This window comes from Caloramator sp., from assembly GCF_020054765.1.
GTDB lineage: Bacteria > Bacillota > Clostridia > Clostridiales > Caloramatoraceae > Thermobrachium > Thermobrachium proteoclasticum.
This window is the reverse complement of sequence record NZ_JAIHAO010000012.1, coordinates 1-91,225: the sequence shown is the minus strand read 5'-3', so window position 1 is coordinate 91,225 and position 91,225 is coordinate 1. Positions and strand designations below refer to the sequence as shown.

Annotated in this window: 87 protein-coding genes, 1 tRNA gene and 3 pseudogenes; 77 read left to right on the top strand and 14 right to left on the bottom strand. The window is 29.0% G+C overall.

Annotation, left to right across the window (positions count from 1 at the left end; translation table 11 throughout):
• Positions 1 to 250 precede the first annotated feature (250 nt).
• The 74 genes and pseudogenes from plsX to JG776_RS05955 all read left to right on the top strand — a co-directional run bounded on the left by plsX (position 251) and on the right by JG776_RS05955 (position 75,494).
• Positions 251 to 1,249 (top strand): phosphate acyltransferase PlsX, encoded by a 999-nt coding sequence (gene plsX, locus JG776_RS06320; protein ID WP_291965746.1) that lies wholly within the window; start codon positions 251 to 253, stop codon positions 1,247 to 1,249.
• Between the two features lie 102 nt (positions 1,250 to 1,351).
• Positions 1,352 to 1,585 (top strand): acyl carrier protein, encoded by a 234-nt coding sequence (gene acpP / locus JG776_RS06315; RefSeq protein ID WP_291965744.1) that lies wholly within the window; start codon positions 1,352 to 1,354, stop codon positions 1,583 to 1,585.
• Positions 1,586 to 1,690: 105 nt separating this feature from the next.
• Positions 1,691 to 2,398 (top strand): ribonuclease III, encoded by a 708-nt coding sequence (gene rnc, locus JG776_RS06310; RefSeq protein ID WP_291965742.1) that lies wholly within the window; start codon positions 1,691 to 1,693, stop codon positions 2,396 to 2,398.
• Positions 2,399 to 2,402: 4 nt separating this feature from the next.
• Entirely contained in the window at positions 2,403 to 3,467 is a 1,065-nt protein-coding gene (locus JG776_RS06305; protein ID WP_291965740.1) for a radical SAM protein, read from the top strand.
• 77 nt (positions 3,468 to 3,544) lie between these two features.
• Positions 3,545 to 3,805 carry a stage V sporulation protein S gene (locus tag JG776_RS06300; RefSeq protein WP_027307442.1) on the top strand — a complete coding sequence of 87 codons (261 nt, stop codon included), beginning with the start codon at positions 3,545 to 3,547 and terminating at the stop codon, positions 3,803 to 3,805.
• A 457-nt stretch (positions 3,806 to 4,262) separates the two neighbouring features.
• A complete protein-coding gene (locus JG776_RS06295) occupies positions 4,263 to 5,240 on the top strand; it encodes a sugar-binding transcriptional regulator (RefSeq protein WP_291965737.1) in 978 nt (325 codons plus the stop codon).
• A 486-nt stretch (positions 5,241 to 5,726) separates the two neighbouring features.
• Complete coding sequence (gene citC / locus JG776_RS06290; RefSeq protein WP_291965735.1) at positions 5,727 to 6,767, top strand: [citrate (pro-3S)-lyase] ligase; 1,041 nt, start codon at positions 5,727 to 5,729, stop codon at positions 6,765 to 6,767.
• A 67-nt stretch (positions 6,768 to 6,834) separates the two neighbouring features.
• Positions 6,835 to 7,131: a citrate lyase acyl carrier protein gene (gene citD, locus JG776_RS06285; RefSeq protein ID WP_291965732.1), complete on the top strand. Its 297-nt coding sequence runs from the start codon at positions 6,835 to 6,837 to the stop codon at positions 7,129 to 7,131.
• Positions 7,131 to 8,036: a citrate (pro-3S)-lyase subunit beta gene (gene citE, locus JG776_RS06280; RefSeq protein ID WP_291965730.1), complete on the top strand. Its 906-nt coding sequence runs from the start codon at positions 7,131 to 7,133 to the stop codon at positions 8,034 to 8,036. The genes citD and citE overlap by 1 nt, the downstream gene beginning before the upstream one ends.
• Positions 8,026 to 9,567 (top strand): citrate lyase subunit alpha, encoded by a 1,542-nt coding sequence (citF, locus tag JG776_RS06275; protein WP_291965728.1) that lies wholly within the window; start codon positions 8,026 to 8,028, stop codon positions 9,565 to 9,567. Before citE ends, citF begins: the two co-directional genes overlap by 11 nt.
• 135 nt (positions 9,568 to 9,702) lie before the next feature.
• A complete protein-coding gene (locus tag JG776_RS06270; RefSeq protein WP_291965726.1) occupies positions 9,703 to 11,001 on the top strand; it encodes a 2-hydroxycarboxylate transporter family protein in 1,299 nt (432 codons plus the stop codon).
• Between the two features lie 357 nt (positions 11,002 to 11,358).
• Entirely contained in the window at positions 11,359 to 14,904 is a 3,546-nt protein-coding gene (gene smc / locus JG776_RS06265; protein ID WP_291965724.1) for a chromosome segregation protein SMC, read from the top strand.
• Between the two features lies 1 nt (position 14,905).
• A complete protein-coding gene (gene ftsY, locus JG776_RS06260; RefSeq protein WP_291965722.1) occupies positions 14,906 to 15,811 on the top strand; it encodes a signal recognition particle-docking protein FtsY in 906 nt (301 codons plus the stop codon).
• A gap of 64 nt (positions 15,812 to 15,875) precedes the next feature.
• Positions 15,876 to 16,208 carry a YlxM family DNA-binding protein gene (ylxM, locus tag JG776_RS06255; RefSeq protein WP_291965721.1) on the top strand — a complete coding sequence of 111 codons (333 nt, stop codon included), beginning with the start codon at positions 15,876 to 15,878 and terminating at the stop codon, positions 16,206 to 16,208.
• 15 nt (positions 16,209 to 16,223) lie between these two features.
• Positions 16,224 to 17,564, top strand: coding sequence for a signal recognition particle protein (ffh, locus tag JG776_RS06250; protein ID WP_291965719.1), 1,341 nt, complete (start codon positions 16,224 to 16,226; stop codon positions 17,562 to 17,564).
• Positions 17,565 to 17,599: 35 nt separating this feature from the next.
• On the top strand, positions 17,600 to 17,845 hold the full coding sequence (gene rpsP / locus JG776_RS06245; protein ID WP_027307447.1) for a 30S ribosomal protein S16: 246 nt from the start codon (positions 17,600 to 17,602) through the stop codon (positions 17,843 to 17,845).
• Positions 17,846 to 17,860: 15 nt separating this feature from the next.
• Positions 17,861 to 18,088: a KH domain-containing protein gene (locus JG776_RS06240; protein WP_027307448.1), complete on the top strand. Its 228-nt coding sequence runs from the start codon at positions 17,861 to 17,863 to the stop codon at positions 18,086 to 18,088.
• A gap of 53 nt (positions 18,089 to 18,141) precedes the next feature.
• On the top strand, positions 18,142 to 18,645 hold the full coding sequence (gene rimM, locus JG776_RS06235) for a ribosome maturation factor RimM (protein WP_027307449.1): 504 nt from the start codon (positions 18,142 to 18,144) through the stop codon (positions 18,643 to 18,645).
• Complete coding sequence (gene trmD / locus JG776_RS06230; RefSeq protein ID WP_291965715.1) at positions 18,642 to 19,376, top strand: tRNA (guanosine(37)-N1)-methyltransferase TrmD; 735 nt, start codon at positions 18,642 to 18,644, stop codon at positions 19,374 to 19,376. Before rimM ends, trmD begins: the two co-directional genes overlap by 4 nt.
• A gap of 123 nt (positions 19,377 to 19,499) precedes the next feature.
• Entirely contained in the window at positions 19,500 to 19,847 is a 348-nt protein-coding gene (gene rplS / locus JG776_RS06225) for a 50S ribosomal protein L19 (protein WP_027307451.1), read from the top strand.
• A gap of 70 nt (positions 19,848 to 19,917) precedes the next feature.
• Positions 19,918 to 20,787, top strand: a complete 870-nt coding sequence (gene ylqF / locus JG776_RS06220) for a ribosome biogenesis GTPase YlqF (protein ID WP_291965712.1) — start codon at positions 19,918 to 19,920, stop codon at positions 20,785 to 20,787.
• Positions 20,777 to 21,532, top strand: coding sequence for a ribonuclease HII (locus tag JG776_RS06215; RefSeq protein WP_291965710.1), 756 nt, complete (start codon positions 20,777 to 20,779; stop codon positions 21,530 to 21,532). The genes ylqF and JG776_RS06215 overlap by 11 nt, the downstream gene beginning before the upstream one ends.
• 9 nt (positions 21,533 to 21,541) lie before the next feature.
• Positions 21,542 to 21,901 (top strand): YraN family protein, encoded by a 360-nt coding sequence (locus tag JG776_RS06210; RefSeq protein WP_291965708.1) that lies wholly within the window; start codon positions 21,542 to 21,544, stop codon positions 21,899 to 21,901.
• A 416-nt stretch (positions 21,902 to 22,317) separates the two neighbouring features.
• Complete coding sequence (locus JG776_RS06205; protein WP_291965706.1) at positions 22,318 to 23,838, top strand: YifB family Mg chelatase-like AAA ATPase; 1,521 nt, start codon at positions 22,318 to 22,320, stop codon at positions 23,836 to 23,838.
• 9 nt (positions 23,839 to 23,847) lie between these two features.
• Positions 23,848 to 24,912 carry a DNA-processing protein DprA gene (gene dprA, locus JG776_RS06200; protein ID WP_291965704.1) on the top strand — a complete coding sequence of 355 codons (1,065 nt, stop codon included), beginning with the start codon at positions 23,848 to 23,850 and terminating at the stop codon, positions 24,910 to 24,912.
• 59 nt (positions 24,913 to 24,971) lie between these two features.
• Complete coding sequence (gene topA / locus JG776_RS06195) at positions 24,972 to 27,023, top strand: type I DNA topoisomerase (protein WP_291965702.1); 2,052 nt, start codon at positions 24,972 to 24,974, stop codon at positions 27,021 to 27,023.
• Between the two features lie 175 nt (positions 27,024 to 27,198).
• A complete protein-coding gene (hslV, locus tag JG776_RS06190; protein WP_291965700.1) occupies positions 27,199 to 27,729 on the top strand; it encodes an ATP-dependent protease subunit HslV in 531 nt (176 codons plus the stop codon).
• Between the two features lie 14 nt (positions 27,730 to 27,743).
• Positions 27,744 to 29,132: an ATP-dependent protease ATPase subunit HslU gene (gene hslU, locus JG776_RS06185; protein ID WP_291965698.1), complete on the top strand. Its 1,389-nt coding sequence runs from the start codon at positions 27,744 to 27,746 to the stop codon at positions 29,130 to 29,132.
• 14 nt (positions 29,133 to 29,146) lie between these two features.
• Positions 29,147 to 29,926 (top strand): GTP-sensing pleiotropic transcriptional regulator CodY, encoded by a 780-nt coding sequence (gene codY, locus JG776_RS06180; RefSeq protein ID WP_291965696.1) that lies wholly within the window; start codon positions 29,147 to 29,149, stop codon positions 29,924 to 29,926.
• Positions 29,927 to 30,125: 199 nt separating this feature from the next.
• Positions 30,126 to 30,750: pseudogene (gene rpsB, locus JG776_RS06175) on the top strand (30S ribosomal protein S2).
• A 66-nt stretch (positions 30,751 to 30,816) separates the two neighbouring features.
• Positions 30,817 to 31,734 carry a translation elongation factor Ts gene (tsf, locus tag JG776_RS06170; protein ID WP_291965694.1) on the top strand — a complete coding sequence of 306 codons (918 nt, stop codon included), beginning with the start codon at positions 30,817 to 30,819 and terminating at the stop codon, positions 31,732 to 31,734.
• A gap of 86 nt (positions 31,735 to 31,820) precedes the next feature.
• Positions 31,821 to 32,531 carry a UMP kinase gene (pyrH, locus tag JG776_RS06165; protein ID WP_291965692.1) on the top strand — a complete coding sequence of 237 codons (711 nt, stop codon included), beginning with the start codon at positions 31,821 to 31,823 and terminating at the stop codon, positions 32,529 to 32,531.
• Positions 32,532 to 32,548: 17 nt separating this feature from the next.
• Complete coding sequence (gene frr / locus JG776_RS06160; protein WP_291965691.1) at positions 32,549 to 33,106, top strand: ribosome recycling factor; 558 nt, start codon at positions 32,549 to 32,551, stop codon at positions 33,104 to 33,106.
• 1 nt (position 33,107) lies between these two features.
• Complete coding sequence (locus tag JG776_RS06155) at positions 33,108 to 33,290, top strand: hypothetical protein (protein WP_291965689.1); 183 nt, start codon at positions 33,108 to 33,110, stop codon at positions 33,288 to 33,290.
• 77 nt (positions 33,291 to 33,367) lie between these two features.
• Positions 33,368 to 34,132 (top strand): isoprenyl transferase, encoded by a 765-nt coding sequence (locus JG776_RS06150; protein ID WP_291965687.1) that lies wholly within the window; start codon positions 33,368 to 33,370, stop codon positions 34,130 to 34,132.
• A 13-nt stretch (positions 34,133 to 34,145) separates the two neighbouring features.
• Complete coding sequence (locus tag JG776_RS06145) at positions 34,146 to 34,934, top strand: phosphatidate cytidylyltransferase (RefSeq protein ID WP_291965685.1); 789 nt, start codon at positions 34,146 to 34,148, stop codon at positions 34,932 to 34,934.
• Between the two features lie 5 nt (positions 34,935 to 34,939).
• Positions 34,940 to 35,875, top strand: a complete 936-nt coding sequence (locus JG776_RS06140; RefSeq protein WP_291965683.1) for an AI-2E family transporter — start codon at positions 34,940 to 34,942, stop codon at positions 35,873 to 35,875.
• A complete protein-coding gene (locus JG776_RS06135) occupies positions 35,872 to 37,020 on the top strand; it encodes a 1-deoxy-D-xylulose-5-phosphate reductoisomerase (RefSeq protein ID WP_291965681.1) in 1,149 nt (382 codons plus the stop codon). Before JG776_RS06140 ends, JG776_RS06135 begins: the two co-directional genes overlap by 4 nt.
• Before the next feature lie 13 nt (positions 37,021 to 37,033).
• The gene (rseP, locus tag JG776_RS06130; RefSeq protein ID WP_291965679.1) at positions 37,034 to 38,044 is read left to right on the top strand and encodes an RIP metalloprotease RseP; all 1,011 of its coding nucleotides are present in this window, start codon (positions 37,034 to 37,036) and stop codon (positions 38,042 to 38,044) included.
• A gap of 17 nt (positions 38,045 to 38,061) precedes the next feature.
• On the top strand, positions 38,062 to 39,111 hold the full coding sequence (ispG, locus tag JG776_RS06125; protein ID WP_291965677.1) for a flavodoxin-dependent (E)-4-hydroxy-3-methylbut-2-enyl-diphosphate synthase: 1,050 nt from the start codon (positions 38,062 to 38,064) through the stop codon (positions 39,109 to 39,111).
• 22 nt (positions 39,112 to 39,133) lie between these two features.
• Positions 39,134 to 39,760 carry a glycosyltransferase family 2 protein gene (locus JG776_RS06120; RefSeq protein WP_291965675.1) on the top strand — a complete coding sequence of 209 codons (627 nt, stop codon included), beginning with the start codon at positions 39,134 to 39,136 and terminating at the stop codon, positions 39,758 to 39,760.
• A gap of 15 nt (positions 39,761 to 39,775) precedes the next feature.
• Positions 39,776 to 44,068: a PolC-type DNA polymerase III gene (locus tag JG776_RS06115; protein WP_291965673.1), complete on the top strand. Its 4,293-nt coding sequence runs from the start codon at positions 39,776 to 39,778 to the stop codon at positions 44,066 to 44,068.
• A gap of 152 nt (positions 44,069 to 44,220) precedes the next feature.
• A complete protein-coding gene (gene rimP, locus JG776_RS06110; protein ID WP_291965671.1) occupies positions 44,221 to 44,676 on the top strand; it encodes a ribosome maturation factor RimP in 456 nt (151 codons plus the stop codon).
• Positions 44,677 to 44,678: 2 nt separating this feature from the next.
• Positions 44,679 to 45,725, top strand: a complete 1,047-nt coding sequence (gene nusA / locus JG776_RS06105; protein WP_291965669.1) for a transcription termination factor NusA — start codon at positions 44,679 to 44,681, stop codon at positions 45,723 to 45,725.
• 13 nt (positions 45,726 to 45,738) lie between these two features.
• Entirely contained in the window at positions 45,739 to 46,008 is a 270-nt protein-coding gene (locus JG776_RS06100; RefSeq protein WP_027307476.1) for a YlxR family protein, read from the top strand.
• Positions 45,998 to 46,333 (top strand): ribosomal L7Ae/L30e/S12e/Gadd45 family protein, encoded by a 336-nt coding sequence (locus tag JG776_RS06095; RefSeq protein ID WP_291965666.1) that lies wholly within the window; start codon positions 45,998 to 46,000, stop codon positions 46,331 to 46,333. The genes JG776_RS06100 and JG776_RS06095 overlap by 11 nt, the downstream gene beginning before the upstream one ends.
• On the top strand, positions 46,320 to 48,434 hold the full coding sequence (infB, locus tag JG776_RS06090) for a translation initiation factor IF-2 (RefSeq protein ID WP_291965664.1): 2,115 nt from the start codon (positions 46,320 to 46,322) through the stop codon (positions 48,432 to 48,434). Before JG776_RS06095 ends, infB begins: the two co-directional genes overlap by 14 nt.
• A 14-nt stretch (positions 48,435 to 48,448) precedes the next feature.
• Positions 48,449 to 48,799, top strand: a complete 351-nt coding sequence (rbfA, locus tag JG776_RS06085) for a 30S ribosome-binding factor RbfA (protein WP_027307479.1) — start codon at positions 48,449 to 48,451, stop codon at positions 48,797 to 48,799.
• Positions 48,792 to 49,778, top strand: a complete 987-nt coding sequence (locus JG776_RS06080; protein ID WP_291965661.1) for a bifunctional oligoribonuclease/PAP phosphatase NrnA — start codon at positions 48,792 to 48,794, stop codon at positions 49,776 to 49,778. The genes rbfA and JG776_RS06080 overlap by 8 nt, the downstream gene beginning before the upstream one ends.
• Positions 49,762 to 50,616, top strand: a complete 855-nt coding sequence (gene truB / locus JG776_RS06075; protein ID WP_291965659.1) for a tRNA pseudouridine(55) synthase TruB — start codon at positions 49,762 to 49,764, stop codon at positions 50,614 to 50,616. The genes JG776_RS06080 and truB overlap by 17 nt, the downstream gene beginning before the upstream one ends.
• Before the next feature lie 10 nt (positions 50,617 to 50,626).
• Positions 50,627 to 51,538, top strand: coding sequence for a bifunctional riboflavin kinase/FAD synthetase (locus JG776_RS06070; RefSeq protein WP_291965658.1), 912 nt, complete (start codon positions 50,627 to 50,629; stop codon positions 51,536 to 51,538).
• A gap of 117 nt (positions 51,539 to 51,655) precedes the next feature.
• On the top strand, positions 51,656 to 51,919 hold the full coding sequence (rpsO, locus tag JG776_RS06065; RefSeq protein WP_291965656.1) for a 30S ribosomal protein S15: 264 nt from the start codon (positions 51,656 to 51,658) through the stop codon (positions 51,917 to 51,919).
• A 149-nt stretch (positions 51,920 to 52,068) separates the two neighbouring features.
• Positions 52,069 to 54,180, top strand: a complete 2,112-nt coding sequence (locus tag JG776_RS06060) for a polyribonucleotide nucleotidyltransferase (protein ID WP_291965655.1) — start codon at positions 52,069 to 52,071, stop codon at positions 54,178 to 54,180.
• A gap of 143 nt (positions 54,181 to 54,323) precedes the next feature.
• Positions 54,324 to 55,583: a pitrilysin family protein gene (locus JG776_RS06055; protein ID WP_291965653.1), complete on the top strand. Its 1,260-nt coding sequence runs from the start codon at positions 54,324 to 54,326 to the stop codon at positions 55,581 to 55,583.
• A gap of 3 nt (positions 55,584 to 55,586) precedes the next feature.
• Positions 55,587 to 56,027, top strand: a complete 441-nt coding sequence (gene dut / locus JG776_RS06050) for a dUTP diphosphatase (protein ID WP_291965651.1) — start codon at positions 55,587 to 55,589, stop codon at positions 56,025 to 56,027.
• Positions 56,028 to 56,071: 44 nt separating this feature from the next.
• A complete protein-coding gene (locus JG776_RS06045; RefSeq protein ID WP_035165593.1) occupies positions 56,072 to 56,320 on the top strand; it encodes a YlmC/YmxH family sporulation protein in 249 nt (82 codons plus the stop codon).
• A 66-nt stretch (positions 56,321 to 56,386) separates the two neighbouring features.
• Positions 56,387 to 57,574, top strand: coding sequence for an aspartate kinase (dapG, locus tag JG776_RS06040; protein ID WP_291965648.1), 1,188 nt, complete (start codon positions 56,387 to 56,389; stop codon positions 57,572 to 57,574).
• Positions 57,575 to 57,791: 217 nt separating this feature from the next.
• Positions 57,792 to 58,499 carry an ATP-dependent Clp protease proteolytic subunit gene (locus JG776_RS06035; protein WP_291965646.1) on the top strand — a complete coding sequence of 236 codons (708 nt, stop codon included), beginning with the start codon at positions 57,792 to 57,794 and terminating at the stop codon, positions 58,497 to 58,499.
• A gap of 68 nt (positions 58,500 to 58,567) precedes the next feature.
• A complete protein-coding gene (locus JG776_RS06030) occupies positions 58,568 to 60,796 on the top strand; it encodes a DNA translocase FtsK (RefSeq protein ID WP_291965644.1) in 2,229 nt (742 codons plus the stop codon).
• Between the two features lie 179 nt (positions 60,797 to 60,975).
• On the top strand, positions 60,976 to 62,316 hold the full coding sequence (gene rimO / locus JG776_RS06025) for a 30S ribosomal protein S12 methylthiotransferase RimO (RefSeq protein ID WP_291965642.1): 1,341 nt from the start codon (positions 60,976 to 60,978) through the stop codon (positions 62,314 to 62,316).
• Entirely contained in the window at positions 62,300 to 62,833 is a 534-nt protein-coding gene (gene pgsA / locus JG776_RS06020; protein ID WP_291965640.1) for a CDP-diacylglycerol--glycerol-3-phosphate 3-phosphatidyltransferase, read from the top strand. The genes rimO and pgsA overlap by 17 nt, the downstream gene beginning before the upstream one ends.
• A 158-nt stretch (positions 62,834 to 62,991) precedes the next feature.
• Positions 62,992 to 64,026 carry a recombinase RecA gene (gene recA, locus JG776_RS06015; RefSeq protein WP_291965638.1) on the top strand — a complete coding sequence of 345 codons (1,035 nt, stop codon included), beginning with the start codon at positions 62,992 to 62,994 and terminating at the stop codon, positions 64,024 to 64,026.
• A gap of 57 nt (positions 64,027 to 64,083) precedes the next feature.
• Positions 64,084 to 64,707 (top strand): RecX family transcriptional regulator, encoded by a 624-nt coding sequence (locus JG776_RS06010; protein WP_291965636.1) that lies wholly within the window; start codon positions 64,084 to 64,086, stop codon positions 64,705 to 64,707.
• Between the two features lie 6 nt (positions 64,708 to 64,713).
• On the top strand, positions 64,714 to 65,697 hold the full coding sequence (locus JG776_RS06005) for a metallophosphoesterase (protein ID WP_291965634.1): 984 nt from the start codon (positions 64,714 to 64,716) through the stop codon (positions 65,695 to 65,697).
• Positions 65,694 to 67,133, top strand: a complete 1,440-nt coding sequence (locus JG776_RS06000; RefSeq protein WP_291965632.1) for an AAA family ATPase — start codon at positions 65,694 to 65,696, stop codon at positions 67,131 to 67,133. Before JG776_RS06005 ends, JG776_RS06000 begins: the two co-directional genes overlap by 4 nt.
• A 3-nt stretch (positions 67,134 to 67,136) precedes the next feature.
• On the top strand, positions 67,137 to 67,376 hold the full coding sequence (locus JG776_RS05995; protein WP_291965630.1) for a hypothetical protein: 240 nt from the start codon (positions 67,137 to 67,139) through the stop codon (positions 67,374 to 67,376).
• A 10-nt stretch (positions 67,377 to 67,386) separates the two neighbouring features.
• Positions 67,387 to 68,043 carry an ATPase gene (locus tag JG776_RS05990; RefSeq protein WP_291965628.1) on the top strand — a complete coding sequence of 219 codons (657 nt, stop codon included), beginning with the start codon at positions 67,387 to 67,389 and terminating at the stop codon, positions 68,041 to 68,043.
• Positions 68,044 to 68,216: 173 nt separating this feature from the next.
• Positions 68,217 to 69,758, top strand: coding sequence for a ribonuclease Y (gene rny, locus JG776_RS05985; protein ID WP_291965749.1), 1,542 nt, complete (start codon positions 68,217 to 68,219; stop codon positions 69,756 to 69,758).
• A 139-nt stretch (positions 69,759 to 69,897) separates the two neighbouring features.
• Positions 69,898 to 70,158, top strand: a complete 261-nt coding sequence (locus JG776_RS05980) for a stage V sporulation protein S (protein WP_027307498.1) — start codon at positions 69,898 to 69,900, stop codon at positions 70,156 to 70,158.
• 145 nt (positions 70,159 to 70,303) lie between these two features.
• Entirely contained in the window at positions 70,304 to 70,675 is a 372-nt protein-coding gene (locus tag JG776_RS05975; protein ID WP_291965625.1) for a PadR family transcriptional regulator, read from the top strand.
• A 16-nt stretch (positions 70,676 to 70,691) separates the two neighbouring features.
• Positions 70,692 to 71,884, top strand: a pseudogene (locus JG776_RS05970) (pyridoxal phosphate-dependent aminotransferase).
• Positions 71,885 to 71,985: 101 nt separating this feature from the next.
• Complete coding sequence (purB, locus tag JG776_RS05965) at positions 71,986 to 73,425, top strand: adenylosuccinate lyase (protein WP_291965623.1); 1,440 nt, start codon at positions 71,986 to 71,988, stop codon at positions 73,423 to 73,425.
• A 94-nt stretch (positions 73,426 to 73,519) separates the two neighbouring features.
• Positions 73,520 to 74,308 (top strand): pyrroline-5-carboxylate reductase, encoded by a 789-nt coding sequence (proC, locus tag JG776_RS05960; RefSeq protein WP_291965621.1) that lies wholly within the window; start codon positions 73,520 to 73,522, stop codon positions 74,306 to 74,308.
• A gap of 196 nt (positions 74,309 to 74,504) precedes the next feature.
• Positions 74,505 to 75,494: a tyrosine recombinase XerC gene (locus JG776_RS05955; protein WP_291965619.1), complete on the top strand. Its 990-nt coding sequence runs from the start codon at positions 74,505 to 74,507 to the stop codon at positions 75,492 to 75,494.
• Between the two features lie 21 nt (positions 75,495 to 75,515).
• Here the strand turns inward: JG776_RS05955 and JG776_RS05950 are convergent, their stop codons facing one another.
• Positions 75,516 to 75,779 carry a hypothetical protein gene (locus JG776_RS05950; protein WP_291965617.1) on the bottom strand — a complete coding sequence of 88 codons (264 nt, stop codon included), beginning with the start codon at positions 75,777 to 75,779 and terminating at the stop codon, positions 75,516 to 75,518.
• 63 nt (positions 75,780 to 75,842) lie between these two features.
• Positions 75,843 to 76,130 (bottom strand): LysM peptidoglycan-binding domain-containing protein, encoded by a 288-nt coding sequence (locus tag JG776_RS05945; protein WP_035165598.1) that lies wholly within the window; start codon positions 76,128 to 76,130, stop codon positions 75,843 to 75,845.
• 143 nt (positions 76,131 to 76,273) lie between these two features.
• On the opposite strand from JG776_RS05945, the gene lexA reads away from it, so the two are divergent.
• Positions 76,274 to 76,894 carry a transcriptional repressor LexA gene (gene lexA, locus JG776_RS05940; protein WP_291965614.1) on the top strand — a complete coding sequence of 207 codons (621 nt, stop codon included), beginning with the start codon at positions 76,274 to 76,276 and terminating at the stop codon, positions 76,892 to 76,894.
• Positions 76,895 to 76,911: 17 nt separating this feature from the next.
• Here the strand turns inward: lexA and JG776_RS05935 are convergent, their stop codons facing one another.
• The 6 genes from JG776_RS05935 to miaB form a co-directional block, all read right to left on the bottom strand.
• On the bottom strand, positions 76,912 to 78,180 hold the full coding sequence (locus tag JG776_RS05935; protein WP_291965612.1) for a methionine gamma-lyase family protein: 1,269 nt from the start codon (positions 78,178 to 78,180) through the stop codon (positions 76,912 to 76,914).
• A gap of 125 nt (positions 78,181 to 78,305) precedes the next feature.
• Positions 78,306 to 78,557, bottom strand: coding sequence for an RNA chaperone Hfq (gene hfq / locus JG776_RS05930; RefSeq protein ID WP_291965610.1), 252 nt, complete (start codon positions 78,555 to 78,557; stop codon positions 78,306 to 78,308).
• Between the two features lie 36 nt (positions 78,558 to 78,593).
• Positions 78,594 to 79,541 (bottom strand): tRNA (adenosine(37)-N6)-dimethylallyltransferase MiaA, encoded by a 948-nt coding sequence (miaA, locus tag JG776_RS05925; RefSeq protein ID WP_291965608.1) that lies wholly within the window; start codon positions 79,539 to 79,541, stop codon positions 78,594 to 78,596.
• A gap of 8 nt (positions 79,542 to 79,549) precedes the next feature.
• Positions 79,550 to 81,439: a DNA mismatch repair endonuclease MutL gene (gene mutL / locus JG776_RS05920; RefSeq protein WP_291965606.1), complete on the bottom strand. Its 1,890-nt coding sequence runs from the start codon at positions 81,437 to 81,439 to the stop codon at positions 79,550 to 79,552.
• Between the two features lie 4 nt (positions 81,440 to 81,443).
• The gene (gene mutS, locus JG776_RS05915) at positions 81,444 to 84,062 is read right to left on the bottom strand and encodes a DNA mismatch repair protein MutS (protein WP_291965604.1); all 2,619 of its coding nucleotides are present in this window, start codon (positions 84,060 to 84,062) and stop codon (positions 81,444 to 81,446) included.
• Positions 84,063 to 84,112: 50 nt separating this feature from the next.
• Positions 84,113 to 85,447, bottom strand: coding sequence for a tRNA (N6-isopentenyl adenosine(37)-C2)-methylthiotransferase MiaB (gene miaB, locus JG776_RS05910; RefSeq protein ID WP_291965602.1), 1,335 nt, complete (start codon positions 85,445 to 85,447; stop codon positions 84,113 to 84,115).
• A gap of 145 nt (positions 85,448 to 85,592) precedes the next feature.
• Between miaB and JG776_RS05905 the strand changes: the two genes are divergently transcribed.
• Positions 85,593 to 85,748: a hypothetical protein gene (locus JG776_RS05905; RefSeq protein ID WP_291965600.1), complete on the top strand. Its 156-nt coding sequence runs from the start codon at positions 85,593 to 85,595 to the stop codon at positions 85,746 to 85,748.
• Between the two features lie 74 nt (positions 85,749 to 85,822).
• Here JG776_RS05905 and JG776_RS05900 read toward each other — a convergent pair whose 3' ends face one another.
• The 3 genes from JG776_RS05900 to JG776_RS05890 form a co-directional block, all read right to left on the bottom strand.
• On the bottom strand, positions 85,823 to 86,641 hold the full coding sequence (locus JG776_RS05900; RefSeq protein WP_291965597.1) for a GNAT family N-acetyltransferase: 819 nt from the start codon (positions 86,639 to 86,641) through the stop codon (positions 85,823 to 85,825).
• A gap of 8 nt (positions 86,642 to 86,649) precedes the next feature.
• Positions 86,650 to 87,171 (bottom strand): helix-turn-helix domain-containing protein, encoded by a 522-nt coding sequence (locus JG776_RS05895; RefSeq protein WP_291965595.1) that lies wholly within the window; start codon positions 87,169 to 87,171, stop codon positions 86,650 to 86,652.
• Positions 87,172 to 87,287: 116 nt separating this feature from the next.
• A complete protein-coding gene (locus JG776_RS05890; RefSeq protein WP_291965593.1) occupies positions 87,288 to 88,316 on the bottom strand; it encodes a CotS family spore coat protein in 1,029 nt (342 codons plus the stop codon).
• Between the two features lie 122 nt (positions 88,317 to 88,438).
• Between JG776_RS05890 and JG776_RS05885 the strand changes: the two genes are divergently transcribed.
• A tRNA-Ile gene (locus tag JG776_RS05885) sits at positions 88,439 to 88,515 on the top strand.
• Between the two features lie 203 nt (positions 88,516 to 88,718).
• Here the strand turns inward: JG776_RS05885 and JG776_RS05880 are convergent.
• The 3 genes and pseudogenes from JG776_RS05880 to JG776_RS12425 all read right to left on the bottom strand — a co-directional run.
• Positions 88,719 to 89,897, bottom strand: a complete 1,179-nt coding sequence (locus JG776_RS05880; protein ID WP_291965591.1) for a M20 family metallopeptidase — start codon at positions 89,895 to 89,897, stop codon at positions 88,719 to 88,721.
• Positions 89,890 to 90,795 carry an LD-carboxypeptidase gene (locus tag JG776_RS05875; protein WP_291965589.1) on the bottom strand — a complete coding sequence of 302 codons (906 nt, stop codon included), beginning with the start codon at positions 90,793 to 90,795 and terminating at the stop codon, positions 89,890 to 89,892. The genes JG776_RS05880 and JG776_RS05875 overlap by 8 nt, the downstream gene beginning before the upstream one ends.
• Positions 90,770 to 91,111: pseudogene (locus tag JG776_RS12425) on the bottom strand (tetratricopeptide repeat protein); the annotation flags it as partial. The gene JG776_RS05875 and the pseudogene JG776_RS12425, both read right to left, overlap by 26 nt.
• Positions 91,112 to 91,225 lie beyond the last annotated feature (114 nt).

Sequence of the window (91,225 nt, the reverse complement as noted above, 5' to 3'; positions counted from 1 at the left end):
TTTGTAGTTAATTTAATTTTACCAGGCATCTAAAACAGGTGCATATTTTTTTTGTAAAAAAATATGCTGAGGCTACGCCCCAACATTTATTATAGAACCCTTTTTTTATATAAAAAATTTGTTCCAAATAAAATTATTTCATTGGTTTATTATTAGACTATGTTAAAATAAAAATTTTAGTATTTACAACTATCTTGAATTAATTTATAAAAATAGTATACTAAAAATTAACAACGTAAGGAGGGATACAATGAGAGTAGTAATAGATGCAATGGGTGGAGATAATGCTCCACAGGAGATAGTAAAGGGTGCAGTTGAAGCTGCAAAGGAATTCAATTTAGATATTATTTTAGTAGGTAGAGAAGAGGAAGTAAAAAATGAAATAAAAAAGTATGATACTACTGGATTGAATATTGAAATTGTTAATGCTACAGATATTATTGAGAACAATGAATCACCAACTATGGCTATAAGAAGGAAAAAAGATTCATCATTAGTTATTGCATTTAAATTATTAAAGGAAGGAAAAGCTGACGCACTTATATCTGCTGGAAGTACAGGTGCTATTTTAGCAGGAGGTATATTCCTATTAGGAAGGATAAAAGGAATCGATAGAGCTGCTTTGACTCCGGTATTGCCAGGTAAAAATGGCCCATTTGTAATTGTTGATGCTGGAGCAAACGCAGATTGTAAACCTAACAATTTATTACAATTTGCTATGATGGGAGAAGTGTATGTAAATAAGGTTTTGGGAATTAATAATCCTAAGATAGCACTTGCAAATATAGGTTCAGAGGAAGAAAAGGGTAATGAATTGACAAAACAAAGCTTTGAACTTATAAAAAATAAAATAAATGGATTTGTAGGTAATATAGAAGGCAGAGATATACCAAATGGAGATGTTCAAGTTGTTGTGTGTGATGGATTTACGGGAAATATGATTTTAAAGGTATATGAAGGAGTAGCAGGTACCATATTTGAAATTTTGAAAAAGGAAATAATGTCAACTTTAAGAAGTAAGATAGGAGGACTTCTTTTAAAACCTGTATTTAAAAATTTTAAAAGAAAATTTGACTATACAGAATATGGAGGGGCAATACTACTTGGTGTTGATGGGTTAGTTATAAAGGCACATGGAAGCTCAAATGCAAAGGCCTTTAAAAATGCAATAAGACAAGCTAAAGCTGCCTATGATGGCGGAATACTTGATGATATAAAGGAAGAGTTAGTTAAGATAAATATTGAATAAGAAATATAATCTATTCATAATATAAATAAGAAATAATAATTTATGTTGACTCTTTACATTATATGTAATATTATATAGTTGAGTTTGAAGGGAGGTGAACTTATGATATTTGAAAGAGTTAAGGAAAGAATTTCAGAAGTTTTAGGAATAGATCCTGAGGATATAACAATGGAATCATCATTTATGGATGATTTAGGTGCTGATTCATTAGATGTTGTTGAGTTAATAATGGCTCTTGAGGATGAGTTCGATTTAGAAATCCCAGATGAAGAGGCAGAAAAAATCCAAACTGTTGGAGATGTTGTTGAGTACATAAAGGAAAATACAGATTTTTAACATAGTCCCGATTTATTCGGGGCTTTTAACATATTTCATAAGTTAATTTTATTAATATAAAGTTAACTTATGAAATGTGACAAAAAAATCATTAGGGGGCTTTATATGGATAAAATAAGAAAGAAACAGTTAAAGCGTTTAGAAGAAATAATTGATGTGGATTTTGAAAATATAGGTTTATTAGATATTGCACTAACGCATAGTTCATATGCAAATCAGTTTAATTTAGGATATAATTCCCATAACGAGAGATTGGAGTTTTTAGGTGATTCAGTTTTAAGTTTAATAGTAAGTGAATATCTATTTAAAAAGTTTAAAAATAAGCACGAAGGTAAATTAACGAGGATTAGAGCAGCAGTTGTTTGTGAGTCCTCTTTGGCAGAGATAGCAAGAAGATTAAAGTTTAATGAATATTTAAGGATAGGAAAAGGTGAAGAACTTACTGGAGGGAGAGAAAAGGATTCTCTCCTTGCGGATTGCTGTGAAGCAGTAATAGCTGCAATATATCTTGATAGGGGATATGAAAAGGCTAAGAAGTTTGTTATTAAGAATTTAGAGGAAAAAATTGAACTATTCAGCAATGATATAAACTACAATGATTATAAATCTAAACTACAGGAGTATGTTCAAAGAGATATAAATAAAAAAATTGTGTATAGGGTAGCAAATGAATATGGACCTGATCATAATAAAACATTTGAAATTAATGTTTATCTTGATGATACTTTATATGGCAAGGGAATAGGAAAGAGTAAAAAAGAGGCAGAACAAAATGCAGCAAGGGAAGCATTGAGAACATTAGGAGTTGATTAGTAATATGAAGCATTTTATAATACCAATTTTTGTTCCACATAAGGGGTGTCCTCACGATTGTATTTTCTGTAATCAAAAAAGAATTACAGGTCAATACAATGATGTAGAGGTTGAAGATGTTTATAAGATAATTGAAGAACATCTAAAAACTATAGATAGAAATAATTCACATATTGAGATTTCTTTTTTTGGAGGAAGTTTTACAGGGATAGAAATAGAAAAACAGAAGGAATTTTTAAGTATAGCCAAGGAGTATGTAGATAAAGGATTAGTTGATGAGATTAGATTGTCTACAAGACCAGATTATATTGATAGGGAAATACTTGATAATCTTAAAAAATATGGTGTGAAGAATATAGAGCTTGGTGCACAATCAATGGATGATGATGTATTAATGAGACAGTGTAGGGGACATAGTAGTGAAGATGTTGTTAATGCCTCAAAATTAATAAAAGAATATGGCTTTAAATTAGGTCTTCAAATGATGGTGGGGCTTTATGGAGATTCCTTTGAAAAGGATATATATACTGCAAAAAAATTTATTGAATTAAAACCTGATTTTGTTAGAATTTATCCAACGCTTGTAGTTAAGGATACCTATTTGGAGGTATTATATAGAAAAGGTATGTATAAACCTTTAGAATTAATAGATGCTGTGTATATATGTAAAGAACTTTATAAACTATTTTATAAAAATAATATTTATATAATGAAAATAGGTCTACAGGTTTCAGATGACTTTACTCTTGGCAAAAATGTAGTTGCGGGGCCTTTTCATCCAGCTTTTAGAGAGCTTGTTGAATCAAGCTTATTAAATGATATGATTTTATATTATATTAATATGTATTTTAAAGAATCAAAATCAATAGAATTGATTGTTAATCAAAAAACGTTATCAAAAATGTATTCAGATAAGAAAAGATTTTTTAACGACACTTTACAACAAATTTCCGACAAAAAGGTCAAGGTACACCAATCTACTGATTTAGATTTATTTGAAATATGCTTAAGAAACGAAGAAAAATGTTATAAAATGTCGTTATTTGATTATATTAACTCGATTATATAAAGAAGGAAAAAACTCCTTTATATAGAATACATAATAGGAGAGTGATAATTATAGTCTATATGAAGGAGGAGTTATATATGGAAGTATTAAAGGTATCAGCTCAATCACAACCAAAGGCTGTAGCAGGAGCTTTAGCTGCAACTTTAAGAGAAAGAGCATCAGCAGAAATACAAGCTATAGGTGCAGGTGCAGTAAATCAAGCAATAAAGGCTATTGCAATAACAAGAGGTTTTGTAGCACCAAATGGCATTGACTTGGTTGTTATCCCAGCATTTTCAGAAGTTGAAATAGATGGGGAAGAAAGAACAGCGATCAAATTTATTGTGGAACCAAGATAATTAAAATTAATATAATGATTATAAGCAAGTGCCATAAATAGTAGAAGTATGTAATGCTTTTACTCATTTATGGCACTTTGTTTATGGTATTATGTAAATAATTTGGGAAGATAATTCAAAGTTGGTTATTTATAAAAAACAAAGTAGTTTATATTGTTTTTATAATAGCAAGGTATATATTGGATATTATTACAAAATATTTTTCTCATATATTGCAATATTTAATATGTTTTTTTATAATATATACAGTTAGCTTAAAAAATATATACTTAATATTTTTTGTTCAACATACATTTAACTCATTGTATGTACTTTTTAAAAATAAAATATTATTTAATAAAATAAAATTGTAACTTTCAAGAGTAATATATAAAAATATCATCGAAGTAATATCATACATTTTAATTAAGATATAATTAAAATATAATTAAAATAAGATTATAAGGGGTTGTTTAATATGGATTATGAAAAATTAAACGAATTAGATAAAATAAAATTTCTTGTGAATTTAGCTACTATGTATTATGAAAAAGATATGACTCAAACTGAAATCGCAAAACATTTATCGACTTCACGTTTTAAAGTTGCAAAACTTTTGCAAGAAGCTAAAGAAAAAAATGTTGTTGAAATTATAATTAATCATCCTAAGGAGAGGTCAACAGATATAGAGAATTTATTAGTTAAACATTTTCAATTAAAGGAAGCTATAGTATTAAACAACCATATGATGTCAAATGATGAGACCATTCATTCGTTAGGAAAATTAGGGGCTGAATATATAGATAGAATAATCACTGATAATTCTATAGTAGGAATATTATGGGGTAAAACTCTCTATAGTGTAATTAAGAATATTAGACCACAGAATAAGAAAAATATCACTGCTGTTCAAGTTCTTGGAGCAGCAGCGAAGGACAATCCACTTGTTGATTCTCATGAATTAATAAGAAAGTTTGCAGATGCTTATGGTGGAAAATATAAATATTTATATGCTCCTTTATACATAGACAATGATTATGCTAGAAAAACTTTATTACAAGAACCTGTTGTCAATGATACATTATTTTTAGCTACAAAATGTGACATTGTATTAACTGGAATTGGTACAATTGATGCAGTTTTCGCATCTTCTCATTGGGCAAATTATTTAAATTCAAATAAGAACTTAAGCGTTGATTTAGAAAAATCGGTTGGTTGTATTTATGCTAGGTTATTTGATGTTAATGGAAATGAAATAGATGCAGATATCAATAAAAAGGTTATAGGATTAGATTTAGAGGATTTTCGCAAAGTTAAATATACTATTGGGGTTGTTTCTGGTAAATTTAAGGCAAAGGCAATATTGGGAGCATTGAGAGGACAATATATAAATGTATTAATTACTGATGAGGCAACTGCATTAAAAGTGTTATCATTGGCAGATGTCTACAATTAAAGATTAAATGTGTGGATTTTTAATTGTATAAATTAAATCTATTAAAATTAAAAGGAGTTGTTGGAATGTATTTCAATCCAATAACTCCTTTTAATTTTTTGCTCATAATGTTTGATGAACCAATATTTTAAAAATATATGGTTTATTTATATAAACTTTGAGGCAATTATTATTGAAAATGTATAAGAGCTTAATAAATATTATTTATAACAATTGTTTTATATGTTTGGTATTAAATAGATTTGTAAATTCGTTTTATACAAAACAAATGTTAATTATATTAACAAATGATGATGTTAAAACAGAGAAAGTATTTGACACACTAACAATTTATAACTAAAATAAATTGTTCTACATTAAATATTATAATAACAAATGTTAAATTAAACAACAAATGTTTGACAAGTAACAATTTAATTGCTATTATAATATTAAGAAAATTAAAAATATAAAAATATTTACTTTTGATTAAGAGGTGAATAGTATATGGAATTCATATACTTAAAAGAATGTTTTATTGAAGGTTACGACAGTTATTTAAGTGAATTAGTATCTGAATTTCTTTCAAAACAAGGTTTAAGATATGATAACAATACTGAATATACTTATGTTCTATTAGATGTAGATAAGGTAATAGCTACTGGTTCGTTAGATGGCAAGGTAATTAAATATGTTTCTGTAGAAGAAAAATATCAAGGTATGGCAATTACTAATAAAATAATTTCACATCTATTAAACAAAGCATACAATAAAGGACGAAAACAATTATTTGTTTATACAAAGCCTAAAAATTTAGATATATTTTTAGACTTGGGTTTTTATAAAATAGCGGAGGTTTTTGATGAAGTCGTTTTGTTAGAAAATGAAAATAACGGAATTGAAAAATTCATAAAAAATATACCATTACCAAAAACAAAAGGTTATATTATATCATCAGTTGTAGTTAACTGTAATCCGTTTACTTTAGGACATCAATATTTGATTGAAAAAGCTTCTATGGATAGTGATTGGGTTTATGTGTTTGTTGTATCTGAAGATAAATCTGATTTTTCAACAGAAATTCGTTTTAATTTAGTTAAAGAGGGAACTAAACATTTAAAAAATGTTACTGTGTGTCAAACGAATGATTATTTGATTTCTAATGCCACATTTCCGTCGTATTTTTTAAAAAAGTATGATGATGCAGCAAAAATTCATGCACTTTTAGATATTGAAATTTTTACCAGGTATTTTGTTCCAATTCTTAATATTAACCGTAGATATGTAGGAGAAGAGCCTTTGTGTGAATTAACAGCTTACTATAACAATACAATGAAAAGCATACTTCCTAAATATGGGGTAGAAGTTATAGAGTTACCAAGAAAGAAAATCGGTAATGAAGTTATAAGTGCATCAAGAGTCAGAAAGCTATTAAAGGAAGGTAAAATTGTAGATGTAAAGAAAATAGTACCATTGACTACTTATAATTTTTTAACATCATCAGAAGGACAAAAGATAATTGATAAGATAAAGAATTCTGTATATTAAAAATAGATACTTTGAATTTTATAGTTTCAAATTAGCTTTAAGATTAAAATGTATGAGGAGGGAAAGTATGAAAATAAAAAGAGTAGCAAGTGCAGGTACTTTGGAATCGAGTGATATTTTGGTAGTTGTAGAGCCTAATTTAGATCAAGGAATTGTTTTAGAATTAAAAAGTGTTGTTGAAAAACAATATGGAGAACAAATAAAAAAAGTGATTATAGATACATTAGCTGAATTGGGTATTAGAGATGCGATTGTAAAAGTAAATGATAAAGGTGCATTAGATTGTGTGATTAAGGCAAGAGTGCAAACGGCAGTTTTTAGGGCAACAGAAAAACAAAATTTAAATTGGGAGGAGGTAAATTAATGGTAAGATTAAGAAGAACAATGATGTATGTGCCAGGAAATAATCCTAGTATGGTTAAAGATGCACATATATTTGGTGCCGACACAATTATGTTTGATTTAGAAGATTCGGTATCTATAAATGAAAAAGATGCAGCAAGGTTATTAGTGTATAATTGTTTAAAAAATATAGATTATGAAGGTACAGAAATAGCAGTTAGAATAAATGGTCTTGATACACCCTTTGGATTGCAAGATTTAGAAGCGATAGTTAGAGTTAAACCAGATATTATTAGATTACCAAAAACAGAAACTCCAAGAGATGTAATTGAAGTGGAAAAAGTAATTGAAAAAATTGAAAAAAAGATAGGTATGGAAGTTGGAACAATTAAGCTTATGGCAGCTATTGAAAGTGCATTAGGAATTAAAAATGCTTATGAAATAGCAACTTCAAGTTCGCGTTTAGTAGGTATTGCTCTCGGAGCAGAGGATTTTGTTACAGATATGAAAACAACACGGTCCATAGAGGGAATAGAACTATTAACGGCAAGGAGTTTAATATTAATTGCAGCTAGAGCTGCTGGCATATATGCTATAGATACAGTTTTTTCAGATGTTAATGATGATGAAGGATTTGCTAACGAAGTTAAACTCATAAAACAATTGGGGTTTGATGGTAAGTCAGTAATTAATCCTAGACAAATAGATGTAGTACACCAAATATTCACACCTACTGAAAAAGAAATAGAAAAATCTATTCGTATAATTAAAGCAAGTAGAGAAGCATTAGCAAAGGGATCAGGTGTTGTTTCAATGGATGGAAAAATGATAGATAAGCCAATAATAGAAAGAGCTAATTGGATATTAACATTAGCAGAAGCATCAGGTGTATATAAAATGAAAGGAGGTGAAAAAAGTGATTATTAATAGTATTGGAAGAAAAATACCGGCTTATATAGAAGGGATAGGGGAATTAAAACCTTACCAAGGTCCTTTTAGTACTAAACCTACAGGTAGAAAGTATGGAAGAAAAATTTCTGCAGTACCGCCTAAAGAGGGAAAAATACTAAAAAGTATTGAAGAAGCAATTATTAAAAGCGGACTAAAAGATGGCATGACAATTTCATTTCATCATCATTTTAGAGAAGGAGACTTTATTATTAATTTAGTTATGGATACTATATCTAAATTGGGTATTAAGAATATTACATTGGCACCTAGTTCATTAAATAGTGTGCATGCACCATTGATAGAACATATTAAAAATGGAGTTATTACAAAAATTGAAACTAGTGGGTTAAGAGGACCTCTTGCGGATGCAATTTCAAATGGAATATTAGAATATCCAGTAAAGATTCGCTCTCATGGTGGACGGGCTAGAGCAATTGAATCAGGAGAACTAAAAATTGATGTAGCTTTCTTGGGAGTACCTACATGTGATGAATATGGTAATGCCAATGGATATTTTGGAAAGTCCTTTTGCGGATCATTAGGATATGCTAAAGTAGATGCTCAATATGCTGATAAAGTTATACTTATTACAGATAACATAGTTCCTTATCCTAATGTACCAGCCAGTATTTCACAAACAGACGTAGATTATATTATCTTGTTAGATTCAATTGGTGATCCAAAAGGAATAGTATCAGGTGCCACAAGGTATACCAAAAATCCCAGAGAATTATTAATTGCTAAATATGCTGCACAAGTAATTAAAGAATCGGGTTATTTAGTAAATGGTTTTTCTATCCAATGTGGTACGGGTGGTGCCTCACTTGCAGTTGCAAGGTTTATTAAAGAAATAATGATAAAAGAAAATATAAAGGCAAGCTTTGCATTAGGTGGTATAACAGGACAATTTGTAGAAATGATGGAAGAAGGGTTAATAAATAAATTATACGATGTTCAATCTTTTGATTTGATTGCTGCTAAGTCAGTTGGAAATAATCCAAATCATGTTGAAATAGATGCTAGTTTTTATGCAAATCCTCATAATAAGGGATGTGCTGTTAATCTTTTAGATATTGTTATTTTAAGTGCTTTAGAGGTAGATGTTGAATTTAATGTGAATGTTATTACAGGTTCTGATGGAGTTATCAGAGGGGCATCTGGGGGACATTGTGATACAGCTGCTGGTTCTAAATTGTCTATTGTAGTGGCACCATTAATAAGAGGTAGATTAGCAACAATTGTTGATAAGGTTAATACAGTTGTTACTCCTGGTGAAACAATAGATGTTGTAGTAACAGATAGAGGTATTGCTATAAATCCAAGAAGAAGGGATTTAATAGAAAGACTTTCAAAAACAAATTTACCTATATGTACAATTGAAAGCTTAAAAGAAAAAGCAGAAGAAATAGTTGGAAAACCTAAACAGATAGAATATGGAGAAAAAATTGTAGGTTTAATCGAATATAGAGATGGGACAATAATTGATATAATTAGACAGGTTAAGTAAATATATTTTATAAGTTTTATATTTGGGGAGAAAATTAGTTGTTTTATGCAAAACTGAGAATTATATTAATTATTTATGACTAATAAGAATTGAAAACTTTGTCAAAGAAAAATATTTAAAATAGGGGGAATAGTTATGGAAAAGTTAGAGAGTACCAAAGGGTATAAAGTTATGAGAGTTAATAAAATACAATTATATGGAATTCCTTTGCCTCTGTTTTTTGTTTTTGCAGTAGCAATTATTTCAGCCTCGTTATTTGATGTTCTTCCAGGAGATATTGTAGGAGCATTAGGAATTACTTTAATATTAGGAGCTATACTTGGTGAGATTGGCGATAGAATACCTATTTGGAATGAGTATATTGGTGGTGGAGCAATTTTGGCCTTTTTAGGTTCGGCATACTTAGTATATGCAGGCATCATGCCACAAAAAACTGCTGAAACAATTACAGCGTTTTATGAATCTACAAATTTTTTAAATTTATTTATTTCTGTTTTAATTACTGGTAGTATATTAGCTGTAAATAGAAAACTTTTGATAAAAGCATTAACTGGTTATATTCCAACAATATTAGCAGGTATTATTGGAGCAATGATTTTTGGTGTATTAGGTGGATTAATAACAGGTATTAGTCCTGAAAAAGTATTAACAATGTATGTCCTTCCAATTATGGGGGGAGGAACAGGTGCAGGAGCTATACCTATGAGCCAAATATATTCATCAGTTACTGGAAATGACTCTAAGCAGTTTTTGTCTTTTGCTTTACCTATTCTTACTATTGCTAATATTATATCGATTATAATTGCGGCGTTACTTAATAAATTAGGTAATAAAAAACCAGAATTAACAGGAAATGGTGAATTGATTAGAGCAAAAGATACTAATTTTAAAGATGTAAAGAAGGAGGTTAAATTAACAAATCGTGATTTGGCAGCAGGTTTCGTAATGTGTACGGGATTCTTTATTCTTTCGAATTTATTAAGTAAAAAATTATTACCAACTATATTTGGAGTACAAATACATACTTTTGCATATATGGTTTTATTAGTAGCATTATTTAATGGATTAGATCTTATACCTGAACAACTAAAACAAGGTACTAAAAAGCTCCAAAGTTTCTTTTCTGGACAATTTTTATGGGTAATTATGATTGGAGTCGGAGTTGCAAATACAGATTTAGGGGAAATAATAGCTGCAATAAATCTTTCAAATATAATAGTTTCAACATTTATAGTAATAGGTGCGGTTGTGGCTACTGCAGCTTTTGGATACTTTATAGGTTTTTATCCAATAGAATCAGCAATTACAGCTGGATTATGTATGTCAAATAGAGGTGGCTCAGGTGATATAGCTGTTTTAGGTGCAGCTAAAAGAATGGATTTAATATCTTGGGCACAAATATCATCAAGAATTGGTGGGGAATTATGCTTGTAATTGCAAGTATTTTGTTTGGTTTGTTTTTTTAAAACTTTTCATTTTTAAAAGTTAAAATGATAAATATACGATTAATTTTATAAAAATTTTAAAAGATAAAGGATAGGTATTCAATTATTAGAGTGCCTGTCCTTTTTATATCAATAAACTCTTTCTATCTGTATTATTATAATCACTAAACTATAATTTTTTATTAAATAAAAATATTTTAAACGTTTCTTGTATATAAAACTATATTTTTCAACTTAGCTTGACACCTGTTTAATTATATAATTAAAATAGATATGTTAGATTTTTTATGGGACACCAGAACATAAGTGCATTTTTATTTTTTTACATTTAGAGAGGGTGTTAAGATTGTATTTAAAACGAATTGAAGTTAAGGGTTTTAAGTCATTTGCAGATAAAATTGAACTTGATTTTAATGGAGGAATTACTGCAATAGTAGGTCCAAATGGTAGTGGTAAAAGTAATATATCTGATGCTATAAGATGGGTTTTAGGAGAACAGAGTGCCAAAACTTTAAGAGGAGCAAAGATGGAGGATGTTATTTTTGCAGGAACAGAGACAAGAAAACCATTGGGCTGTGCAGAGGTTTCTTTAACAATCGATAATTCTGATGGAATTGTTCCAATTGAATATACAGAAATAACAGTTACAAGAAGACTTTACCGTTCTGGTGAAAGTGAATATTTAATTAATAATACACCCTGTAGATTAAGGGATATTCAAGAGATTTTTATGGATACAGGGATAGGTAAGGATGGATATTCTTTAATCGGACAAGGAAGAGTAGATGAAATTTTAAGTACGCGTTCAGAGGATAGAAGAAATTTATTTGAAGAAGCTGCTGGTATAGTAAAATACAAGACAAGAAAGTTAGAGGCAGAAAGAAAGCTTGAAAATACAAGACAAAATCTATTAAGAATCGATGATATCATTTCGGAATTAGAATCACAGATTGAACCTTTGAGGGAACAATCCGAGGTTGCTAAAAAATATTTATCATTTAAAGAAGAATTAAAGGAATTGGAAATAAACTTAATATTAAACAATTATAATGAGGCAAGAGAAAAATATAAAAAAATTACAGTAGATTCGGATGAAATAAACCAAACCAAGGAACAGGAAGAAAAAAGAAAGCAAATTTTAAAGGAAGAGGTAGTTTCTTTAAAGCAAAACCTTGTTGAAATAGAAAAGGAATTAGAAAGAGTTTCAACAGAAAGATTGGAACTTGAAAAGAATCAAGAAAATAAGCAGGGTGAAATTAAAGTATTAAATGAGAGATATGCAAACTTTATAAATGAAATAGATAGGTTAAAGAATGAAATTGAGAATAACAAAGAATATATTTTAGAGGTAGAATCAAGTATACAAAACTTAGGATTAGATAATAATGAGGTATTAGATGAGATACAATTAATCAAGAATGAGATAGATAAAATTGAAAAGGAATATAATAATTTAAACCAAAAATATATCACAATAGAGTCTGATATAGATGAGAAGAAATCAAATTTGCTTCAGCTTCTTAATGATATATCTCAAGAAAAAAATAAAATTAGTTCTTATGAAATAACATTACAAAATTTTGATAGACGTAAAGAACAAATAAATTATATAAGAAGTCAAAAGGAAGAAGAGTTAGAAAAAGTTAAGAAGGAAAAAGAAAAAAATGATATTAATTATAATAATTTAAGTGAAAAAAGGAAAAATAAAACCGATTTATTTAATTCAGTTCTTCAACAGATTAGTTTTTTAGAACAGGAAGGAAAGAGATTACAATCAGAAAAAAATAATCTTATTTCAGATCTAAGGTCAAAAGAGGCAAGATGTAATGCTTTAGTTTCTATGGAAAATGAATTAGAGGGATTTAATAAAGCTACAAAATATATTTTGACAAATTATAAAGAGAATTTTGGTGTTTTAGGTGCAGTATCAGATATTATTAAAGTTCCAAAAGGGTATGAAGTTGCAGTTGAAATTGCACTTGGTGCTGCTATTCAAAATATTGTTGTTAAAAATGAGAGTGTAGCAATACAGCTTATAGATGTTCTTAAAAAGAATAATATAGGAAGGGTTACCTTCTATCCATTAAATACTGTTAAATATAAACCATATATAATAGACCAAAAGATAAAACAGATGTCTGGATATTTAGGACTTGCTAATGAGATTGTAAGTTTTGATGAAGTGTATAAAAATGTAGTTGGAAATATTTTAGGCAGGGTTCTCATTTGTGATAATTTAGAAAATGCAAAAAATATAGCAAAGGAAATAGATTATGCTCTAAGGATAGTTACATTAGAGGGAGATGTTATAAATGCTGGTGGAAGCTTTACTGGAGGTAGTGTAGCTAAAAGCCACGGTATTTTTTCAAGAAAAAATGAGATTGAAGAATTAAATACAGATATAAAGACACTAAAGGAAACAGCTCTAAAGTATGATAAAAATATTGCTTTAAATAATGAAAAGATCAATGATTATTTTATTAAAAAGAATGAGATAGAGCAGGAAATAAAATCAATTGAAAAGGAAATACAGATATTAGTTGGAAAACAGCTATTTTATGAAAAACAAATTGAAGATATAAATAAAAATATAAAGGATATTGAAGTAGAATTAGAACATATTGAAATAGAAACTCAAAATGTAAAGAAAAAGCTTGAGGAAAGAGAACAGCAATTGAAGCTTTTAGAGGAAAAGCAATCTTTAATTCAAGAATATGTTGAGAATACTCAAAGAGATATTAAGGATTTACAGGTTAAAAAGGATGTTCTTTATAAGGAACTAACAGATAAAAGAATATTATATGCAGAAAAAAATAAAATTTTAGAGGGAATAAGCGAAAGAAGAAAGCAGTTAGAAAAGGAAAAAAATAATTATGAAAATAGGATTAAAAATTATGAATTAGAAATAGAAAATTTAAATATAAAGATAGAACAAACTAAAGAAAATATAAGAAAAAATTTAATAGAATTGCAGAAGTATGCAGAAGATATTATAAAAGTTAAGGAAGAATATTATTTATTTGAGGGAAAGAAGAGGGAATTTACAGATATAATACAGAGCAAAGAAAGGGATATTGTAGCAATAGAAGAGAGTATTGCATCAATTATAAATTCTATTCATAAACTTGATATTATGAAAAATAAGCTTGAAAATGAGATTGAGGTCTTAACAAATAAACTTTGGGAAGAGTACGAATTGTCAATTCCTCAGGCAGTAAAGTATAAAAAGGAAATTAAAAATGTAGGAGAAATATCAAAAAGAGTAAATGAGCTTAAAACGAATATAAGGTCTCTTGGAGATGTAAATGTTAATTCAATTGAAGAATATAAAAGAGTTGTTGAAAGATATTCTTTCTTAAAACAACAAAGGGAAGATTTGATTAATGCTGAAAAATCCTTGGTTGGAGTAATAAATGAAATGGTTCAAAAGATGACAGAACAATTTAAATATAATTTTAGAATTATAAGGGAAAACTTTAACTTAACCTTCAAGGAATTGTTTGGTGGAGGTTATGCAGATTTAAGGCTTGATGGAGAGGACGTCTTAAATTCAGGAATAGAGATTATAGTTCAACCTCCAGGTAAAAAACTTCAAACATTATCATTACTATCTGGTGGAGAAAGGGGTCTTGCTGCGATAGCACTTATTTTTGCAATATTAAAGATGAAGCCGACGCCATTTTGTGTTCTTGACGAAATAGAAGCGGCATTAGATGATGCCAATGTAAATAGATTTGCTGATTTTTTAAAGGACTATTCAACAAGGACACAATTTATTATAATAACTCATAGAAAGGGTTCAATGGCAGCGGCAGATACTCTTTATGGTGTTACAATGGAGGAAAAGGGAGTATCAAAGGTTGTTTCATTAAAGTTAGAGGGAGGAAAATAATATGTCTTGGTTTGAAAAACTAAAACAAGGACTTACAAAAACAAGAAATGTATTAAACGATAAGGTAGATGCACTATTGTCCTTTACAAAGACAATAGATGAGGAATTATATGAAGAATTAGAGGAGATATTAATAACATCAGATGTTGGTGTTAGCACTACAACAAAGATAATAGAAATGCTGAGAAAAAAGGTTAAGGAAAATCGTATAGATGATCCTTTAAAGGTTAAGGAACTTTTGAAGGAAATAATTGCAGATATTTTAGACAATGAAAAACATTCAGTTATTCCAAAATCAACTCCTGCTGTGTATATAGTTGTTGGTGTAAATGGAGTTGGAAAAACAACTTCAATTGGTAAAATGTCACACTACTTAAAACAAAAAGGGTATAAAGTTATGCTTGCAGCAGCAGATACATTTAGAGCAGCTGCTATAGATCAACTTGAAGTGTGGGCTAAAAGAAGTGGAGTTGATATTATAAAGCATCAAGAGGGTGCTGATCCAGCAGCAGTTGTCTTTGATGCCATTCAAGCAGCAAAGGCGAGAGGAGTAGATATATTAATTTGTGATACTGCTGGTAGACTTCATAATAAGAAGAATTTAATGGAGGAGCTTAGAAAAATAAATAGGATAGTAGAAAGAGAATACGAAAATGCCTATAAAAAAACTTTCCTTGTGCTTGACGCAACAACAGGTCAAAATGCATTAAATCAAGCAAAAGAGTTTATGAATGTTGCAAATGTAAATGGGTTAATTTTAACAAAATTAGATGGAACAGCAAAGGGTGGAGTTGTAATTTCAATTGCCAATGAGCTAAATATTCCTGTTTCAATGATAGGTGTAGGAGAGGGAATTGAGGATCTACAGGAGTTTGATCCAAAAGAATTTGCAGATGCTTTGTTTTGATGTTAAGTAAAAATACTTGACACATTCAATATATTTTGTTATTATCATTTAGGGATGTGCTGATATGGATAGATTAAGTTATATTGTTCTTTTGTTAGATTTTTATAGGAATCTGTTAACTCAAAAACAACGTGATATAATGTCAAGGCATTTTGAAGAGGATATGTCGCTTGCAGAGATTGCCGAGGAATATGGCATATCAAGGCAGGCAGTACACGATATAATAAAAAGAAGTGAAAAGGCACTTTTAGACTATGAAGAAGAATTAGGTTTAGTTGACAGGTTTTTAAAACAGAAACAGGAGCTTATAAAAATAAAAAATCTTTTGAGTAAATATCAAGAATATGATGATATAAAAAAATCACTGGATATATTAAATAAGCTTTTAGATATTTGATTAGGAGGTCATCTTATGGCTTTTGAAGGGCTTACGTCTAAGCTTCAAGAAACATTTAAAAAATTAAGGGGTAAGGGTAAATTAACTGAAAAGGACGTAAAGGATGCAATGCGTGAAGTTAAATTAGCCCTTCTTGAAGCTGATGTTAACTATAAAGTTGTTAAGGATTTTATTAATAGTGTTTCTGAAAGGGCTGTTGGAGAAGAGGTAATGGAGAGTTTAACTCCAGCACAGCAGGTTATAAAAATAGTTAATGAAGAATTAATTAAATTAATGGGAAGCACAGAAAGTAAATTAAAACCAGCTAATAATCCACCTACAGTAATTATGTTGGTTGGTCTTCAAGGTGCAGGTAAGACTACAATGGCCGCAAAACTTGCACTCCATTTAAAAAAGCACAATAAAAAGCCACTTCTTGTGGCAGCAGACGTGTATAGACCAGCTGCTATAAAGCAGTTACAAATATTAGGTAACCAAATTGATATCCCTGTCTTCAGTTTGGGTGACAAGGTAAATCCGGTGGATATAGCTAAAGCAGGTATAGAAAATGCTAAAAAGTTAGAAAGAGATTATGTTATTATAGATACTGCAGGACGTCTTCATATAGATGAAGAGCTTATGCAGGAACTTAAGAATATAAAATCAGAAGTAAAACCAAATGAAATATTGTTAGTAGTTGACGCAATGACAGGACAAGACGCTGTAAACGTAGCAGAACACTTTAATAGTAATCTTGATCTAACTGGTGTTATACTAACAAAGTTAGATGGGGATACAAGAGGTGGAGCTGCTATATCAGTAAAGGCAGTTATAAATACACCAATAAAGTTTGTAGGAACTGGAGAAAAACTAAATGATTTTGAAGTATTTCATCCAGACAGAATGGCCTCAAGAATACTTGGAATGGGAGATATATTGAGCCTAATAGAAAAAGCCCAAGAGGCCATTGATGAAAAGAAGGCAGCAGAGCTTGAAAAGAAAATATTAAGTCAAGAATTTACACTTGAAGATTTCCTTGATCAAATGCAGCAGATGAAAAAGATGGGACCATTGAAGGATTTAGTTAAAATGATACCAGGTGTAGATGCATCAAAGTTAGGTGATATGGAAGTAAATGAAAAGGAATTACTACATGCAGAAGCAATTATTAAATCAATGACCAAGGAAGAGAGAAGAAATCCTTCAATTATAAATGCGAGTAGAAAGAAGAGAATAGCAAAGGGATCAGGAACAACAATTCAAGAAGTAAATAAGTTACTAAATGGATTTGAACAGGCAAGAAAGATGATGAAACAATTTGGAGATATGCAAAAAAATATGAAAAAAGGGAAATTTAAATTTCCTTTCTTTAAATAAATTATGACAACGTGCTTTGTAAGGAGGTGAAAATAATGGCAGTAAAGATAAGATTAAGAAGAATGGGTGCTAAGAAGGCTCCTTTCTACAGAATAGTTGTTGCTGATTCAAGATCACCAAGAGATGGTAGATTCATTGAAGAAATAGGATACTACAATCCAATTGCTGAGCCAGCTGATATAAAGATTGATGTAGAAAATGCAAAGAAGTGGTTAGCAAATGGAGCTCAACCATCAGATACTGTTAAGCGTCTATTTAAAAAAGCTGGTGTTATAGAATAATGGAGGTGGATTACCATGAAGGAATTGGTTGAGGTAATCGCCAAGTCACTTGTTGACAATCCTGATGAAGTTCAGGTAAAGGAAATATCTGGAGAGCAATCGGTTATTATTGAATTAAAGGTTGCTCCAGAGGATATGGGCAAGGTTATAGGTAAGCAAGGAAGAATTGCAAAGGCTATAAGAACTGTAGTTAAGGCCGCTGCAATTAAGGAAAATAAAAGAGTTATAGTTGAAATAATATAATAAAAAGAGTTAGGATTACCTAACTCTTTTTAACATAAAAGGGTGGTAATATTATGAAAAATTATTTGAAGGTTGGTCAGATAATAAATACCCATGGAGTTAAGGGAGAAGTTAAAGTTTACCCTTTAACAGATGATGTTAAAAGGTTTAATAAGCTAAAGTTCGTGTTTATAAAGGATAAGGATGCATATACAAAGGTTAATGTTGAGGGAGTAAAATATTTTAAAAATCTTGTGATTTTGAAATTAGAAGGTATAAATAATATGACAGAGGCTGAAAAATATAAGAAGGTATATTTATATGTAGATAGGGAAAATGCAGTTAAGCTTGAAGAGGATGCTTATTTTATTGCAGACTTAATAGGCCTTGATGTTTATACTTTAGAAGGAGAGTATTTAGGGAAAATAACGGATGTCTTTAGTACAGGTAGCAATGATGTATACGAAATAAAAAATGATGATAATAGTCTACTTATACCTGCAATTAAGGATGTTATTAAGCAAGTTGATTTAAATAATTCTATTATGAAAATTAATTTATTAGAGGGATTAAGATGAAATTTGAAGTATTAACTTTATTTCCTGAGATGTTTGAAGCATTAAACCACAGTATATTAAAAAAAGCACAGGAAAATGGTATTATTGAAATTAACCCTATAAATATAAGGGATTTTTCTAATAACAAGCACAAAAAAGTTGATGATTACCCATATGGTGGCGGTGCAGGTATGGTTATGCAGGCAGAGCCCATATTTAATGCAGTTGACTATATAATAAATAAGTATGGGAAAAAACCATATACAATAATGATGTCACCAAGGGGCAAAAGGTTTGAACAAAGTGATGCGAAAAGATTTCTTCAAAAAGAACATATTGTAATTTTATGTGGTCACTATGAGGGAATTGATGAAAGAGTTTTAAGTATTGTAGACGAAGAAATTTCAATCGGTGATTTTGTTTTAACTGGTGGAGAAATAGCGAGTATGGCAATAATTGATTGTATTAGCAGGTTAGTACCAGGAGTTTTACCTAAGGAAGAAAGCTATCAAGATGAGTCCTTTTATGATGGTCTATTAGAATATCCTCAGTATACAAGACCGGAAGTTTTTAGAGGTATGAAGGTACCAGATGTACTGTTGTCTGGTCATCACGAAAAAATTAGAAGGTGGAGAAAATATCAATCATTAAAAATAACATATGAGAGAAGACCCGATTTGTTAAATAAAAAGAAATTAACCAAAGAAGAACAGGATATGTTAGATGAAATAATAAAGTCAAAAGAAGAGTAAAGAGTCAAAAATATGAAAAATGTTCTTGATATATTTGGATTTGTATGCTATAATAATCGTTGTGTAAAACGGGCGTTCCTCTGCAACGTCATGAACGTCTAGGATAAAAGGGAGGTAAAGGACATGGATATCATTAGAGCTATTGAAGCAGAACAATTAAGAAGTGATATTCCAAACTTTGGACCTGGTGATACTGTAAAGGTTCACGTAAAGGTAAAGGAAGGAAACAGAGAAAGAATCCAAGTTTTCGAAGGAATTGTTTTAAAGAGACAAAATGGTGGTCTTAGAGAAACATTTACAGTAAGAAAGATTGCTTACGGCGTAGGTGTTGAAAGAACATTCCCAGTTCACTCACCAATGATTGACAAGATTGAAGTTGTAAGAAGAGGTAAGGTAAGAAGAGCTAAGCTTTACTACCTAAGAAAGAGAGTAGGTAAGGCTGCTACAAAGGTTAAGGAAATTATGGACTAATGGGGCTGAATATCAGTCCCATTTTACTTTTATAGAATGTTTTTATATAATTACAAAAGGAGGGGATAAGATGAATATTCAATGGTACCCAGGGCATATGGTGAAAACAAAGAGACAAATAGAAGAGAGTTTAAAAATAATTGATGTTGTTATAGAGCTTTTAGATGCGAGGATACCTGTAAGTAGTAAAAACCCTGATATAGATGAATTAATTAAAAATAAACCTAAGGTAGTATTGTTGAATAAGTGTACTTTAGCTGATGAAAAGATAACAAGAGAATGGATAAAATATTTTAAAGATAAGGGAATATACGCTTTAGACATCGACTCGGTTTCTGGTAAAAATATATCAAAGGTATATCCTGTTTTAAAGGAGGCAGTAAAGGACAAATTTGAAAGAAAGGCTGCTAAGGGAATTGTAGGAAGACCTATACGTGCACTTGTTGTTGGTATACCAAATGTAGGTAAATCCTCCTTTATAAATAAGATTTCAAATAAATCAAGTGCTAAAACAGGTGATTTACCTGGGGTTACAAGATCTAAACAATGGATTAAGGTAAATAAGGAGTTTGAACTATTAGATACTCCAGGTATATTATGGCCTAAGTTTGAGGACGAGAAGGTCGCACTACATTTAGCCTATACAAAATCTATTAAGGAAGAAATCATCGATATAGAAGAATTGTCATTGAAATTTATTGATGAGATGAAGGATAAGTTTCCAAAGTGTATACAAGAGAGATACAAAGTTGATATGGATAAAACAGCTATTGAGATATTGAAGGAAATAGGTAAAAAGAGGGGTTGCATTGTATCGGGTGGTGAAATAGATACATTGCGTGCTGCAAATATTCTTTTTGAGGATTATAGATCTGGTAAATTAGGAAAAATTACATTGGAATCTCCAACATATGAAGAAGAGGTGCAAAATGAAGATTAAGGAGTTAGAGGATTTAATAAAAAATTCATCCTATGAAGAGTTTTTAAGTTTAAAGGCTTCCTACTTTGATGAGGAGAAAAAATCAATAGTTAATCTATTTAAAAAATATGAGAATAAATTTAAAAGGAATCAAAAATTAGTAGAGGAGTATCATAAAAGATTAACCTACGAAAAAGATTTATTAAATAAAGGTTATAGGTTTATTGCGGGTGTTGATGAAGTAGGTAGAGGTCCTCTTGCAGGTCCTGTATATGCAGCAGCTGTTATTTTAGATTTAAATAATCCAATATATGAAATAAAGGATTCAAAGAAATTATCAGATACAAAAAGAAAAGAAATATCAGAAAAAATAAAGGCAGATTGTATAGCATATTCAATAGCTTTTGCAACAGAAAGGGAGATAGACGAACTAAATATATTGAATGCCACTAAGCTTGCAATGAAAAGAGCAATAGAGGGACTTAGTGTTAAGCCGGACTTTATATTAATAGATGCTGTAAAGATTGATTTGGGAATTGATTCAGATTCATTAATAAAGGGAGATGATTTATCAGTATCTATAGGTGCTGCATCTATTATTGCAAAGGTGGAAAGAGATGAATTTATGGATGAAATTGCCTCAAAATATCCATTTTATTCTTTTGAAAAGAATAAAGGATATGGGACAAAGGAACATATTGAGGCAATTAAGAAGTATGGGCCATGTGAAATACATAGAAGAAGTTTTATAAAGAATATAGTTTAGGGTGATAGAATGAACAATAGGGTATTGGGTAATTTAGGGGAAGAGGCTGCGAAGTATTTTTTAATTAAAAATGGTTATAGGGTAGTTGAAACAAACTATAAAAATAAGTTTGGAGAAATAGATATAGTTGCTATTGAAAAGGATTGTATTTCTTTTATTGAGGTTAAAACTCGAAGCTCTATAAAATATGGATTACCTTGTGAAGCAGTTAATTATAAAAAAATTGACAAGATAAAAAAGGTTGCATTAGGATATTTAAATGAAAATAGACATAGAGGTTACAATATAAGATTTGATGTTGTTGAAGTTTATTTAGATAAGGACAGGAATACAATAAAAAATATTAATTTAATAAAAGATGCTTTTTAGTAACCGTGGATTATATTATTCACGGTCAGCTTGTTGACATACCTGTTTGTTAGCTAAAGTATGAAAAAGCCCCATGAAAGGATTTTGATAGGCTCTTTCATGAGCTTTAGCAATTGTTGCTTTTCGACTTTGAAAAAGTCCGTAATTCGGTACAGGATGTGCCGAGCCGAGCCGCCATCAGGATGATGGCATCGCGAGGGTAGGACTTTTTCAAACAAAGAAAAGCTTAGAATTGCTTAGCGAAATGAAGGTATGCCCAAGAAATCCTTAATGGGGCTATTCAATATACAAATTTTACAATAGCCTGACCGTGAATTATATTATTCACGGTTTTTTTTGTTGTCGTTAATATGATTAAACTATTTAAAAGGAGGATATAATTTACAATAAATTGTATTGTATAAGGGGAGGATTTTATGATAAGTAGAGTAAACTCTATTTTTTTAATGGGTTTGGATGGATACATTTTAGATATAGAAGTTGATATTCAAAACGGACTTCCAGCCTTTAATATGGTTGGGCTACCAGATGCCGTTATTAAAGAGTCTAAAGAAAGAGTCAGAAGTGCAATTAAAAATTCAGGTCTTGAATTTCCAAAGGGTAAAGTTTTGGTTAATTTTGCACCAGCTTCAATAAAAAAGGAAGGTAACCATCTTGATTTACCTATAGCAATTTCAATTTTAAAGGCCTGTGGCTATATAAACAGTAATATAGAAAAGGATATTTTTGTAGGTGAACTTGCGTTAAATGGAGATATTCGCAGAGTAAGAGGACTTCTCCCTATGATAATAGAAGCAAGGTCAAAGGGATTTAAAAGGGTATTTATTCCAATAGACAATATAAATGAAGTTAAAATGATAGATGGAATAGACATATATCCTGTAAATAGTCTACGTGAAGTTATTGATTATTTAAATGGAGAAATACAATTAGAGAAGGTTTTAACTATAAAGTATGATATTACAAATGTAAAGTACGCAATTGATTTTAATGAAGTAAAGGGACACAGTTTTGCTAAAAGAGCTGTTGAAATAGCAGCATCAGGTTTTCACAATATATTAATGTATGGGCCACCAGGATCAGGAAAGACAATGATAGCTCAAAGAATACCAACTGTTTTGCCATATCTTACATATGAAGAAAGTTTAGAAGTATCAAAGGTATATAGTATTGTTGGAGCTTTAAAGGATGAGAGTATGATATTTTATCCACCTTTTAGGAATCCACATGTAAATGTATCCACCAATTCTTTAATTGGAGGAGGAACAGTTCCCATTCCAGGTGAAGTTTCTTTAGCACACAATGGAGTTTTATTTTTAGATGAATTTACTGAATTTAAAAGAGATGCTCTCGAGGCCTTAAGACAGCCTCTTGAGGATGGGATTGTTACAGTTTCAAGAGTAAAAGCTAAATATACTTTCCCAGCAAAATTTATGCTTGTTGCAGCTATGAATCCTTGCCCTTGTGGTTATTATGGTTCAGAAATTAAAGAGTGTAAATGTACTGAATTACAGATAAAAAATTATTTATCAAAGATATCTGGCCCTATTTTGGATAGAATAGATATACATATTGAACTTTCACCTGTGAAATTTGAAGAATTGCAGGATAGTAAGGATGAGATAAGTTCACTTGAGATATTAAAAAAGGTTATAAAGGCAAGAGAAATACAGGCGAAAAGATTTAAAAATGATGGAATTTTATATAATTCAAATATGAAATCAAAGCATATTAAAAAATATTGTAGGTTAGATGGGGATGCAGAAAAATTATTAGAAAATGCTTATAAAAGATTTAATATGACAACAAGATCCTATGCCAAAATATTAAAGATATCACGAACAATAGCAGATTTAGATGAGAGTGAAAATATAAAATCAAATCATATTGCAGAGGCATTACAATATAGAAAATTAGATGGTACTTTGTTGAAGTAGGTGAAATTTATGAGTTTAGAATATAATTTATGGTTTTTTATGTTGAAAATAAATAGAAGGATAAAGAGAGAAATAATTAATTTAAATATGACACCGAAGGAAATATTCAATAAAAAAATTGATGAATTAGTTTATATGGGTATAGATATTATCACAGCTGAATATATAATTAAGAATAAAGACTTAAAACACGTTGAAGAGATAATTAAACAGATGGAAAAGAAAAATTTTAAATTTGTGTTTATGACAGATGATACTTACCCTTGTCTTTTAAAAACAATTGATGATGCACCAATAGGATTATTTTACATAGGAAATATTATGTTACCAAAACAGCTTTTAGCTATTGTAGGCTCCAGGAGAGCAACTAATTATGGTAAAACAGTTGCATATAAAATTAGCTTAGAGCTATCAAAATATAATATAGGGATAGTAAGTGGAATGGCAAGGGGAATAGATACAGAAGCACATAATGGTGCAATAGATTCTAATGGATTTACAATTGCTGTTTTAGGTTCTGGGTTTAATAATATTTACCCAAAGGAAAATATAAAATTAATGAATAAAATAATTGATAATGGTTGTGTTTTTACAGAATATTTGCCTGATGTTAAACCATTTAGTTTTAATTTTCCAGAAAGAAATAGGATTATAAGTGGTTTATCTAATGCTGTTTTAGTGGTTGAAGCAGGGATAAACAGCGGCTCAATGATAACAGTAAATTATGCATTAGAACAAGGAAAAGACGTTTTTGCAGTTCCAGGTGATATATATAAAGAACAGAGTAAGGGTTGCAATAAGCTTATAAAGGAAGGTGCAAAACTAATAGATTCAATTGATGATATACTCGAAGAATTTGGTATAAGAAATAATTCAGATAAATATAATATAGAATTAGATGAGTATGAAAAAAACATAATAAATTATATTAATGAAGGAAATATAACCTTTGAACAAATAAAATTAAAATGTAAATATGAGACAAGTTTTTTGTTATCAAAATTAACCATTCTTGAATGTAAAGGAATAATCAAGAGGGTTTATGGTGGAAATTATGTTATCATAAAATCTTGATTTTATAAAATTTTCTGTTATAATACAGTTATTGCTAAATAGTTACTGGAGGTGTTAGAATGGCTCAATCTCTTGTAATAGTTGAGTCACCTGCAAAGGCAAAAACAATAGGAAAATTTTTGGGAAAAGGATATAAAATTGCTGCTTCTATGGGACATGTTAGAGATTTACCTAAAAGTCAATTAGGTGTTGATATAGATAATAACTATGAACCTAAGTATATTACAATTAGAGGTAAGGGTAAACTTATTGACGAGTTAAAAAAGGAAGCAAAGAAATGTCAAAAGGTTTATCTTGCAACAGACCCAGATAGGGAAGGAGAGGCTATATCTTGGCACCTTGCTACCATTCTGGGCCTTAATTTTAACGATGATTGTAGAATAGAATTTCATGAAATAACCAAGAAAGCTTTAAACGAGGCTGTTAAAAATCCCCGTAAAATAAATATGAATTTAGTAAATGCTCAACAAGCAAGAAGAGTATTAGATAGATTAGTTGGTTATGAAATAAGCCCTATTTTATGGAAAAAGGTTAAATGGGGGCTTTCTGCAGGTAGAGTACAATCAGTAGCAGTAAAGCTAATCTGTGAACGTGAACAGGAAATCAATAATTTTGTACCTGAAGAATACTGGTCTATAACCGCAAAATTGAAGGATAAAAATAAACAGTTTGAAGCTAAATTCTATGGAAAAGCAAATGAAAAAATAGAACTTAAAAATAAAGAACAAGTTGATGAAGTATTAAACAATATAAAAGATGCAGAATTCAAAGTTGTAAATGTTAAAAAACAAGAAAAGAAAAAGAGTCCAATGCCACCTTTTACAACAAGTTCATTGCAACAAGAGGCCTTCAAAAAGTTGAATTTTACAACTAAAAAGACTATGTCTATAGCACAGCAGCTATACGAAGGTATAGATATAAAAGGTGAAGGTACTGTAGGTTTAATTACTTATATGAGAACAGATTCGGTAAGAGTATCAGAAGAAGCACAAAGGGAGGCAAAGGACTACATACTTAATAATTTTGGAAAAGAATATGTGACTAATACAACTAAAAATTATAAAACAAAGGGAAACATTCAAGATGCCCATGAAGCAATAAGACCTACTTCGGTTAATAGACATCCTGATAAGATAAAGGATTGTTTAACTAATGATCAATACAAATTATACAATCTAATATGGAATAGATTTATAGCAAGTCAAATGTCTGAAGCTGTTTATGATACTACATCTGTTGATATTACAGCAGGTGATTATCAATTTAAAACTACAGGTAGCATTTTAAAATTTAATGGGTTCCTAACAGTATATCAACAGGATGAAGATGAAAAAGAAGCAAAGTTACCAGAAATAAATATTAATGACGTATTATCGTTAATTAATTTAGATAGCAAACAACACTTTACTCAACCACCAGCAAGATATACAGAAGCTACACTGGTAAAGGTTCTTGAGGAAAAAGGAATTGGAAGACCAAGTACATATGCACCAATTATTACTACTATATTAGAGCGTGGTTATGTTGAAAAGGAAAAGAAGTATTTTGTCCCTACAGAATTAGGTGTAATAGTGACTGAGCTTTTAAGCGAGAACTTTAAGGATATAGTTGATGTTGAATTTACTGCGGAAATGGAAAAAAAACTTGATGAGATAGAGGAAGGGCAGGAGAATTGGGTTGAAGTTGTTGATTCGTTCTTTAAACCTTTGAAAAAACAAATTGAGTTAGCTGAGCATACAATTGAAAAGATTTCAATAGAAGAAAAGGTTGAGGTTACAGAAATAAAATGTGAAAAATGCGGAAGGAATATGGTAATAAAAAAGAGTAAGTACGGAAAGTTCCTTGCCTGTCCAGGCTATCCTGAATGTAAAAATACTAAACCAATTTTAGATGAACTTGATGTAAATTGTCCATTATGTGGATCTAAGGTTGTTATAAGAAGGAGTAAAAAGGGAAAGACATTTTATGGATGTAGCAATTATCCTAAATGTAATTTTGTAAGTTGGGATAAACCTACAAATGAGAAATGTCCAAAATGTGGAGAAACACTTTATGAAAAGAATGTTAAAGGAGAAAAAAAGCTTGTATGTATAAATAAAAATTGCAAATAATAAAATCAGAAAAATTGCACAAATCTTATTGTAAAAATTAAAAAATTTGTCGAAAATAATAAAAAATATGTTGCATAATCGTTTGCATTATGTTATAGTTATATTGCTGATGGGAAATAAACAATTCAAAAAATTTTAAAAAATGATTTTATAAATGGCATTGGGGGTTATTGATATGTTTAAGGCAACGACAATAGTTGCTGTCAAGAAAGATAATATGGTGGCAATTGCAGGTGATGGACAAGTAACTTTTGGAGAAAATACCATTATAAAATCATCTGCAAATAAAATACGCAAAATATATAATAATAAAGTTTTAATTGGTTTTGCTGGTTCAGTGGCGGATGCCTTTACACTTGCTGAAAAATTTGAAGATAAACTAACCGAATATAATGGTAATTTAAGAAAGGCTGCTGTAGAACTTGCAAGTTTCTGGAGAAGTGATAAGGCACTCAGAAAACTTGAAGCACTAATGATTGCAGCTGACAAAGAAACTCTAATAATAATATCTGGTGGTGGAGAAGTCATAGAACCTGATGATGGGATAGCTGCAATAGGTTCAGGAGGTATGTATGCACTTGCAGCAGCAAGAGCCTTAAAGCAAAATACAACACTTACCCCAAGGGAAATAGCGTTTAAATCTTTAGAAATTGCATCTGAGATATGTGTTTATACAAACAGCAATATTAATGTGTTGGAGCTTTAAATGGGGGGATATAAATGGAACAATTAACTCCGAAAAAAATAGTTCAAGAACTTGATAAATATATTATTGGTCAAAATGAAGCTAAAAAGATGGTGGCAGTTGCCTTAAGAAATAGATATAGAAGAAGATTAGCATCTGATGATATAAAAGAAGATATAATTCCTAAGAACATTTTGATGATTGGTCCAACTGGTGTAGGTAAGACAGAAATAGCAAGAAGGTTAGCAAAACTTGTTAATGCACCTTTTGTAAAGGTAGAGGCAACTAAATTTACTGAAGTTGGCTATGTTGGAAGGGATGTTGATTCCATAATTAGAGATTTGGTAGAAAATTCAATTAGGCTTGTAAAGGAAGAAAAAATTAAAGAGGTAGAAGAAAAGGCACTTGAAATGGCAAAAATGAGGGTAGTTGATGTAATAGCACCTCTACCAAACAAGAAAACAAATAGAAATCCATTTGATTATATTTTGGGATTTCAAAATGAAAATAAAAATGTAAGCCTTAATGAAAGTGAAGAAGATATTAATTTAAAACGTCAGCAGATATTGCACCAGCTTGAACAGGGTTTGCTTGACAATGTGGAAATAGAAATAGAAATAGAAGATAGTTCAACACTTCCATTTGAGGTTATAGCTGGTGGGAATATAAGTGATTTAAACATAAATTTTGAAGATTTATTAAGTGGGATTCTTCCAAAAAAGAAAAAATCTAAAAAAGTAAAGGTAAAGGATGCACTTAATATTTTTAAAAATGAAGAAGCAAATAAATTACTGGATTTAGATGAAATAAATAAAATAGCAGTAAAAAGAGCAGAAGAAGATGGGATTGTGTTTATTGATGAAATAGATAAAATAGCTGGCAAAAACAATAAGAGTGGTACTGATGTTTCAAGGGAGGGTGTCCAAAGAGATATACTACCTATTGTAGAGGGAAGTACTGTTAATACAAAATATGGTCCAGTAAAAACTGATCATATATTATTTATAGCTGCAGGGGCTTTCCATGTTTCAAAGGTGTCAGATTTAATACCTGAACTACAAGGGCGTTTTCCAGTTAGAGTCAAGTTAAATGATTTAACTAAAGAGGATTTTATTAAGATATTGATGGAACCCAAAAATGCTTTAATTAAGCAGTATAAAGAGTTACTCAAGGTGGAAGGAATAGAATTAATATTTACTGAAGATGGTATAGAGGAAATTGCTGAAGTTTCATATAAAATGAATATGACAAGTGAAAATATTGGTGCAAGAAGACTTCATACTATAATTGAAAAAGTTCTTTTAGATGTTTCCTTTGAAGCACCAGACTTAGAAGAAAAAATTGTAACTATTAATAGAGAATATGTAAAGCAGAGAACCACAGAATTGGTTAAAGATACTTCAGAAAAAAATTATATAATTTAGAAAGGAGAATGACTATGTACAGCTTACTTGAGAAGACAAGAATGTTAAATAAAATTTTACAAAAATCAGCAACAGAACCAGTAGTTTTTGGGGATATTTGCAAGACCCTAAGTGAGGTTATGAACTGCAATGTCTATGTTGTAAGTAGAAAGGGAAAAATACTTGGATATCAATTAAGAGACGAATTTGAATGCGATATAGTTAAAAATACTGTTATTAGAGAACAAAAGTTCCCAGAAGATTACAACAATAGCCTAATGCAAATATCAGAAACAAGATCAAATATAAAATCAAAGGGTATTTGTGTATTTGAAAATGATGTTAACTGCCTGTTTAGAGACAAAATAACAACTATAGTTCCTATTATAGGAAATAGAGAAAGATTAGGTACATTATTAATAGCAAGATTTGGTGAAGAATTTACAGATGAAGATTTAGTTCTTGCTGAATATAGTGCAGCTATAGTTGGTATGGAAATAATAAGATCAAAGCAGGATGAGATTGAAGAAGAAGCAAGGAAGAAGGCAGTTGTTCAACTTGCAATTGGAACACTTTCATATTCAGAATTAGAAGCAGTTGAACACATCTTCAATGAACTTGAAGGAAATGAAGGCCTACTTGTAGCAAGTAAAATTGCTGACAAAGTAGGTATAACAAGATCAGTAATAGTAAATGCACTTAGAAAATTTGAAAGTGCTGGTGTAATTGAATCAAGATCACTTGGTATGAAGGGTACACATATAAAGATACTAAACGATAAGTTACTTGATGAGTTAAAGAAGCTAAGAAGCTAATTTTTAGCTTCTTTCTTTTGTAAAAAATATGAATAATTTTTTCTTTATTTGTTAAAATAATTATTGATTATATGACAAATCTATGTTATACTATCAATCGTGAAAAAAACACACACTCTACAATTTTTAAAAGGGTGCCTGTAATAAGGCCTTTTAAAAAAATGAGTAGAGTGGAGGAATAAAACCAGGAGGTGCCAATATGTCAGTTATTCAAATGAAGCAATTATTAGAAGCGGGTGTTCATTTTGGACATCAAACAAGAAGATGGAATCCTAAAATGTCACAGTACATCTTCACTGAAAGAAATGGTATTTACATCATTGACCTTCAAAAGACTGCAAAGAAATTAGAAGAAGCATATGAATTTGTTAAGAATGCAGCAGCAGAAGGAAAAGAAATTTTATTCGTAGGAACAAAAAAGCAAGCTCAAGATTCAGTTAGCAAGACTAAATGAACTTCAAAAGATGGCTGAAGATGGTACATTCGATCTACTTCCAAAGAAGGAAGTTATTAAGTTAAAGAATGAAATGGAAAAGCTTGAAAAGAACCTTGGAGGAATCAAGGAATTAGCTAAGCTAAATAGAATTGATAAGGATAACATTGTTCTTTTCGTTGTTGATCCAAGAAAGGAAAAGAATGCTGTTGCAGAAGCAAGAATACTTGGTATACCAGTAGTTGGTATAGTTGATACTAACTGCGATCCAGATGATGTTGATTATGTAATACCAGGTAATGATGATGCAATAAGAGCAGTTAAGCTAATTACATCAAAGATAGCTGATGCTGTACTTGAAGGAAGACAAGGTGAACAATTAGCAGAATAATATTAAAAGGTAAGGGTAAAGGGTATCTTAACCCTTACCTTTAATAACATTAAGGAGGAATCGGTTATGCAAATTACAGCTAAGATGGTAAGTGAACTAAGAGAAAGAACTGGTGCTGGAATGATGGATTGTAAAAAGGCACTTGTTCAAGCAGAAGGAGATATGGAAAAGGCTATTGAAATCCTTAGAGAAAAGGGATTAGCAGCTGCTGCTAAAAAGGCAGGAAGAGTTGCTGCAGAAGGTGTTGTAGAAACATACATAACAGAAGATGGCAAGACAGGTGCGGTTGTTGAAGTTAACTGTGAAACAGACTTTGTTGGTAAGAATGAAGATTTCGTAAATCTTGCTAAGAATCTTGCTAAGCAAGCAGCTTATTCAAAGGCTAATACAGTTGAAGAAATATTAGAAGAAAAGTACATAGCAGATGAAAATATGACTGTAAAGGAAGCTATAACAGCTTTAATAGCAAAGCTTGGAGAAAATATGACATTTAGAAGATTTGAAAGATTTAATGTAGAAAATGGTGTTATAATGGACTACATCCACGGTGGTGGAAGAATAGCTGTTATGGTTCAAGTTGAAGGAGCAACAAATGAAGTTGCAAAGGAAGTTGCAAAGGAACTTGCATTACAAATAGCTGCAGCAAATCCTCTATACATTGTAAAGGAAGAAGTACCACAAGAAGTAATTGAAAAAGAAAGAGAAATATATAGACAACAAGCTCTAAACGAAGGAAAACCAGAAAAAGTAGTTGAAAAGATGGTTGAAGGTAGACTACAAAAGTATTTTAAGGAAGTATGCTTAATAGAGCAATTATGGATAAGAGATCAAGACAAGACTATAAGAAAGTTTGTTGAAGAAAAGTCAAAAGAAGCAAATGCAGAACTTACAGTTAAGAAGTTTGTAAGATTTGAAAAGGGTGAAGGTATAGAAAAGAAAGAAGAAAACTTTGCTGAAGAAGTTATGAAGCAAACAAGGGCGTAATTTTAAAAGAGAACACACCTGTGTTCTCTTTTTTTAAGAAGGATATTTTAATTTTTGGTAGAATATATTAAGTTGGAGGTAATAAGATGACAGCTCCAAAATATAAAAGAGTTATGATTAAATTAAGTGGTGAAGCTCTTGCAGGTGAAAAGGGCTATGGCTTTGATTTTGATGTTATTAAAAGAATCTCTGAAGAGATTAAAGATATCGTAGATATGGGTGTTGAAGTTGGTTGTGTTGTTGGTGGAGGTAATATATGGAGAGGTAGAAACGGAATAGATATGGACAGAACAACAGCCGACTATATGGGTATGCTTGCAACTTGTATAAATGCCATGGCTCTTCAGGATTCATTAGAATCAATAGGTGTTAAAACCCGAGTTCAAACTGCAATAGAAATGAGGGAAATTGCAGAGCCATTTGTAAGAAGAAGAGCGGTAAGACATCTTGAAAAGGGTAGAGTTGTTATTTTTGCAGCAGGAACTGGTAATCCGTATTTTTCAACTGATACAGCAGCGGCACTTAGAGCTGCGGAGATAGAGGCAGAAGCTATACTACTTGCAAAAAAAGTAGACGGTGTCTATGACTCAGATCCAAATAAAAATAAAGATGCTAAGAAGTTTGATAGATTGACTTTTATGCAGGTATTAGAAAGAGATTTAAAGGTAATGGATTCTACTGCAACATCATTATGCAAAGATAACAATATTCCAATCATAGTTTTTGCACTTGATGAACCTGGAAATATTAAAAGGGCAGTACTTGGAGAAAATATAGGTACTGTTGTTGAAAATTAATAAAGGAGGTTTTTTAAATGATTAAGGAAGTAATTGTTGCTTCTGAAGAAAAAATGAAAAAATCAATTGAGCTTCTTAAGAAGGAATTACAAGGATTAAAGGCTGGAAGAGCAAATGCTGCAATGCTTGACAAAATAACTGTTGATTATTATGGAACACCAACTCATATTGCACAACTTGCTTCAATTTCAATTCCTGAACCAAGAGTTTTAGTAATACAACCTTGGGATAAAAATGCATTAAAGGATATTGAAAAGGCTATTCAAAAATCTGATTTAGGTATTAATCCAACAAACGATGGTCAAGTAATAAGATTGGTTATTCCAGAGCTTACAGAGGAAACAAGAAAGAATCTTGTTAAAGTTGTTAAAAAGCACGGGGAAGACACTAAAGTTGCAGTTAGATCTGTAAGAAGAGATGCTAATGACAAATTAAAGGCACTTAAAAAGGAAGGTAATTTCTCAGAGGACGAAATAAAGAGAACTGAGGAAGAAGTTCAAAAGATAACTGATAATTTTATAAAAGAGATTGATAAGTTAGTAGAAGCAAAGGAAAAGGAGATATTAACTGTATAATATGGATGTGAAGAATTTTTTAGCTCATAAATTAGAGGATATAGAAGACTATTTAAAGAAAAGTGGAATAAATTATGAGTTAATAGAAGTAGATAATCCTAAGGGCGTTAAAATAGGTGATGAAAAAAGGATTATTAAGATAGAAGAAGAGGCCTCCATAAAAATATACTATTCTTATTTTTAATAAAAAATAAATAAAGTCTATAATGCCAAAGCTTAAAGCTTTGGCATAAAAAATTTATTTTTATGAGGGAGGTAACAATGTTATTTTTTAATAAGAAAAAAAAGAATGAATCAAAAAATTTTTTAGAAATGATTGATAAAAATAAAATTCCAATGCATATTGCTATAATTATGGATGGTAATGGTAGATGGGCTAAACAAAGAAATTTACCAAGAACTTTTGGACATAAAGCAGGTGTAGAAACTATAAGGGAAATTGTTAAGGCAAGTTCTGAACTTGGTGTAAAATATTTGACTTTATATGCTTTTTCAACAGAAAATTGGAAGAGACCAAGTGATGAAGTAAATGCACTTATGAATTTACTGGTTGAGTATCTTAGATCTGAAGTTCAGGAATTACATGAAAATAATGTTGTAGTTAATTCTATTGGAGATATAAGTAAATTACCATTGGTTTGTCAGGAAGAATTGAAAAATGCTTATGAAAAAACCAAAGATAATACTGGTTTAGTATTAAATCTTGCATTAAATTATGGTGGTCGAGATGAAATAAAAAATGCAGTAATTAGAATTGCAGAGCTTATAAAGGAAAATAAAATAGATATTGAAGACATTAATGAAGAATTGATAAGTAGTAATTTATATACTGCAAATATGCCAGACCCAGATTTATTAATTAGGCCAAGTGGTGAATATAGATTGAGCAATTTCTTATTATGGCAAGTAGCATATACAGAATTCTGGTATTCAAATATATATTGGCCAGATTTTAATAGAGAACATCTATATAAAGCTATATATGATTATCAAAATAGAGATAGAAGATTTGGTGGTATAAAATAGAGAAGGTGAAGTTATGAAAACGAGAATAATAAGTGCATTAGTAGCTATCCCAATATTGCTTTTTTTTGTAATATCAGGGGGCTTGATTTTAAAGATTGGTGTATCAGTGGTAACTGCTATAGCAGTATATGAGTATATAAATGCTTTTGAAAAAAAATATAGGATTATTACTCCTTTATTAATTATATTTTATTTAATAAATCAATTTATATTTTATACATCTGATTTGTCAAAGTATAATACTATTTTAATTTATACGTTACTTTTAATATCAATGGCCTATCCTATTTTTAATAAAAAGTATTCTATTATATCTTCAGCATTTACTGTTGTTGGATATATATATATAATTAGCTTTTTTAATCTTCTTGTTAAAATAAATGAGATGAAAAATGGAAATAAATTAATATGGATGGTTTTCTTAATTGCTTGGTGCTGTGATACTTTTGCCTATTTTACTGGTATGTTTTTTGGAAAAAGAAAGTTGTGTCCAGAGGTTAGCCCTAAAAAAACAGTAGAAGGTTCTATTGGAGGAATATTAGGAAGTATAGTAGGTCTTGTTATTTGGAAGATTTTTAATGGTAATATTGAAATTACATATATACAATTAATTATATTAGGAATAATTGGTGCTGTTGTATCACAGATAGGTGACCTTTCAGCCTCATTAATAAAAAGACATGTAGGCATAAAGGATTATGGAAATATAATGCCTGGACACGGAGGAATTTTAGATAGATTTGATAGCATACTATTTATCATTCCTGTCGTATATTATTATATAGCAATTATTTTAGGATGATATATATGAATATTAATATAAAGGCATTACTTAAGATAATAGTGGTAGATTTAATAGTTATCATTATTCTTAAGTTATGCCTTGTTTTTTTATGGCCATTTCTTGTTGCAATTTTAATTGCACTACTTATGGAACCTTTTATAAAAAAGATAGTAAGTTTAAAAATAAATAGAAATATAGCAGTTAGTTTATCTTATATTTTTATATTTTTAGTCTTAGCCTTTTTGACATATATTTTTATAAAATATATAATTAACGAAGTAAATAAAATATACATAGTGATATCAAATAAAATATATAACGATCAAATAAATTATGTTATTGAGAAAATAACTACACTAAGAAACAGTGACTTTAATTTTTTAGATAAAACAATGGGTACTATAAATGAGTTACTTAAAATATTTATAGTTTTTATAATTAGTATAATTTTAAGTTTAGATTTTAATAAAATATCTGAAAATATTATTCTAAGCATTGATAATAAGTATATTGCTGCATTTATAAATTCATTTATTAAATTAACTTCTATTGCATTAATTGAATTAAAATTAGTAGTTATTTCTACAATACTTACAATAGCTGGATTTTTTGTATTAGGCATTGAAAATGCATTAACTATAGGAATAATTTGTGGTATACTAGATTTGTTACCTGTTTTAGGTCCTGCATTAATTTTTATACCTTGGAGTGTATTAGCATTTATAGATAAAAAATACTTTTTGTCTATAGGTCTTATATCATTGTATGCATTGTTGCAGATAATAAGAGAAATATTACAGGTTAAGATGGTAGGAAGTTCTTTAAAGATACATCCTGTTATTTCACTTTTTGCATTGTATGTAGGGGTTATAATATTTAAGTTATGGGGAGTTATATTTGGACCCTTTATGATTATTTTTACAAAAGAACTTATTGATATAGAAAGGAGAATTATATGAAACAATTAGTTATATTAGGTTCTACAGGCTCGATTGGAACTCAAGCACTTGAGGTTGTACGTCATAAAAGGGATGAGTTTAATGTTGTAGCTTTGTCTGCACATTCTAATATAAATAAATTAGTTGAGCAGGTTAAAGAATTCAGTCCTGAATATGTTGTAATAATGAATGAAAATTTAGTAAGTGAATTAAAGGACAGAGTTTCTAATATTGGAACAAAGGTACTTTCTGGTGTTGAGGGTTTAGAATTTATAAGTACATTACATAATGTAGATATAGTTTTAACTTCTGTTGTTGGTATGATTGGTTTAAGGCCAACAATTGCGGCAATTAGGGAAGGTAAAGATATTGCACTTGCTAATAAAGAAACTTTAGTTGTTGGTGGAAGTATAATAAAAGATGAATTATCAAAATCTAAATCAAGAATTATTCCAGTAGATAGTGAGCATAGTGCTCTTTTTCAGTGTTTAAATGGAGAAAGCAGGAGTGCAGTTAATAATTTAATTTTAACAGCTTCAGGAGGACCATTTAGAGGTAAGAAGAAGGAAGATTTAACTGAAGTTACTCCAGAGATGGCTCTAAAACATCCAAGATGGAATATGGGTAAAAAAATATCTATAGATTCTGCAACATTGATGAATAAAGGATTAGAAGTCATAGAAGCACATTATTTGTTCGATGTTGATTATAATAATATAAAGGTTGTCATACATCCTCAAAGTATTATACATTCTATGGTGGAGTATAAAGATGGTTCAATAATTGCACAGCTATCTAATACTGATATGAGACACCCAATTCAATATGCCCTTGAATATCCAAATAGAACAGAGTCATTAATTGGATATCTTGATTTAATAAAATACAATACTTTAACATTTGAGGAGCCAGATGTTGAAACGTTTGAGTGCTTAAAATTAGCCTATGAGGCTGGAAAAATTGGAGGAACTATGCCTGCAGTATGTAATATTGCTAATGAAGAAGCAGTAGATTTATTTTTAAACAATAAGATTAAATTTTTAGATATTCCAATTATAATTAAAGATGCTATGAATAACTTTAAGGTGAACTATAAATTTGATTTAGATTTTATTATTAATTTAGAGAAGGAAGTAAGAGAATATGTTAGAAATATAATAAAATAGGGTGGTGTTTTATATGCAAACGTTATTAGCAACGATTTTTGTTTTTGGGTTATTGATAACAAGTCACGAACTTGGCCATTTTGTTACTGCAAAGTTATCTGGAATAAAAGTTCTTGAATTTGCAATAGGAATGGGACCAAAGATACTTGGTTTTAAAAAGGGGGAAACAAGTTATTCTTTAAGGCTTTTTCCTATCGGGGGATATGTAAAAATGTTAGGTGAAGAGGGAGATTCTAATGATCCGAGAGCATTTTGTAATCAGAGTCCTTGGAAAAGGCTTATAGTTATTATAGCAGGTGCTTTTATGAATTTCGTTATAGCTATAATATTATTTGCTATTATTGCTTATAACGCAGGGGTTGTAAGACCAATTATAAGTGAAGTAGAAGTTGGTCTTCCTGCATATAATGCTGGTGTTAAGGTAAATGATAAAATAATTGAAGTTAATAATAAAAAGGTTAAAACTTGGGAGGATTTCATTATAGAAATATCAGAAAATAAGGGAAAACCTATAGACTTAACAATAAAAAGAGATGATGTTATAAAAAAAATTACAGTTACGCCTGTTTATAGTAAAGAAAGGGGTAAATATATTATAGGAATTGTCCCAACTGTACAAAAGGCCGGTGTAATAACATCAATAGCTGAGGGATTTAACAAAACAGTTTTTACAGTAAAACAAATGGGTATATTTTTAGGAAGAGCTCTAAGAGGAAATATTTCATCTGAGGATGTCGGAGGACCAGTTGCGATTGTCAAAATGTCAGGAGAAGCTGCAAAATATGGTATATTGAGTCTTTTATCCTTTGCAGCATTACTTAGCATTAATTTGGGAGTTTTAAATTTAATTCCTTTCCCAGCATTAGATGGCGGTTGGGTTATAATATTATTGTTTGAAGGAATAACAAGAAAAAAAATAGATGAGAATAAAATTGGTATTGTTAATTTAATAGGGTTTACTATTTTAATATTATTTGCAATATTTATAACCTATAAAGATATACTTAGGTTTAAATTATTATAAGCGTAGGGTGATAACTTATGAATAGAAGAAGAACTAAAAAAGTAAAAGTTGGAAACATATTTGTTGGAGGGGATAGTCCTATATCTGTCCAATCTATGACTAATACAGATACAAGAGATGTTAATAAAACTGTTGAACAGATAAAAAGACTTCAAAGTGAAGGGTGTGAAATAATTAGGGTTGCGGTACCTGACTTTGAAGCGGCTGATGCAATAAAGGAAATTGTAAAGCAGATTAATATACCTTTAGTTGCAGACATACATTTTGACTATAGGTTAGCAATAAAATCAGTTGAAAATGGAGCGAATGCCTTAAGAATAAATCCGGGGAACATAGGAAGTGAGATAAGAATAAAGGAAGTTGTAGATGCAGCAAAATTTTATTCTGTACCTATAAGAGTTGGAGTTAATTCTGGTTCGCTTGAAAAGGAAATATTAGAAAAATATAAGAGACCTTGCCCAGAGGCACTTGTGGAAAGTGCTTTAAGAAATGTTGAGATATTAGAAAAATATAATTTTAATGATATAGTAATTTCTGTGAAATCCTCAAATGTTAAGGAAATGGTAGATAGCTATAGATTATTATCAAAAAATACTGAGTATCCTCTCCACTTAGGTGTAACTGAGGCAGGAACTATCTACAGTGGTACAGTAAAGTCTGCAATAGGAATAGGAGCTCTTTTGTTAGACGGTATTGGGGATACAATAAGAGTATCATTAACAGATGATCCTATTGAAGAAATAAAATTAGGTAAAGAGATATTACAGGCTTGTGGGGTTAGAAGATTTGGAGTGGAAATTATTTCTTGTCCAACATGCGGCAGAACATCAATTGATTTAATAGGACTTGCAAAAAGAGTAGAAGAAGAGCTTAAAAATATTAATAAACCTATAAAAGTCGCTGTAATGGGTTGTGTTGTTAATGGACCAGGAGAGGCAAAAGAAGCAGATATAGGTATAGCAGGAGGAATAAAAGAGGCATTAATATTTAAAAAAGGTAAAATAATTAAGAAGGTAAGTGAAGAAAATATTATTAGTGAATTAATAGAAGAAATTAACAAATTGTAAAAGTTACTAAGGGGGAATTTATGTGTTTATTGATTGTATTATTCCTGCTTATAATGAGGAAAAAACTGTTGGGGATGTGATTGATGTTGTTAAGAAGGTTGATTGTATTAGAAATATTATTGTAGTAAATGATGGTTCTAATGATAATACTTCACAAATTGCAAAGAGCAGAGGGATAAAGGTTATTGATAATGCAAAAAATATGGGAAAGGGAGCTGCTATTAAAATTGGGCTTAAAAATTCAGATGCAGATATAATTTTATTATTAGATGCTGATTTAATTGGTCTTACACCAAATCATGTCCTTGATTTATTAAATCCTGTTTTATGTAATGAAGCTGATATGTCTGTTGGTATATTTTCAAGTGGAAGGTTTGCAACTGATTTAGCACAATTTGTAGCTCCAAACCTATCTGGTCAAAGAGCGTTAAAGAGATTTGTTTTAGAAACAATGGATAATATGGATATTACTAAATATGGCGTTGAAGTTGCATTAACTAAGCATGTACAAAGAATGCAATTTAAAGTTAAAAATGTTGAAATGAAGGATTTGACACATATAATGAAGGAAGAAAAATTAGGATTCGTTAGAGGATTTAAAGCAAGATTAAAGATGTACTATGATATACTAAAGTGTCTAAGGACATAAATAGGAGGTTTAATAATGTCCAAAGCATTAAGTGAAGTGCTAATCGATGTTGCAGATTTCAATAATAATGAAATACTGGAGAAATTATATGTTGAGAAGGTAATTGTAGATAAAAAAACAAAAAAATACGAGGTATTTATAAAATCATATGTTGAGACAAATCAGGAATTAAAAACAAAACTTATTGATGCCTTTAAAAATAAATTAAAATTAGATAATAATTTAGAACTATATATAGATTATATCAGTAAAAATATGGATTATCAAAACATAAACGAAGAAAGTTTTAGAATAATATTGAGGGATATTTTAAAGCAATATCCCTCAATATGTTCTGTTTTAACATCAAGTAAGTTTAAAATTAATAATGAAAATATTGAATTTAACATAGATAATGAGTTTACTGTAAATATGTTAAAAAGTAGACAAATTGATAAAATAATAAAGAAGGAATTATATAACATTTTTAATAAAAATATCAATATAAACTTCCAATATGATGAATTGATAATTGATGATTATAATAAATTAAAATATGATGAAGACAGCAAACTTATAAATCAATATATACAAGAAGTTAGAGAAAAAAATATACCAATTAAGATTGAATCTGATGATAAAAATATAAATAACAATAATAGTAATAATGACAATCCTTATATTTATGGAAAACCTATAAAGGCTGATTCTGCTAAAATAGTTTCTATAAATGAAACTTCTGGGATAGTAGAAATTGAGGGAGAGGTATTTAAAGTAGATATAAAAGAAACTAAAAATGGAAAATATATTATGTCATTTTATATTACAGATTATACAAGCTCAATTACAGTTAAATTATTTCCAAAGCCTGAAAAAATTGATGAAATTAAATCGCAAATCTCAGAAGGAAGTTATTTAAAGGTAATTGGTGAAGCAACATATGATAAGTTTGTAAATGAAATAGTAATAATGGCTAAGTTTATTGATAAAAAAGAAAAAACAAAGAGAATGGATAATTGTGAAGAAAAAAGAGTTGAGTTACATCTTCATACACAAATGAGTGGAATGGATGGAGTAAGTTCAGCTACAAAACTAATCCAAAGAGCTAAAGAATGGGGACATAAGGCAATAGCAATAACAGATCATGGAGTTGTGCAGGCATTTCCAGAAGCTATGGATGCAGCAAAAAAATATGGTGTAAAGGTTATATATGGTGTGGAAGGATATTTGGTAGATGATGGTGAACCAATAGTTTACAATCCAAAGGATTGTTCTTTAGATGGAGAATTTATTGTATTTGATATAGAGACTACAGGTTTTAATCCACAGACAGATGAAATAATAGAAATTGGTGCTGTTAAAATTAAAAATTACCAGATTGTAGATAGATTTTCTGTATTAATTAATCCTGAGAGACATATATCTGAAGAAATACAAAAACTTACTGGCATCACTAATGAAATGGTAATGGATAAAGAAACAATTATAGATATACTTCCAAAATTCATAGAATTTGTTGGGGAGGGTGTTTTAGTAGCACATAATGCAAAATTCGATACAGGATTTTTAAGAGAAAAATTTAAAAAGTTTAATTTACCGTTTAACTATTCTATTTTAGATACACTTCCTTTAGCAAGATGGTTGTTACCTGATTTAAAGAGACATAAACTTAATGTAATAGCTGAACATTTAGGTATAAGTTTAGAAAATCATCATAGAGCTGTTGATGATGCTGAAGCAACAGCTCATATATTTTTAAAATTTATTGATATGCTAAAGGAAAAGGAAATTTCTAAGCTTTCAGATATAAATTTACAATATAGCGGTAATTTTGATATTAAAAAGGCAGATACCTATCATATTGTTATATTAGTTAAAAACTATCAAGGTCTATACAATTTATATAAATTGATTTCTATGGCACATTGTAATTATTTCTTTAAGAGACCAAGAATTCCTAAAAGCTTACTTGAACAGATGAGGGATGGACTAATAATAGGTACTGCCTGTGAAGCAGGACAGCTATATAGGGCCATTTTAAATAATTTATCTGAAAGGGAATTAGAAGAAATAATTAAATTTTATGATTATTTAGAGATACAACCTATAGGAAATAATATGTTTTTATATGAAAATGGAAAGGTTGATAGTGTAGATAAATTATATGAATATAATAAAAGGATAGTGGAATTAGGTGAGAAGTATAAAAAACCTGTTGTTGCAACAGGTGACGTTCATTTTCTTGATCCACATGATGAGTATTTTAGAAGAATTCTAATGGCAGGACAAGGATTTGATGATGCAGATAATCAGCCACCATTATATTTTAAAACAACAGATGAAATGTTAGAGGAATTTAAATATTTAGGTGAAGAAAAGGCTTATGAAGTTGTTATTAAGAATCCAAATATGATTGCGGATTTAGTTGAAGAGATTAAGCCGATTCCAGAAGAAACATTCCCACCTAAGATTGATGGAGCAGACGAAGAAATTAGAAAAATGACTATGGATAATGCACATAGCATTTATGGAGAAAAACTTCCTGAAGTTGTTGAAAAACGCCTTGATAAGGAGTTAAATTCAATTATTAATAATGGTTATGCTGTCTTGTATTTAATTGCACATAAGCTGGTTGCAAAATCATTAAATGATGGTTACCTGGTAGGGTCCAGAGGGTCTGTAGGTTCTTCCTTTGTTGCCACAATGTGTGGAATTACAGAAGTTAATCCTTTACCACCACATTATGTTTGCCCAAATTGCAAAAATTCTGAGTTTTTTCTTGATGGAAGCGTTGGAGCAGGGGTTGACTTACCAGATAAAAATTGTCCTGTATGTAATACAAAATATAAGAAAGATGGTTTTGATATACCCTTTGAAGTCTTTTTAGGCTTTGAAGGTGATAAGGAGCCAGATATAGACTTAAATTTCTCAGGAGAATATCAGCCGGTTGCACATAAATATACAGAAGAGTTATTTGGTGAAGGCCATGTATTTAGAGCAGGTACTATTGGTACTATAGCAGAAAAAACAGCCTATGGTTTTGTTAAAAACTATTTAGAGGAGAGAGGAATTAAAGCAACATCTGCTGAAATGGAAAGGTTAGTAAAGGGGTGTACAGGTGTTAAAAGAACTACGGGACAACACCCTGGTGGTATTATGGTAGTTCCAAGAGATAAGGAAATATATGAATTTACACCGATACAGAAACCTGCGGATGATGTTAATTCTGAGGTTACTACAACACATTTTGATTACCATTCTATAAGTGGTAGATTATTAAAGCTTGATATTCTTGGTCACGACGATCCTACTGTTTTAAGAATGCTTCAGGATTTAACAGGGATAGATCCTAAGGATATTCCTTTAGATGATAAAAATGTTATAAAATTATTTACATCAACAGAACCTTTAGGAATAACAAAGGAAGATATAAACTGTGAAGTTGGAACATTGGGATTGCCGGAATTTGGAACAAAATTTGTTAGACAAATGCTTATTGATACACAACCACAAAATTTTTCAGATTTAGTTAGAATATCTGGATTATCCCACGGTACAGATGTTTGGTTAAATAATGCACAGGATATAATAAGACAGGGGCTTGCTACATTAAAAGAAGTTATATGTACCAGAGATGATATAATGTTATATTTAATTTATAGTGGAGTACCACCAAAAACAGCCTTCAATATTATGGAGAGGGTTAGAAAAGGAAAAGGTTTAAGGGATGAAGATATTGAAGTAATGAAACAAAACAATGTACCAGATTGGTATATACAATCTTGTAATAAAATAAAATATATGTTCCCAAAGGGACACGCAGTTGCGTATGTTATGATGGCTGTTAGAATAGCATATTTTAAGGTTTACTATCCTGAAGCATATTATGCTACGTACTTTACTGTAAGAGCAGATGATTTCGATGCAGACTTGATAGTAAAGGGTGAAAAAGCAATAATCAGCAAAATTAAAGAAATAGAATCTTTAGGAAATTCGGCTTCACAAAAGGAAAAAGGTCTAATGACTATATTAGAAATAGCACTTGAAATGTATAAGAGAGGTTTAAAATTTATACCTGTAGATCTTTATAAATCAGATTCAGTAAAGTTTTTAATAACTGAAGAAGGGATATTACCTCCATTTAGAGCTCTTCAAGGTGTTGGAGAAAATGCAGCAAGAAATATTGTTGCAGCAAGAGAACAAGGTCCTTTTGTCTCAAAGGAGGATTTAAGAATTAGAGCGAAGGCAACAAAAACAGTCATTGAGATATTAGATTCCCATGGATGTTTAAAGGGATTACCAGAAACTAACCAACTTTCTCTGTTTTAACTTGAAATAAATTTATTATGGTGTTATAATAATATTGTGCTTAATATATTTGACACAGAGTGGGCAAAACCCACTCTATATTTATGTTTTTTGTATATAATGAATTATTTTTTGATGTATACAAAAAATAGAAATAATAAAGGAGGGATAAGATGTTCAATAAAATCGAGAATGAAGTTGAAAGAATAGCAAGACCTATAGTTGAAGAGTTTGGCTGTGATTTTGTAGATGTAGAGTTTTTAAAGGAATCAGGCGAATGGTATTTAAGAGTTTACATAGACAAAGAAGAAGGTGTTACATTAGACGACTGTACTAAAATAAGTAGAAGAGTAAGTGATGAGTTAGATAAAATTGATCCAATTGAATTTAGCTATTATTTTGAGGTTTCATCACCAGGTGAATTAAAACTTATTGAAGAAGAAAAGGCTTTAAAGCGAGCTATTAACAAAAATGTTAAGGTAAGGCTTAACGATGAAAATTATACAGCCTTATTTGGAAAATTAGTAAATTTTAGTGAAAATAATATAGTTTTAAATGTTGATGGTGAAGACAAAAATATAAAATTTGATGATATTTATTTCATTAGGTTGAGTGGAAAGGGGAGATAATAATGAATTCAGTTGAGTTAATTGAAGCTATAAAATTACTTGTTCAGGAAAAGGGGATTGATGAGGAAACTATATTTAATGCACTTGAATCTGCGTTAGTGGCTGCTTATAGAAAAAATTATGGAACATCACAAAATGTAAAGGTAACTATAAATAGAGAAACTGGTGAAATACATGTTTATGCACAAAAGAAAGTTGTAGAGGATGTTTATGATAACTTATTGGAAATAAGCTTGGAAGATGCAAGAAATATAGATGTTAGGTATAATTTGGATGATGTAGTTGATATTGAAATTACTCCAAAAGATTTCCTAAGGGCAGCAGCTCAAGTAGCAAAACAACGTGTAATTCAAGAAATAAGAGAACAAGAGAGAAGGATAATATATGAAGAATTTGTTGAAAAGGAAAATGATATTATAACAGGTGTTGTACAAAAGAAAGAGAAGGATAAGGTTCTTGTTGATATTGGCAAGGTAGAAACATTATTAAATCCAAGTGAACAAATGCCAAATGATACATACAATCATGGAGATATGTTAAAGTTTTATGTTGTTGAAGTAAAAAAGACTACTAAGGGACCAAATATAATAATTTCAAGAACTCATCCAGGGCTTGTTAAAAGATTGTTTGAATTAGAAGTTCCAGAAATATATGAAGGCATAGTAGAAATAAAGAGTATTGCAAGAGAAGCAGGTTCAAGAACAAAAATTGCTGTTTACTCAAGGGATGAAAATGTTGATCCAACAGGAGCGTGTGTTGGAACAAAGGGAGTTAGGGTACAGAACGTTGTAAATGAACTAAAGGGAGAAAAAATAGATATAGTAAAATGGAGCAAAGATCCTGCAGAATTTATTGAAAATGCTTTAAGCCCAGCAAAGGTATTAAGTGTAGAAATATTAGATGAAAAAGAGAGAATAGCAAGAGTTGTAGTACCAGATTATCAGTTATCATTAGCGATAGGTAAAGAAGGACAAAACGCAAGACTTGCTGCAAAACTTACAGGATGGAAAATAGATATTAAAAGCGAATCTCAAGTCAACATTGAGTAAGGAGGAATAAAAAATGAAGGTTAAAAAGATTCCTCAAAGAATGTGTCTTGGGTGTATGCAAATGAAACCTAAAAAGGAATTAATAAGGGTTGTTAGAAATAAAGAAGGTGAAGTAAACCTTGATTTAACAGGAAAGGCACCAGGTAGAGGTGCTTATATATGCAGAAATGTAGAATGTTTTGAAAAGGCATATAAGGCAAAAAAGTTTGAAAGGGCATTAGAAGTAACAATATCTCCTGAGGTTTATGAAAAGCTAAAGGAGGAATTAGAGAGTGGACAATAAATTATATAATTTTCTTGGTCTTATTCAAAGGTCAGGCAATCTAACTTCTGGCGATGATGGTGTTGAAATAGACATAAAGAAAGGTAAGTGTAAGCTTTTAATTATATCTAAGGATGCAAGTGAAAATACAAAAAAGAAATTTATTAGTATGGCAAAAAATTTTGGCGTGCCTTATCTAATTTTTGGAGAAAAAGAGAATATTGGTTACTATATAGGTAAGTCAATGAGATCGGTTTTATCGATTAAAGATAATAATTTTGCAGAAGCTTTTATAAAAAAGATAAAAGAAAATAACAGTGGGGGTGACAGTATTGTCAAAGATTAGAGTTTATGAATTAGCAAAGCAAATAAATAAATCAAGTAAGGAAGTAATAGAACTACTATATAATGAGTTTGGCATAGAGGTTAAAAATCATATGAGCGTGATTGAAGGAGAAGATGCTAATATAATAAAAGAGTATATTGAAGAGTTAAATGGTAAAAAACAAAAAGAATCAAGTGAAGAAAAGAATGAAACAATAAAAACAGAAGAACACAATGAAGTAAATGAATTTGATGATTTAGGATTAATGGATGATAATTATACAAAGAACGAAAAAATAAGAAAAAAAACAAGAAGTGAAAAAATTAAACAAACTCAAATTAAGGAAAAAAATAAAAATGATGAAGAGGAAGTAGGAATTGTTGTTATTCCTCCAACAATAAAAGTTGGTGATTTTGCTCAAAAGATTAAGAAGCCAGCTGCGGAAATAATAAAGAAATTAATTTTAAAGGGTGTTATGGCTTCGATTAATCACGAAATAGACTTTGAAGTGGCAGAGAAAATAGCAGAAGAATACAATATACTACTTGAGATGGAGCAGGTTAAAGAAAAGGAAGAGGTATTAATAAATGATTTTGAGGATAGTGCTGAAGATATGCTTCCAAGACCTCCTGTTGTAACAGTAATGGGACACGTTGACCATGGAAAAACTTCATTACTTGATGCGATAAGGAATTCAAGGGTTGCTGCTCATGAAGCAGGAGGAATAACACAACACATAGGTGCCTACAGTGTTGATGTAAATGGACAAAAGATAGTATTTTTAGATACACCAGGTCACGAAGCTTTTACTGCAATGAGAGCAAGAGGTGCAAAGGTTACTGATATTGCTATATTAGTTGTAGCAGCTGATGATGGTGTTATGCCACAAACTATTGAGGCAATAAACCACGCAAAGGCAGCAAACGTTCCAATAATTGTTGCTATTAATAAAATTGATAAATCAGGTGCTAACCCAGATAGAGTAAAGCAGGAATTAACAGAATACGGATTAATTGCTGAGGACTGGGGTGGAGATACTATATGTGTACCTGTCTCAGCTCATACACATCAAGGGATTGATACATTACTTGAAATGATTTTACTTGTTGCTGAAATGCAAGAGTTAAAGGCAAATCCAAACAGAGCAGCAAAGGGTACAATTATTGAGTCAAAGCTTGATAAAGGTAGAGGACCAGTTGCAACTGCTCTTATACAAGCAGGAACATTGAAGGTTGGAGATGCTGTTGTTGCAGGAACAGCATACGGCAAAGTTAGAGCGATGATTGATGATAAGGGTAGAAAGGTTACTAAAGTGGGCCCATCAATGCCTGTTGAAATTTTAGGACTTTCTGAAGTACCAAATGCTGGTGAAAAATTCTATGTTGTTGCCGATGAAAAAACTGCACGTGAGATTGCAGAAATAAGAAAAGAAAAACAACGTGAAGAGATGTTTGCTGCAAACGCAAAAGTTTCACTACAGGATCTTTTCTCACAAATTAAAGAAGGAAAAGTTAAAGTTCTTAACATTATTGTAAAGGCAGATGTACAGGGTTCAGTAGAAGCTATTAGACAATCATTAGAGAAGTTATCAAATGATGAAGTGAAGGTTAAAGTTATACATGGAGCTGTAGGTGCTATTACTGAAACTGACGTATCACTTGCTTCAGCATCTAATGCAATAATAATTGGATTTAATGTAAGACCAGATGGAATGGCAAGACAATTGGCAGAAAAGGAAAGTGTTGAAATAAAAACATATAGAATAATTTATGAAGCAATTGATGATATAACAGCAGCAATGAAGGGTATGTTAGATCCTGAGTTTACAGAAGTTGTTACTGCAAGATTACAGGTTAGACAAACATTTAAGGTTTCATCAGTTGGAACAATTGCAGGATGTTATGTTGAAGATGGTAAAGTTAATAGAAATGATAGCATAAGAGTTATAAGAAATGGAATAGTGATTTATGAAGGAAAGATATCATCATTAAAGAGATTTAAAGATGACGTTAGGGAAGTTGCTGCTGGATATGAATGTGGCTTAACAATAGAAAGATTTAATGATATTAAAGAGGGAGACGTTTTTGAAACTTATACAATGAAAGAAGTTGAAAGAAAGTAAAGAGGTGCATTTATATGGCATTTGAAAGGAATACAAGACTTTCAGAGGAAGTAAGAAAGGTTTTGAGTAATATAGTTCAAAATGAGTTAAAGGATCCAAGAATTCCACCTTTAACATCAATTACACACGTAGATGTAACTAAGGACTTAAGATATGCAAAGGTTTATGTTAGCGTATTTGCGGATAATGAATCTAAAAAAAGCTGCATTGAAGGCTTAAAAAGTGCATCAGGTTTTTTAAGAAAGGAACTTGGCAATAGGATTAAAATTAGATATACTCCAGAATTGATTTTTGAGCTTGATGAATCAATTGAATATAGTATGAAAATAAATGACATATTAAGGGAGATAAACAAAAATGAATAAGCTTGAAGAACTAAAAAAAATTATTGACTCCCTAAATAACTTTGCAATAGTATCCCATACTTCACCAGATGGTGATAGTATGGGGTCTATTCTTAGTCTTTATAATTTATTAATAGATTTGAATAAAAATGTTGATGTTTTTGTTGAAGGCCAAGCTCCTTATAAATTTTCATATTTAAACGGCTTTTATAATATGAAAAATATTAGTCAGTCAAACAGCAGGTATGATTGCTTGTTTGTTTTAGATTGTGGTGATGAGGATAGATTAGGTGAATGCAAAGATTTGTTAAATAAAACGGATATAATAATTAATATTGACCATCATATAACAAATAATAGCTTTGGTAATATAAATATAATTGATGCAAAGGCATCGAGTGTTGGAGAAATTTTATTTGAATTGTATAAAAATCTTAATTATAAAATTACAAATGAAATTGCTGAATGCCTTTACACATCTATTGTTTCTGATACAGGAGGCTTTAAATTTTCTAATACATCATCAAAGACAATGAGGATAGTAGCCGATCTTATAGATACAGGAATAAGTTTTACAAATATCTATTACAGGATAATGGATTTAAAAACATTAAACGGTATAAAATTAATTTCTAAGGTTACATCTACATTAAAGATTTATTTAGATGGCAAAGTAGCCACAATGAAGCTTACAAAACAAATGTTAGAAGAATGTCAAGCAAAGGAAGATGAAGCTGGTGAACTTGTTAATATAGTTAGGGATATAGAAAGTGTTGAGGTAGGAATTTTAATAAAAGAAGTTGATATAGATACCTATAAAATTAGTTTTAGATCTAAGGATTATTTCGATGTAAAAGATATTGCTTTAAAATATGGAGGAGGAGGACACATAAAAGCAGCAGGCTGCACAATCAAGAATAAATCAATAGATGAAATTGAAAATGAATTAATTGATGAAATAAAAAAGGCTTGGGTGAAATATAATGAATGGAATAATTAATATTCTAAAGCCACCAGGAATGACTTCACACGATGTAGTATCCTTCTTAAGAAAAAGATTAAATATAAAAAAAATAGGACATACAGGAACATTAGATCCAGGTGCTGCAGGGGTGCTGCCTATATGTATTGGAAAGGCTACAAAAATTGTTGAGTATATAACTTCACAAGATAAAACCTATATATGTGAAGTAACGTTTGGGAAAGTTACTGATACATTTGATAAATATGGAAAAATTATAGAAGAGTACAATAATGATTTTGAATTAGAGTATAATGAATTAAAAAAGGTTACAGATGAGTTTGTAGGTGAAATAGAACAAACTCCTCCAACATATTCAGCAATAAAAATAAATGGACAAAGGGCCTATGAATTGGCAAGGAAAGGGGAATCCTTTGAAATTCCAAGTAGAAAGGTTAATATATATAGTATAGATATATTGGAAGTATCTAAAAAAAGTGCACTATTAAAGATACATTGTTCAAAGGGAACATATATTAGAAGCCTATGCAATGATTTAGGTAAAAAAGTTGGATTTGGTGCATATATGAGTTTTCTTTTAAGAACAAAATCTGGAAAATTTACAATTGATAATTCAGTCTTATTAGATGATATAACAATAGAAAACATAAAAAATATTATGTTAACTATTGACGGTGTTCTTGAATATCCCATAATTAAATTAAATGAAAATCAAACTAAAAAGTTTTTAAATGGGGCCTTTTTAGAAATGAATTTAGAGGATAAATACTATAGGATATATAGTAATAATGAAACCTTTTTAGGCATAGGTATAATTCAAAAAAATAGACTTAAACCTGATAAAATATTAATATAAGGTGTTTTGTATGAAGATAATTAATGAAGATTTTAGAAATATTTTATTTGATTATAATACTACAGTTGCTTTGGGGATGTTTGATGGGGTGCATATTGCACATAGGGAAATAATAAAAAGAGCAGTATTGGATACAAAAATTAATAAAACTAAAAGTGTAGTATTGACTTTTGAACAAGATCCTGATGAATTTTTATATCCAGATAAAAAGCATAGCATAATAACTGAAAACAAAACCAAAATAAAATTAATTGAAGAACTTGACCCTGATTATCTTGTATTATTAAAGACAAATAGGGAATTGCTAAATCTTGAACCAGAAGATTTTATAGAGTTTTTAAAAAATAACATTGGTATAAAAAAGGCTATATGTGGTTTTGATTATAAATTTGGTAAAAAGGCAAAAGGTAATATTAATTTATTAAAAATATATGGAAATAATTATGGGTATTCTTTAGATGTTGTTGATGAAATAAAAATAAATGGATTTAAAGTTTCCAGCTCAGTAATTAGAGAAAAGTTAGAGAAAGGGTTAATAATAGAAGCTAATGAACTTTTAGGATATGAATTTAGTATTTATGGAGCTGTTGAAAAAGGAAACCAAATAGCAAGAGAAATGGGGTATCCAACAGCCAATATCTATGTTGATGACAGAATTGCACTTAGAAATGGTGTTTATGCAACTAAAACAGTAATAAATGGTAAGGAGTATTCTTCTATATCAAATATAGGTATTAAACCAACATTTAATGGAAAACAAAAAGTATTAGAGACTCACCTATTTAATACAAACATAAATTTATATGGTAAGGAAATAATGGTTAAATTTGTGAGATTTATTAGAGATGAACAGAAGTTTGATAGCATAATTAATCTCAAGAAGAGGATACAAGAAGATATTATTATAGCAAGAAACTTATAAAAATATGTATTTACAATTAACAATACTTTTGATATAATTTGTCTGTAACCTGTGCAAAGTTATCGTAGCACCGGCGTTAACCTTGCACAAGGGGTTAATAATTTAGGAGGTGTAACAATGGATAAGACAATTAAGCAAGAAATTATCAACAAGTACAAGAGACATGAAGGAGATACTGGTTCTCCTGAAGTACAAATTGCACTTTTAACAGAAAGAATTAATCATCTAACTGAACACTTAAAGGTTCATAAGCAAGACCATCATTCAAGAAGAGGTCTTTTAAAGATGGTTGGTAAGAGAAGAGGTCTATTAAACTATCTAATGAAGACTGACCTTGAAAAGTATCGTCAACTAATTCGAGATTTAGGAATTAGAAAATAATAACTTAAAAAATAGAGCGGAAAATCCGCTCTATTTTTTAAACCTGTTTCTAAATGTGCAATATATGGTATAATATTATTGTAAGAAATGTTTAAATTATAATTTTTATGAAATAATAATAAAAGAGGAATAAGAAGGGAGGCTATTAGATGCATAATATTTTTACGACAAACATCGCTGGTAGAGAAGTAAAAGCAGATATTGGAAAATATGCATTACTATCAAATGGAGCAGTTTTATTTAGCTATGGTGAAACTGTTGTTTTAGTTACAGCAAATGCATCAGAAGAACCAAAGGAAGGGGTAGACTTTTTCCCATTAAGTGTTGATTATGAAGAAAGATTATATGCAGTGGGTAAGATACCTGGAGGTTTTATAAAGAGAGAGGGAAAGCCAACAGAAAAGGCAATATTATCGGCAAGAGCGATAGATAGACCAATCAGACCATTATTTCCAAAGGGTTATAGAAATGATGTTCAAGTTATTTGTACTGTTCTATCAGTAGACCCTGACAATCCACCAGAAATTGTTGCAATGAATGGGGCATCTCTTGCTTTATGTATTTCAGACATACCTTTTGAAGGCCCTTGTGCAGCAGTTTTAGTAGGAAGAATTAATGGAAATTTTATAGTTAATCCAACAGCAAAGGAAAGAGAAGAGAGTGATCTACATTTAATAGTATCAGCAACAAAGGAAAGAGTAATGATGATAGAAGCTGGTGGGCAAGAAATACCAGAAGAAGATATGTTTAATGCTATAATGTTTGGTTTTAATGCGTGTCAGGAAATGATAAAATTCCAAGAAGAAGTTACACAAAAATGTGGTAAGGAAAAAAGAATACCTCAACTTTATAAAGTTCCAGATGAAATTGAGACTGCTGTTAGGGAATATGCTACTGATAAATTATGGGAAGCAATGCAATATACAGATAGACAAGAAAGACAAGAAAAGGTTGATTTAGTTAAAGAAGAAGTATTTGCTCATTTTGCTGAAGTCTTTGAAGATGCTGAAAAAGATATAGACGATGTTATGTATAGAATAATGAAGGAACATGTAAGAAAGATGATTTTAGAAGAGAAGAGAAGACCTGATGGAAGAATGTTTAATGAAATAAGGCCTTTATACTGTGAAGTAGGTATATTACCAAGAACACATGGTTCAGGATTATTCCAACGTGGACAAACACAAGTATTGACAGCAGCAACTTTAGGAGCACTTGGTGATGTACAAATACTTGATGGACTTGGTGATGAAGAATTTAAGCGTTATATGCACCATTATAATTTTCCACCATATTCAACGGGTGAAGTTAAATTCTTGAGAGGTCCTGGAAGAAGAGAGATTGGTCATGGTGCCTTAGCAGAAAGAGCATTAGAACCTGTAATACCACCCGAAGATGAATTCCCATATACTATAAGATTAGTTTCTGAAGTTTTAAGCTCAAATGGTTCAACATCGCAAGCCAGTGTTTGTGCAAGTACACTTGCTTTAATGGATGCGGGAGTTCCAATTAAAAGGCCAGTTGCAGGAATAGCTATGGGACTTGTTACAGACGAAGAATTAACAAAAGCAGAGATATTAACTGATATACAAGGAATTGAAGATTTCTTTGGTGATATGGACTTTAAAGTAGCAGGTACAGAAAAAGGAATTACAGCTATCCAAGTTGATACAAAAATAAAGGGATTACCAGAGGATGTTATTAAAAGGGCTATTATGCAAGCAAGAGAAGCAAGATTAAAAATATTAGATACAATGCTATCAACTATAGCTGAACCAAGAAAAGAGCTTTCAAAATATGCACCAAGAATAATACATATGCTAATAGATCCAGATAAAATAAGAGATGTTATAGGACCAGGTGGAAAGACAATTAAAAAGATAATAGCAGATACAGGTGTAAAAATAGATACAGAAGATGATGGTAGATTATATATTTGTGCACCAAATATTGAATCAGGTGAAAGGGCTAAGAAAATAATTGAAGGAATAACAAAGGATGTACAGGTTGGAGAGATTTACTTAGGTAGAGTTAATAGAATAACTCAATTTGGTGCATTTGTTGAAATTCTTCCAGGTAAAGAGGGATTAGTACATATTTCAAAGTTAGCTCACGAGAGAGTGAATAAGGTAGAAGACGTTGTAAATGTTGGAGATGAAATATTAGTTAAGGTAACAGAAATTGATAATCAAGGAAGAATAAACCTATCAAGAAAAGATGCAATTAAAAAAGAAGAAAAAAAAGATAAGGACAAAGAATAAGGCTTATTATAAGCCTTTTTTTATAACGTATAGTTAATTAATCCTTTATAAAGTTTGGGAAGTTAGATATTTATTAAAATTAAGCCGCATAATATATGTAGAAGAACTAAAACCTAATTTTTAGTTATATACAGGAGGTTAATATGTATCAAGTTTTAAATTTAAATAATGGAATACGCGTAGTTTTAGAACATATACCTTATGTTAATTCTGTTAGCGTTGGTGTGTGGGTAAAAAGTGGTTCAAGATATGAAAGTAAAGAAATTAATGGCATATCTCATTTTATAGAACATATGATGTTTAAGGGAACTCAAAATAGAACAGCTAAACAAATTGCAGAGGATATAGAGGGGCTTGGAGGACAAATAAATGCTTTTACAAGTAAAGAAGCAACTTGCTATTATGTAAAAATGATAGACCAACATATAGACATAGCAATCGATGTTTTAATGGATATGTTGTTAAATGCAAATATGAATAAATATGATATAGAGAAGGAAAAAGGTGTAATTAAAGAAGAAATAAATATGTATGAAGACTCTCCAGAGGATTTAGTTGGTGATTTATTATCTAAGGCTACTTGGGATGGAGATAGTTTATCATATACAATTTTAGGAACACACTATACTATTGATAATATGTCTAAAGAAAAAATATTAAGTTATATGAGAAGAACATACAATTATAAAAACATTGTCATTGCAATTGCAGGTAACTTTGAAAAAGATAAAGTTATAGAAAAATTAGAAAGTTATTTTAACAAAAATCATTCGGATGAATTACAAGACTTAAGTATTTCTTCTCCAAAAGTTAATAATAGTATATTGGTAAAACAAAAGGATATTGAACAGGTACATATTGGATTATCTTTAGATGGAATTGAGCTTGGAAATGAAGAAATATATACATTGTCAGCAATAAACAATTATTTTGGAGGAGGAACAAGTTCACGTTTATTCCAAAGATTAAGGGAGGAAAATGGTTTAGTATACACTATATATTCTTTCCCATCATCATATATAAATTGTGGTTCCTTCAACATATATTTTGCTTTAAATGAGAATCATGTAGAAAGAGCAATTTCATATATTAAAGAGGAAATAAACAATTTATGTAGATTAGGTATAGATAAAGAACAAATACTTAAAGCAAAAGAACAACTCAAGGGTAATTATATTTTAGGTTTAGAAAGTGTTGCAAATAGAATGTTTAGTATGGGTAAGTCACTTTTATTACAAAATAAGGTATACGAACCTTCTGAAGTTTTAAGCAAAATAGATAAAATAACAGAAGAAGATATTAGAAGAATAATTGATAAAATATTCTCTAATGGAATTAAGTCAGCTGCAATAGTTGGCAAAAATGTTGAAGAAGAAAAATATAAAAAGTTGATTTGGGGGTAGAAAATGAAGCTTAAGATAAAAAGACTTGAAAATGCTAAAGATTTGCCACTTCCGAAGTTTATGACTGAAGGATCCTGTGGTATGGATTTATATGCAAATGTAGAAGAGGATTTGGTTATTAAGCCTATGGAAATAAATCTTATACCAACAGGAATTTCAATAAGTTTACCAAAGGGATATGAAGCACAAATTAGACCAAGAAGTGGCTTGGCTCTAAAGAATGGTATAGCATTAGTTAATTCACCTGGTACAATTGATAGTGACTATAGAGGTGAAATAGGTGTGATTATAATAAATTTAGGTAAGGAACCCTTTGTGGTAAAAAGGGGAGATAGAATTGCTCAAATGGTAATAAATCAAGTTGTTATTCCAGAGATAGAGGAATTAGAAAATTTAGATTGTACATTAAGAGGAGAAGATGGTTTTGGATCAACAGGTCTATAAACCATCTTTTTTCATATAATTATATAGTAAAGGGGGATGAGTGTATGAGTAAAAGATTTTCGGATTTGATGGAACTTGAAATTATTGATGTATCTGAAGGAAGTAAATTTGGCACAATTGGTGACTGTGATATTGTTTTTAATAGGTTAACGGGTGAGATTGAAAGCTTAATTACAGCATCAAATTTTTCACTATTTTCATTTAAGAATAGAGATTATATGGAGATTCCTTGGAATAAGAGAATAAATGTATTTGCTAAAACGATTCTTTTTGATTTAAAGACTAAATTTTGATAACAGATTTTAAATATAATTAGTATTATATAGTAGTGTTATCAAATAGCTATAGGAGGCCCTGCTATGAAAATTATTGTTCAAAAGTTTGGAGGCACTTCTGTTTCAACACATCAAAGAAGAGAAATGGTTGCAGACAAAGTATTAGATGCAATAAAAAGGGGATATAAGCCCGTTGTAGTTGTTTCAGCGATAGGTAGAAAGGGTGATCCCTATGCAACTGATACACTACTATCACTGCTTGATAATGAAAAAACATATTTAGAAAAGAGAGAATATGATATATTGATGTCTTGTGGTGAGATTATTTCTTGCGTTGTGTTATCAGAAGTTTTATCAAAAAGAGGATTAAAGGTAAGGGTTTTAACTGGGGGACAGGCTGGAATTGTAACAAATGATAACTTTGGAAATGCTGAAATTTTAAGAATAGATACAAATAGAATTATTAACACTATAAATGATGGTTATATTCCTGTTGTGGCTGGTTTTCAAGGTATGACTCAAAGTGGTGAAATTACAACATTGGGTAGAGGAGGTAGTGACATAACAGGTACAGCACTTGGCGCTGCATTAAAAGCTGATTTTGTAGAGATATATACAGATGTAGATGGTATTATGACTGCTGATCCAAGAATAGTTAGCAACGCACATTTAATTGAAACTATGAGCTATAATGAAGTCTTTCAGTTTGCAGATCAAGGAGCTAAAGTTATTCATCCAAGAGCTGTTGAGTATGCCATGAAGTCAAATATACCTGTATATATAAAAAATACAATGAGTGATAGTAGAGGAACGCTTATTACAATTTCACGTGATAATATTGGAAGGATTATAACTGGTATAACACATATGTCATCAAGATCACAAATTAGTATAGAATATGATGAAAGTTGCCAAAATGCTGATGATATTTTTGAAGTATTGGCAAATAATAAAATAAGTATTGATTTAATAAATGTATTTCCAGATTATAGAGTGTTTACAGTAAATTCAAAACAAGAAGAAAGTGTCATAAAGATATTAGATATGCTAAAAATAAAATATAAAGTGGTGTCAAATTGTAGTAAAATAGCAGTTATAGGAAATGGAATGCGTGGTACACCTGGAATTATGGCAAAAATACTAAAGGCATTGAAGGAGAGAAATATAAAGGTATTACAAACTGCGGATTCACATACAACTATATGGTGCTTAGTTAAGGAAGAAGATACTGAATCAGCTATAAAAGCTCTACACGAGGCATTTGATTTGTAATAATATTTAAGAGGTCTCTACATTGAATTGTAGGGACCTTTACTATTGCTATTTATTTTTATAGTGAATTTCTTCAAAGCGTATAATTTTTGTATATAAAAATTTAGTCAATTTATATTTATTGTCTACTAATAAAAGAGGATAATTTTTATCACTTGTTAGTTTAAAGGATTATAAATTAATTTTATGTTGGTTAGACTAATAAAGAGGTGATGGTATGAGTTTTATAATAAAAAATGAAGAGCTTGATGATAATAAAAACAAAAAGGACACTAATGAAGTTGAAAATATAAAAGAATTAGGCAATTATCCTCCAGCACCATTTGCTTCTGACATTTTTACTATGACGATTATAGGACAGATAGAAGGACATACAGTATTACCTCCTCAAACTAAATCAACAAAATACGAACATATATTTCCTCAACTTGTTAATGTTGAGGAGAACCCTAATATAAAAGGACTTTTGGTTATTTTAAATACTGTGGGAGGGGATGTTGAAGCAGGACTTGCGATAGCTGAAATGATAAACAGTATTACAAAACCAACTGTTTCACTTGTAGTTGGTGGTGGACATAGTATAGGAGTTCCTCTTGCAGTAGCGACCGACTATTCATTTATATCACCAACAGCTACAATGATAATACATCCTATAAGAATGAATGGATTAGTCATAGGAGTTCCACAAACATTTGCCTATTTTCAAAAAATGCAGGATAGGATATTAAGTTTTATCACAAGAAATAGTAAAGTTTCTAAAGAAAAGTTAAGAGAGTTAATGCTTGAGACAGATGAGCTTTTAAATGATATGGGCACCATACTAATAGGTAATCAGGCAGTTGAATTAGGGTTAATAGATGAAGTTGGCGGAATCGGCGAAGCATATAAAAAACTTAGAGATATGGTTGATAGAGCAAATGCATAAAATAGCATTTGCTTTTTTTTGTTAATATGTTATATTTCTAAATAGGAGAAAGTTTAAGAGGTGATAGGATGGCAAGGAAAAATAAGACGATTGCAAATAAAAACAATAATAACATTAAAAAAGAAATATATGGTGTTGTCATTTTTGGTATTTCTTTAATTATTGGTTTAAGCATCTATATTAAGCCTACAGGCATTGCGGGAATAATTATTAGAGATTTTATATTGGGAATGTTTGGACTTGGTGCCTACATATTTCCGTTATATTTTTTATTTGTAGGCCTTATATTTATAATAAAGAAGGGTAAGATTAAGGTTAATAACAAATTTTACTATATATCATTATTATTATACATAATAAATGTTATGTTAACAGCACCATATTCCTCAGAAAACACTAATGGGAAGTTTTTAAATAAATTAAAGGATTCATATTTGAACGGAATTGATAATAAAGGTGGCGGAATTATAGGTGAATTATTGGCAACACCAATGATATATGCTTTTGGAAAAGTAGGTACATATATCATATTAGTATGTATATCGATTATACTTATTTTATTAATAACAGAGAGATCAATATTAATACCTTTAATTACTTATATTAAATTGATGTTTGTAAAAATGAAAAATAAAAAAGAAATAGTTATAGATGAAGCTGATAAAAATGAAAATAAAAAATATGATAATAAAGATAGTGTTGTTGTAAAGGATATTAAAGAAAATATAGAAAAAATAGATAAAAAAATAAAAATAGTTGATTTTTTAAAGGATACTAAAGATTTAAAACAAGATCAGATTGATAAAAAAGAGAAGGAAACAGCAGTAGATAATCTAAATGAAGAGATAAGTAAAGGGAAAAACAATTTAATTGATTATAAATTTCCACCATTAGAGCTTCTTTGTGAAAATAAATATAAAGGGCAATTACAGGATAAGAAGGAATTATTACAAAATGCAAAACTATTAGAGGATACATTAAATAGCTTTGGAGTTGATGCAAAGGTAATTCAGGTAAATAGAGGACCGTCTGTAACAAGATATGAGATACAACCAAATGCAGGTGTTAAAGTTAGCAGGATAGTAAATTTAGCGGATGATATAGCTTTAAATTTAGCAGCATCATCGGTAAGAATAGAAGCACCTATTCCAGGTAAATCTGCAGTTGGAATAGAAGTTCCTAATAAGGAAGTTGTCCCAGTAACATTACGAGAGGTATTAGAATCAAGGGAATTTATAGAATTCAAATCAAATCTATCTTTTGCATTAGGAAAAGATATAACAGGTAAATGCATCGTAACAGATTTATCTAAGATGCCTCACTTACTGATAGCAGGTGCAACAGGTTCAGGAAAAAGTGTTTGTATAAATACTTTGATTACAAGTATTATATATAAATCATCTCCTAATGATGTAAAGATGTTACTTATTGATCCTAAAGTTGTTGAATTATCAGTTTATAATGGAATACCGCATTTATTAATACCGGTAGTAACAGAACCTAAAAAAGCAGCGTCTGCACTTTACTGGGCAGTAAATGAAATGACTCAGCGATATAAATTGTTTGCTGAAAATAATGTAAGGAATATTGAAGGTTATAATAAATTGATGGAAGAAATTGATTCAAACAAAAAGTTACCACAGATTGTCATAATAATTGATGAATTAGCAGATTTAATGATGGTAGCCCCTAATGATGTAGAAGATGCAATATGTAGACTTGCTCAAATGGCAAGAGCAGCAGGTATGCATTTGGTAATTGCTACACAAAGACCATCTGTTGATGTAATAACTGGTGTTATAAAAGCCAACATTCCTTCAAGAATTGCTTTTGCAGTATCAAGTCAAGTTGATTCAAGAACTATATTAGATATGGCTGGTGCTGAAAAATTATTAGGAAGAGGAGATATGCTCTTTATGCCAATTGGTGAGAGTAAACCCATAAGAATTCAAGGTGCTTTTATTTCTGATAAGGAAGTTGAAAATATTGTATCGTATCTAAAGAATAATAGTAGTACAGACTATAAAGAAGAGATAATAGATGATATTGAAAAAAATATTAATAGTTCATCAGATGGTAATGGAGAGTTTGAAGATGAACTTTTAGATGAAGCAATAAATATTGCGGTTGAAAGTGGGCAGGTATCAGCATCAATGTTACAAAGAAGACTTAGAATAGGATTTAATAGAGCAGCGAGGTTAATTGAGGAAATGGAATTGCGGGGAATAATAGGTAAACAAGAAGGAAGTAAACCAAGACAAGTACTAATTTCTAAACAAGATGTAGAAAAATATTAATACATATTGTAAATCAACCTCATATATTATAAAATATATGAGGTTGATTTTTGTCGTATAAAATCAAAATATAATAAAAGAAGTAAAATAAATAAAAATGGAGTAAGAATAAGTAATAAGGAGATAATATTAAATAATTAGCAATAATTACCCAGGAAATAGAAAAGGAGTTGATTTTGATGAAATACAAAGTTGGATTGATTTCATTAGGATGTGATAAGAATAGAGTTGATGCAGAGGTTATGCTACACGAATTGAAGGAAAATGGATTTGAGATTGTGAACGATGAAAAAATTGCAGATATTATTATAGTTAATACCTGTGGTTTTATAGAATCTGCTAAGATGGAATCAATAGAAACAATATTGGAAATGGCACAAAACAAACAAGAGGGTAAGTGTAAAGCTGTTATAGCAACTGGATGTATGGCAGAAAGATATAAGCAAGATTTACTTAATGAAATGCCGGAATTAGATGCAGTGGTTGGTACAGGTAATTATCAAAATATAGTTGAAGTTGTTAATAATATATTAAAAGGAAATAATAAGATTGTAAAAGTAGGAAATATAAATTATAATTTAGAATATAATGAAAGGATTTTATCTACTCCTAATCACTATGCATATTTAAAAATTGCTGAAGGATGTAATAACAATTGTAGTTACTGCATAATTCCTCAATTAAGAGGTAGATATAGAAGCAGAAAAATTGAAGATATATTAAAAGAAGCAAAACAATTAGCAAATATAGGTGTTAAAGAATTAATTATTGTTGCACAAGATACAACTATGTATGGAATAGATATATATAAAAAGAAATCATTGTCAATGTTATTAAAGGAAATTGAAAAAATTGAAGGTATAGAATGGATAAGGGTAATGTATTCATATCCAGAGGAGATAGATGATGAACTTATAGAAACTATAAAAAATAGTCAAAAAATATGTAGATATTTTGATATACCAATACAACATATAAGCGATAAAATATTAAAGTTAATGAATAGAAGGACAACAAAGCAAAAAATATTAAATGTAATAGATAATATAAGAAAAAACATTCCTGATGCAATAATTAGAACTTCATTGATAGTAGCTTTTCCAAATGAAACTGATGATGATTTTAATGAATTAGTTGATTTTATAAAGGAATATAAATTGGATAGAGTTGGTATTTTTGAATATTCACAGGAAGAAGGTACAAGAGCAGCATTGCTTGATAATCAAATAAGTGATGAAGTTAAAACTTATAGAAAAGAAAAATTAATGAAAATCCAAAGCAAAATTGCTTTAGAGAAAAATATGAAATTAATTGGATATGATGTTAATGTAATTATTGATGGTAAAACAAACGAAGGAATGTATTTTGGAAGAACATATGCTGATGCTCCAGAGATTGACCAAACAGTTTATTTTGATGCAAGTAAAGATTATAATAGAGGTGATATTGTTAGTGTAAAAATAACAAAGGCTTATAATTATGATTTATTAGGAGTTGATGTTAATGAATTTAGCAAATAAGATAACAATATCAAGAATATTTTTAGTTCCACTATTTTTATTTTTTCTATTAGTTAAAATACCATATGGTAATTGGATTGCAACAATAATATTTATAATAGCAGCTTTAACTGATAGTTTAGATGGGTATATAGCAAGAAATAGAAATCAAATAACTAAATTCGGAAAATTCTTAGATCCATTAGCTGATAAGCTTATAGTTACTGCTGCATTAGTTGCTTTAGTAGAACGTCAGATAATACCGTCTTGGCTTGTTGTGATAATTCTTGCTCGTGAATTTGCAATAACAGGATTAAGAGCGGTGGCTGCTTCTGAAGGGAATGTTATTGCTGCAAGCAACTGGGGAAAATTTAAGACTGTTACTCAAATTATAGCAATAATTGCTGCTCTAATTGAGTTAAAATATAAAGAATTTAATATATACATATATTTGATGTATATAGCAACCATTATAACAATTATTTCGGGTATAGATTATATTAAAAAAAATAGAAAATTTATAAATTCAAAGGAATAAGGGTAATTAAATTTTTACTCTTATTCCTTTTATTTAATATACTATTATATAATAAATGACAATATCAAAATTGATAATAAATAAAAAATAATAATATTGACCATAAGAAAAAAATGTTATATAATAAGAACAGATGTTCGGGAAAGGAAGGATAAAATATGAACGAAAAACAAAAAGCATTGGAATTAGCATTAAGCCAAATTGAAAAACAATTTGGAAAAGGTTCAATAATGAAGTTAGGTGAAAATTCAAAGTTAAATGTTGAAGCTATTTCAACAGGTTCTCTTGATTTAGATATAGCATTAGGAATTGGAGGAGTCCCAAGAGGAAGAATAGTAGAAATATATGGACCAGAATCATCAGGTAAAACAACAGTAGCTCTTCATATAGTTGCTGAAGCACAAAAAAATGGAGGAACAGCAGCCTTTATAGATGCAGAACACGCATTAGATCCTACATATGCAACAAAGCTTGGTGTTGATGTATCAAATTTAGTTGTATCTCAACCAGATACTGGAGAGCAAGCACTTGAAATAGCTGAAGCATTAGTAAGATCTGGTGCTATTGATGTTATTGTTATTGACTCTGTTGCTGCATTAGTACCAAAGGCTGAAATTGAAGGTGAAATGGGAGATGCCTTTGTAGGATTACAAGCAAGACTTATGTCACAAGCATTAAGAAAATTAGCTGGTGCGATAAATAAGTCAAAGTGCGTAGCCATTTTTATAAATCAATTAAGAGAAAAAGTAGGTGTAATGTTTGGTAGTCCAGAGACAACTCCTGGAGGTAGAGCATTAAAATTTTATGCATCTGTAAGGTTAGATGTTAGAAAAATAGATTCAATAAAACATGGTGAAGATGTCTTAGGAAGCAGAACAAGAGTAAAGGTAGTAAAAAATAAAGTGGCACCTCCTTTTAAGCAAGCAGAATTTGATATAATGTATGGTGAAGGTATATCAAAAGAAGGAAATATTTTAGACGTAGCAGTAAATAATAACATAATACAAAAGAGTGGAGCTTGGTTCTCTTATAAAGATATAAAGCTTGGTCAGGGAAGAGAAAATGCTAAAAATTATTTAAAGGAAAATCCTCAAATAGCTTTAGAAATTGAAAATACAATTAGACAAAAATATAATCTTCCTATTGCAAATTCAGTAATTAATGCAAATTTAGATAACAAAATTGAAGAGTAGTATTTAATAAACATCCCAAAAGGGATGTTTATTTTCGATTATAAAGGAGTTGTTAGAATGCAAATAACAGGGATTGAAAAACAAAAGAAAAATAGTGAAAGATATAATATATACATAGATGGAACATATAGTTTTTCGGCTGAATTGGAGGATATAATAAAGTATGATATAAAAATTGATAGAACCATAAGTGAGAATGAATTATCGATATTAATACAGAAATGTGAAATAAATAAAGGATATAGATATGCTTTAAATTTGTTGAATGTAAAGGATTATTCAAAAAAAGAATTTATTGATAAATTAAAACAAAAAGGGTATAGTGAAAAAAGTATAGAAATTATTATTAATAAGCTTGAGGATTATGGGTTGATTGATGATTTTAAATATGCGAATAAATATGTAAGAAAGAAAATAAATATGAATAAGTTAGGTAAATTAAGAATAATAAATGAGTTAAAATTAAAGGGGGTAAATAATAACATAGTTGAAAAGATTAATTTTGATGAAGATAAAATGTTAAACAATGCATATAATTTAGCCATTAAGAAATTAAAAGGAAATAAAAATGAAAATGAAGCCTTAACGAAAGTAGCAAGGTTTCTATATTATAAAGGATATACAAATGAAGAAATAAAGAAAGTATTGAAAAAAATAGATAAAGAGATAGAATGGGAGTAGATGTTAATGAAGTTTTTGTTTTTTACAGACACACATATAAGGGGAACTAATCCAAGAGCCAGATTAGATGATTTTGAGAAAACTTTATATAATAAGTTTGAGGAATTACTTAGTTATGTTAGATTAAATAATATAGATTATGTTTTATTTGGTGGAGATTTATTAGATAGGCCTGATGTTTCACTTTCTGTTATGCAAAAATTTATAGATGTATTAAATAAATTTCCAAAGCCTATTTATATGGTATTAGGAAATCACGATATATATGGACAAAATCCTAACACTGTAAATAGAACAATTATTGGAATTCTTGAAACTTTAGGTATAGTATGGATTTTAGACGATAAACCTGTGGAATTGAATGATGGTAAAGTAAAGATAAAAATTACTGGTTCAAGCTTTACATATGATATTGATGTAGATTCATCTAAGAGCAAATATGTTGCTAATAAAGGAGAATGTGATTATCTAATACATATTGCACATGGAATGTTAATGGAAAAACCATTTATAAAGGAAGTTCCCCATACAACAATAGATGAAATTATTCAAAGAACAGAAGCAGATATTACATTATGTGGTCATTATCATACGGGCTATGGAATAATAAAGATTGAAAATAAATATATTGTTAACCCTGGAGCAATTGTTAGAATAAATAATAGTTTAGCAGAAATAAAGAGACAGCCCAGTTTTGCAATAATAGATATCAATGAAAATATATCCGTATATATTGAAAAATTAAAGTCAGCACCAAGGGGTGAAGATATACTTGATAGAAGTTTTATAAAAATACAGGAACAAAGGGAGATATTGTTCAATAATATAATTCAAACAGTTAATACTTATGGTGAATTTGAAATGTTAAGTATTAATCAGATAGTTGAGGAAGTCGCAAAGAAGGAATCTATTCCTGACGAAATAAAAAAAGAGGTTTTGGATAGATTAACAAGGGCTCATATAATTTTATCAAAAGAGGTGGTAGATTGATTTATATAAAATCAATTGAAATTGAAAATTTTCAATCACATAAGTACTCAAAACTTGATTTAAGTGAGAACCTAAATGTTATTGTAGGTCCTTCTGACAATGGCAAATCAGCTATTATAAGGGCGTTAAAATGGTGCCTTTTTAATGAACCAAAGGGTTCAGAATTTATAAGATTTGATTCTAATTATTGTAGAGTAACTTTAACCTTATCGGATGGGGTTAAAATAATAAGAGAAAGAACAAAAACTAAAAACTCATATAGATTAATTAAGGACGGAGAAGAATTGGTTTTTGAAGGATTTGGAAATGATATACCATTAGAAATTTTAGAGGCTCATAGGATAAGAAAAATAAAAATTGATAAAGATAACGACTTGTGTTTAAATTTATCAGAACAATTAGAGGGACCATTTTTATTGAGTCAACCTAATTCTTTTAAATCAAAGGCAATAGGTAAGATTGTAGGGCTTAATATAATAGATGAAGCTATTAAAGATATAAATAAAGACATAAATTTAATTCAAAGTGATTCAAAAGTTATAAAGGACAATTTAAGTGAAATTAATAAAAAGATAGATTCTTTAAGTTATGTAAATGAGTTAGAGAGACATATAAGTAAAAAAGAAAAAATATTGAACCAATTAAAAGAAAAGGTAGACTTATTATATAAAATTAAAAAATATAATGAAACATTAAATCAATTAAATATTGAGATTACTGAACAGAAAAAAATAATTAAAAAATTTAAATTAATAGAAAATTACGATTTAAATCTTTTAGAGAAAAAAATATCTGATTTTATAAAACTAAAAAATACAGATTGTAATATAACCTTAATCAATAATGATATTTTCAAACAACAGGAAATAATACAAAAAACATCTAATATAGATGTAGTAAATTTGCATATAACGAAATTAGTTGAATTAATGCAAAAATATATAGTTTTATATCAGTTAAAAGAAAAGGCTATTGTATTAAATGATGAAATAAAATTAAATGAGAAAATTGAACTTAATACGAGGAATGTTCCAGCAATAAACGAAATAGTACAAAAAATAGAACATATATTGATTAAATATAATCAAATAATAGATAAGTATAATAAATACAATGCTTGCATTATGTCTATTGCTAAAGGCAATGTATATATGGAAAAGTTTGAAAAAATAGACAAATTAAGTGTTGTTATAAATTATATTGAAGAAAAAGTATTTAAATTTAAAAATATTTTAACATACGGCGAGAACTATAATACTATCAAAAAGGAAATTATAGATTTATCTTTAGATTATAAAAGACTTACAGGTGAAATTTCTAATTTGATGAATAGTTATAAAAGTATATTAAAAGATATAAATGTTTGTCCTGTGTGCGGAAGTGAAGTTGACGAGTCAAGGATTGATAAAATTTTAAGTATAATTGAGGAGGAATAATATATGTATAACTATGAAGAAAAGTTAAACGATTTAAAACGCAGACTTGAGTATGCGAAAAATAAAAGAATAAAGGCAGAGACAAGATTAGAACAACTTCAGATACAAAAAAGAGAATTAATGAATGAAATAAAAAAGTTAGGATTTGAACCTGATAATTTAGAACAAGAAATAAAAAATTTAGAAAGTGAAATAATGAATTTAATTAATGAAGCTGAAAGCTTAATGCCGAAGGATATATAAGGGTGATATTATGTGGTTAGAAAAATTAAAGGATTTAAGCAATAAATTTGAAGAAGAGAAGAAAAATTATTATGAACTTAAGGGACAGCTACAGGCCTTAAATAATGAAAAAAAAGTTTTAGAAGAAAAGTTAGAGATACTGGAAAAACGTGAGGTTACATTATTAGAATCAAGAAGGTTACTGCATAATGTATCTGAATATGCAAGAAATCAATCCAAACAACAAATAGAATATATTGTTACAAATTGTTTGCAGTATATATTTAATTCAAATATTGAGTTTAAAATAGAGTTAAACGAAAAAGCAAATAGGAATGAAGCAGATTTTTTTGTTGTGACTCCTTTAGAAAATGGACAAAGTGTAACAACTAAGCCTGAGGTATCAAGGGGTGGAGGAGTTGTTGATATAGTTTCTTTGGCACTTAGGATAGCACTATTAGAGGCACATAATCCAAAGATAAATGGGCCATTAATATTGGATGAACCAGCAAAACATGTTAGTGAAGATTTTGTAATAAATGTTGCTGAATTTTTAAAACAAGTTTCTAAGATGTTTAATAGGCAAATTATTATGGTAACACACAATACACACCTATTGGAGTCTGCTGATAAGAAATATAGAGTAGAGTTGATAGATACTGTTAGTAGTGTTACCCCTGTAACTTGACATAAAATTAAAACTATAATAAAATAAATACAAATAATGGTTTAATTTTTCGTTAATTCTTGCTTCTATTTTAAAATAATTAAAGAGTCTCTTGTTGATTAAACCTTATTAATTTAAAAAAAAACTATTTGTTATACAATAAATATTGTTGACTGTAGAGGGAGGTGTTGTGTATAGATACGCTTGTTTGGCTTTTATTAATTGGGGCTACAGGAGTGATAGCCTTCTTTTTAGGCTATTTTATTAGAAAGAATATATCAGAAAAAAAGATTCAATCAGCTGAAGAATTGGCTAAAAAAATTGTATCAGATGCAGAAAAAGAAGCAGAATCAAAGAAAAAAGAGGCTATGCTTGAAGCAAAAGAAGAAGTTCATAAGTTAAGAAATGAATTTGAAAAAGAAGTAAGAGAAAGAAGAAATGAAATTCAAAGGATGGAAAGAAGATTAATTTTAAGAGAGGAGACTCTCGATAAAAAAGTAGAAACTTTAGAAGCAAGAGAAGAAAGTTTAGTAAAAAAACAACAAGAAATTCAAGAACTACAAGAAGAGATGAATGAAATTTATAAGAAACAAGTTCAGGAACTCGAGAGAATTGCTAATCTAACAACAGAAGAAGCTAAGGAAATTATTCTAAATAATGTTAGAGAAGAAGTTAAACATGATGCAGCAATGTTAATAAAGGAAATAGAAACAAAGGCAAAAGAAGAAGCTGATAAAAAGGCAAGAGAAATAATTGCTTGTGCAATACAACGATGTGCTGCAGATCACGTTGCTGAAACTACTGTTTCAGTTGTAAGTTTACCAAATGATGAAATGAAGGGTAGAATAATTGGAAGAGAAGGTAGAAATATTAGAACATTAGAAACATTAACAGGTATAGACTTGATAATTGACGATACGCCTGAAGCAGTAATATTATCAGGTTTTGACCCAATAAGAAGAGAAGTTGCAAGACTTGCATTAGAAAAACTTATAGCAGATGGTAGAATTCATCCTGCAAGAATTGAAGAGATGGTTGAAAAGGCTAAAAAAGAAGTTGAAAATGATATTCGTGAACAAGGCGAACAAGCTACTTTTGAAACAGGTGTACATGGTTTACATAGTGAATTAATTAGATTGCTTGGTAGACTGAAGTACAGAACAAGTTATGGACAAAATGTTTTAAAACATTCTATAGAGGTTTCTTATTTAGCTGGATTAATGGCTTCTGAACTTGGAGCTGATGTTGCATTAGCAAAGAGAGCTGGTCTATTACATGATATTGGTAAGGCCTTAGATCATGAAATAGAGGGACCACATGCATTAATAGGTGGAGATATATTAAAGAAATATAACGAATCTCCAGCGGTTATACACGCGGTATCCGCACATCATGGTGATTTAGAACCACAGACCATAGAGGCTATATTAGTTCAAGCTGCAGATGCAATTTCGGCAGCTAGACCTGGAGCAAGAAGAGAAACACTTGAGGCATATATAAAGAGATTAGAAAAATTAGAAGAAATAGCTGACTCATTTGAAGGGGTAGAAAAATCCTATGCTATTCAAGCTGGTAGGGAAATTAGAATTATGGTTAAACCTGAACAAATATCCGATACTGATGTAATACAGATAGCAAGAGATATTGTAAAGAGGATAGAAAGTGAGTTGGAGTATCCAGGTCAAATAAAGGTTAACGTTATAAGAGAAATAAGAGCAATAGAATATGCAAAATAATAAGGATAGTTTTAAACTGTCCTTATTATTTTTTATTTGTAAATAGTAAAATAATTTGTAAATTTAAGAAGGATTTTTTAATTACGTGTAGAATATAGAATATTAGAAAAACAATATGCAACATTAAGGAGGTACTAAAATGGAAGTATTAAAGGTTTCAGCAAAATCGAATCCAAATTCTGTAGCAGGTGCTTTAGCAGGTGTTGTTAGGGAAAAAGGAATTGCTGAAATGCAGGCAATTGGTGCAGGAGCAATTAATCAAGCTATAAAAGCAGTTGCAATTGCAAGAGGATTTGTTGCACCAAGTGGAATTGACTTAATATGTATACCTGCATTTACTGATGTAAATATTGATGGAGAAGAAAGAACAGCAATAAAATTTATAATTCAACCAAGATAGTATTTTAGTTAAATGGAGAGTTTTACTCTCCATTTTAATTTTGTATAAAAATGAATGAAAAATTGCAAAATTTATAGACAACTTGCGATAATAATGTTATATTTATTATATAAGTAAGAGTTACATCATTAAAGAGGTGGAATTGATGTCTAATGGTCAAGTAAGAAATAGACAATTGCCAAGTAAATTTAATACAACTACTATAGTTAAGTTATTCATTTTACATTTTTTGAATAGTAAAAATTGTTATGGCAATGAACTTATTGATTTAATAGAAAAAAGTTTAAATTATATTTGGAAGCCAAGTCCAGGGATGATTTATCCTTTACTTAGAGATATGGAAGAAAACCTATTAATTGAGGGATGGTGGGAGGAACCTGACAAAAAAACAAAGAGAATTTATAAAATAACTGATAATGGTAAAAAACACTATGAGATTATAAAAAACATAAATAAGCCGTTAATAGAAGAGTCAATGTATATTTTAAAATATACATTAAAGACTATATATGAGTGATTTTGGGAGGGATATTATGGAGTTGTCAAAAAAGGCAAAACAAATTGCACCATCTACGACTTTAGCAATTACAGCAAAGGCAAAAAAATGAAGAGTGAAGGAATAAATGTTATTAGTTTTGGAGCAGGTGAACCAGATTTTGATACGCCACAATATATTAAAGATGCAGGAATTAATGCAATTAATAATGGGTTAACAAGATATACTCCAGCTTCAGGTATAATAGAATTAAAAGAGGCTATATGCAATAAACTAAGAATAGAGAATGGATTGGAATATAACTCTAATGAGATTGTAATTTCTAATGGTGCAAAGCATTCAATATATAATGCACTTATGGCTATATGCAATCCTGGAGATGAAGTAATAATTCCAGTTCCATATTGGGTAAGCTATCCTGAACTTGTAAAATTGGTTGATGCAATACCTGTTTTTATACATACAGATGAAAAAAATCAGTTTAAAATTAATGTTGAAGAATTGAAAAATAAAATAACACCTAAAACTAAAGCAATTATTATAAATAGCCCAAGTAATCCTACAGGAACAGTTTATACAGAAGAAGAACTAAGCAAAATTGCAGAGATAGTAGTTGAAAATGATTTAATAGTTATATCTGATGAAATATATGAAAAGTTAATTTATGATGGATATAAACATATTAGTATTGCTTCTTTAAATAAAGATATAAAAGAAAGAACCATAGTTATTAACGGTATGTCGAAGGCATATGCAATGACAGGATGGAGAATAGGTTATACTGCATCAAATAAGGAAATTGCTTCATTAATGGCTAATATACAAAGTCATGCTACTTCTAATCCAAATACTATTGCTCAGTATGCGAGTGTTGAGGCACTACGAGGAGATCAAAAAGAAATTGAAATTATGAGAAGAGAATTTGAAGTAAGAAGAAACTTTATGGTTGATAGAATAAACAAAATTTCTGGTTTAACTTGTGTGAATCCAGTAGGTGCTTTTTATGTTATGGTTAATATATCGAATATAAAAGGAAAAATGTTTAATGGTAAAAATATATCAACATCCTTAGATTTTGCAAATGTATTATTAGAAGAAGAAAAGGTTGCAGTAATTCCTGGTGATGCTTTTGGTGATGATAATTATATTAGATTGTCATTTGCAACATCGTTAGAACAAATTAAAGAAGGATTGGATAGGATTGATAGTTTTATTCAAAAAATAAAGTAGGAGAAATACTCCTACTTTTTATATTTTATTAATTGTGTTATAATATAAATACGAAATAAAAAATATATACATAAAATAATGTTCGTTAGGAGGCGAAAATAATGGATGACAGACAATTATATATTAGTCCATTAACTAAAAGATATGCCAGTAAAGAAATGTCCTATTTATTTTCGGATGAAAAGAAATTTAAGACATGGAGATATTTATGGGTTGTATTAGCTGAAGCTGAAAAAGAACTGGGACTATCGATTACTCAAGAACAAATAGATGAATTAAAAGCGAATGTTGATAATGTAAATTATGAGGTGGCTGAAAAGAGAGAGAGAGAGACAAGACATGATGTTATGTCTCATGTATATGCTTATGGGGAGCAATGTCCAAAGGCAAAACCTATAATTCATTTAGGGGCAACAAGTTGTTATGTTGGTGATAATACAGATGTTATAATAATGAAGGAAGCATTGGAACTTATTAGAAAGAAATTAATTACGTGCATTAAAAATTTAAAAGTATTTGCTCTACAATACAAGGGATTACCTACATTGTCATACACTCATTTACAACCAGCACAGCTTTCTACAGTAGGTAAAAGGGCTTGCTTATGGTTGCAGGACTTGGTTATGGATTTAGAACAATTAGAGTATTGTTTAGAAAATCTTAAACTTTTAGGGGTTAAAGGTACTACTGGAACACAGGCGAGTTTTTTAAAGTTGTTTAATGGTGATCATAGCAAGGTAAAACAACTTGATGAAATAATATGTAAAAAATTAGGTTTTGATAAAAAATATTTTAAAGTAACAGGACAAACTTATCCAAGAAAACAAGATGTTTTTATTTTAAATGTATTATCGAGTATTGCGCAAAGTGCTTATAAATTTAGTAATGACTTACGCATACTTCAGAGTTTTAAAGAAATAGAGGAACCTTTTGAAAAAAATCAAATAGGATCATCAGCAATGCCCTATAAAAGAAATCCGATGAGATCAGAAAGGATTTCAGCCTTGGCGAGGTATGTAATTATAAACTCGACAAATGCTAACATTACAGCAGCAACGCAGTGGTTTGAAAGAACTTTAGATGATTCAGCAAATAGAAGATTGGTATTAGCGGAATCATTTTTAACTGTAGATGGAATATTAAACTTGTATATAAATGTTACTTCTAATTTGGTTGTTAATGAAAAAATAATATTAAAGAGAGTAAGGGAAGAATTGCCGTTTATGGCAACAGAAAATATTTTGATGGAATGTGTTAAAAAAGGAGGAGACAGACAAGAATTGCATGAGAGTATAAGAGTGCATTCTATGAATGCTTCTAAAAATATAAAGACTTATGGTGGAGAGAATGATTTATTAGAGAGGATTATAAATGACCCTGTTTTTAATTTAGATAAAGATGCTTTAGACGATATAATGAACGAAAATAACTATATTGGACGTTCTAAAGAACAGGTAGATGAATTTATTTGTGAAGTAGTTGAACCAATAATAAAAAAATATGAAAATATAGAAAAAATAGAGGCAGAAATAACTGTTTAAGCGACTAATAAAGTCGCTTATTTTTATTTCTTTTAATTTGAATTGCTTTTTATTATAATTAAAATAAGAAAGATTATATTAACGGAGGTGTAAAATGATAGGATTTATAGGTTTTGGTAATATGGCGACTGCTATAACTAAAGGCTTAATTAATAAAGATGCAGATATTAATAATAAAATCTACATTTATGATGTAGATAAAACTAAGTTGCAAAATGCATACAAAACATTTAAGGTTAATATTTGTGCAGATTATAGTGATTTGTTTAAAAAATGTAAATACATATTTTTGGCTGTCAAACCAAATGTTTATAAAGATATTTATAAAATAGTAAAAGAAAATTATACTGACAACAAAATTTTAATTTCAATGGCGGCTGGCGTAACCATTGATGAAATTAATAAAAATACTAATTTTAATAAAATTGTTAGGATAATGCCTAATGTTGCAGCACTTATTAATGATGGTGTTACTGCAGTAACATTTTTAAACATATGTGAAGATGAAAGAAAAGAAATTATAGATATTTTAAATGCGATTGGTAAGGTTGTAGAAATGGATGAAAAAGATATAAATAAATACTCGGTTTTGTGCGGAAGTGGTCCTGCGTTTGTGGCTGAATTTATTGAAGCTTTAGTTGATGCAGGAGTTTATATTGGTGTTCCTTACAAGGAAGCTTTAAATGCAATTTGTGACACTATCATTGGTACTACAAAAATGCTACAAAATAACGGAATAAATACTTGCGATTTAAAATATATGGTTTGTTCTCCGGGAGGCACTACTATTGAAGGTATTAGAACATTGCAAAATGAAGGTTTTAAAGCTGCTGTAATTGAAGCTATTATAAATACATATAACAAAAATTGCAATTTAAGGTGATGTTATGATTAGAATAATATTATTTATATTATTTATTTTATTTTATTTATGGATTCAAAAGGAATTTATATTAACATTAGGAAAAAAGAATAAGCTTAAAAACAAATAGTTGCTTATTAATAATAAAATCTAAATAACAATTTCGCTAAATATCAATTTAGCGAAATTGCAATAATGTTTTTTGAGGGGGGTTGAAATGAATATTTGGTCAATTTATGATAAAGAATGCCCAATTATTTTGAATGATTTTCTGGCATATTTGATTAATGTTAAGGCAAAATCCTATAATACTGTTTTAGGATATAAAGTAGATTTAAAATTGTTCCTAAAGTATATAAAGTACATTAAAAATATAACAAATAACACTGAAATAACAGTTGATGAGGTTAATATTAATGATATAAATATTGAATTTATAAAAAGTATAACTTTATACGATATATACTCTTTTATTAACTATATAACCTTAGAGAGACAAAATAGCAGTTATGCAAGGGCCAGAAAAACAGCAGCTATTAGAGCTTTTTTTAATTATCTTGAGACCAAGGTTAAATTAATAAGTGAAAATCCTGCAAAGGAGCTTGAAAGCCCTAAGATATCAAAAAGACATCCAGTTTATTTGACATTAGAACAAAGTAAAAAGTTAATAAACGTTATTGATGGTAAACATAAAGAGAGAGATTATGCAATGATAATGCTATTTTTAAATTGTGGATTAAGATTATCAGAATTGGTTGGAATTGATATTGATAAGATAAAGGGCGATACATTAACTGTTATAGGTAAAGGTAATAAAGAAAGAACAGTTTATCTTAATCAATCTTGTATAGAAGCTATAAACAGATATTTAGCAGTAAGACCCGTTGATGCTAAAGATGAAAAAGCTTTGTTTTTAAGTGAGAGAAAAACAAGAATAAATAAAAGAACAGTAGAAATTATTGTTAAAAAATATATCGAAAAGGCTGGTTTAGGAAATGAAAAATATACTCCGCATAAATTAAGACATACTGCTGCAACTTTAATGTATAAGTATGGTAATGTTGATATACGGGCACTACAGCAAATATTAGGTCACGAAAGCGTTTCAACAACACAAATATACACACATATAGACGATGAAAAATTAAGGATGGCTGTTAATGCAAATCCTTTGTCAAATATTACGGTTGAAAAAAAGGAAGAGTAAAATTACTCTTCCTTTTCTACTCTATTCTATTTCATCTATGTATATACTGTCTTTTAAAATAGAATAATCATCTTCTTGTTCCAATATTTCTTCATCGTAGATATAATCGTCATAATCCTCTTCTTCAATTATTCCATCAATATGTATCTCCTTGTAGTCGTATTTGTTAACATCAAGACACTGCATACAATTATCACAAATTTTATTTGGTGCTAAATCACATATATTACATTCATCGCAGTTTATACATTGTTTACTTTTATCAATAATACATTTTTTTAGCATAATTGATTAACTCCTTTTTTATAAAAATATAAAATCTAATTTTATATTTTTATATATAATTATCTATTTGTCAATAGGAACTTTTAATGTTTGCCCAGGGAAAATAATACAATCGTTTAAATTATTAATTTTTCTTATTTCATAAACTGTTTTTCTTACATCTTTATCTTTTGGTGTATATTTAATTGAAATATTCCATATTGTATCGCCTTTTTTAACTACAACTTCTTCGTATGAGATAGTTTTGTTTTGTGTTTTGTTTTTATAATAACTTGAAACTTTTGAAATGGATATTGAAATTATTAAAAGGAATAATAATAAAGATATCGATGTTTTTAAATGTTTTTTCATAAACAACACCCTCCAAACATATGTTCTACATAAATTTTAATACAAACATATGTTCGTTGTCAATATTATCGAACATCAGTTTGAAACTTTTTTGGTTTAATGATATAATAAGATAAAGACAAAATTTAAGGGGTGTAGAATAAATGCTAATTAATGGTTTAAGTGATAAACAACAAAAGATATTAGAATTTATAAAGCAGGAAATCGCAACAAGAGGATATCCCCCTTCTGTTAGAGAAATTGGCTTAGCAGTCGGATTAAGATCAACTTCTACTGTACATGCACATCTTGAAAAACTTGAAAAAAAAGGACTTATAAGACGTGATCCTACAAAACCAAGAGCTATTGAGATTCTAAATGAAAATCTACTTGAAGATAATAGTGATATAATGAAGGTACCTATAGTTGGTAGTGTATCGGCTGGAAATCCTATATTAGCCTTCGAAGAAGTTGAAGATTATTTTCCATTACCATTAAATTATTTTAATAAAAATACAGAGGTTTTTTTATTAAAAATTGAAGGGGAAAGTATGATTAATGCGGGCATATTAGATGGCGATTATATTATAGTAGAAAGACAGCCGGTTGCAAAAAATGGAGATATTGTTGTTGCACTAATTGAAGATTCTGCTACTGTTAAAAGATTTTTTAAAGAGGATGGTTATATTAGATTACAGCCTGAAAATTCACATATGGAGCCAATAATAGTTGATAATTGTACTATTCTTGGTAAGGTAATAGGTGTTTTTAGAAGATATAAATAGGCCAACAAACTGTTGGCCTATTTATATATATTTGATAAAGCCTTCATAATTCCTATTTTTGAGTGTTCATATGTTAATCCACCTTGAACGTAAGCAATATATGGCGGTCTTATAGGAGCATCTGCACTTAATTCAATAGATGAACCTTGTATAAATGCTCCAGCTGCCATTATAACTGGATCTGAATAGCCAGGCATATCCCAAGGTTCACATTCTACAAATGAATCTACAGGTGACCCTTTTTGAATACCTTTACAAAAGTTTATTAATAAATTTGCATCATTAAATTTAATAGCCTGAATAATATCGCTTCTTTTTTCATTATACTTAGGAGAAACTTCATAGCCAGCTAACTCCATTAATTTAGAACAAAAAATAGCTCCTTTTAAAGCTTCTATTGTTATATGAGGTGCTAAAAATAATCCCTGTAATATTTGCCTAATAACGCCAAATGTAGAACCACAGTCTTTCCCAAGGCCGGGTGCGGTTAATCTGTATGAAACCAATTCAATCAAGTCTTTTTTTCCTACAATATAGCCTCCAGTGGGTGCAATTCCTCCACCTATATTCTTAATCAAAGAACCAGCAATCAAATCAGCTCCCACATCAGTTGGTTCTTTAAAATCTAAAAATTCACCATAACAATTGTCTACAAATATAATTGTATTTTCATTTAATCTTTTGATTTCACTAATTGCAAATTCAATGTCATTTATAGTTAAGGATGGTCTCCATCCATAACCAGTGGAACGCTGCATTGAAATTACTTTGATTGTTTTATCATTTTTTATTTCTTCTATAACTTTATTTATATCAATTTTAAAATTTTGGTTTAAATCAATTTGCTTATAGTTTATGCCATATTCCTTTAAAGAACCCATTCCATTTCCCTTTAGACCTATAACTTTTAATAATGTATCATATGGAGTCCCTGTTATAGACATTAAAGTATCTCCAGGTCTTAATACGGCTTGTAATGCTGCAGCAATTGCATGTGTTCCAGAAACTATATGGGGTCTAACTATTGCATCTTCAGCATTAAAAATATCAGCATAAATTTTATCTACTACATCTCTTCCTATATCACCGTATCCATAACCAGTACTAAAGGTAAAATGAGAATCACTCAATTTTTGATTTTGCATTGCATTCAATACCTTAAGTTGATTGTATTCCTTTATTTTATCTAATTCCTTAAATATTGGAGAAATTATCTCCTCAACTTTTGTTGATAATTCAATGACTTCTTTTTTTATTCCATTTGATATGTATAATTCTTCAATCATTATATTATCCTCCCTTCTTCAAACATTGATATTCTATCATTATTTTAATGAAAACTCAAATTATCAACATAATAATATTTATGTAAACTTTAATCTAAATAAATAACAAAGCCTTTTAAGCTTTGTTATTTATTTAGATTATTATTTAATTCATCCTGATTATACAATATAGGTTTAGCTGGTGTAACTGTTGTAACAGAATGTTTATATACTAATATTTGCTTTCCTTCTGATTCTAATATTATTGTAAAACTATCAAATCCTCTTACTAAGCCCTTTAATTGAAAACCGTTAACTAAATGAATTGATACTGGAATTTTTCCCTTTCTTGCATTGTTTAAAAATACATCTTGTAGATTATTAACACTTTTTGCCATACTATCATCCTCCAATATAATTTTAATTAATATATTCTATAAGAATTTTAATTTTCCTTCTATATATCCTAACATATTTGAGAGTATTTCGTCGAGTTGCTTGTTGTATACATCTAACCAATATATACGAGTATCTTTTCTAAACCACGTCAATTGTCGTTTAGCATATCTTCTTGAATTTTGTTTTATAATATTTTTAACATCTTCTAATGAAATCTTACCGTCTAAATAATCAAAAACTTCTTTGTACCCTATTGCCTGCATTGATTGTAAATCTCTTGAATAACCAAGGCTCAAAAGCATTTTAACTTCTTCTATTAATCCTTTATTGAACATTATATCTACTCTTTTGTTTATTCTATCATATAATACATCTCTTGGCATATCAAGACAAAAATAAGCAAAATCATAGTCAGGTTCATTTTGTTTTGTTGTACTTTGATAATCTGATATTCTTTTGCCTGTGTTTTTAAATACTTCTAATGCTCTAATTACTCTTTTTACATTATTAGGATGTATATTGTTTGCTGCATCAGGATCTATATTTCTAAGCATATCGTGTAAATATTTTGGACCATATTGTTTTGATATATTTTCAAGGTGTTCTCTGTACTCTTTATCAGGTGCACTATCACTGAAATTTAAACTATATGTTAGGGAATTTATATATAAACCAGTACCACCGACAACTATAGGTATTTTACCCGTTGAATATATTTGTTCGATGGCGTTATCTGCATATTGTTTAAAAAGGGCAACACTAAATTCTTCATCAGGGTATATTATATCAATAAGGTAATGTTTTATACCCTGCATTTCTTCTTTAGTTGGTTTTGCTGTTCCAATATCCATATATTTATATATCTGCATTGAATCTGCGGATATTATTTCTCCATTTATTTTTTTGGCTAATTCTATCCCAAGGTTTGTTTTGCCTGATGCAGTAGGACCAGCTATAATTATTATTTTTTTCCTTTCTTTCATAATATCACCTACATTATTCTTTTAAATTTCTTTTCTAAGTCTATATATTCGAATTTTATCATAGTTGGCCTTCCATGTGGGCAAGTAAATGGGTTTTGGCATTTACTAAGTTCTTTAATTAGATTTAATATTTCTTGATAATTTAATTTATCTCCTGCTTTAATGGCGTTTTTACAAGCCATAGTATATATAATTTTTTCTATTGCATTTGTATTTAACTCTATTCCATTATTAATATTTAAAAGTATTTCTTCTATGAGTTGCTTATAATTTTTAATTTTTATATTATTAGGAACTGTTCTTAAGAATATTGTAGTTCCACCAAAATCTTCGAAGTCAAATCCTAATCTATTTAATAATGATGTATTATCGAATATTTTTTCTTTATCACTCGGTGAAAATTCAAGTATAATAGGTGATAATAGTATTTGTTTATTTAAATTACCACAATTATATTCATTTAAATACTTTTCAAATAGAATTCTTTCGTGAGCTGCATGCTGATCAATTAAATAAAAACCTTCAGATGCTTCTGCGATAATGTAAGTAAAATGCAATTGCCCAACAACAGTTAACAATGGGAAGGATGTATTAGTTTTTATAGACTGCTGATGATTATTATCTACATCTATTTTGGTGTCAGTTTTTATGTTAGTTGAAATAACACTTTGTTTTTCATCTATATTAGATTCTTCTTTTGATGAATTTAATTCATCTATATCAAAATTAATGTTTTTGAACTTATCTATTTTTTCTATATTAAAAGATGTTTGGACATTATAATTATTATCAATATTTTCTCTAAATATACTATTTTTTTCATTTAAGCTATTTTTATAATTATTATTTAATGAAAACTGAAATTTACTATTTAATATATTATTTTCAATTTTATAGGAAGGAATAAAGTCTTTTTTTAGAAGGGATTCCTTTATACAAGAGTATACTTCTTTAAATATTTTTTGCTCATCAGAAAACTTTATTTCTGCTTTAGTAGGATGAACATTAACATCAATAAGTTCCGGATTAATAAACATATTAAGAACAAATAAAGGAAATTTATTTATTGATAACATAGACTTGTATGCATTCTCAACTGCAGCGGTAATGGTCTTATTTCTAACGAGTCTGCCATTTACGAATATAGACTGATAGTTTCTATTACTTTTTTCAAGTTTACTATTACCTATAAATCCTTTTAAAGTTATTGTTTCTTTAGTTGAATTAACTTCAATTAAATTATCAAATACATTTTTACCCCAAATTATATAAATAACATTTTTTAAGCTTCCATCCCCAGTTGTAATAAATACGTTTTTTTTATTGGCTATATATTTAAAAGATATTTGAGGATGAGATAAAGCTAAATTTTGCATTATTTCTGTTATATATGCTTGTTCTCTGGATGGAGATTTTAAAAATTTTAATCGTGCTGGAACATTATAAAAAATATCTTTTACAGTAATTGTTGTACCATCAGTGCTGCCACAATATTCTTTTAATATAATATTGCCGTTTTCTAAGTAAGCTTTTATACCAAAATCAGAAACATTTGTTTTAGTAATTAGTTCTACTTTAGATACTGCTGCAATACTTGCAAGAGCTTCTCCTCTAAAACCAAGAGAAGTTATTTTAAATAAATCGTGTTCATCTTTAATTTTACTTGTAGCATGCCTCATAAATGCTTTTTCTATATCGTCTTCTTTTATTCCTTTACCGTTATCAGGTACACGAATGAGGGATATACCGCCATTTTCTATCTCTACAATTATTTCAGAAGCTCCAGCATCTATAGAATTTTCAATTAATTCTTTAACGATAGATACAGGTCTTTCAATTACTTCTCCAGCAGCAATTTTATTAATTAAATCATTGCTTAATATATTTATATCACCCATTTAATCAGCTCCTAATTTTTTTTACTCTATTAACTAAATCGTAAATATAATTAAATGCTTGCATAGGAGTCATATTTAATATATCTAATTCTTTGATTTCGTTTATAATTTCATTTTCTTTATAATTGAATAGTGTTAACTCCATTTTTTCTGCTGCAATTTCTTTTTCATTTTCTTTTATTTTATTATTATAATTAAGCTTATCATTTAAAATATTTTTTGAAATGTGAATTTCTTTAGAATTTTCCAATTCTGATAATATTACTTTTGCATTTAAAATTACTTCATCAGGTAGACCTGCAAGTTTGGCAACTTCTATTCCATAACTTTGATCTACTTTACCACGTTTGATTTTGTGTAGAAATATAACTTTATTATCAAATTCTTTAACTTCAATTGAATAGTTTTTAATACAACTATATTTATCTTCAAGTTCAGTTAATTCGTGGTAGTGGGTTGCAAAAAGAGTTTTTGCTTTAATTTTATTTGCAATATATTCAACAACAGACCAAGCAATGCTTAATCCATCAAAGGTACTAGTTCCTCTACCAACTTCATCTAAAATTAGCAAACTATTTGAGGTTGCATTTTTCAAAATATATGATACTTCACTCATTTCTACCATAAATGTACTTTTACCAGAAGATATATCATCAGAAGCTCCAATACGAGTAAATATTTTATCTACAATTGGTAAATTTGCACTTTTAGCTGGAACATAACAACCTATCTGTGCCATGAGGCTTATAATAGCTACTTGTCTCATAAAAGTAGATTTACCCGCCATATTAGGTCCAGTGATTATTAAAATCATATTATTACTTTTATCAATAAAACAATCATTTGGTACAAAAGGTTCATTTATCATTTTTTCTATAACGGGATGTCTTGCTTCCTTTAAAGATATAATACCATCATTATTTAGAGATGGTTTGGTATAATTGTTTTCTATTGAAACTTTTGCGAAGGATTGAATAGTATCTAATATAGCCAATTGTTTAGCAACTTTTTGAATTCTACTTGATTGATTAGAAATTTTGTTTCTAATATCTACAAAAAGTTCATATTCTAATTTAAGAAGGTTATCCTCAGCGTTTAAAATTGTATTTTCTATTTCTTTTAACTCTGGAGTAATAAACCTTTCTGCGTTTGATAAAGTTTGTTTTCTTATATATCTATCTTCTGGTATATTAGATAGATTTGCTTTAGTTACCTCTATATAATATCCAAAAACCTTATTATATCCTACCTTTAATGATTTTATTCCAGTCGCTTCTTTTTCTTTTTGTTCCAAACTTGCTATCCAATTTTTACCTTCTATTGATGCTAATCTATATTTATCAACTTCTTTATTATAACCTTTTTTAATTATATTGCCTTCTTTTATACTAATTGGTGGGTTATTATCTATTGATAAATCAATTAAGTTATAGATATCTTCTAATGTATCAAAATCAGTATATATACCTTTAAGTAAGTTTGACTTAAAACTTTGAAGAGTTACTTTAATATTAGGTAATTCAGATATTGAATTTTTTAAAGAAACAAGATCGCGTGCGTTGGCAGAACCATAAACTATTTTTGAAACAAGTCGTTCTATATCATATATCTTTTTTAAGGATTCTCTTAAATTATCTAAATGGTATATATTATTAATTAGTTCTTCAACGGCATCAATTCTATTTTTTATTTCTGTGATGTCAGTAAGTGGTGCTTCAATCCATCTTCTTAAATTTCGAGCTCCCATTGAAGTTTGAGTTTTATCTAATATCCAAAATAGTGATCCTTTTTTAGTTTTATTAATAATTGTTTCAGTTAGCTCAAGATTTCTTCGAGTGCTGCTATCTAATAACATATAATTATTTATTTGATATTTTATAATGTCATTTATATTACCTAACATCGACTTTTGAGTATTTTTTAGATATTCAAATAGTGTTGAACTACTGCCTAACTCTAATTCATTTAAAATATTTATTTTTTCACCAAAATGGTTTTTAAATTCTGTGAAATTTTGGCTTTCATCAACTAATTCTATCAATGAATTAAATTTTTCTTTTATAGAATTTATTAAGATATCATTATTTTTTACATCTATTATTAATATTTCTGATGGCTTATATTTAAATAACTCATCAATAATTATATAAATATTATTATTTTCCATAGAAGTAACTAAAAAATCACCTGTTGAAACATCACATATAGATATGCTAAAACCTGTATTAATCCTTTTAATACAGGATATATAGTTATTTTTATCATCCTCTAACAAATTTCCTTCAAGTAAAGTTCCAGGAGTAACTATTTTTACGATTTCTCTTCTAACAATGCCCTTTGCTTCATTAGGATCTTCTACTTGTTCACATATTGCCACTTTATACCCTTTTTCTATTAGTTTTGATATATAGGTTTCAGCAGAATGATAGGGAACACCACACATTGGTGCCCTTTCTTCTAATCCACAATCACGACCTGTCAAAGTAAGTTCTAATTCCTGAGATACAATTTTAGCATCTTCAAAAAACATTTCATAAAAATCGCCTAAACGAAAAAATAATATGCAATCTTGGCAGGATTGTTTTATTTCTAAGTATTGTTGCATCATTGGAGTTAATCCCAAAATACATACCTCCTTAAAAAAATGGCATATAGCCATAGACTAATATGCCGTTATCTTATTAATTCAACGAATTCACCTATCAAAATAAAATTCCTTGGTTCAGTGATTTTAACGTTAACAAGCTTACCAATTAAGTTTTTATCATTAGAATCAAAGTGAACTAACTTTCCTGTTCTTGTTCTTCCAGTAAGTTTAGATTCATCAGTTTTGCTTACTTCTTCTACTAATACTTCAACTATTTTATCTTTATACGAAGCATTTTTTTCTTCGATTATTTTATTTACTACTTCAATTAACCTATTAAATCTATCATGTTTTATATCTTCAGGTATTTGATCTTCATATTCTGCAGCAGGTGTACCTTTTCTAATAGAGTATATAAATGTGAAGGCTGAATCGTATTGAACTTTTTTAACTAAGTCAAGTGTTTCTTGAAAATCTTCTTCTGTTTCACCAGGGAAACCAACTATTATATCGGTAGTTATAGCTACATCAGGTATATGCTTTTTTATTAAATCAACTAATTCCAAGTACTGTTCTTTTGTATATTTTCTATTCATTTTATTTAATATCCTTGTACTACCAGATTGAACAGGTAAATGTATATGTTCACAAAGCTTATCGCATTCTTTAATTGCAAGTATTACATCTTTTGTTAAATCTTTAGGATGTGAGGTAGTAAAACGTACTCTTTCTATTCCATCAATTTCGTTTACCATTCTTAATAATTTTGCAAAGCTCATATTATCAAGATCTTTTCCATATGAATTTACATTTTGTCCAAGTAAAGTTATTTCTTTATATCCCTTAGATGCTAAATTTTTTATTTCATCAATTATGGCTTCAGGTTTTCTACTTCTTTCTCTTCCTCTTGTATAAGGAACTATACAATAAGTACAAAAATTGTTGCATCCATGCATTATTGTTACAAAGGCCTTTATATCACTTTTTCTTTCAACTGGAAGACCTTCTATTATTTCTCCTTCATGATCCCATACTTCTATAATATTTGTATTTCCTTGTTTAACATTATTAATTAGTTCAGGGAGTCTATGTATATTATGTGTTCCAAATATAATATCAACATAGGGATATTTCTTTTTAATTTCTTCTGGAACACCATTTTGTTGCATCATACATCCACCAACACATATTATTAAATCTGGATTTTTAGACTTTAAAGCTTTTAAATGACCTATATTACCGTATACTTTAAGTTCAGCATTTTCTCTTACTGCACATGTATTAAAAACAATTATATTTGCATCTTCGCGGTTTTCAGCTTTAATGTATCCTAATTCTTTTAACATACCAGCTATTTTTTCTGAATCTTCTTCATTCATTTGGCAGCCCCAAGTTTCTATAAGATATTTTTTATTACTCATATATATCAACCTTCCTTATTAGATAATAATATTTTGCAAATATATATTATACTACAAAATTCGATAAAAAAACATATAAACATAAATAAATTTATTTTAAATAAATTTATTAAAAATTGAAATAATAATAAGGAGAGGTGATAGTATGTATAATGCTAAAAATAAAGATGATGAGTCTTTAAAAGGAAAGGTATCTTATACTTTAGAAGATAGAAAATATTTTAAACACGAAACCATACATAATGATGGTGTTGGTTTCTATGCAAATGTTCATAACAAAATACAAAAAAATTTTAAGTAATTTTTGATTTGTATTACGTAATAACCATATATGGATAGTGAACATTAAAAAGCATATAGAGATTTTAAATCACTCTATATGCTTTTTAATGTTATTGTATTAAAAATTTCACCAAATCCTATTTTTTTGTATAGGTTTATAGCCGAAATATTATAATTATCCACATTTAAACGTAATAAATTAATTTCATTTTTTTTCTTAATATCATTTAAAACATAATTTAGAAATATATTACCATAACCCTTACCCCTATATTCCTCAATTATCCCAAAGTTAACTAAATAATAGAAGTTTTTATCTTTTATGATTTGCCCATATCCAATTGGTTTATTATCTTTAAATAAAACATAACAATAGTCTTTTAAGAAATATCTACTATTTAATTCTTTATATAGATAATTTTTATCAATAGGTCTTCTTTTTTTATCATTAGAATTAAAAATTGAATTTTGTATATCAATTCTTAAATCTATATTTTTACTTATATCAATAGTTGAGATTTTTATATCTTCGGGGATACAGATGGAGTTAAAGTTTAAAAAATTATTTAATTCTAATTCCATTGTCTTAAAGTTTTTCTGAATAATGTATTTATCAGAATTATCCAATTTAATGTTGCTATTTATATATTTTATCTCAAAATTTAATTTTTTGTTATTATAATGATTAATTAAGATATTTATTATTTCATTAATAGAGACTGGTGAATCTTTAATGAAAATGTAAACTCTACTGTTTTTATTAATACCTCTTATTCCATCATCGATAACAAAATACGAAGTATTGGAAATTAAATCTACTATAGATAGCTCAAATATATTTTTAAAATTATAAAAGTTTATAAATTCATTATTAGTTACCAATGTAAATAAATTAAAAGATTTTATCTCCATTTTGTCACCTATTTTCTAAATAATTTGCTTAATATTCCTTTTTTTGTTTGTTTTTCGTATTTTAATTTTTCTTTAAGTTCTATGATTTCATAACACTTTTGCTTTAATTCCATTTTCAATTTCATATTCTCACTAATCAATATGTCACGTTCTTTACTAAATACATTCTTATCAATTTCTTCTAACTTTTGATTAATAGCATTTAATTTTTCTTCTATCAATTTTATTTTATCTTGATCATTTTCATCAATATTATTATCATTAAAAGCAATTGCTGCATCAAGGGAAGTTATGGCAGTCTCTTGATTTATAAGTATTTTTTTTATCTGTCCATTAGTCAGTCCTTTTTCTTGCAGACTTTTTATTTGTAATAATACATTCAAATCATTTGGAGAAAATATTCTTCTACCCTTAGTATCTCTTTGAATATTTAATTCAAATTCTTTCTCATAATAACGTATAACTGAATCTTTATATCCTGTTAATTGGCATACCTCTTTAAATGTATAATAATTCTTTTTTTCTTCCATAATACCACCTCTATTATCTTATTCTTCACTGTTTATTTATTTCCTTTTAAATATTTATACAAAAATTATTTCAATTTGCGACAACAAAAAAATATCTAAATAGACATTTAATCTATTTAGATATTTTTATTAATATAATACTTATCAAACTCATCAATAAATTGTAATATGGACAAATTATTATTAATTATTTTTTTTAATCTTCTTATATAATAAGTTTCATCAATATTTTTTTGTTTATCATATTTTTTATTTCCTAATTTCCAGAATTTATGAGGAAAAATAATAATTGCTAATAATAACTTATAATCTATATTATTATTAAAACAATTACAATATTTATCTATTAATAATTTAGCTTTATCAAATTCCCAATTATAGGACTTTCTGAACATTAATCTTTGAATAAATTTGCCTAAATCATATTCAACTGTTTCATATATTATTTTGTCAAAATCAATAAGATATAAAGTATTATCTGACTTTATAATGTTTTGATAATAAAAGCTGTTATGACATACCACTTTCTTTTTAATTGCATTTTTACTTAGATTGCGATAGTTTGAATTTAGTAGATATATTAAGGATTTTTCCGACAGTGTCATTTGATTATCGAATGTTTCAATATATAGTGTATCAAAGTAGGACATAATTTTTTTATTTATTATTAAGTTTTTATATCTTATAATATCATCCTTCTTTTTAACATATTCTTTAATTATTTTATCTTCTTCATATATTAATTGTTTAGAATGGAATCCTGTTGCTTTTTTATGGAATTGACTTAGCAATTCAACTGAAGCTAATGCATTTTCTATTTTATCTATTTCACATTCATTACCATTAATCCAATCAGTTAAGTAATAATATTTATGTTTGTTTACTTTAAAATAAAATTGGTTTTGACTATCTTTAATTAATAAGGGGCAATTTAAAAATTCCTTTTCTTTTAAATACAATAGAAAAGAAGGAAGCCATTTAAATCTACTAAAGTTATGGTTTACTTCTTTTAAACAATATATATTGCTTTTATCTGATATTATTTTGTAAACGGATCTTTTCTTTTCAATTTTTTTGATTTCGATACCATACTTGTTTTTAATAATATTGATTATTTTATTTAAATCTATAGTAGTTAATTCCATAAATACCCCTTTTTGTTTAGTTATATATTAAATTATATTCATAAGACAAACAATTTTATAATAAAATATTAAAAAAATACTTGACAATATAATTTGAATTTTTTATAATTATAATAGATTTTGGGCCTTTAGCTCAGCTGGCTAGAGCAACCGGCTCATAACCGGTCGGTCCGGGGTTCGAGTCCCTGAAGGCCCACCAAAAGAGAGCATAATGCTCTCTTTTTATTTGCACTAATATACTAAATAGTCAAAGTGAAATAAAATAATCATCATAATGTTATTGCTGGGGATTAAAAGTCCTTTGAGTGTGAAAATTGTTACAATAGAGTATTAATTATAAAAGCTTCTATTTATATAAATTGTGGTTATTCACTTATTAAAATATTAAAAGAGCTCTAAAATTTAGAGCTCTTTTGTTTCATTCATAATAAATTTTTGAACTATAGAACACTGTATGGCACATCCAATCCATAAACATTCCTCATCTATATCAAAATAACTTCCATGAGCTGGATGAACTATGCCTTTATTTACATTTCTACATCCTAATTTAAAATAAATTCCTGGTACTTTTTCTGTATAGTATGCAAAATCCTCTACCCCCATACTTGGGTATTCTAATTTTTTTATAGTAAAGTAATTTGAATTTTCGCTTTGTATATTATTTAAAATTTCAATAAGATTATTATCATTGCTAAAGGATGGATAACCTTCTATTATATTCATTTCAACATTACATCTAAAAGCCTCTGCTGTTAAATTAACTATTGATGTAAATCTATCTAATACTTGTTTTCTGGTAGTATTTCCCAAGGTTCTAATAATTCCTTCTATAATTACTTCTTCTGCTATTGCATTAGGTGCTGTTCCACCATTTATTTTACCTATGGTTATTACTGCACTTTTAAGGGCAGAAATTTCCCTTGATATAATTATTTGTAGATTGTCAATTATTTTTGAAGCAGCAACTATTGGATCAATTCCGTCTTCAGGATGTGCACCATGAGCTCCTTTACCCTTAATAGTTATTTTAAAAGGATTTGACGCAGCACTCACAATGCCGCTATTTATACCTATTGTTCCAGTATCTAAAGTTTCTTCTACATGTAGAGCACTTATAAAGGATACATTGTCTAAAGCACCATAATCAATCATATCCATTGCTCCACCATCAGTCTCTTCAGCTGGCTGGAAAATAAATCTTACTTTACCATTTAATAAATGTTCATATTTTTTTAATAGAATACAAGTTCCTAATTGTATTGATGTATGTGCATCGTGTCCACAAGCATGCATTAAACCTTTATTTTTAGATTTATATGGAACATCTTTTTTGTCTTCTATTGTTAAAGCATCCATATCAGCCCTTAAGGCTATAATCTTTTCTCCTTTGCCAACTTCAGCCATAATACCACAATTTTCATAACGTTTGTAGTTTATATTGTAATTACTTAATATATTTTCAATAAAATCAGCTGTATTTTTTAAGTCTCTATCTATTTCAGGATGCATATGCAAATATCTTCTATACTCTATAAGTTTATCTTGTATTTTTTTTGATTCTGTAAAAAAACTAATCAATGAAAACATCTCCTTTATCTATAATTAGTTTATTGTCAATTATTTTAGCAGTAACATTTAAGGGAAGTATATTATTTGTATAATCATGTCCACTTTTTAAACCTAAATATATAGGTTTTGATGTAAGTTCCTGAATATATTGATAAATATATTCAAATGAAAAACTTTTATTTTTGTCTTCAGGCGAGCAATTTGTAAAGCTTCCTAAGATAATTCCTTCCACCTCATCTAAAATACTTGAATGATATAATTGATTTAAAAATCTATCTATTTTATACGGTTCTTCATTAATTTCTTCGATAAATAGTATTGAATTTTTAAATTTATATTGATACCGTGTACCTATCAAAGAACAGAGAGCACACAGGTTTCCACCAACTATTTTCCCTTCAACATTACCTTGTCTTATAGGAGTTAAGTTATAAATTATTTTATCAATTTTTCCTTCTAAAAATTCAAATAATAGGTTGTAGTTATCGTTATTTTTAAAAATATCATAATTAAACATTGGCCCGTGAAAAGTAGGAAAATTCAAATGAGAAAAAGATGCGTGAAGTGATGTTATATCGCTATAACCTACAAAAATTTTTTTATTATTTTTTATAATATTGTAATTAATTTTATCTAAGAGTCTGATGGTTCCATAACCACCACGAATACAAAATATTGCTTTTATTTCATTATCTTCAAATGCATTAATCAAATCTTCTATCCTTTTATTATCTTCTCCAGCAAGATAGCCATACTTAGAATTAATGTTTTTACCCAATTTAACACTATACCCAAATTCATTTATTTTTTGGATTGACTTTTTTATTAATTCTTCATCAAATATTGCACCTGCTGGAGCTATAAGTGCAACTTTATCTCCTTTAATTAGCTTTTTTATTAAACTCATTTTTTCCTCCACATATTATTAGATTAAATAATTTTTTTTCTATATTATTTAATTTATCACTATTTATAAATGAAACTCCTTCTTTTATAATTCTATAACAAGATTTATAATCCTTTTTTTTATAGTAACAATAAGCTAAATTTATATATGTATTTTCATAATATTTATTTAAATATATTGATTTTTTTAGGAATTGAATTGCATCAGTGAATCTATTTAATTCTATGTAGCATACACCAATATTGTAATTTATGAGATAATTGTTTTGATGTTCTAAAACTTTTAAAAATAAATTTAAAGCTTTTTTATAATTTTTTTGTTCGTATAATTTAAGGTTCTATAATAAATGTTGGGGCGTAGCCTCAGCATATTTTTTTACAAAAAATATGCACCTGTTTTAGATGCCTGGTAAAATTAAATTAATCACAAA

What these genes read in the sequence shown, in the direction of transcription:
- rnc (WP_291965742.1), top strand. Translation starts at nt 1,691, where the DNA reads ATGGATAAAATAAGAAAGAAACAGTTAAAGCGTTTAGAAGAAATAATT.
- JG776_RS05875 (WP_291965589.1), bottom strand. Translation starts at nt 90,795, where the DNA reads ATGAGTTTAATAAAAAAGCTAATTAAAGGAGATAAAGTTGCACTTATA.
- JG776_RS06150 (WP_291965687.1), top strand. Translation starts at nt 33,368, where the DNA reads ATGTTATTTTTTAATAAGAAAAAAAAGAATGAATCAAAAAATTTTTTA.
- JG776_RS05975 (WP_291965625.1), top strand. Translation starts at nt 70,304, where the DNA reads ATGTCTAATGGTCAAGTAAGAAATAGACAATTGCCAAGTAAATTTAAT.
- topA (WP_291965702.1), top strand. Translation starts at nt 24,972, where the DNA reads ATGGCTCAATCTCTTGTAATAGTTGAGTCACCTGCAAAGGCAAAAACA.
- JG776_RS06270 (WP_291965726.1), top strand. Translation starts at nt 9,703, where the DNA reads ATGGAAAAGTTAGAGAGTACCAAAGGGTATAAAGTTATGAGAGTTAAT.
- JG776_RS06205 (WP_291965706.1), top strand. Translation starts at nt 22,318, where the DNA reads ATGATAAGTAGAGTAAACTCTATTTTTTTAATGGGTTTGGATGGATAC.
- hslU (WP_291965698.1), top strand. Translation starts at nt 27,744, where the DNA reads ATGGAACAATTAACTCCGAAAAAAATAGTTCAAGAACTTGATAAATAT.
- JG776_RS06010 (WP_291965636.1), top strand. Translation starts at nt 64,084, where the DNA reads ATGCAAATAACAGGGATTGAAAAACAAAAGAAAAATAGTGAAAGATAT.
- ispG (WP_291965677.1), top strand. Translation starts at nt 38,062, where the DNA reads ATGAATAGAAGAAGAACTAAAAAAGTAAAAGTTGGAAACATATTTGTT.
- ylqF (WP_291965712.1), top strand. Translation starts at nt 19,918, where the DNA reads ATGAATATTCAATGGTACCCAGGGCATATGGTGAAAACAAAGAGACAA.
- rseP (WP_291965679.1), top strand. Translation starts at nt 37,034, where the DNA reads ATGCAAACGTTATTAGCAACGATTTTTGTTTTTGGGTTATTGATAACA.
- JG776_RS05895 (WP_291965595.1), bottom strand. Translation starts at nt 87,171, where the DNA reads ATGGAAGAAAAAAAGAATTATTATACATTTAAAGAGGTATGCCAATTA.
- JG776_RS06005 (WP_291965634.1), top strand. Translation starts at nt 64,714, where the DNA reads ATGAAGTTTTTGTTTTTTACAGACACACATATAAGGGGAACTAATCCA.
- acpP (WP_291965744.1), top strand. Translation starts at nt 1,352, where the DNA reads ATGATATTTGAAAGAGTTAAGGAAAGAATTTCAGAAGTTTTAGGAATA.
- JG776_RS06240 (WP_027307448.1), top strand. Translation starts at nt 17,861, where the DNA reads ATGAAGGAATTGGTTGAGGTAATCGCCAAGTCACTTGTTGACAATCCT.
- JG776_RS05945 (WP_035165598.1), bottom strand. Translation starts at nt 76,130, where the DNA reads ATGAAAAAACATTTAAAAACATCGATATCTTTATTATTATTCCTTTTA.
- JG776_RS05990 (WP_291965628.1), top strand. Translation starts at nt 67,387, where the DNA reads ATGTGGTTAGAAAAATTAAAGGATTTAAGCAATAAATTTGAAGAAGAG.
- hfq (WP_291965610.1), bottom strand. Translation starts at nt 78,557, where the DNA reads ATGGCAAAAAGTGTTAATAATCTACAAGATGTATTTTTAAACAATGCA.
- mutL (WP_291965606.1), bottom strand. Translation starts at nt 81,439, where the DNA reads ATGGGTGATATAAATATATTAAGCAATGATTTAATTAATAAAATTGCT.
- JG776_RS06100 (WP_027307476.1), top strand. Translation starts at nt 45,739, where the DNA reads ATGAAGGTTAAAAAGATTCCTCAAAGAATGTGTCTTGGGTGTATGCAA.
- citD (WP_291965732.1), top strand. Translation starts at nt 6,835, where the DNA reads ATGAAAATAAAAAGAGTAGCAAGTGCAGGTACTTTGGAATCGAGTGAT.
- JG776_RS06060 (WP_291965655.1), top strand. Translation starts at nt 52,069, where the DNA reads ATGCATAATATTTTTACGACAAACATCGCTGGTAGAGAAGTAAAAGCA.
- truB (WP_291965659.1), top strand. Translation starts at nt 49,762, where the DNA reads ATGAATGGAATAATTAATATTCTAAAGCCACCAGGAATGACTTCACAC.
- JG776_RS05890 (WP_291965593.1), bottom strand. Translation starts at nt 88,316, where the DNA reads ATGGAATTAACTACTATAGATTTAAATAAAATAATCAATATTATTAAA.
- ftsY (WP_291965722.1), top strand. Translation starts at nt 14,906, where the DNA reads ATGTCTTGGTTTGAAAAACTAAAACAAGGACTTACAAAAACAAGAAAT.
- dprA (WP_291965704.1), top strand. Translation starts at nt 23,848, where the DNA reads ATGAGTTTAGAATATAATTTATGGTTTTTTATGTTGAAAATAAATAGA.
- JG776_RS06210 (WP_291965708.1), top strand. Translation starts at nt 21,542, where the DNA reads ATGAACAATAGGGTATTGGGTAATTTAGGGGAAGAGGCTGCGAAGTAT.
- JG776_RS06035 (WP_291965646.1), top strand. Translation starts at nt 57,792, where the DNA reads ATGAGTTTTATAATAAAAAATGAAGAGCTTGATGATAATAAAAACAAA.
- rimM (WP_027307449.1), top strand. Translation starts at nt 18,142, where the DNA reads ATGAAAAATTATTTGAAGGTTGGTCAGATAATAAATACCCATGGAGTT.
- JG776_RS05950 (WP_291965617.1), bottom strand. Translation starts at nt 75,779, where the DNA reads ATGCTAAAAAAATGTATTATTGATAAAAGTAAACAATGTATAAACTGC.
- miaB (WP_291965602.1), bottom strand. Translation starts at nt 85,447, where the DNA reads ATGAGTAATAAAAAATATCTTATAGAAACTTGGGGCTGCCAAATGAAT.
- purB (WP_291965623.1), top strand. Translation starts at nt 71,986, where the DNA reads ATGGATGACAGACAATTATATATTAGTCCATTAACTAAAAGATATGCC.
- JG776_RS05955 (WP_291965619.1), top strand. Translation starts at nt 74,505, where the DNA reads ATGAATATTTGGTCAATTTATGATAAAGAATGCCCAATTATTTTGAAT.
- rimP (WP_291965671.1), top strand. Translation starts at nt 44,221, where the DNA reads ATGTTCAATAAAATCGAGAATGAAGTTGAAAGAATAGCAAGACCTATA.
- JG776_RS05995 (WP_291965630.1), top strand. Translation starts at nt 67,137, where the DNA reads ATGTATAACTATGAAGAAAAGTTAAACGATTTAAAACGCAGACTTGAG.
- pyrH (WP_291965692.1), top strand. Translation starts at nt 31,821, where the DNA reads ATGACAGCTCCAAAATATAAAAGAGTTATGATTAAATTAAGTGGTGAA.
- lexA (WP_291965614.1), top strand. Translation starts at nt 76,274, where the DNA reads ATGCTAATTAATGGTTTAAGTGATAAACAACAAAAGATATTAGAATTT.
- JG776_RS05980 (WP_027307498.1), top strand. Translation starts at nt 69,898, where the DNA reads ATGGAAGTATTAAAGGTTTCAGCAAAATCGAATCCAAATTCTGTAGCA.
- JG776_RS06070 (WP_291965658.1), top strand. Translation starts at nt 50,627, where the DNA reads ATGAAGATAATTAATGAAGATTTTAGAAATATTTTATTTGATTATAAT.
- JG776_RS05905 (WP_291965600.1), top strand. Translation starts at nt 85,593, where the DNA reads ATGTATAATGCTAAAAATAAAGATGATGAGTCTTTAAAAGGAAAGGTA.
- codY (WP_291965696.1), top strand. Translation starts at nt 29,147, where the DNA reads ATGTACAGCTTACTTGAGAAGACAAGAATGTTAAATAAAATTTTACAA.
- JG776_RS06135 (WP_291965681.1), top strand. Translation starts at nt 35,872, where the DNA reads ATGAAACAATTAGTTATATTAGGTTCTACAGGCTCGATTGGAACTCAA.
- JG776_RS06030 (WP_291965644.1), top strand. Translation starts at nt 58,568, where the DNA reads ATGGCAAGGAAAAATAAGACGATTGCAAATAAAAACAATAATAACATT.
- rbfA (WP_027307479.1), top strand. Translation starts at nt 48,449, where the DNA reads ATGGCATTTGAAAGGAATACAAGACTTTCAGAGGAAGTAAGAAAGGTT.
- dut (WP_291965651.1), top strand. Translation starts at nt 55,587, where the DNA reads ATGAAGCTTAAGATAAAAAGACTTGAAAATGCTAAAGATTTGCCACTT.
- JG776_RS06140 (WP_291965683.1), top strand. Translation starts at nt 34,940, where the DNA reads ATGAATATTAATATAAAGGCATTACTTAAGATAATAGTGGTAGATTTA.
- JG776_RS06295 (WP_291965737.1), top strand. Translation starts at nt 4,263, where the DNA reads ATGGATTATGAAAAATTAAACGAATTAGATAAAATAAAATTTCTTGTG.
- ffh (WP_291965719.1), top strand. Translation starts at nt 16,224, where the DNA reads ATGGCTTTTGAAGGGCTTACGTCTAAGCTTCAAGAAACATTTAAAAAA.
- JG776_RS06080 (WP_291965661.1), top strand. Translation starts at nt 48,792, where the DNA reads ATGAATAAGCTTGAAGAACTAAAAAAAATTATTGACTCCCTAAATAAC.
- rimO (WP_291965642.1), top strand. Translation starts at nt 60,976, where the DNA reads ATGAAATACAAAGTTGGATTGATTTCATTAGGATGTGATAAGAATAGA.
- JG776_RS05935 (WP_291965612.1), bottom strand. Translation starts at nt 78,180, where the DNA reads ATGATTGAAGAATTATACATATCAAATGGAATAAAAAAAGAAGTCATT.
- citC (WP_291965735.1), top strand. Translation starts at nt 5,727, where the DNA reads ATGGAATTCATATACTTAAAAGAATGTTTTATTGAAGGTTACGACAGT.
- recA (WP_291965638.1), top strand. Translation starts at nt 62,992, where the DNA reads ATGAACGAAAAACAAAAAGCATTGGAATTAGCATTAAGCCAAATTGAA.
- rplS (WP_027307451.1), top strand. Translation starts at nt 19,500, where the DNA reads ATGGATATCATTAGAGCTATTGAAGCAGAACAATTAAGAAGTGATATT.
- JG776_RS06055 (WP_291965653.1), top strand. Translation starts at nt 54,324, where the DNA reads ATGTATCAAGTTTTAAATTTAAATAATGGAATACGCGTAGTTTTAGAA.
- plsX (WP_291965746.1), top strand. Translation starts at nt 251, where the DNA reads ATGAGAGTAGTAATAGATGCAATGGGTGGAGATAATGCTCCACAGGAG.
- rpsO (WP_291965656.1), top strand. Translation starts at nt 51,656, where the DNA reads ATGGATAAGACAATTAAGCAAGAAATTATCAACAAGTACAAGAGACAT.
- JG776_RS06305 (WP_291965740.1), top strand. Translation starts at nt 2,403, where the DNA reads ATGAAGCATTTTATAATACCAATTTTTGTTCCACATAAGGGGTGTCCT.
- proC (WP_291965621.1), top strand. Translation starts at nt 73,520, where the DNA reads ATGATAGGATTTATAGGTTTTGGTAATATGGCGACTGCTATAACTAAA.
- JG776_RS06300 (WP_027307442.1), top strand. Translation starts at nt 3,545, where the DNA reads ATGGAAGTATTAAAGGTATCAGCTCAATCACAACCAAAGGCTGTAGCA.
- JG776_RS06145 (WP_291965685.1), top strand. Translation starts at nt 34,146, where the DNA reads ATGAAAACGAGAATAATAAGTGCATTAGTAGCTATCCCAATATTGCTT.
- frr (WP_291965691.1), top strand. Translation starts at nt 32,549, where the DNA reads ATGATTAAGGAAGTAATTGTTGCTTCTGAAGAAAAAATGAAAAAATCA.
- tsf (WP_291965694.1), top strand. Translation starts at nt 30,817, where the DNA reads ATGCAAATTACAGCTAAGATGGTAAGTGAACTAAGAGAAAGAACTGGT.
- citE (WP_291965730.1), top strand. Translation starts at nt 7,131, where the DNA reads ATGGTAAGATTAAGAAGAACAATGATGTATGTGCCAGGAAATAATCCT.
- hslV (WP_291965700.1), top strand. Translation starts at nt 27,199, where the DNA reads ATGTTTAAGGCAACGACAATAGTTGCTGTCAAGAAAGATAATATGGTG.
- trmD (WP_291965715.1), top strand. Translation starts at nt 18,642, where the DNA reads ATGAAATTTGAAGTATTAACTTTATTTCCTGAGATGTTTGAAGCATTA.
- JG776_RS06155 (WP_291965689.1), top strand. Translation starts at nt 33,108, where the DNA reads ATGGATGTGAAGAATTTTTTAGCTCATAAATTAGAGGATATAGAAGAC.
- rpsP (WP_027307447.1), top strand. Translation starts at nt 17,600, where the DNA reads ATGGCAGTAAAGATAAGATTAAGAAGAATGGGTGCTAAGAAGGCTCCT.
- JG776_RS05900 (WP_291965597.1), bottom strand. Translation starts at nt 86,641, where the DNA reads ATGGAGATAAAATCTTTTAATTTATTTACATTGGTAACTAATAATGAA.
- JG776_RS06115 (WP_291965673.1), top strand. Translation starts at nt 39,776, where the DNA reads ATGTCCAAAGCATTAAGTGAAGTGCTAATCGATGTTGCAGATTTCAAT.
- dapG (WP_291965648.1), top strand. Translation starts at nt 56,387, where the DNA reads ATGAAAATTATTGTTCAAAAGTTTGGAGGCACTTCTGTTTCAACACAT.
- JG776_RS06215 (WP_291965710.1), top strand. Translation starts at nt 20,777, where the DNA reads ATGAAGATTAAGGAGTTAGAGGATTTAATAAAAAATTCATCCTATGAA.
- nusA (WP_291965669.1), top strand. Translation starts at nt 44,679, where the DNA reads ATGAATTCAGTTGAGTTAATTGAAGCTATAAAATTACTTGTTCAGGAA.
- pgsA (WP_291965640.1), top strand. Translation starts at nt 62,300, where the DNA reads ATGAATTTAGCAAATAAGATAACAATATCAAGAATATTTTTAGTTCCA.
- miaA (WP_291965608.1), bottom strand. Translation starts at nt 79,541, where the DNA reads ATGAAAGAAAGGAAAAAAATAATAATTATAGCTGGTCCTACTGCATCA.
- JG776_RS06045 (WP_035165593.1), top strand. Translation starts at nt 56,072, where the DNA reads ATGAGTAAAAGATTTTCGGATTTGATGGAACTTGAAATTATTGATGTA.
- ylxM (WP_291965721.1), top strand. Translation starts at nt 15,876, where the DNA reads ATGGATAGATTAAGTTATATTGTTCTTTTGTTAGATTTTTATAGGAAT.